Annotated in this window: 77 protein-coding genes; 21 read left to right on the forward strand and 56 right to left on the reverse strand. The window is 74.8% G+C overall.

All coding sequences use genetic code 11. The features are described 5' to 3' along the window. Nucleotides 1-79: 79 nt before the first annotated feature. Nucleotides 80-577: a DUF3145 domain-containing protein gene (locus tag LG943_RS17325; protein WP_179769787.1), complete on the reverse strand. Its 498-nt coding sequence runs from the start codon at nt 575-577 to the stop codon at nt 80-82. A gap of 218 nt (nt 578-795) precedes the next feature. Between LG943_RS17325 and LG943_RS17330 the strand changes: the two genes are divergently transcribed. The 3 genes from LG943_RS17330 to LG943_RS17340 all read left to right on the forward strand — a co-directional run bounded on the left by LG943_RS17330 (nt 796) and on the right by LG943_RS17340 (nt 5649). After that, a complete protein-coding gene (locus LG943_RS17330; RefSeq protein WP_270073342.1) occupies nt 796-1380 on the forward strand; it encodes an RNA polymerase sigma factor in 585 nt (194 codons plus the stop codon). Then, nucleotides 1370-1987: a hypothetical protein gene (locus LG943_RS17335; protein ID WP_270073343.1), complete on the forward strand. Its 618-nt coding sequence runs from the start codon at nt 1370-1372 to the stop codon at nt 1985-1987. The genes LG943_RS17330 and LG943_RS17335 overlap by 11 nt, the downstream gene beginning before the upstream one ends. Nucleotides 1988-3024: 1037 nt before the next feature. Beyond that, complete coding sequence (locus LG943_RS17340) at nt 3025-5649, forward strand: CHAT domain-containing protein (RefSeq protein ID WP_270073344.1); 2625 nt, start codon at nt 3025-3027, stop codon at nt 5647-5649. Between the two features lie 228 nt (nt 5650-5877). Here the strand turns inward: LG943_RS17340 and LG943_RS17345 are convergent, their stop codons facing one another. The 9 genes from LG943_RS17345 to LG943_RS17385 form a co-directional block, all read right to left on the reverse strand. Beyond that, entirely contained in the window at nt 5878-6348 is a 471-nt protein-coding gene (locus LG943_RS17345) for a DUF1707 SHOCT-like domain-containing protein (protein ID WP_270073345.1), read from the reverse strand. 36 nt (nt 6349-6384) lie between these two features. After that, nucleotides 6385-6807 (reverse strand): DUF1707 SHOCT-like domain-containing protein, encoded by a 423-nt coding sequence (locus tag LG943_RS17350; protein WP_270073346.1) that lies wholly within the window; start codon nt 6805-6807, stop codon nt 6385-6387. Nucleotides 6808-7178: 371 nt separating this feature from the next. Then, entirely contained in the window at nt 7179-7637 is a 459-nt protein-coding gene (locus LG943_RS17355) for a DUF1707 SHOCT-like domain-containing protein (RefSeq protein WP_270073347.1), read from the reverse strand. A 112-nt stretch (nt 7638-7749) separates the two neighbouring features. After that, a complete protein-coding gene (locus LG943_RS17360; RefSeq protein ID WP_270073348.1) occupies nt 7750-8577 on the reverse strand; it encodes a 3'(2'),5'-bisphosphate nucleotidase CysQ family protein in 828 nt (275 codons plus the stop codon). Further along, the gene (locus LG943_RS17365; protein ID WP_270073349.1) at nt 8574-9626 is read right to left on the reverse strand and encodes an ATP-grasp domain-containing protein; all 1053 of its coding nucleotides are present in this window, start codon (nt 9624-9626) and stop codon (nt 8574-8576) included. The genes LG943_RS17360 and LG943_RS17365 overlap by 4 nt, the downstream gene beginning before the upstream one ends. Before the next feature lie 540 nt (nt 9627-10166). After that, on the reverse strand, nt 10167-10793 hold the full coding sequence (locus LG943_RS17370; RefSeq protein WP_270073350.1) for an HAD family hydrolase: 627 nt from the start codon (nt 10791-10793) through the stop codon (nt 10167-10169). A 113-nt stretch (nt 10794-10906) separates the two neighbouring features. Then, nucleotides 10907-11443 (reverse strand): YbhB/YbcL family Raf kinase inhibitor-like protein, encoded by a 537-nt coding sequence (locus LG943_RS17375; RefSeq protein WP_270073351.1) that lies wholly within the window; start codon nt 11441-11443, stop codon nt 10907-10909. Nucleotides 11444-11526: 83 nt separating this feature from the next. Then, a complete protein-coding gene (locus LG943_RS17380) occupies nt 11527-12210 on the reverse strand; it encodes a PIG-L deacetylase family protein (protein ID WP_270073409.1) in 684 nt (227 codons plus the stop codon). 147 nt (nt 12211-12357) lie between these two features. Beyond that, complete coding sequence (locus tag LG943_RS17385; RefSeq protein ID WP_270073352.1) at nt 12358-13584, reverse strand: MFS transporter; 1227 nt, start codon at nt 13582-13584, stop codon at nt 12358-12360. A gap of 164 nt (nt 13585-13748) precedes the next feature. On the opposite strand from LG943_RS17385, the gene LG943_RS17390 reads away from it, so the two are divergent. Together LG943_RS17390 and LG943_RS17395 are read left to right on the forward strand one after the other, a co-directional pair. Next, nucleotides 13749-14180: a DUF2203 domain-containing protein gene (locus LG943_RS17390; protein ID WP_270073353.1), complete on the forward strand. Its 432-nt coding sequence runs from the start codon at nt 13749-13751 to the stop codon at nt 14178-14180. Nucleotides 14181-14290: 110 nt separating this feature from the next. Then, nucleotides 14291-14725, forward strand: a complete 435-nt coding sequence (locus tag LG943_RS17395) for a DUF5709 domain-containing protein (RefSeq protein WP_270073354.1) — start codon at nt 14291-14293, stop codon at nt 14723-14725. Between the two features lie 116 nt (nt 14726-14841). On the opposite strand, the gene LG943_RS17400 is transcribed toward LG943_RS17395, so the two are convergent. The 6 genes from LG943_RS17400 to LG943_RS17425 form a co-directional block, all read right to left on the reverse strand. After that, complete coding sequence (locus LG943_RS17400; RefSeq protein WP_270073410.1) at nt 14842-15495, reverse strand: MBL fold metallo-hydrolase; 654 nt, start codon at nt 15493-15495, stop codon at nt 14842-14844. A gap of 8 nt (nt 15496-15503) precedes the next feature. Continuing rightward, on the reverse strand, nt 15504-16376 hold the full coding sequence (locus LG943_RS17405) for an enoyl-CoA hydratase-related protein (RefSeq protein ID WP_270073355.1): 873 nt from the start codon (nt 16374-16376) through the stop codon (nt 15504-15506). 123 nt (nt 16377-16499) lie between these two features. Beyond that, a complete protein-coding gene (locus LG943_RS17410; RefSeq protein WP_270073356.1) occupies nt 16500-16970 on the reverse strand; it encodes a peroxiredoxin in 471 nt (156 codons plus the stop codon). A 9-nt stretch (nt 16971-16979) separates the two neighbouring features. Continuing rightward, complete coding sequence (locus LG943_RS17415; RefSeq protein ID WP_270073357.1) at nt 16980-18128, reverse strand: alkaline phosphatase family protein; 1149 nt, start codon at nt 18126-18128, stop codon at nt 16980-16982. A gap of 135 nt (nt 18129-18263) precedes the next feature. Further along, nucleotides 18264-18857 carry a DUF5998 family protein gene (locus LG943_RS17420; protein ID WP_218902042.1) on the reverse strand — a complete coding sequence of 198 codons (594 nt, stop codon included), beginning with the start codon at nt 18855-18857 and terminating at the stop codon, nt 18264-18266. A 399-nt stretch (nt 18858-19256) separates the two neighbouring features. Beyond that, complete coding sequence (locus tag LG943_RS17425) at nt 19257-21992, reverse strand: bifunctional acetate--CoA ligase family protein/GNAT family N-acetyltransferase (protein ID WP_270073358.1); 2736 nt, start codon at nt 21990-21992, stop codon at nt 19257-19259. Nucleotides 21993-22217: 225 nt separating this feature from the next. Between LG943_RS17425 and LG943_RS17430 the strand changes: the two genes are divergently transcribed. Further along, nucleotides 22218-23108 (forward strand): sugar kinase, encoded by an 891-nt coding sequence (locus LG943_RS17430; RefSeq protein ID WP_270073411.1) that lies wholly within the window; start codon nt 22218-22220, stop codon nt 23106-23108. Nucleotides 23109-23279: 171 nt separating this feature from the next. On the opposite strand, the gene LG943_RS17435 is transcribed toward LG943_RS17430, so the two are convergent. Continuing rightward, nucleotides 23280-25466, reverse strand: a complete 2187-nt coding sequence (locus LG943_RS17435) for a RecQ family ATP-dependent DNA helicase (protein WP_270073359.1) — start codon at nt 25464-25466, stop codon at nt 23280-23282. Between the two features lie 165 nt (nt 25467-25631). Here LG943_RS17435 and LG943_RS17440 point away from each other — a divergent pair, with 165 nt between their 5' ends. Beyond that, nucleotides 25632-26141 (forward strand): hypothetical protein, encoded by a 510-nt coding sequence (locus LG943_RS17440; RefSeq protein WP_270073360.1) that lies wholly within the window; start codon nt 25632-25634, stop codon nt 26139-26141. A gap of 145 nt (nt 26142-26286) precedes the next feature. On the opposite strand, the gene mnhG is transcribed toward LG943_RS17440, so the two are convergent. Genes mnhG through mbhE form a run of 7 tightly spaced genes read right to left on the reverse strand, consistent with a single transcriptional unit; the run spans nt 26287 to nt 32914 of the window. Further along, nucleotides 26287-26667, reverse strand: a complete 381-nt coding sequence (gene mnhG / locus LG943_RS17445) for a monovalent cation/H(+) antiporter subunit G (RefSeq protein WP_270073361.1) — start codon at nt 26665-26667, stop codon at nt 26287-26289. Beyond that, nucleotides 26654-26932, reverse strand: a complete 279-nt coding sequence (locus LG943_RS17450) for a monovalent cation/H+ antiporter complex subunit F (protein ID WP_270073362.1) — start codon at nt 26930-26932, stop codon at nt 26654-26656. The genes mnhG and LG943_RS17450 overlap by 14 nt, the downstream gene beginning before the upstream one ends. Next, nucleotides 26929-27633, reverse strand: a complete 705-nt coding sequence (locus tag LG943_RS17455; protein ID WP_270073363.1) for a Na+/H+ antiporter subunit E — start codon at nt 27631-27633, stop codon at nt 26929-26931. The genes LG943_RS17450 and LG943_RS17455 overlap by 4 nt, the downstream gene beginning before the upstream one ends. Continuing rightward, entirely contained in the window at nt 27630-29156 is a 1527-nt protein-coding gene (locus tag LG943_RS17460; RefSeq protein WP_270073364.1) for a Na+/H+ antiporter subunit D, read from the reverse strand. Before LG943_RS17460 ends, LG943_RS17455 begins: the two co-directional genes overlap by 4 nt. Next, nucleotides 29153-29527 carry a sodium:proton antiporter gene (locus LG943_RS17465; protein WP_270073365.1) on the reverse strand — a complete coding sequence of 125 codons (375 nt, stop codon included), beginning with the start codon at nt 29525-29527 and terminating at the stop codon, nt 29153-29155. Before LG943_RS17465 ends, LG943_RS17460 begins: the two co-directional genes overlap by 4 nt. Further along, entirely contained in the window at nt 29524-30132 is a 609-nt protein-coding gene (locus LG943_RS17470; RefSeq protein WP_270073366.1) for an MnhB domain-containing protein, read from the reverse strand. Before LG943_RS17470 ends, LG943_RS17465 begins: the two co-directional genes overlap by 4 nt. Beyond that, on the reverse strand, nt 30119-32914 hold the full coding sequence (gene mbhE / locus LG943_RS17475; RefSeq protein ID WP_270073367.1) for a hydrogen gas-evolving membrane-bound hydrogenase subunit E: 2796 nt from the start codon (nt 32912-32914) through the stop codon (nt 30119-30121). Before mbhE ends, LG943_RS17470 begins: the two co-directional genes overlap by 14 nt. Nucleotides 32915-33390: 476 nt before the next feature. Between mbhE and LG943_RS17480 the strand changes: the two genes are divergently transcribed. The 4 genes from LG943_RS17480 to cds1 all read left to right on the forward strand — a co-directional run bounded on the left by LG943_RS17480 (nt 33391) and on the right by cds1 (nt 38301). After that, nucleotides 33391-35880: a DNA gyrase/topoisomerase IV subunit A gene (locus LG943_RS17480; protein ID WP_270073368.1), complete on the forward strand. Its 2490-nt coding sequence runs from the start codon at nt 33391-33393 to the stop codon at nt 35878-35880. A 234-nt stretch (nt 35881-36114) separates the two neighbouring features. Next, nucleotides 36115-36618, forward strand: a complete 504-nt coding sequence (locus LG943_RS17485) for a beta-class carbonic anhydrase (RefSeq protein WP_270073369.1) — start codon at nt 36115-36117, stop codon at nt 36616-36618. Between the two features lie 87 nt (nt 36619-36705). Beyond that, on the forward strand, nt 36706-37032 hold the full coding sequence (locus LG943_RS17490) for a tetratricopeptide repeat protein (RefSeq protein ID WP_270073370.1): 327 nt from the start codon (nt 36706-36708) through the stop codon (nt 37030-37032). Nucleotides 37033-37164: 132 nt separating this feature from the next. Then, on the forward strand, nt 37165-38301 hold the full coding sequence (cds1, locus tag LG943_RS17495; protein ID WP_270073371.1) for an L-cysteine desulfhydrase Cds1: 1137 nt from the start codon (nt 37165-37167) through the stop codon (nt 38299-38301). 111 nt (nt 38302-38412) lie between these two features. On the opposite strand, the gene LG943_RS17500 is transcribed toward cds1, so the two are convergent. Continuing rightward, on the reverse strand, nt 38413-40518 hold the full coding sequence (locus LG943_RS17500; protein WP_270073372.1) for a DNA gyrase/topoisomerase IV subunit B: 2106 nt from the start codon (nt 40516-40518) through the stop codon (nt 38413-38415). 679 nt (nt 40519-41197) lie between these two features. Between LG943_RS17500 and LG943_RS17505 the strand changes: the two genes are divergently transcribed. Both LG943_RS17505 and yaaA read left to right on the forward strand, forming a co-directional pair. After that, on the forward strand, nt 41198-41422 hold the full coding sequence (locus LG943_RS17505) for a DUF7455 domain-containing protein (protein WP_270073373.1): 225 nt from the start codon (nt 41198-41200) through the stop codon (nt 41420-41422). 313 nt (nt 41423-41735) lie between these two features. Continuing rightward, nucleotides 41736-42542, forward strand: coding sequence for a peroxide stress protein YaaA (gene yaaA, locus LG943_RS17510; protein ID WP_270073374.1), 807 nt, complete (start codon nt 41736-41738; stop codon nt 42540-42542). A gap of 669 nt (nt 42543-43211) precedes the next feature. Here the strand turns inward: yaaA and LG943_RS17515 are convergent. Together LG943_RS17515 and LG943_RS17520 are read right to left on the reverse strand one after the other, a co-directional pair. After that, nucleotides 43212-44984, reverse strand: coding sequence for an RNA polymerase sigma factor (locus LG943_RS17515; RefSeq protein ID WP_333486387.1), 1773 nt, complete (start codon nt 44982-44984; stop codon nt 43212-43214). 305 nt (nt 44985-45289) lie between these two features. Next, nucleotides 45290-47353 carry a SpoIIE family protein phosphatase gene (locus LG943_RS17520; protein WP_270073413.1) on the reverse strand — a complete coding sequence of 688 codons (2064 nt, stop codon included), beginning with the start codon at nt 47351-47353 and terminating at the stop codon, nt 45290-45292. A gap of 708 nt (nt 47354-48061) precedes the next feature. On the opposite strand from LG943_RS17520, the gene LG943_RS17525 reads away from it, so the two are divergent. Together LG943_RS17525 and LG943_RS17530 are read left to right on the forward strand one after the other, a co-directional pair. Further along, a complete protein-coding gene (locus LG943_RS17525) occupies nt 48062-48292 on the forward strand; it encodes a hypothetical protein (RefSeq protein ID WP_270073375.1) in 231 nt (76 codons plus the stop codon). Nucleotides 48293-48611: 319 nt separating this feature from the next. Beyond that, nucleotides 48612-50177: a hypothetical protein gene (locus tag LG943_RS17530; RefSeq protein WP_270073414.1), complete on the forward strand. Its 1566-nt coding sequence runs from the start codon at nt 48612-48614 to the stop codon at nt 50175-50177. A gap of 31 nt (nt 50178-50208) precedes the next feature. Here the strand turns inward: LG943_RS17530 and LG943_RS17535 are convergent, their stop codons facing one another. From LG943_RS17535 to LG943_RS17550, 4 genes are all read right to left on the reverse strand, one after another. Further along, nucleotides 50209-50991 (reverse strand): tyrosine-protein phosphatase, encoded by a 783-nt coding sequence (locus LG943_RS17535; RefSeq protein ID WP_270073376.1) that lies wholly within the window; start codon nt 50989-50991, stop codon nt 50209-50211. Between the two features lie 67 nt (nt 50992-51058). Continuing rightward, a complete protein-coding gene (locus tag LG943_RS17540) occupies nt 51059-51787 on the reverse strand; it encodes a nucleotidyltransferase family protein (protein ID WP_270073377.1) in 729 nt (242 codons plus the stop codon). A gap of 99 nt (nt 51788-51886) precedes the next feature. Next, entirely contained in the window at nt 51887-54322 is a 2436-nt protein-coding gene (locus LG943_RS17545) for an AAA family ATPase (protein WP_270073378.1), read from the reverse strand. Between the two features lie 105 nt (nt 54323-54427). Then, nucleotides 54428-55138: a ribonuclease HII gene (locus LG943_RS17550; protein ID WP_270073379.1), complete on the reverse strand. Its 711-nt coding sequence runs from the start codon at nt 55136-55138 to the stop codon at nt 54428-54430. 207 nt (nt 55139-55345) lie between these two features. Between LG943_RS17550 and LG943_RS17555 the strand changes: the two genes are divergently transcribed. The 3 genes from LG943_RS17555 (at nt 55346) to LG943_RS17565 (ending at nt 56975) form a co-directional block, all read left to right on the forward strand. After that, nucleotides 55346-55828, forward strand: coding sequence for a histidine kinase (locus LG943_RS17555; RefSeq protein WP_270073380.1), 483 nt, complete (start codon nt 55346-55348; stop codon nt 55826-55828). A gap of 68 nt (nt 55829-55896) precedes the next feature. Then, nucleotides 55897-56538 (forward strand): hypothetical protein, encoded by a 642-nt coding sequence (locus LG943_RS17560; protein WP_270073381.1) that lies wholly within the window; start codon nt 55897-55899, stop codon nt 56536-56538. 245 nt (nt 56539-56783) lie between these two features. After that, nucleotides 56784-56975 (forward strand): hypothetical protein, encoded by a 192-nt coding sequence (locus LG943_RS17565; protein ID WP_270073382.1) that lies wholly within the window; start codon nt 56784-56786, stop codon nt 56973-56975. Nucleotides 56976-57056: 81 nt separating this feature from the next. On the opposite strand, the gene LG943_RS17570 is transcribed toward LG943_RS17565, so the two are convergent. The 3 genes from LG943_RS17570 to LG943_RS17580 all read right to left on the reverse strand — a co-directional run bounded on the left by LG943_RS17570 (nt 57057) and on the right by LG943_RS17580 (nt 61359). After that, nucleotides 57057-58523: an SPFH domain-containing protein gene (locus LG943_RS17570; RefSeq protein ID WP_270073383.1), complete on the reverse strand. Its 1467-nt coding sequence runs from the start codon at nt 58521-58523 to the stop codon at nt 57057-57059. After that, a complete protein-coding gene (locus tag LG943_RS17575; protein WP_270073384.1) occupies nt 58520-60271 on the reverse strand; it encodes an SPFH domain-containing protein in 1752 nt (583 codons plus the stop codon). The genes LG943_RS17570 and LG943_RS17575 overlap by 4 nt, the downstream gene beginning before the upstream one ends. 200 nt (nt 60272-60471) lie before the next feature. Then, the gene (locus LG943_RS17580) at nt 60472-61359 is read right to left on the reverse strand and encodes a LysR family transcriptional regulator (RefSeq protein WP_270073385.1); all 888 of its coding nucleotides are present in this window, start codon (nt 61357-61359) and stop codon (nt 60472-60474) included. A gap of 80 nt (nt 61360-61439) precedes the next feature. On the opposite strand from LG943_RS17580, the gene LG943_RS17585 reads away from it, so the two are divergent. From LG943_RS17585 to LG943_RS17595, 3 genes are all read left to right on the forward strand, one after another. After that, complete coding sequence (locus tag LG943_RS17585; protein WP_270073386.1) at nt 61440-62762, forward strand: MFS transporter; 1323 nt, start codon at nt 61440-61442, stop codon at nt 62760-62762. Nucleotides 62763-62833: 71 nt separating this feature from the next. Further along, nucleotides 62834-63469, forward strand: a complete 636-nt coding sequence (locus LG943_RS17590) for an NAD(P)-dependent oxidoreductase (RefSeq protein ID WP_270073387.1) — start codon at nt 62834-62836, stop codon at nt 63467-63469. 211 nt (nt 63470-63680) lie between these two features. Next, nucleotides 63681-63992 carry a hypothetical protein gene (locus tag LG943_RS17595; protein WP_270073388.1) on the forward strand — a complete coding sequence of 104 codons (312 nt, stop codon included), beginning with the start codon at nt 63681-63683 and terminating at the stop codon, nt 63990-63992. A gap of 117 nt (nt 63993-64109) precedes the next feature. Here LG943_RS17595 and LG943_RS17600 read toward each other — a convergent pair whose 3' ends face one another. The 22 genes from LG943_RS17600 to LG943_RS17705 all read right to left on the reverse strand — a co-directional run bounded on the left by LG943_RS17600 (nt 64110) and on the right by LG943_RS17705 (nt 87665). Beyond that, the gene (locus tag LG943_RS17600; protein ID WP_270073389.1) at nt 64110-64538 is read right to left on the reverse strand and encodes a CBS domain-containing protein; all 429 of its coding nucleotides are present in this window, start codon (nt 64536-64538) and stop codon (nt 64110-64112) included. Between the two features lie 233 nt (nt 64539-64771). Then, complete coding sequence (locus tag LG943_RS17605; protein WP_270073390.1) at nt 64772-65320, reverse strand: prevent-host-death protein; 549 nt, start codon at nt 65318-65320, stop codon at nt 64772-64774. 128 nt (nt 65321-65448) lie between these two features. Beyond that, entirely contained in the window at nt 65449-66627 is a 1179-nt protein-coding gene (locus LG943_RS17610; protein WP_270073391.1) for a glycoside hydrolase family 64 protein, read from the reverse strand. A 1056-nt stretch (nt 66628-67683) separates the two neighbouring features. Beyond that, complete coding sequence (locus tag LG943_RS17615; RefSeq protein WP_270073392.1) at nt 67684-70530, reverse strand: vitamin B12-dependent ribonucleotide reductase; 2847 nt, start codon at nt 70528-70530, stop codon at nt 67684-67686. Between the two features lie 96 nt (nt 70531-70626). Continuing rightward, a complete protein-coding gene (nrdR, locus tag LG943_RS17620) occupies nt 70627-71094 on the reverse strand; it encodes a transcriptional regulator NrdR (RefSeq protein WP_270073393.1) in 468 nt (155 codons plus the stop codon). Nucleotides 71095-71974: 880 nt separating this feature from the next. Then, nucleotides 71975-75265, reverse strand: coding sequence for an OmpA family protein (locus LG943_RS17625; RefSeq protein ID WP_270073394.1), 3291 nt, complete (start codon nt 75263-75265; stop codon nt 71975-71977). 23 nt (nt 75266-75288) lie between these two features. Then, nucleotides 75289-75738 carry a pilus assembly protein TadG-related protein gene (locus tag LG943_RS17630; RefSeq protein WP_270073395.1) on the reverse strand — a complete coding sequence of 150 codons (450 nt, stop codon included), beginning with the start codon at nt 75736-75738 and terminating at the stop codon, nt 75289-75291. Then, nucleotides 75735-76205, reverse strand: a complete 471-nt coding sequence (locus LG943_RS17635; protein ID WP_333486389.1) for a TadE/TadG family type IV pilus assembly protein — start codon at nt 76203-76205, stop codon at nt 75735-75737. Before LG943_RS17635 ends, LG943_RS17630 begins: the two co-directional genes overlap by 4 nt. Then, the gene (locus LG943_RS17640; protein WP_408648606.1) at nt 76202-76558 is read right to left on the reverse strand and encodes a TadE/TadG family type IV pilus assembly protein; all 357 of its coding nucleotides are present in this window, start codon (nt 76556-76558) and stop codon (nt 76202-76204) included. Before LG943_RS17640 ends, LG943_RS17635 begins: the two co-directional genes overlap by 4 nt. A gap of 98 nt (nt 76559-76656) precedes the next feature. Then, complete coding sequence (locus LG943_RS17645) at nt 76657-76830, reverse strand: hypothetical protein (protein WP_270073397.1); 174 nt, start codon at nt 76828-76830, stop codon at nt 76657-76659. A gap of 50 nt (nt 76831-76880) precedes the next feature. Further along, entirely contained in the window at nt 76881-77780 is a 900-nt protein-coding gene (locus LG943_RS17650; protein ID WP_270073398.1) for a type II secretion system F family protein, read from the reverse strand. Continuing rightward, nucleotides 77777-78673 (reverse strand): type II secretion system F family protein, encoded by an 897-nt coding sequence (locus LG943_RS17655; RefSeq protein ID WP_270073399.1) that lies wholly within the window; start codon nt 78671-78673, stop codon nt 77777-77779. The genes LG943_RS17650 and LG943_RS17655 overlap by 4 nt, the downstream gene beginning before the upstream one ends. Further along, nucleotides 78670-80034 carry a CpaF family protein gene (locus tag LG943_RS17660; protein ID WP_270073400.1) on the reverse strand — a complete coding sequence of 455 codons (1365 nt, stop codon included), beginning with the start codon at nt 80032-80034 and terminating at the stop codon, nt 78670-78672. Before LG943_RS17660 ends, LG943_RS17655 begins: the two co-directional genes overlap by 4 nt. A 16-nt stretch (nt 80035-80050) precedes the next feature. After that, nucleotides 80051-80896, reverse strand: coding sequence for a hypothetical protein (locus LG943_RS17665; RefSeq protein WP_270073401.1), 846 nt, complete (start codon nt 80894-80896; stop codon nt 80051-80053). Continuing rightward, complete coding sequence (locus LG943_RS17670) at nt 80896-81621, reverse strand: SAF domain-containing protein (protein ID WP_270073416.1); 726 nt, start codon at nt 81619-81621, stop codon at nt 80896-80898. The genes LG943_RS17665 and LG943_RS17670 overlap by 1 nt, the downstream gene beginning before the upstream one ends. Before the next feature lie 79 nt (nt 81622-81700). Further along, nucleotides 81701-82582, reverse strand: a complete 882-nt coding sequence (locus tag LG943_RS17675; RefSeq protein ID WP_270073402.1) for a hypothetical protein — start codon at nt 82580-82582, stop codon at nt 81701-81703. Next, entirely contained in the window at nt 82576-83133 is a 558-nt protein-coding gene (locus tag LG943_RS17680; RefSeq protein ID WP_270073403.1) for a hypothetical protein, read from the reverse strand. The genes LG943_RS17675 and LG943_RS17680 overlap by 7 nt, the downstream gene beginning before the upstream one ends. 529 nt (nt 83134-83662) lie before the next feature. Beyond that, a complete protein-coding gene (locus LG943_RS17685; protein WP_270073404.1) occupies nt 83663-84703 on the reverse strand; it encodes a zinc-dependent dehydrogenase in 1041 nt (346 codons plus the stop codon). Between the two features lie 75 nt (nt 84704-84778). Then, nucleotides 84779-85231, reverse strand: coding sequence for a PTS sugar transporter subunit IIA (locus LG943_RS17690; protein ID WP_270073405.1), 453 nt, complete (start codon nt 85229-85231; stop codon nt 84779-84781). Beyond that, entirely contained in the window at nt 85221-85529 is a 309-nt protein-coding gene (locus LG943_RS17695; protein WP_270073406.1) for a PTS sugar transporter subunit IIB, read from the reverse strand. Before LG943_RS17695 ends, LG943_RS17690 begins: the two co-directional genes overlap by 11 nt. Then, nucleotides 85530-86630, reverse strand: coding sequence for a PTS mannitol transporter subunit IICB (gene mtlA / locus LG943_RS17700; RefSeq protein WP_270073407.1), 1101 nt, complete (start codon nt 86628-86630; stop codon nt 85530-85532). It lies immediately after the preceding gene. A gap of 279 nt (nt 86631-86909) precedes the next feature. Beyond that, on the reverse strand, nt 86910-87665 hold the full coding sequence (locus LG943_RS17705) for a DeoR/GlpR family DNA-binding transcription regulator (RefSeq protein WP_270073408.1): 756 nt from the start codon (nt 87663-87665) through the stop codon (nt 86910-86912). Nucleotides 87666-88696: the final 1031 nt, after the last annotated feature.

The raw sequence follows: 88696 nt of genomic DNA on the forward strand, positions 1-88696 counted from the left end.
GGGCGCGGCGTGGCGCGCCCGCGCCGGTGGCGGGGCGCGCACCGGCGCGCGCGGGGTCGGCGGACCCGGCGCGCGGGCGCTACCCGGCCGCGTGCAGCCAGCGGACGGGCGCGCCGTCGCCGGCGTAGCGGAAGGGCTCCAGTTCCTCGTCCCACTCGCGGCCGGTCAGGCGGTCCAGTTCGGCGGCGAGGTCGATGTCCTCCTGGGCCGCCGCGCGCTCCACGGCGTTGCGCAGCCGGGCCTCGGAGACGAGCACCTCGCCGGAGGCGCTGGTGACGGCCGTGAAGATGCCCAGCGTGGGGGTGTAGCTGTAGCGGACGCCGTCGCACCCGGGGGTGGGCTCCTCGGTGACCTCGAAGCGCAGCCGCTGCCAGCCGTTGAGCGCCGATGCGATGGCACCGGAAGTGCCCGGCGCGCCCTGCCAGTTCAGCTCAGCGCGATGAGCGCCGGGAGCCGCGGGCTGGGCACCCCAGTCGAGTTTCACAGGCACGCCAACCACACCCGCGACCGCCCACTCGACGTGTGGGCACAGCGCCGCGGGCGCGGAGTGGACGTACAAGACGCCACGAGCGGACACCGAACCTCCTGATACGAACGAGTGCGCTTCCCCGACGCCCTCGTACCCGAAGAGGAGCTGTCCGTCCCGGTTATTCCTCGCCCCATTGTGCCCCATTGGCACCATCGGCACCAGGTCTTCACCGCGGCCGGATCCGGCGTTTCCCCGCTTCCCCTCGGGCGAGCGGCTACTGTGATCCTGCGCGCGAGGCGGGAGCTGTGAGTCTACTGGGGGTAGGAGTGGCTGACCAGCCCTATGCGGAGGTCTCGACGAGCGAGCTGGTCGCGCTCGCCCGGGGCGACGACCCCGCCGCGTGGGAGGCGATCCTCGACCGCTTCGGCGGCCTGGTCGGCTCCATCGTGCGCGGCTACGGGCTGTCGGTGCACGACTCCCAGGACGCCGAGCAGACCGTGTGGTTCAACCTCGCCCAGCACCTGGCCACGCTCCACTCGCCCGAGCGCGTGGGGTCGTGGCTGGCGACCTCCGCGCACAACGCGTGCCGCAGGCAGTACCGCATCGCCCGGCGCACGGCGCCCCGGGACCCGGCGCTGCTGGACGCCGCCGACCCGCGCAGCCCCGAGGTGATCCACCTCGCCGCCGAACGCGGCGACATGGTCCGGCGGGCCATCGCGGCGCTGCGCGAACCCGACCGCACGATCGCCTACCTGGAACTTGAGGAGCCGCGCTCGCCGGCCCGCACGGTGGCGGCGCGCACGGGGCTGCGCCTGGAGGAGGTTCCGGCGGCCCGGCGCCGGGTGCGGCGGCGCCTCCAGCGCCTGCTCGGTGAAGCCAACGAGGAGAAAGGCCCCCAGCATGAGCCGTGACGACACCTCCGGCCCCCGCCCCGACCCCGGCCTGCTGTGGGCCGAGGCCACCGGCCTTTCCCGCGCCGAGGGCGCCGGACTCCCCCGCGCGGGCGGCACCGGGAGCCTTCGCGCCGATGACGCCGGGAGCCCCGGCGCCGCCGGCCCGGCCGACCCTGCGCCGGAGTCGGAGTCGGAGTCGGGGTCGGAGTCGGCCGCGCCCTACGCGATGAGCCCGCAGACGCGCGCCGCCGCGCGGGCCGCCTACGCCATGCGCGTGGACCCGGCCGTGCTCGCCGGGGTCAGCGCCGACTCGGTCGAGACCCCCGCCACGGGAATCCGCGCCGCCGCCCTCCTCGCCGACGGCCCCCGCTACGTCACCTTCCACGCGCCGGGCATGACGATCGGCCTGGAGATCACCCCCCGCGCCGAGCACTGCGACGTGGTGGGCAGGGTCTCCCCCCCGGGCCCCACCTCAGTGCGGGTCCGCCACCCCCGCTCGACCACCAGCCACACCGTCGACGCCTACGGCACCTTCATCGCCAGAGCCGTCCCCCGCGGCCCCGTCAGCCTCCTCCTCGACCGCCCCGAAGACGCCCCGATCGCCACGGAGTGGCTCTCCGTCTAGCGCCTGGTCCCTCCTCGGCCGTGCGAGAGAGGCACGTGCCGTACCCGGCACCCGCGCTCCCCCACACGTGTGCAAAGGCCGCCGGGCCGCCGAGCACCGCGTTGACCTGCTCGGTCATTCCGGCGCTCAAGCCATGGAGCCGCGCGCGGCCGCGCCCGTGCCCTACCGCGCCGGACCGGATCGAACCGAACCGGGCTCTCCGCACTGTCCGAACGTGGGTTTCGGCTCCACCGCCGTGCGCCCGCACCACCCGCCCTCCCGGACCTGCCGCCCCCTGCGGTTCCCGGCCAAGAGCCGCCGGGCGCCGCGTTGACACCCCCGCCGTCCCGCCACTCGGGTCACGCGCGGCCTCGCCGCATGGGACTGGATTGAACCGAACCGTCCCGCACCTCCGGCATGGCGGCCCGTGAACACCCGCCGGCGGCTCCGGTCTCGTGCGGCGATCCCCAACTCCTGGTATTCCGTGTCGCCTTCGCCGTCGATCTGCCGTCGCACGCGGCAGGCGGTGGGCGCGCCCGCGCCGCCGGGCCGCACGCCCCCGGTGTGTCGGCCCGTGAACACCCGCCGGCGGCCCCCTCCAGTGCGGCGGATCACGCTTCCCGGGAGCCTGGTATTCCAGGTCGGCTTCGTCGCCGATCTGTCATCGAAACGCGCGGGGTGGCGGGCGGGGCGGGGCCGGGTAGGGGCGACGGCAGGCCGTCTGGGGGTCGGGGTGCGATGCCGTTTGCCCACGTCCGGGGGTACGTGGGAGCCAACGGACACCTCGGGCGGCACCGGGCCGGCCGGCGGCGGGTGCGGTGGCCCTGCCGGTCGACTACCGGCGGGGGTGGGCCGACCGGTCGGCGGCGTTTGTCCGGGTCCGTGGAGAACCGGTTGTCCACAGGCGGCAGACCGGGTCTCCCCTAACGCCTGGGGCGGGTGTTATTACTTTGCGTGACCGCGCGGCGGAGCGTCTGTGCGCAGCCGGACCCGCTCCCCGCGCCGAGTGCGTAACCCCCGCGAACCCCCGCACGCACCGACCCCGAAAGGCCCCCGCCATGGCCCCTGGTCGACTTCACGACGTCCGCACCCCGGTCACCCTCGTTGCCCGCGACCCCGCCGCCGCGCTGCGGCGCGGCGAGGAGGTGCTGGCCGCCGACCCCGACCCGCTGGAGCGCTCCACCGCGCTGCGGCTGCTGGGCATGGCCCAGCGCGAACTCGGCCGGTGGCGCCGCGCGCAGCGGCTGCTCAGCCAGGCGGCGGCCGTGGCGGCGCGCGCGGGACTGGGCGAGTCCGCCGCACACGCCCGCGCCTCCCGCCTCGGCCTGCTCATGATGCGCGACGGCCCCGGCGCGGTCGGCACCGCGCTCGGCCGACTGGCCGGCGCCGCACCCTCCGCCCAGGCCCTGGTGCTGGCGCACCAAGGGGTGGGCGCCGCGCAGCGGGGGCGGTTCGACTCCGCCGTCGCCGCCTTCGACTCCGCACTCGCCCGCACCGATCCCGACTCCGACCACCACCTGCTGCCCGGCCTGCTGAGCAACCGCGGCCTGGCGCTGATGTACACCGGCCGGCTCGACGACGCGGCGGCCGACCTGCACACCGCCCTGCGCCGCACCGAAGGCGCCGCGCTGGCCTGCCTGCGCGGCATCACGCTCCAGAACCTCGGCTGCGTGGAGTTCCGGCGCGGCGACTTCGCGGCGGCGACCGCCCACTTCACCGCCGCCGACCGCCTGGTGCCGGCGGCACGCCGCCCGGCCCTGCGGCTCGACCACGTCGACGCCCTGCTCGCGGGCGGCATGTCCGCCGAGGCGGGCCGCCTCCTCGCGGGACTGGTCGACACCCCCGGCACCGACCGCGCCGAGGCCGACATCGCCATCGCCCGGCTGCTCGACGCCAAGGTGCTGCTGGGGCGCGGCGACCACGACTCCGCCTACCGCCAGGCCCGTCGGGTGCGCCGGGCGGCGGCGCGGACCTCGCTGTGGGCGCGCCTGGCCGCGCTGATCGAGTGGTCGGCCCGGTGCGCCGCCACACCCGGGCCGGCGGCGGCCCGGCCCCGGCCGACCGCACCCGGGCCGCACGCCCGCCAGCGCACCCCTTCCTTTCCCGACCGCCCCGGGTCCGCGCTGGCGGCGCTGCCCGACTGGGCCGCCGGCCTGCCCGCCGTGACCGAGGAGACCGCCACGGCCCTCGCGCGGTGCGTGCCCACCACGCCGCTGGGGCCGCTGGCGCTGTCGCTGCCCGCCCCGCGCCCCTCGGCGGCGCTGCGCGCCCTGGCCGACGGCGACCACCCGCGGGCGCGCCGCGCGCTGCTGGGGCGCGGCGGGAGCGGGTCCCGCCCGGCCCCGGCCCCGCGCCACCTGGAACTCCTGGCCCACCACCGCTCCCACCACCGCGAGGCCGCCGCCACCGGGGCGCACGTCGCCCTGCGCAGCGGCGACGCCGCCGTGGCCCTGGACTGGATCGAGCACCGGCACGCCCTGGACCGCGCGCCGGGGCCCTGCCGCGACACCGCGTGGCTGCGCCTGCTCGACCGCTGCCGCCTGGTCCACGCCCGGGCCCGGCGGGGCGATCCCGACGCCCGGCACGAGTTCGCCGGCCTGGTCGACCGCCTCACCACGGCGCAGTGGCACCCCGGGTGCGCCGATCCGCACGGGCACACCCCGCGCCGCCACGGCCCGGCCGCCGCCGAACTCGCCGAGCGGCTGGGGTCGCGGGCGTTCGTCTGCTACGCGTCGGCGCCCGGCTTCGTCGCGGCGATCACGGTGGTGGACGGCCGGGTGCGGCTGCACCACCTGGCGTCCGCCCCCGAGGCCGAGGCGGCGGTCGCCGGGCTCTGCGCGGCGGCGCGCACCCGGCTGCTCGGCGCGCCGCCGGGGTCGGCGTCGCGCCTGCTGGACGGCCGGCCGCCCGAATCCGCCGGCGGGCGCGCCGGCGGCGAGGTCGCCACCGCCGCCGCGCGCGCCGACCGGTTGCTGTTCGCTCCCCTGACCCGGGAGGTGGGCGACCGACCGGTGGTGATCGCCCCGGCCCCCGCGATGCAGGCGCTGCCGTGGGGACTGCTTCCGGGGCTGCGCGGACGGGAGGTCAGCGTGGTCCCCTCCGGCCGCGCGTGGCTGACGGCGCAGGAGGCCGCCGCCCGGCCGGCCGGCGGCGCGGCGGATGCCGGGCGAGTACTGCTGGCCGCCGGCCGCGATCCCGAGGGCGCGGCGGCCGAGGTCGGGGCGCTGGAACGGCTCTACCCGAAGGCGCGCCGAGTCACCGGTGCCGAGGCCGGTGTCGGCGCGGTGCTGGCCGCGCTCGACGGCGCCGACCTCGCGCACCTGGCCGCCCACGGCCTGGCGTGCGCGGAGGCCCCGATGCTGTCGGGGCTGGTGCTGGAGGACGCCTCCCTCTTCGCCTACGACCTGGAATGCCTGCACCACGTGCCGCGCACCACGGTCCTGTCGGCCTGCTGGGTGGGCGGCTCGGTGCCCGCGCCGTGGGGAACGCCGCTGGGCATGGCGGCGTCGCTGCTGTCCAGCGGCGGCGCGGTGGTCGTGGCCTCGGTGCTGCCGGTCAGCGACCAGGACGTCTCGGCGGCCATGGTCGGCTTCCACACAGCCCTGACCCGGGGCGCCACCCCGTCCCGCGCGGTCGCCGACCACCTCGCCGACGCCGGTTTCCTCTGCTACGGCGCCGGGTGAGCCGCAGTCAGCGGCCGGGACCAGCGTCGCCAGACGGGACCGCCTCCACAGCCACCCGCCCCGCCGTCCCAGTCACCGCACGGATTCCTCGCGAGTCCGCCGGCGCCAGCCCGGCGTCCAGGCAGTGCGTGGAACGGGTCCGGACAGGTGCGCGCCCGAGCCCGCGAGCCACGACACCAGGCGTTCGGCGGACACGGCCCACCCCGCAGAAGGATCCACAAGCGGTGGCTAAGGGCCGCGGCTGTCGCCTCCGGAGCGGTCGGTGGGTGTGCCGGCGATTGCCCCGGCCAGGGTGAAGAGGAACATGAACCCGATCGGGATCATCGGCCAGAACAGCAGGGGTTCGGCCGCGATGATGCTGGTGACCCCCCAGATCCCGACGAGGATCACCGAGATCGCGGCCAGGCCGCGCCACGGCTCCAGGCGGTCGCGCCACTCGGGCTGGCCCGGGTGGGGGCCCACCGCCGCCGGGGGGATCTGCGGCGCGGGCTCGGGGACGGCGGGGGGTTCGGGGAGGTCGGCGGTCAGCGGCCACAGGTCGCCCATGACCTTGGCGCGCATGGCCAGGCCGAGGCGCTCCTGGTACTCCTCCAAATTCAGCCGGCCTTCCTGGAGGGCGCGGGCCAGGCGCTCGGCGCAGGCGTCGCGGTCGGCGTCGGACGCCCGCATCCGGTCAGGGGGCAACTTCTGGTCGTCCATGGGTCGTCGGTCCCTCCATGAGGAGTGGTGACGCTCTCACCTGCGGGAGCCGGAGCTTTCGTCGGGCCAGATGGCGGCGGCGACCAGGATCGCCGCCCAGATACCCAACGGCACCAGCGGCCAGTAGGGCAGCAGGTCGCCGCCCATGATGCTGGTGACTCCCCAGATTCCGGTCATGATGACCGCGCCGCCCAGCCACCACCGCCATTCGTCTACCCAGTCCTTCCACGGCGATGCCAGGGCGGAGCGGGAGGCGGCGGCCGGCGCGAAGTCGTCGCGTTCGGCGGGCGGCGGGGGCAGGGGGAGGTCGGCGGTGAGCGCGCGCAACTGGCCGATCAGCACCGCGTTCATGGCCTCGTCCAGGCGGCGTTCGTACTCGGCGAGGTCGAGGCGACCCTCCGACAGCGCGGTGGCGAGGCGTTCGGCGCAGGCATCCCGATCAGCGTCCGAGGCACGCATTCTGCTCTCCGGGACGCGTTCGTCGTCCAACGCCCACCCCCTGCCGCACGATGATGGGGATTTCACGATACGCCGCGCGGGCGCGGGAGAAAAGCGGCTCGGCGGGCCTCGCGGCCCGGCGGCGGGGGCCGCCGACGCGCCCGGGGCGCGCGCAGCGCGGCGGCGCGCACCCGCGGACGGTGGTATCGCCCGAGGTCACCGGGGCGGCGCGGCAGGGGTGCGCGAGGAGGAGGCGTGGGCGGGGGTGGGCCTGGGCGGGCGGTGCCGGGCGGCGGGATCCGCCGAAGGGGTGTTCCCGGAAGGCGCGCTCGCGGGACGGGTCGTCCGTGGGAGAGACGCGCGGGAGGCGGGTGGGGGTGTGCGGGTCGAGATCAGTCCTTGTCGCCGAAGAGCAGCGAGGCCACCAGGACCGCCGCCCAGATGCCGAGCGGGATGATCGGCCAGAACGTCTGCATCTCGCCCGAGGCGATGCTGGTGACCAGCCAGATACCGCTCATGATCACCGCGCCGCCGGCCCAGTCGCGCCACTCCGCCACCACGCCCTTGCGGCGCTTGCGGCAGCCGGCGGCCTTGGCGCCGGTCTCGGCGAGGTCGACCGGGCCGTTGTCCGGCGCGGCCGCGGCGGCGGGGTCCCGCGGCGCGGGGAGGTCGGCGGTCAGCGGGACGAGGTCGCCCATGGTGACCGCGCCCATGGCGGTGTCCAGGCGCTGCTCGTACTCCGCGAGGTCCAGGCGGCCCTCGGAGAGCGCGGTCGCGAGGTGCTGAGCGACCCGGTCCCGGTCGGCGTCCGACGCGCGGAGCCCGCTGTGCGGTGTCAGGTCGGCACTCAACGGTCCCCTCCTCTTCCAGTGCGGCTTTTTCGAGGTTAGACGCCCTGGACGCCGCCGCGGATCCCTCTCGGGGGGTGTGTGGTGTACGACTTTGGGACTACACCCGCCCTGGTCAGCCCGCCGCTCCCCGCCACGCCGCGACGGCCGCGCACAGGGCGGGGTCGGCGGCGCCGATGAGCCCGGTTCCCTCGAAGGAGCCGGTGAAGCCGAAGGGGGTGCCGTCGAGCCGCCGCAGCGCGCCGCCGGCCTCCTCCAGCACCAGCCCCGGCGCGGCGACGTCCCAGTCGCGGACGCAGACGTCCTTGACGAACAGGTGCGCCCGCCCCTCGGCGACCCGGCACAGCTTGAGCCCCAGGCTGCCCGACTCCAGATAGCCCGTGCAGCCGAAGCGGTCGTAGGCGGCGCGCGCGATGCCGGTCGGGCGCGGCGTGTTGTCGGTGAGCACGCCCGCGCCGGGACCGGGGTGCGGCGCGGCGGCCAGGCGGCGCCGGCCGTCCGGGGCGCCGCCTTCGGCGAAGGCGCCGCCGCCGCGCACGGCGGTGTAGCGCACCCCCCATTCGGGCGCGCAGACGGCGGCCAGGACCGGGCGGGCGCCCGCGACCAGCGCGGCCTGGGTGACGTATCCGGGAAAGCCGTGCGCGTAGCTGGCGGTGCCGTCGAGGGGGTCGATGAGCCAGTAGAGGTCCGGGCGGGGATCGCGCAGCCCGGCGGGGTCCTCCTCGCTGAGCACGGGGATGCCGGGGGCGAGGCGCCGCAGCCGGCCGGACAGCTCCTCGTGCGCCATGGCGTCGGCCCGCGCCTTGAACTGGGCGCCGTCCCAGTGGCCGGAGGTGGCGCGGGCGTCGGTCCGCCACGCGCGCAGCAGCGCCCCGGCCTCGGCCACGGCCTCGGCGGCGGCGGGCAGCAGGCCGGCCCACTCCCCGGAGACGTGGCCGCTCACCGCCCGCCGGCCCGGGGCTCGGGCCAGCCCGCCGGGACCCCGGCGGCCGGGTCCAGCCCGTACTCGGCGAAGCGGGACTCCTCCAGGAACTCGTCGGCCGAGCGGCGGACCATGACCACGCCCTCCCGCCAGTCGTCGGCCAGGCGGGGGCCGCCCGCCACGGCCTGGCGCAGCAGGCCGCCGATCTCGTCCACCCCGGCCGCCGCCGTCAGCGGCGCGGTGGAGGAGAAGCGCGGGTTGATCTCGAAGACGCGCGGCTCCCCGTCCGCGTCGAGGGCCAGCTGCACGTTGAACGGCCCGTCGGCGCGCAGCTCGCGCTGCACCGCGCGGCAGACCTCGGCGATCCGGTCGTGGCGGCGGGTGACGGCGAACCGGGTCACCCCCTGCTTGAGGATGACCTCCTTGGGCACCACGGCCTGCACCTCGCCGTCGCGCCACACCACCACCGACACCGTGTACTCCGGGCCGCTGACCTGCTCCTGCACCACCAGCTGGTCGCCCGGCCACACCCCGGAGGTCAGCAGCCGGTTCAGGTCCTCGGCCGACGCCGACAGCGTGACGCCCCGGCTGCCCCGCCCCGTGCGCGGCTTGACGACCAGCGGCGGTTCGGGGTCGCCCGACCACCGCGACGCCAGCGCGGTGCGCGGCACCGGCAGGCCGGCCGCCTCCAGGCGGCGCATCAGCGCGTACTTGTCCAGGCAGGCCGCCACGAACTCCGGGCGCGGCAGCAGCACGGCGATCCCGTCGCCGGCGAGCGCGGCGACGGGCACCAGCTCCTCGTCCACCAGCGGGACCACCGCGACGGCGTTCTCCTTGAGGCAGATGCCGCGGAGTTCCGGCACGAACGCCTCGCTGCCGCCCGGCGGCACCAGATAGGCGCGGTCGGCCAGGTAGAGCCCCGGCGCGCTGGGGTCGATGTCGGTGGCGACGACGCGGTAGCCGAGCGCCCGCAGGTGCTGCACGGTCCCGGCGGTGGGCGCCGAGCCCGCCGTGGTGACGACGACGGTGGGTGGGGCGGCGGGTGGGTCGATGGGCTGCGCAGCGGACACGGGACACCTTCCTCGTCAAGGCCGGCCGGAGGCGACAGGCCGCGCCGCGTCGGGTGATGGGAGCCTAGTTCCAGACCGCCGAGATGAGCGAGGGGATGGCGGGGAAGGCGACGAAGGCGGGGGCATCGGTGCCCAGGAGGCGACGTGTGGTCGGAGCGGTGCGGTGTGAGCGACCACCGGATCGCAATGCGGTGGCCGAGGTCAGCGACGGGGCGCCAACGGCAGCGGGTGGCCGGGCCGGGCGGTTATCGGGTCGCGCGGCGGGTGGCTGAGGTGGGGCGTCTCACCGTGTGGCCGCTAGAGCCCTTACGGTGCCGCTCGGATGCCCTTGGTACGCCCCTCGGCGGGGGCAGCGGAAGCAAAGGATGAGAACGCACGTCGCCGTACGCGGTGTACACGCGAGTTTCCCCTACGCCTCATCGGCGCGGCCCGCCCCGACCGGCCTCGTCGCCAACCCCAACCACCCGCCACCGGACCGTTGACCGCCGCCCCGGCTCCCGCGCACCGCCCCACCGGACTTCCTTCAGCGCGGGGTGCTCGCTATGCCCGAGGGTCGAGGACCTCGGTCAGGAAGGACTCCAGGTCGGCGGTTCCGGCGTAGTGGTGCGCCACGATTCCCAACTCCTTGGCCGCCAGGATGTTCTCCTCCCGGTCGTCCACGAACGCGGTGCGCTCGGGCGCGGTGCCCAACTGGTCGAGGACGTGCCGGTAGACCTCCGGCTCGGGCTTGCAGCGGCCCAGGTCGGCGCTGAAGAACAGGGCCTCGAACCGGGCCAGGACCGGCGAGTGGCGCAGCGCGCCCGAGATGTCGAAGGGCGCGTTGGACAGCAGGGCCAGGCGCACGCCCCGGTCGGCCAGGCGCTCCAGGACGGCGGTGCTCTCGGGGCGCACGTGCAGCCAGGAGCCCACGTCCACCGCCCACAGGGCGTGGCGGTGCGCGGCGTCCCAGTCGGCGCCCAGGCGGGCGGCGATCCGCCGCCAGTACTCGTCGCCGCCGATCCCGGCGTCGTACTCGCGCCGCTCCGCCCAGTAGGCCGTCCAGAACTCCTCGGCGGACCCTCCGGCCAGCCGCTCCAGGGTGGTGCGGTCCTCGGCCGAGGGCGGCTGGGAGATGACCTCGCCGTAGTCGAAGACGATCGCCTCGACGCGGTGTCCGGCGGCTGCCATGGGGATGCCTCACTCTCGGTCGGGTCAGTCGGGCGCCGCGCCGCCCGCGAGCACGCGGCGCCCGGGACGGACGGGTGCCCGGCCGGGACGGACCCGGGCCGGGCACCGGGACTCTACTTCTGCTCGTAGACGGGCGCGAGGACCGCGCGGGCGATGGCGTGGGAGAACAGGTTGAACCCGAGGAAGGCGGGCGAGGCGGTGGCGTCGATACCCAGCGACTCCACGTCCACGGCGTGCACCGCGAACAGGTAGCGGTGCGGCCCGTGCCCGGGCGGCGGGGCGGCGCCGACGTAGCGGCGGCCCCCGGCGTCGTTGCGCAGGGTGACCGCGCCGGCCGGCAGGCCCGCGCCGGACTCACCGCCCGCGCCCGCGGGCAGCTCGGTGACCGACGCGGGGATGTCGCACACCGCCCAGTGCCAGAACCCGCTGGCCGTGGGCGCGTCGGGGTCGAAGCAGGTCACGGCGAAGCTGCGGGTGCCCTCGGGGAACCCGCTCCAGGCCAGGTGCGGCGACACGTCCTCGCCCCCGGCGCCCATCATGCCGCTGACCTGCGGCGCGGGCAGGGTCTGGCCGTCGGCGACGTCGTCGCTGCGCAGGGTGAAGGCGGGAAGCGGGGGCAGGAACTCGTACGGGATTGGCGGCTGTGCCACGGGTCCTCCTGTCGAAGTCGAACGGAACGGGGGTCTCCCCGGCCCTCTCTACCCCCACGAATACCGCCTGTGCGCCGCGCGCGCTAACGCGTGTCGACGCTTTGGAACGACTCCGCCAGCCGGCCCTCGGGCAGGCCCCCGGCCTCGGCGTTGGCGGCCAGCCACGGCCGCAGGGAGTCGGCGAGGCCGTCGGGGTCCTCGATCTGGCTGGCGTGGCAGGCCAGCGCCGCCATCTTGCGGTCGAACACGTCGGTGATGTCGACGTAGACGTCGCAGTCGGGGCCGTGCACCAGCCACACCTCGGGCACCGCCCAGGGCTCCAGCCCTTCGTCGCGCAGCAGTTCGGGGTGGGCGTGGGGGTTGCGGGCGTCGGGGTAGACCGCGTTGATGGCGGCCTCGCCGGTGGCGAGGTGGTCGGGGTGGCTGGGGGCGATGCGCTTCCAGTCGCGCTCGGGGCTGGGGATCAGCACGCGGTCGGGGCGGACCTGGCGGATGACGCGGGCGATGTCGCGGCGCAGCTCCAGGGTGGGCAGCACCCGGCCGTCGGCGTAGCCGGTGAGGAAGCGGACGTCGCCGACCCCCACGGCGGCGGCGGCCTTGCGCTGCTCGGCGCGGCGCAGCTCGGCCATGGCCTCGGCGTCGAGCGTGCGGGTGTCGCCGCCGGCCTCGCCGGCGGTGACCAGCAGGTAGGTGACCTCGACGCCGGCCTCGGTCCAGACCGCGACCGTGCCCGCGCAGCCGAAGTCGACGTCGTCGGGGTGCGCCATGACCACCAGCGCGCGTTCAATGTCGGTTGAGGCCGGCACGACGGCCCTCCTTTCGCTCCGGGGGCGCCCGCGCGGCGCCCATCCCACCACAGCGCCGGACCGGTGCGGACCATTCCGAGCCGGGCGCACCGCCCGCCGCTCCCATTCCTACCGCCCGGGTCCGACAGTCCGGCGCCCCAGGGCCGCCGCGACGGCCAGGTAGGGCAGCGCGGCCAGCGCGAACAGCGGACCCGCGCCCAACCACACCGAACCCAGGCCGTAGGCGGCGAACACGCACACGGTGGCCGCCTCGCCGCCGAACCCCGACATCGAGGTCACCGTGGCGCGGGCGCGGTCGCCGACGCCGTCCTGGAGCCGGGCCTCGGCGCAGGCCACGGCCCACTCGGCGGCGCCGAAGGCCGCCGCCACCAGCAGCAGACCCGCCGGGTGGCCGCTCAGCGCACCGGCGATCTGGCAGAGGGCGGTGGCCACCAGGACCGGCACCGTCCAGCGCCCGCCGCGCCCGGCCAGCCAGCCGCCCACCACCGAGGCCACCGTGAACGGCAGCAGGTACAGCGGCACCAGCGCCGTGGGCACGCCGGTGTCCCGTACCAGCAGCGGGATGAACTCGTCCATGGACAGCGCGGCCAGCAGCACCGACAGCAGCACCAGGGCGCGGCGCAGCGCCGCCGAGCGGGCGACCTCGCCCAGCCCGTGGCCGAGCACCCCGCGCGCCGATGCGGCGGCGGCGCGCAGTTCGGCGAGGACGGCGCGGACGCCCGCCCCGGTCCGGGCGGTGTCCGGGGCCGGTCGGGGGTGCTCGGGGAACGTGCGGCCCACCAGCGCGCCGGCGGCGGTGGTCAGCACGCTGACGGCGCCGACCGCCTGGTAGCCGCCGAGCGCCATCACCGGGACCGCGACGGCGGTGGCCAGCAGGACGGCCACGGCCGCGACGGCGCGGGAGCGGCCGATCAGCCGGGCGTAGGTGGTGGACACCCACCCATCGGGCTCATCGGGCTCGGCGTCGTCGTCGGGGGCGGCCAGGGGCGCCTCGGGCGGCGGCGCGCCCGCGCGGGCGCGGTGGATGCGGGTCAGCTCGGTGTAGACCAGCGCCTGGAGGGTTCCCGAGTGCAGCGCGGTGCCCGCGCCCCACAGCACGAAGCCCAGCGCGAAGGCGGGGTAGCCGGGCGCGAGGGTCCACATGGCGAACCCGGCGCCGGTGAGCAGCGGGGCGACCGTGAGCATGCGGCGCCGCGAGACCATGTCGGCGAGCACGCCCGAGGGGACCTCGAGCACGATGCCGGTGACCGACCACACCGCGAACAGGGAGGCGATCTGGGCGGTGCTCAGCCCGGTGTCGGCGAACAGCAGCGCATAGACCGGGTAGAGCAGCACGAACTCGTCGAGGAACGCGTAGGCGTAGAGCCGGCGCGCGAGCGGGGATTCAGCCGAGGATCAACATCGCCACGTCATGGTTCGACTCTAGCCGCCCGGGCGCGGCGGCGACAGGGCTTTTTCCCGCCCCCGGCCCGCCCGCGCGATGGTCTAGCGTGCCGGGTATGGACGACGCCGCACCCCCGCCCGCCGACCCGTTCGCCGCCGGCCGTCCCGAGCCCCGGGTGTTCACCCTGGCCCAGGCGCGCGACCTGATGCCCGAGGTGCACCGGCACGCCGCCGAACTCGTGACGCTGCGCGCCGACCTCGCCGAGATGGCCGCCGACCTCGGCGCCGGCGGGGAGTCCGCCCTGGGCGGCCGGGCGGAGCTGAAGGCCGCCGAGGCCCGCCTGGGCGAGCTACAGAACTGGTTCGTGCAGCAGGGCATCGAGGTGAAGGCGCTGGCGCCGCTGCTCATCGACTTCCCGGCGCTGCTGGACGGGGTGTCGGTGCGGCTGTGCTGGCTGGAGGGCGAGGCCGAACTCGCCTGGTACCACCGGACCGACGTCGGCTTCGCGGGCCGGCGCCCGCTGCCGCCCACCGCGTTCCCCTTCTGACCCCTTGCGACCGGCTCCGGCCCGCGCCGCACCGTCCGCGCCGCCTCCCTCGGCGCACCGCGCGCACCGCGCCCGTGATTAGCCGTTCCCTCAGCGGATAGTGACCGGGCATGACTGACAACCACCCGGAGGAGCACCCCGCCGACCCCATCAACGACGACGCCGCTGACTGGGAGGAGGCCGGGCTGCCCGCACAGGAGGACACCACCGAGGACCAGATCCTGCCCGCCGAGGAGCCCGTCGCGATGGACGAGGTGGGCTCGACCGGCACGGACAAGGAGGCCGGGGAACCCCTCGACGAGGCGCTGGCCCGCGACGAGCCCGACGTGCCGGGCGCGCTGGGCAGCACCGCCCAGCCGGCCGACCAACTGCCCACCCGCGGCCCCGAGGAGGACCCCGAGGGCGTGCGCCTGGTGGAGTCCGACGAGGGCCTGCGCGAGGACGCCGAGGACACCATGGTGGCCCGCGAGGCCGGCGTGGACCGGGGCGCCTACAGCGCCGAGGAGGCCGCGGTGCACGAGGAGGACGAGTCGGACCTCCCCTGACGCGCCCCCGCCGCGCCCGGCCGCGCACCCCGCCCGTCCCGCGCGCCCGGCGTCCCCGCCGGCCGGTCCGGAGGGGGCGCCGGGCGCGCGTGTGTGCGTACGCGTCCGCGCCGGCGCTACCAGCCCCGGGCGCGCCACTCCCCCAGGTGGGGGCGCTCGGCGCCCAGCGTGGTGTCGGCGCCGTGGCCGGGGTAGACCCAGGTGTCGTCGCCCATCGCCGCGAACACCCGCGCCTCGACGTCGCCGATCAGCGAGGCGAAGTCCTCGGGGCTGCGGGTCTTGCCGACACCGCCGGGGAACAGGCTGTCGCCGGTGAACAGGTGGGTGTGCCCGGCGGGGTCGTCGTAGCGCAGCGCGATGGAGCCGGGCGTGTGCCCGCGCAGGTGGACGACCTCCAGGCGGCACTCGCCCACGGCGACGTGCGACCCGTGCTCGACCGGCTCGTCCACCGACACGGGCAGGTCGTCGCTGTCGGCCGGGTGGGCCACCGTGCGCGCGCCCGTGGTGCCCACGACCTCGGCCAGCGCGCCCCAGTGGTCGGGGTGGCGGTGGGTGGTGACGACCCGGGCCAGGCCCTGGTCGCCGATCAGCTCCAGGATGCGGTCGGCCTCGGCGGCGGCGTCGATGAGCACGCCCTCGCCGGTGCGGCGGCACCGCAGCAGGTAGGCGTTGTTGTCCATCGGTCCGACCGCCAGCTTGCTGATGCGCAGGTCGGGCAGTTCGCGTACGTCGGCGGGTCCGCCGACCCGCGTATGGCCTGAGTAAGTCACGTCGTCCATTACAGCACCCACCTCGGTGTGCGTTTCCGCAGGAAGGCGGCCCTGCCCTCGGCCGCGTCGTCGCTCGCGAAGTACTCCGCGGAGACCCCGGCCAGGCGCGCGAGTTCGGCGGCGCGCTCGCCCGGGGGCACCGCGCCGGCCCCGGCCAGGACCTCCTTGGTGGCGCGCAGCGCCCGCGGCGCGGCGGCCCGCAGGCCGTCCAGGACCGACTCGGTGGCGGAGTCGAGGTCGGCGCGCGGCACGGCGACGGTGACCAGGCCGGCCGCTGCGGCGGTGGCGGCGTCGAAGGTCTCGCCGGTGAGGAAGTAGCGGGCGAGTTGGCGGTTGTGCATGCGCAGCGCGACGGGCAGCGAGATGATCGCGGGCACCACGCCGATGCGGACCTCGGTGAAGGCGAAGGTGATGTCGTCGGGCGCGATGGCGATGTCGGCGGCGGCCACCAGCCCGATCCCGCCGGCCCGCGCGGGGCCGTTGAGCCGGACCACCACGGGCTTGGGCGCCTCCATCAGGGCGCCGAACAGCTCGTGCATGCCGGGCGCGGCGACGGCGGGCGGGCGGCCGGCGCGCTCGGCCTCGATCTCCTTGAGGTCGGCGCCGGCGCAGAACGCCGGTCCGGCGCCGGTGAGCAGCACGGCGCGCACGGAGTCGTCGGCCATGGCGGCGGCCAGGCCGGCGGCGAGGTCGGCGCGCAGCCGCGCCGACAGGGCGTTGCGGTTGGCCGGGGAGTCCAGTGTGAGGACGGCGATCCCGCGGCGGGTGTCGCGGCGCACCAGGGGCGCCTCATCGCCGGGACCGGTGGGGGGCGCGGGCTGGCTGGTGTCGGCCCGGGCGGTGTGCGTTCGGGCCGGTGGGTGGTCGGCTTCCTCCGCCATGGGTGCGGCGGCCCCTTTCCTGGGTCGGGGACGAGGACGGACGGTGGTCGGTGGTCGTGGTCGGCGGCCCGCTCGCGCGGACGCCGGGCGGCCGGCGCGCCGGCGGCGCCCGCCCGGCCGCGTCTAGCCGGTGCCGCGCAGGGCGCGCAGCGCCGTCAGGGCGCCGTCGGCGTGGGCCTGCATGCGCAGTTCGCTCTTGACGATGTGCACTACCCGCTGGTCGGTGCCGATCACGAACGTGGTGCGGCGGGTGGGTGAGAGCGCGCCCAGCGGGCCGGAGCGGCGCACGCCGTAGGCGGCGGCCACGGCTCCGTCGGGGTCGGAGAGCAGGGGGTAGTCGAACCCGTGGGCGTCGGCGAAAGCGCGCTGCTTGTCGACGGTGTCGGCGCTGATGCCCACCCGCTGGGCGCCGAGTTCGGCGAACTCGGCGGCGAGGTCGCGGAAGTGGCAGCTCTCGGCGGTGCAGCCGGGGGTCATGGCGGCGGGGTAGAAGAACAGCACCACGGGGCCGTCGGCGAGCAGGGCGCTCAGCCGGCGCACGGTGCCGTGCTGGTCGGGCTGGGCGAAGTCGGGTGCGGGGTCTCCGATGTCCACGCCGCCACCCTAGGCCACGGTGGTGACACGCAACAGGGGCACCCGCAGCTCGGCGGGGGTGAGCGAGCCGTGGTGGCCGACGAACAGGCTGGGGCCGGGCTCCAGCTCGGGCGCCACCAGCACGGTGTTGCCCCGGGCCACCGCCAGGACGTCGCCGATGCGCGGGCGCACCCGGTCCTCCACTCCCCCGAACAGCCCCTCGGCGACGGCCTCCTCGCGCAGCAGCACCCGGGCGCGCCCGCCCAGCAGCTCGCGCCAGGCCGCGGCGGTGTCCTCGGCGGCGCCCTCGCGGGTGTAGACCTGGCGGACCCGCGCCTCGCCGGCCAGCACCCGCACCCCCGCGCGGAACTCCGGCGGGGACTCGACGTCGACGCGGTCGGCCTCGGCGGCGTCGACCATGCCGTGGTCGGCGGTGATGTAGAGCGCGGAGTCGGGCGGCAGGGCGGCGGCGATCTGCTCGGCGAGCCGGTCGACCTGGCCGAGTTCGGCCCGCCAGTAGGCCGAGCCGACGCCGTGCAGGTGCCCGTAGCCGTCGAGCTGGGGGTGGTAGACGAGCGCCAGCACCCGGTCGTGGGCGGCCAGCGCCTCGCCGGCGCGCACGGCCAGCTCGGTGACGTTCCCGGCGGGGACGTAGCCGCTGCCGCGCGACAGCGCCACGCTCAGCCCGCTGCCCTCATAGGCGCCGTCGGCGATGTAGGAGGTGCGCACCCCGGCGCGCTCGGCCCGCTCGTAGACGGTGGCGTGCGGCTGCCAGGTGCGGGGGTCGACCTCGTCGCGCCAGCGCAGGTGGTTGAACAGGCGGTCGGTGCCGGGCAGCACCACCTGGTAGCCGATGATCCCGTGGTGGCCCGGCGCCAGCCCGGTGCCCAGCGAGGTGAGGCTGGTGGCGGTGGTGGTGGGGAACCCGGCGGTGATGGGCGCGGCGGAGTCGATCAGCCCCGAGAGGAACGGCGCGTGCGCGCGGTGGGCCACCAGCGGCTCCCAGCCCATGCCGTCGACGACCAGCACGCAGGCCCGGCGCACCGGCGGCAGGCCCAGCGGGTTGGGCTCGCCGGGCACCCCCAGCGACGCCAGCACCGAGGGGGCCAGGGTCGACAGGGAACCGGTGGTGTAGTCGGGGACGGCCAGGTCGGGGACGGGCGCGCTGTGGGCGGTCACGGTACTCCTCGCGGGTGGTCCACGCCGTGGGGCCGGCGGCTCGGGCGCGGCCGCCCGGCCCCTGGTGTCTCCCCCGTGGGCGGGGTGCCGACACCCGCGGCCCGCGGCGGCCGCGCCGCGGCCGGACTCGCGGGGTCAGCGGCCGGTGGCGGCGCTGAGCGCGCTGGTGAAGTGCAGCAGGTTGGCCACCGACTCGGCGCCGTCGGCGGCCTGGCTGACGCGCACGGTCAGGGGCTCGGCGGTGATGGCGCCGGTGTAGCCGTGGTCCAGTTCGCAGGAGTCGTCGGAGCACGAGGCGGGTTCGAGGTCGATGTTGGCCATGGACCCCCAGTTGACGCTGAGGCCGATGGTCAGGACCGCCTCGCTGGGCAGCGTGCCCGGCGCGTAGTTGGCGGGGTCGGACACCACGCGGGTGAGCGCCACCGACTGGATGTTGCCCAGTTGGTTGGCGTCGGTGGTGGTGGAGGCGTGCGGCCGGCCGCCGGGCTCGTCGGCGGGGTGGTCGTCGGTATGGCAGACGATGAGCCGTGTCGCGGTCAGCAGCAGCACGGTGATGTGCCGCCGCATCTCCATGGCGGGGTCGAAGGTGGCCTCGTGGTGGACGACGAACGCCTCGGCGGACTCGTCGCCCAGCGCCGACGCCACGGCGTCGATCACCAGTCCCGGGTAGTAGCCGCTGCGCTCGATCTCCTGGCGCCAGTCGGTGGACACGGCACGCGTTTTCCTCATGCTCCCATCCTGCCCTCTCCGCACGGCAGATCGCACCCGCTCGCCCGAGCCGATCCGCGCGGGCGGGTAACGGCTGGATCGCGGGGTAGAGCCGATGGCATGTACGCGACCGTGCCTCCAGTACCGGCGCCACCGGAGCCCGGTGGCCCGCCGTTGCCCGACCCCGGCCCGCTGCCGCCGGACCCGCTGCCCACCCCGCCCGAGCCGGGACCCGAACCCGGTCCCGGGCCCGGGCCCGGGCCGGGACCGCTGCCGCCCGACCCCGAACCCCAGCCCGACCCCGTCTGACCCGGTCCCGCCCGGGACCGGCCCATGGCCGCGCCGCCCCGCGCCCGGGGCGGCGCGGCCGCGCCGTGCCCGGCGGGTGGCCGCGGCCCCGAAACGCGGAGCCGCCCGGCCCTAGAAGACGACGCCGCGCAGCCGCCGGGGGCCGGCGTCGGGGCGGCGGTCGGGCGGCTCGCGCAGCCACACGTGGGCGCCCAGCACGTGGGCGCCCTCGGAGTTGACGATGACCGGGTCCAGCTCGACGTGGGCGACCTCGGGGAACGCGTCCACCAGCCGCGACACCCGCACCAGGACCCGCTGGAGGTCATCGACGTCGGGCTGCTCGGCCAGCGAGGTGGCGCCGGCGGGCAGCCCGAACAGCAGCGGCGCGGCGCGCACGGCGTGCACCAGGTCGGCGGCGTCGGAGTCGGTGAGGGGGGCCAGCCGGAACGCGCGGTCGTCGAGGAGTTCGGCGGTGGCGTCGGCCAGGCCGAAGCCCACCACCGACCCGAAGGAGGGGTTCTCCCCGGCGCGGATCACCACGGGCACACCCGGCACCACCATGGTCTGCACCACCAACTGCGCCTCGGCGCCCAGGCGGTCGTCCAGCGCGGTGAACGCGCCGCGCACGTCGTTGGCCGAGCGCAGGTCGGCGCGGATGCCGCTGCCGCCGGCGCGCAGCCGCAGGTCGGGGGCGTTGGCCTTGACGACCACGGGGTAGCCCAGCTTCTCGGCGGCGGCGACCGCCTCCTCGGCGGTGGCCACGGGGATGTAGGGGTGGGCGGTGATCCCGTAGCAGGCCAGCAGGTCGTGGGTGGTCCGCTGGTCGGCGGCGGTCTCCTCGCGGCCCACCGGCTCGCTGGTGAACCACACGGTGCCCTGGTCGGCGCCTGCTCCGTCGGCCTCGGCTGAGGAGGCCAGGGCGGCGTCGATGATGGCGCGGGCGCGGGCGCCGTCGATGTCGGCCAGCTCGGGGTGGCGCCCGGCGGGCCGTTCGCGCCACAGCGCGTAGCGGGTGGCGTGGGCCAGGGCGCGCACCGCGTCCTCGGGGGCGGGGTAGGAGGGGATGGAGCCGAACGCGGTCTCGCCGTTGTCGCCGATGCGGCGCAGCTCGGCGGGCAGCCCCTGGTAGCCCAGGTAGGTGGTGACGATCGGCTTGGCGGCGGTGGCGGCCTTGGCGCGCATGACCTCGGCGACGTCGTCGGAGATGGGGGTCAGCGCGGGGATGAACACCACCACCACGGCGTGCACGTCGTCGTCGGCGAGCGCGGCGGTGAGGGCGGCGTCGAAGTCGGCGGCGGTGGCGTTGGGGCCCAGTGCCACCGGCTCGTGCGGCTTGAGGCCCGAGCGCACGCAGGAGTCCTTGACCAGCAGGCCCAGGGAGTCGGAGTTGCCCAGGATCGCCACGCGGGGGCCGGCGGGCAGCGGCTGGTAGGCGAACAGTTGGGCGGCGTCGAACATCTGGGTGATGTCGTCCACCCGCACCACCCCGGCCTGCTCGAACAGCGAGGTGACCGCGTAGTCGGGCAGGGACAGCGCGCCGACGGCGTGGCCGCTGGGCACGCCCTGGGAGGACCCGCCGCTGCGCACCGCCACGACCGGCTTGTGCTGGGCCAGGCGGCGCGCCAAGCGGGTGAACTTGCGCGGGTTGCCCAGCGACTCCAGGTACTGGAGCACGACCTTGGTGGCGGGGTCCTCCTGCCAGTACTGGATGAGGTCGTTGCCCGAGACGTCGGCGCGGTTGCCGGCCGAGACGAAGGTCGACAGGCCCATGCCGCGCTCGGCGACGCGCTGGAGGATGGCCCGGCCCAGCGCGCCGGACTGGGAGAAGAACCCGATGGGGCCGCGCGGCGGGACGTAGGGGGCCAGGGTGGCGTTGAGGGAGACGGCGGGGTCGGTGTTGGCGATGCCCAGGCAGTTGGGGCCGATGACGCGCATGCCGGCGGCCCGAGCGGTGGCGACCAGCCGCTCCTGGCGGGCCAGCCCCTCGGGGCCGGTCTCGGCGAACCCGGAGCTGACCACCACCAGGCCGTGGACGCCCTTCTGGGCGCACTCGTCCACCACGTCGAGCACCATGTCGGCGCGCACGGCCACCACGGCGAGGTCGACGGGGCCGGGCACGTCGAGCACGCTGGGGTAGGCGCGCACCCCGGCCACGGCGGCGGCGGTGGGGTGCACGGGGTAGACCGGCCCCTGGAAGTCGCCGGCGAGCAGGTTGCGCAGCGCGGTCTGGCCGATGGTGTGGGCGGTGCGGCTGGCGCCGATGACCGCCACCGAGGTGGGGAACAGCAGCCGGGCGATGGAGCGCGACTCGGCGCGCTGCTCGCGGGCGCGCATGACCTCCTGGGCGCTGGCGGTGGGCTGGAGGTCCAGGGTCAGCCGGATGACGCCCTCGTCGAAGGACTGCTGCGCGGTGTACCCGGCCTCGCGGAAGACGTTGATCATCCGCCGGTTCTCGGGGAGCACGTCGGCGATGAACCGGCGCACGCCGCGCTCCAGCGCGGCGGCGGCGATGTGCTCCAGCAGCACCGAGGCGATCCCCCGACCCTGGTGGGCGTCCTCGACCACGAAGGCGACCTCGGCCTCGTCGGGCGCGACCTTGTCGTAGCGCACCACGGCGACCATGGCGTCGGCGATGGTGGCGATCAGCGCGACCCGGCTGTCGTAGTCGACGGTGGTGAAGCGCCGCACGTCGCGGTCGGAGAGCCGGGGGTAGGGCGCGAAGAAGCGGTAGTAGATCGTCTCGGGGGACAACCGCTCGTGGAAGGCGCGCAGCAGGTCGGCGTCGTCGGGCGTGATGGGCCGCAGGTGCGCGGTGCCGCCGTCGGTCAGGACGACGTCGGCTTCCCAGTGGTTCGGGTATGACTGCACGGTTTGAGCCTATTCGAGTCGCGGACGGACGTGGCGGACCTCACCTCGGCGCGCGGCGGGCGCCGCGGCCTCGGAACGGCCGGGTATCACTCAGCTCTGCCACTTCGTTACCCGACGTCCCCCTCTAACCTGTTAACGTCTTTCAGCACACAGGCTCTTCGGGCACGATCGCACACAGGCCCTGAGAGACAGGGCCGCGAGGTGGTGGGTGACGGTATGGCACGAGTGGTCGTGATCGGCGATCTCATGACCGACAGCGTGGCGCGGGCGTTCTACCCGCTGGCCCGCGGCAGCGACACCCCTGCCTCCGTCATGACCTACGGCGGCGGTTCGGGCGCCAACGTCGCGGCGTGGCTGGCGATGGAGGGCACCGACACCACGTTCGTCGGCCGCCGCGGCTCCGACATCACCGGGCGCACCCGCGAGATGGAGCTGATGGGCTACGGGGTGGACTCCCGGCTGGTCATGGACCCCGAGCGCCCCACCGGCACCTGTGTCGTGATGATCACCCACCGGGGCGACCGCACGATGCTCAGCGACCCCGGCGCCAACGCCCGCCTCCAGCCCGAGGACCTGCCCCGCGACGTGTTCGGCCCCGACGGGCACCTGCACGTGTCGGGCTACACCCTGATCAACGCCGACTCCCGGCGGGCGGCGCGGATGGCGCTGCGCATGGCCCGCGAGACCGGCATGTCGATCTCGGTCGACGGCGGCTCCCACGCCCCGCTGGAGCGCGCGGGCGCCGAGAACTTCCTCGACTGGACCACGGGCACCCGCCTGCTGTTCGCCAACACCGACCAGGCCCAGGTGCTCACCGGCCGCGAGGAGCCCGAGGCCGCCGCCAAGGTGCTCACGGCGTGGTACCCCAACGTGGTGATCAAGCTCGGCGACGCCGGCGCCCTGTGGGCGTCCAAGACGCGCGACGACCTGGTCACGGTCCCCGCCGAGCCGGTGGAGCCCTCGCCCGGGTCGATCGGCGCGGGCGACGCGTTCATCGCGGGCTTCCTGCCGCCATGGCTGGCCGGCAAGCACCCCAAGGACGCCCTGGGCCGCGCCCAGGCCCTGGCGGCGCGCGCCCTGCACATGCCGGGCGCCCGGCCGGACCTGGGCGACTGAGACGGCGGCCGCCAGGCCGCCGCATTCCCCGGCACCGCGGTACCTCAGCGGCCGTCACGCCGCCGCCACCCCGCCTCGCGTCTCCACCCGGCCCCCTGCGGCACCCGCCCCGCCGGCGCCGCGCCGCACCGGCCGCTGCCCTGATCTGCGGAGCCGAGCGGGCCGCCCGCCCTAACTACGGGCGGCCAGGACCAGCGGCAGGACGGCCGGTGCCCCCGCGGCTCTGAGGTGGCGCGCGGCGGCGGCCAGCGTCCAGCCGGTGTCAGTGTGGTCGTCCACCAGCAGGACGGGGCCGGAGAGCCGCGCCAGGGCCTCGCGGACGGGATCGGGCACGGTGAGCGCGCCGGCGACCTGCGCGAGCCGCTGGGCGCTGTTGTGGCGGCGCGGGCCCACCCCCTCGGGCGAGGTGTAGGCCAGGCCGCCCACCGGGACGAGCCGGCCCACCTCGCACAGGCGGCGCGCGAGGTCGGTGATGAGCGCCGGGCGGGTGGCCGAGGGCATGGCGACCACGCCCACCGGGCGCTCGGCCCACGGCCAGGCCGCCAGGACGTCCACCACGCCCTTGAACACGCGGTCGCTCACCGGCTGGTCGGGGGTGTCGGGCGCCAGGACGCGGCGGAGTTCGGTGCCCCACCCGATGTCGGTGAGGCGGGCCAGCGCGCGGCCCTCCTCGGCCTGGAGGCCGGGCGGGATCTTGCCGGAGAGGTCGACACCGAGGGCGGCCATGCCGGTGGGCCACTGCTTGCGCGGCGCCACGGCCACCCCGGGGCGGTCCAGGCGGCCGGCGGCGCGGGCCTGGTGGTCGGGGTCGACCTCGGCGCTGAAGGGCGGCCCCGCGCAGTTGTCGCAGCGCCCGCACGGGGCGGCGTCGGGGTCGTCCAACTGGCGCTGGAGGAACTCCATGCGGCAGGTGTCGGCGGCGATGTAGTCGAGCATGGCCCGCTGCTCGCGTTCGCGCGCCGCCGCGACGGCGGCGTAGCGCTTGGAGTCGTAGGACCAGGGCTCGCCGGTGGCGGTCCAGCCGCCGCGCACGCGGCGGACCGCGCCGTCGACGTCGAGGACCTTGAGCATCTGCTCCAGGCGGGTGCGGCCGAGGTCGACGCGGGTCTCCAGGCGCGGCAGCGACACCGGCCCCTCGGACTCGGCCAGGGCGGCCAGCGCCGAGCGGACGACGTCCTCGGGCGGGAAGGCCAGCGAGGCGAAGTAGGACCAGATCTCGCGGTCCTCGCGGCCGGGCAGCAGCACCGCCTCGGCGCGGTCCAGGCCGCGCCCGGCGCGGCCGACCTGCTGGTAGTAGGAGATCGGCGACTGCGGGGCGCCCAGGTGCACCACGAACCCGAGGTCGGACTTGTCGAAGCCCATGCCCAGCGCGCTGGTGGCCACCAGCGCCTTGGTGCGGTTGGCGAGCAGGTCGTCCTCGGCCCGGCGGCGGTCGTCGGGGTCGGTCTGGCCGGTGTAGGCGCGGACGTCGTAGCCGAGGTCGGCGAGGTAGGCGGCGGTGTCGACGGCGGCGGCGACGGTGAGGGTGTAGACGATCCCCGAGCCGGGGAGGTCGGCCAGGTGGCGGCCCAGCCACGCCCAGCGGGCGGGGGTGTCGGGGAGGTCGACCACCGACAGCCGCAGGCTGCGGCGGTCGAGCGGGCCGCGCAGCACCAGGGTGGCGGCGCCGTCGCCGATCTCCAACTGCTCGGCGACGTCGCGGGTGACGCGGCCGTTGGCGGTGGCGGTGGTGGCCAGCACCGGGGTGCGTTCGGGGAGTTCGGCGAGCAGGGTGCGGATGCGGCGGTAGTCGGGCCGGAAGTCGTGGCCCCAGTCGGAGATGCAGTGGGCTTCGTCCACCACCACCAGCCCGGCGCCCGCCGCCAGGCGCGGCAGCGCGCGGTCGCGGAAGTCGGGGTTGTTCAGCCGTTCGGGGCTGATGAGGAGGAGGTCGACCCGGCCCTCGGAGATGTCGTGGTAGACGGTGTCCCAGTCGTCGGGGTTGGCGCTGTTGACGGTGTGGGCGCGCAGCCCGGCGCGCTCGGCGGCGGCGATCTGGTTGCGCATGAGCGCCAGCAGCGGCGACACGATCACCGTGGGTCCGGCGCCCTGGGCGCGCAGCAGGGCCGTGGCCACGAAGTAGACCGCCGACTTGCCCCACCCGGTGCGCTGGACCACCAGCGCGCGGCGGCGCTCGGCCACCAGCGCGTGGACGGCGCGCCACTGGTCCTCGCGCAGCCGCGCGGACTCCCCCGCGAGCGCGCGCAGATGCCGTTCGGCCTCGGCGCGCAGAGCGGGGTCGTGGGGGGAGGGCGGGCCGGGCTCGGCACCGGGGGTACCGGTGGGCTCGGCGGGGCCGGTGGTCGCGGGAGTCGCCATGCCCCCTTGCTACCAGACCCCCGTCCGGCGGCGCGCACGTTGTCCACAGCCCCACGGGCACCACATCGTCCCTGTCCGAAACGGCACCGCGGACACCGCGCCCCCATGTCCGTTATGGGCACTTCGGCGCACACGTGCGCGCGGCCCGGTACGCTCACCCGCTGAGTGGCAGAAAGCGACGAGGCCGGATGCGACGAGGAGTGGCAGAGCGCGATGTCCCAGCCCGCACGGGTCGATACCCAGACGCTGGACCGGTGGAAGTGGATCGCCACGAGGGCGGTCGAGGAGTTGGCGATGGCCGGGCTGCCGGTGACCACCGGCCTGCCGCCGTCGCTGGGCGGCGGGGTGGAGGTCGAGGTCGACCCGCTGTCCGACCCCACGGGCGGAGTCTACCTGCGCTGGCAGGCGCACGGGCAGTTGATCCGGCCCGCCCTGGAGGAGTTCTCCGCGCGCTCGGGCGGCGCGGCGGGTGAGCCGGGCGCCGCGGGCGGCGACTCGGCGGTGCGCCACCACGACACCGTGTGCGAGGCGATGGTCACCGCCATGGCGACCATCCTCACCTCCGCCGGTTTCACGGTCCGCCGCGCGGGCGAGGTCAACGACTTCGCCGACGGCCTGTACATCGACGCCGCCCCCGACCCCCGCCGCCTGGAGGAGCGCACCTGGCACCCGTGAGGAGGCGAGGGCGGCCCGCGGTGCGGGCCGGCGGTGACCGGGCCGCCCGGCGGCGGCTGACGCGGGCGGCGAGGCGGCGACGGCGCTCGGCGCCCCTCACGGCCCCGGCCCTCCGCCGCGAGGACCGGTGACCGGTGGCGGCGGCTCAGGTGGGCTCGTCCAGGCGGCCTGGGCGGTGTTCGGGGCGGTCGCCGCGCTCCAGCGCCTCGGCGAGTTCGTCGCCGACCATGTGCTCCTCGCTGATCTCGCCCCGGCTGTAGGCCACGCGGCCGATCGTCTGGGCCAGCACCGGGACCGTGAGCATCTGGAACAGCGCCGCCAGCGCCAGCAGGGCCGCCACCCGCACGTCGGGCAACTGGCAGGCCGCGCCGACGAGGATCAGGATCAGGGCCACCGTGTCGGGCTTGGTCGCCGCGTGCACCCGGCCCAGCAGGGTCGGGAAGCGCACCAGGCCCACGGTGCCCACGAACGCGAACAGCGCGCCCAGCGGCAGCGTGACGGCGGTGACGACGTCAGCCGCGGTCATGGGCCCTCCTCTCGGCGAAGCGGGCGGCCGTCAGCGAGCCGACGAACCCCAGCAGCGCGAACGTGATCACCAGCCCGATGTAGGCGGAGTCGCCGCGCACCGCCACCTCCACCGCGACGAAGCTGATCAGCAGCACCGAGGTGGCGTTCAGGCACAGAATCCGGTCCATCACCGACGGCCCCCGCACCAGCCGGTAGAGCGTCAGCAGCACGGCCATGCCCAGCAGCACGAAGGTGACCGTGTACACGTGGTCCAGGACGTTCACCGCGGGTCCTCCTTGTCGTCGGCCTCGGCGGCCCCGGGGAGCGCCTCGGCCGCGCCGCGCGCCTCCCGTTCGGCCTCGCGCCGCTCCTCGCGCTCGAACTCCTCGATGTCGGCGGCCGTGCCGAACGCCCACACGAACAGCTTCTCGGTGCGGCGCACCTGGCGGCGCAACTGCCGCACCGAGCGCTCCGACTCGATCGGGGTGCCGTGCACGTAGAGCACGCCCTCCTCGCGGTTCAGCTCGATCACCAGGCTGCCGGTGATCAGCGAGAGCCCGCCGGTGACCATCGCCAGCAGCAGGTCGGAGTCGGTGCGCATGGGCACCTCCACGATCACGCCGCGCATCCGCTCGGGCCGCCACAGCGCGTGCACCGACACCTGCACGCTGGAGGCGAACATGTCCCACACGATGTGGCCGACCAGCAGCAGCACGTGCAGCGGCCGGAACCGCAACCCCACCGGCAGGTGCGGCAGCTTCGCGGCGGCGTAGCCGGCCGTGGCCACGCCCGCCCCGGCCACCACCGTGCCCGGGCTGGGGTCGCCCCACAGAATGACCCACATCAGCGTCAGCCACGCGATGGTCGGCAGCCGGCCCAGCATCCGCTGGAGCGGCGTGCGCCGCCGCCCGGCCTCGGCCCCGGCGGCACCGGAGCCCGCGGTCGCCTCGTCCACGGCGCGCTCACCCCCCTCGTCCGCGCTCACCGGGTGTCACTCCCCAGCACCGCCTCGATGTAGGCCGACCCGTTCATCAGGCCGTGGGCGGCGGTGAAGGCGACCTCCGACAGCGGCCCCGCGCAGACCGCGATGGCCACGCCGAAGACGACCATCACCCCGGTCATCACCGCCATGAACTTCAGCCCGCCCAGGTGCGACCCGCGCTTGAGCCGCTCGCGCGCCTCGACCATGTCGGGCATCGGCGTGCCCCAGAACCCGCGCGCCCAGACCCGGAAGATCGCCATCAGGGTGAGCAGGCTGGTGACCACGCCGGCCGCCAGCGCGGTGTAGACCAGCCACCCGCCGGTTCCCACGCCCGCCTGGAACAGCGCGACCTTGGCGACGAACCCCGACAGCGGCGGGATGCCCGCCAGGCTCATCGCGGGCAGGAAGAAGTACAGGGCCAGCACCGGCGACACCGTGGTCAGCCCGCGCATCGAGCGCAGCGAACTGTGCCCCACGTACTGCCGGATCAGCCCGTTGACCAGGAACAGGTTGGCCTGCACCACGATGTGGTGGACCAGGTAGATCACCACCCCGGCCAGCGCGGCCACCGAGTTGACGCCCAGCCCGAAGATCATGAACCCGATGTGGCTGACCAGCGCGAACGACATCAGCCGGTTGATGTCGTCCTGCACCAGCGCGCCGAAGATGCCCACGAGCATGGTCGCGATGGCCACGCACAGCAGCACCGTGGAGATGTCGTCGCGGCCGAACAGCAGGGTCTGGCTGCGGATGATGGCGTAGACCGCCACCTTGGTCAGCAGCGCCGCGAAGATGGCCGAGATGCGGGTGATGGCCACCGGGTAGCTGTCGGGCAGCCAGAAGTGCATCGGCACGATCGCCGACTTGATCCCGAACACCACCAGGAACAGCAGCGCCAGCACCATGCGCAGCTCGGCGGGCGCCGAGCCCAGCTTCACCGCGATGTCGGCGAGGTTCACCGTTCCGGTCAGCCCGTAGACCAGCGCGATGCCGGTCAGGAACAGGATCGAGGAAGTCAGGCTCACCACCGTGTAGATCATGCTGGCGCGCACCCGCGCCCGGGTGGGCGCCTGGGTGATCAGCGCGTAGCTGGCGGTCAGCATGATCTCGAAGCCGACGAACAGGTTGAACAGGTCGCCGGCGAGGAAGCTCAGGCACACCCCGGCGGTCAGCACCAGGTAGATGGGGTGGAACACCTGCGGCATGGCGCGGCTGAGCCCGCCGATGTCCTGGCCGATGGCGTAGAGCTGCACCACCAGCAGCACCACCGAGGACACCGCCAGCAGCAGCGCGGCCAGCGGGTCGGCGACGATGGTGATGCCCAGCGGCGCCTCCCAGTCGCCGGCCTGGCTGGTCAGCACGGTGCCGTCGGCGGTGGCCGCCAGCAGCAGCGCGGTGTCGGCGACCACCACGGCCAGCGTGGCCACGGCCACCCCGGCCTGGACGCGCCGGTGCCTGCGCAGCAGCAGGGCCAGCGCCGCACCCAGCAGCGGCACCACGAACGGGATGGCCAGCAGCGCGTTCACGCGGAGTCCTCCGGCTCCGCCAGCCGCCCGATCCGGCGGTCCTCCAGGTCGGCGGGCACCTCGTCGTTCTCATCGCCCAGCCACACCCGGTAGGCCAGCGCCAGCAGGAACGTCGTCACGCCGAAGGTGATGACGATGGCGGTCAGCGCCATGGCCTGGGGCAGCGGGTCCGACAGCGGCCCCTCGTGCTCGGTCAGCAGCGGCGGCAGGGTGATGGCGCGGTCGGTGAGCATCAGCGACACGTTGGCGGCGTGGCCCAGCACCAGGATGCCGAACACCACGCGCATCAGCGAGCGCTGGAGCAGCAGGTAGAAGCCGCTGGAGTAGAGCACGGCCGCGACCACGACCAGGGTGAATCCGGGGGCGCTCACGCGGCACCGCCCTCCTCCGGTCCCCAGGCGCCGCCGCGTTCGCGGGCCTCGTACTCCTCGGCTTCCATCCGCGCGCCCAACGCGGCCACGACGGACAGCACCAGACCGACGACGATGAGGAACACCCCCGATTCGAAGAGCAGGTAGCTGGCGAACTTGACCTTCCCGAACAGCGGCAGGACCGCCGTGTAGCTGACGACCTCCAGGACCGGGCGGCCGAACAGCAGCGGGGCGCTCGCGGTGCCCCCGGCCAGCAGCAGGCCCAGCGCCAGCAGCCGGTTGGGCTGCATGGGGATGCCCGCCGCCAGCTCGTGGCGGCCCCCGGCGATGTAGCGCAGCACGTAGGCCATGCTGGCGACCAGGCCGCCGGCGAACCCGCCGCCGGGCCGGTCGTGCCCCGAGACCAGCAGGAACACCGAGAAGGTGAGGATGGCCGGGGTGAGCAGCCGGGTGGCGACCTCCAGCAGCACCGAGCGCGGGCCGAACGCCGGGCGCACGGCGGTGCTCAGCCACCGCTCGCGCGGGGCCTCCCAGTCCTCGGGCGGGCCGCCCGGGCGGTCGGCGCGCCCGGCGGGCACGGGGTAGGCGGACTCAAGGTCGGCCATCGTCGCTCCCCTCGTGGTCGTCGGGGTCTGCCGGGGTTTCGCGGGGGTCGGGAGGCGGGTCGGCGGAGTCCGCGGGGGTGTCGCCGGGGTCGGGCGGCGCGGGACCGGGGTCGGCGGCGTCACCGGGCGCGTCGGCGGGGCGCGGCCGGGGGCCGCCCGCCGGTCCGCCCTCCGCCGGTTCACCGCCCCCCGGTCCGCCGCCCACGGCTTCGGCCCTGGACTCGCCGCCGGCGCCCTCCGGACCGGCGGCCGTGCCGCGCACGGTCATCTCGGCCTCGCCGGCCTCGGCGCCGGCGCCGCGCGCGGGCGCCTGCCCCTGGCCCAGCGCGGGCTCGGCGGCGGCGTGGGCGGCCACGGAGTCGGCGTGCTCCTCGGCGGCGGCCGACAGCCGGGCCTCCTCCTCGGCCTCGACGGCGACCTCGGCGGCGGGCTCGTCCACGACGCGGTTGCGCCGGTTGAGCAGCACCAGCGAGGCCACGGCGACGGCGGCCGTGGCCAGCACCACGATCTCGCCGAGGGTGTCCAGCGCCCGGAAGTCGGCCAGGATGATGTTGACGAGGTTGTCGCCGCCGGCCTCGTCGGCCCGCTCGGTGTAGCCCTGGGAGATCGGCGCGTCGGTGCGCGCGGCGGTCATCAGCCACAGCGCCAGGGCGATGAACGTCCCGGCGGCGGCGCACAGCAGCACGGTCAGCCGCTTGGCCCACCCGTTGGGCCGGACGCTGAAGGTGGTGGGCAGCCGGCGCAGGACGAACACCAGGATGATCGTGGTGAGGGTCTCGACCAGCACCAGGGTGAGGGCGAGGTCGGGGGCGCCGTGCAGCACGAACAGCCCGGCGATCCCGAACCCGAGCACGCTGAGCAGGATCAGCGCGGGGAACCGCCGGTGCTCGCGCACGGTGGCGATCGTGGTCACCACGACCACCGCCGCCACCAGCAGCTCCAGCGGGCTGTCCCACAGCCGGAACGCGCCCTGCACCCCCGGCACGGCGATCTCGCCGGTGATCAGCCCGGCCGCCAGGCGCGCGCCGGGCAGCAGGAGCATGGTGGCCAGGATGATGCCGAGGTAGACCGGCAGCGACCCGCTCTGGGTGCGCCGGGTGACGCTCAGCGCCACGCTGTAGACGCCGTGCACGAACAGGTGGTAGCCGTACTCGGCGTCGGGCCAGCGCGGCATCCGGTTCTGGAGCCGGCTCACCGCCCGGCGCCGCACGAACATCAGCGCGCCGGCGGCGATCACCAGGCCGGTCAGCAGCAGCGGCAGGGTGATCCCGTGCCACAGCGACAGGTGGTAGGCGTGGTGGCCGGCGGGCAGGTCGTGGGCGTAGCCCTGGGCGAGGGGGTCGGCCAGGGCGGGGGCGAGGCCCAGGCCGAGGCTGACCGCCGTCAGCGCCACCGGTGCGGCGACGAACGCCGCCGAGGGCCGCCGGAAGCCGCGTTCGGAGACGGTCGACTTGTCGGCGAAGGCGCCCCAGACGAACCGGGCGCTGTAGGCGAAGGTGAGGATCGAGCCCAGCACCAGGCCGGTGAGCATGACGGCCGAGCCCTCGGGGCCGGGGGCCGGCGCCGCGCCGGGCACGAACGCCTCCAGCGCGGCCTCCTTGCCGACGAACCCGACCAGCGGCGGCAGCCCGGCCATGGACGCCGCCGCCAGGGTGGCGGCCACGGCGAGCACGGGCATGCGCCGGCCCAGCCCGGTCAGCCGGCTGATGCTGCGGGTGCCGGTCTGGTGGTCGATGATGCCCACGGTCAGGAACAGCGCGGACTTGAAGAACCCGTGGGCCAGCAGCATGGCGATCATGGCCACGCCGGCGACCTGGGTGCCGGCGCCGCCCAGCAGCACGAGGAATCCCAGTTGGCTGACGGTGCCGTAGGCCAGCAGCAGCTTGAGGTCGTCCTGGCGCAGCGCGCGCCAGCCGCCCACCAGCATGGTGGCCAGGCCGAAGCCCAGCACCAGCCACCGCCACAGGTCGGCGTCGGCGAACCCGGGCGCCAGCCGGGCCACCAGGTAGACCCCGCCCTTGACCATGGCCGCCGCGTGCAGGTAGGCGCTGACGGGCGTGGGCGCCACCATCGCGCCGGGCAGCCAGAAGTGCAGCGGCACCTGCGCGGACTTGCCGAACGCACCGGCCAGCACCAGCACCAGGGCCACGGTCAGCCACGGGCCGCCGTCGGGCGGGTCGGCCACCAGCCCGGAGATGCTGTAGTCGCCGGCGGCGTGGCCCAGCATCACGAACCCGATGAGCATCAGCAGGCCGGTGCCGGCGGTGGTGACCAGCGCCTGGGTGGCGGCGCGGCGCGCCTGCTCCTTGCGGTCGTCGTGGCCCACCAGCAGGAAGGAGGTGACCGAGGTCAGCTCCCAGAACACATACAGCGCGAAGAGGTTGTCGGTGGTGACCACGCCGAGCATGGCGCCGGAGAACAGCACCAGCACGGCGGCCAGGCGGCCCAGCCCGCGCTCGCCGTGGTGGAAGTAGGCGGCGCAGTAGCAGAAGATGACCGCGCCGATACCGCTGACCAGCACGATCATGGCCAGCGACAGCGCGTCCACGCGGAAGTTCAGCCCGATCCCCAGCGCGGGCGCCCAGGCGACCTCGGCGGTGGCGGCACGGCCGGCCACGATGGCGGGGGCCTGGGCCAGCGCCCACACCGCCGACACCGCCGGCGGTACCCCGGCGAGCAGGAAGGCGCGGGGGCCGAGGCGGCGGACCAGCGGCGGCAGCGGCACGGCGACCACGGCGTGCAGCGCGAGGATGGCGGGCAGCAGCATAGGCACGTCGATCATCATCGGGAGCACGGACGCGCACCTGCCGCCGGGCGGCGGCGCGGTGCCGGTGCGGCGGGCAGGACGGAGGAGGTCGGCGGGGCGGGAGGGGGTGCCTTCAAGGGTAGCGGCGCGCACGGCCGCCGCCTTGACTCCGCCGCGATCGGGTGTACCATTCGCCGCCTTTCGTTGGCCTGATCCGCCCCGCACGCTCCGTGACATCCGGCCGCGACCAGCGCAGACACCGAAACCGGCCGCGCGGTTTCGGAGGACATTCCCGGTATCAGCGTGTTTGTTCTCACGCGGGAGGCAGAGGCGGCACCGGACCCATCCCCACCGATGTCACGGAACGTGAGCATCGTCGCGGCCCGTCCGGCACCGGGGTATCCGGGTCCACCCAAATTACCGGCATTTTGACGAAATCCTAACGCGCCGCGACGTGCCCGCCTCGACCGCCTGGTTCGCGATGGTCACCCGGTGGGGACAGAATTACCGGCATGGCCCGTACAACCTCTCCACCACCTCCCGAGGACCTCGCCGAGAAGATCATCGACATCGACGTCTCCGAGGAAATGCGCGGCAGCTTCCTGGAGTACGCCTACTCGGTGATCTACCAGCGCGCGCTCCCCGACGCGCGCGACGGCCTCAAGCCGGTCCAGCGGCGCATCCTCTACCAGATGAACGAGATGGGCCTGCGGCCCGACCGCGCCCACGTCAAGTGCGCCCGCGTGGTGGGCGAGGTCATGGGCAAGCTGCACCCCCACGGCGACTCCCCCATCTACGACGCCATGGTCCGGCTCAGCCAGCCCTTCGCCATGCGCGTGCCGCTGGTCGACGGCCACGGCAACTTCGGCTCGCTGGGCGGCGACGACGCCCCGGCGGCCATGCGCTACACCGAGGCGCGCATGGCGCGCGCGGCCCAGTTGATGGTGGCCTCGATCGACGAGGACGTCGTGGACTTCCAGTCCAACTACGACGGCCAGGAGACCGAGCCCGAGGTCCTGCCCGCGGCGTTCCCCAACCTGCTGGTCAACGGCGCCTCCGGCATCGCCGTGGGCATGGCGACCAACATGGTGCCGCACAACCTCGGCGAGGTCATCGCCGCGGCCCGGCACCTCATCGCCCACCCCGACGCCACGCTCGCCGACCTCATGGAGTTCATCCCCGGCCCCGACCTGCCCACCGGCGGCACCATCGTGGGCCTGGACGGCGTGCGCGACGCCTACGTGAAGGGCCGCGGCACCTTCCGCACCCGCGCCACCGTCGCCATCGAGAAGGTCTCGCCGCGCCGCACCGGCCTGGTCGTCACCGAACTCCCCTACAACATCGGCCCCGAGCGCGTGGTCAGCCGCATCAAGGAGCTGGTGCAGGCCAAGCGGCTCCAGGGCATCTCCGACCTCAAGGACCTCACCGACCGCAACCAGGGCCTGCGGCTGGTCATCGAGCTGAAGAACGGCTTCAACCCCGAGGCCGTCCTTGAGGAGCTGTACCGGCTCACCCCCATGGAGGAGAGCTTCGGCATCAACAACGTCGCGCTGGTCGACGGCCAGCCGCGCACCCTGGGCCTGCGCGAGCTGCTCCAGGTGTTCGTCGACCACCGCCTGGAGGTCGTGCGGCGCCGCAGCGAGCACCGCCGCGCCAAGCGCCGCGAGCGCCTGCACCTGGTGGCCGGCCTGCTGGTGGCGCTGCTCAACATCGACGCCGTCATCGCGCTGATCCGGGAGTCCGAGGACTCCACCCAGGCGCGCGAGCGGCTGATGTCGGCTTATGAGCTGTCCGACACCCAGGCGCGCTACATCCTCGACACCCCGCTGCGCCGGCTCACCAAGTTCGACCGGCTGGAGCTGGAGAGCGAGCGCGACCAGCTCAACAAGGAGATCGAGGAGCTGACCGCGATCCTGGAGTCCGACACCAAGCTGCGCCGCCTGGTGTCCAAGGAGCTGGGCGAGGTCGCCAAGGAGTACGCCACACCGCGGCGCACCGTGCTCCAGGAGAGCACCGGCGAGACCCGCAGCGCTGCCATCCCGCTGGAGCTGGGCGACGACCCCTGCCACGTGCTGCTCAGCGCCACCGGGCTGCTGGGCCGCACTGCCGGCGACCGCCTCCCGCCGGTGTACGAGGGGCTGCGCACCCGCCACGACTCCGTGGCGGCGTCGGTGCCCACCAGCTCGCGCGCCGACATCGGGGTGATCACCGACCACGGGCGGGTCATCCGGGTGCCCGTGCTGGAGCTGCCCGAACTCCCCGCCGACCCCGGCGACGCCCCGCCCACCGCCTCGGGCCTGCCCGTGTCGGACTTCGTGGAACTCGCCGAGGACGAACGCGTGGTGTCGGTCGCCGCGCTCGACAACGACGGCCCCGGCATCGCGCTGGGTACCGCGCAGGGCGTGGTCAAGCGGGTGGCCGCCGACTCCCCGCCCAACAAGGACGACTTCGAGATCATCAACCTGCGCGAGGGCGACCGGGTCATCGGCGCCACCCAGTTGGCCACCGGCGAGGAGGACCTCGTCTTCATCACCTCCGAGGCCCAGTTGCTGCGGTTCTCCGCCGACTCCGTGCGCCCGCAGGGCCGACCCGCCGGCGGCGTGGCCGGGGTGCGGCTGCCCGAGGGCGCCAAGGCCATCTGGTTCGGCGCGGTCGCCGTGCCCGAGGACTCCGTGGTCCTCACCGTCGCCGCCGGCTCCACCGAACTGCCGGGAACCGGCGCCGGATCCGCCAAGGTCACCCCGTTCGAGGTCTACCCCGCCAAGGGGCGCGGCACCGGCGGCGTGCGCTGCCAGCGGTTCCTCAAGGGCGAGGACAGCCTGGTGCTGGCCTGGGTGGGCCGGGCGCCCGCCCGCGCGGCCAAGGCCGACGGCGGCCCGATCCGGCTGCCCGACCTCGACCAGCGGCGCGACGGCTCCGGCGAGCCGCTGCCCCGCGCCATTGCCACCATCGGCACCGGCCGCCACGACATCCACGTCGCCGCGTCCGGACCCACCGGCTGAGCCGGTGCCGCCGGTCCGCCGCGCGGACCGGCGGCACCCGCCGCACAGGCCGTACGGGCCGTACGGGCCGGGCCGGGCCGGGCCGGGGCGGGGTGCCGGGGCCGGGCGCCGCACCGCGCCTTGCCCCGGTGCCCCGCCCCGCCGCCGGCACCGCACCCGGGTCCCAAACCCGTAACCGCACCCGAAACCAACACCGACACCGACCCCAGTCGCCGAGACCTTCAGGAGCAGACCGTGACCAGCGCGTTCGACGACGTCTTCGCGGCCAACGCCGACTACGCCGCCCGCTTCCGCCACGCCGACCTCGCCCCGCGCGCTGAGCGCGGCCTGGCCGTGGTGACGTGCATGGACTCCCGCATCGACCCGCTGGCGGCCCTGGGGCTGTCGCTGGGCGACGCCAAGATCCTGCGCAACGCCGGCGGCCGGGTCACCGACAACGTGCTGGCCAACCTGGTCGTGGGCGCCTACCTGCTCAACGTCACGCGGATCCTGGTCATGCCGCACACCCGGTGCAAGATGGCGTCGGTCTCCGGCGACGCCGAGGTCCACGACCTCATCGAGCGCGAGCACGGCGTCGACACCCGCAGCCTGGACTTCGGCACCGACAGCGACCAGCTCGCCGCGCTGCGCCGCGACCTGGAGCGCATCCGCCACCACCCGCTGCTGCCGCAGGGCCTGGAGGTCGCCGGCGCCGTCTACGACGTCGAGACCGGCCGGGTCTCCCCCGCCGACCTGTAGGGCCGCGCCTCCCGCGTGTCCGCCCGCCCTTACCAGGGAATAGGGCCTTCCGCATCACCGTTGTGATGCGGGACGAAGGGAGTGCCCGTGAAGGAGACGACCTACGAGACGTTCAACCGGGCCAAGATGTACTTCGACCTGGGCGACCCCATCGAGGCCGCGCGCGTCCTGGAGCCCATCGCCGAGGCCGAGCCCGGCAGCCGGTCCATCCTCGAACTCTTGGGCCGCGCCTACTTCCACTCGGCGCAACTGAACAAGGCCGAGGACACGTTCCGCAGGATCATCGAACTCGACCCCTGCGACAGTTGGGCGCACATTGCGCTGGCCCGGTCGCTGGAGCGGCAGAGCCGCGACGACGAAGCCGCGACCTACCGCCGGATGCACGCCGCGATGTCGGGCGGCTCGCTGGACTAGGTCCGCCGGGACCCCGGCCGCACCGGCCACCGGACCCCCGCCGCCCCCGCACGGACCACACGGGCCGGCCCTCCCCCGGGAGGGCCGGCCCGTCCGCTGTGCGCGGGGCGCCCGGCCGGTAGGGTCGCGACCATGACCGCACCGGCCGACGACTCTCAGCAGCCCTGGGTGGAGCGCTGCGACCTCCGCGCCCGCGCCTGGGCCGACGACGCCGTGCGCAAGGTGGTCGCCGACGCCAACCGCTCGGCGGACACCCACCTGCACGTCTTCCCGCTCCCCGAGGAATGGGGCATCGACCTCTACCTCAAGGACGAGTCGGTGCACCCCACCGGCAGCCTCAAGCACCGCCTGGCGCGCTCGCTGTTCCTCTACGCCCTGGCCAACGGCTGGATCGACGAGCACACCACCGTCGTGGAGGCCAGTTCCGGCTCCACCGCCGTGTCCGAGGCGTACTTCGCGCGGCTGCTGGGGCTGGACTTCGTCACCGTGGTGCCGCGCAAGACCAGCCCCGAGAAGATCGCCCTCATCGAGCGCTACGGCGGCACGTGCCACTTCGTGGACGTCCCCGCCGAGATGTACACCGAGGCCGAGCGGCTGGCCGCCCGGCCCGGCTACCACTACATGGACCAGTTCACCTACGCCGAGCGGGCCACCGACTGGCGCGGCAACAACAACATCGCCGAGTCGGTGTTCGAGCAGATGGCCATGGAGCGCCACCCGGTGCCCGAGTGGATCGTGGTGGGCGCCGGCACCGGCGGCACCTCGGCCACCATCGGCCGCTACCTGCGCTACCGGCGCCACCACACCCGCCTGGCGGTGGTCGACCCGGAGAACTCCGCGTTCTTCCCCGGCTGGGCCACCGGCGCCGCCGACTACGCCACCGGGATGCCCTCGCGGATCGAGGGCATCGGCCGGCCGCGCATGGAGCCCAGCTTCGTGCCCTCGGTGATCGACCTGATGATCCCGGTGCCCGACGCCGCCAGCATCGCGGCCATGCGCCACCTCGACACGGTGACCGGCCTGTGCGCGGGCGGCTCCACCGGCACGAACCTGTGGGGCGTGTGGCACCTGATCGCGCGGATGCTGCGCGAGGGGCGGCGCGGCAGCGTCGTCACGCTGATCTGCGACGGCGGCGAGCGCTACCGGCACAGCTACTACGACGACGCGTGGGTGGCCGCCCGGGGCCTGGACCCCGAGCCCTACACCGCCGCGATCCAGCGCTTCCTGGCCACGGGCGAGTGGTCGCCGCCGATCGAGCCCCGGGGCTGAGCCGACCGGTCTCAGCAAGCAGACGGCCCCGGCCGCGCCGCCCGAAGGGCGGGCGCGACCGGGGCCGAGGCCGGATCAGGGGCGGCGGGCCGGGCGCCCGCCCCTCCCGGATCAGGTGTCGATGCGGGCGAGGTCGAGTTCGCGGGCGCCCTGGGCGATGAACTCCCGGCGCGGCGCGACCTCGTTGCCCATGAGGAGGTCGAAGACCTTCGCGGCCTCCTCGGCGTGCTCCACCCGGATGCGGCGCAGGGTGCGGTGGCGGGGGTCCATGGTGGTCTCGGCGAGCTGGTCGGCGTCCATCTCACCCAGGCCCTTGTACCGCTGCACCGGCTCCTTCCAGCTCATGCCCTTCTTCTCCAGCTCCAGCAGCTTGCGGTGGAGTTCGGCGTCGGAGTAGGTGTAGACGTAGCGGTCCTCGGGCTTGGCCCCGCGCTTCCTGCGGATGTTGGTCAGCTCGATGCGGTGCAGCGGCGGCACCGCCGCGAACACCCGGCCGGCCTCCAGCATCGGGCGCATGTAGCGGTAGAAGAGGGTCAGCAGCAGGCAGCGGATGTGCGCGCCGTCGACGTCGGCGTCGGCCATCAGGATGACCCGGCCGTAGCGGGCGGCGTCGAGGTCGAAGGTGCGGCCCGAGCCGGCGCCGATGACCTGGAGGATCGCCGCGCACTCGGCGTTCTTCAGCATGTCCGACAGCGAGGACTTCTGGACGTTGAGGATCTTGCCGCGGATCGGCAGCAGCGCCTGGAACTCGGAGTCGCGGGCGAGCTTGGCGGTGCCCAGGGCGGAGTCGCCCTCGACGATGAACAGCTCGCTGCGCTCCAGCCCCTCGCTGCGGCAGTCGACCAGCTTGGCCGGCAGCGCCGAGCTTTCCAGCGCGTTCTTGCGGCGCTGGGTCTCGCGCTGCTGGCGCGCGGCGATGCGCGCCTTGGCGGCGTTGGCGATCTTCTCCAGCACCGCGCGGGCCTGCTGCTTCTCGGTGCGCTTGGTGGAGGTGAGGAACGTGCGCAGCTCCTTGCCCACCACCTGGGAGACGATGCGGGAGGCCGCCGAGGTGCCCAGGATCTCCTTGGTCTGGCCCTCGAACTGCGGCTCCGGCAGGCGCACGGTGACCACCGCCGTGAGCCCTTCGAGGACGTCCTCCTTGGTCACGGGGTCGTCGCTGGCCTTGAGGAGCTTGGTGGAGCGCAGTTGGTCGTTGACCACGCGCACCAGCGCCCGCTCGAACCCGGCCATGTGGGTGCCGCCCTTGGGGGTGGCGATGACGTTGACGAAGGAGCGCGCGGTGGTCTCGTAGCCGGTGCCCCAGCGCAGGGCGATGTCGACGTCGAGCCGGCGGTCGACGTCGGTGGGGGTCATGTGGCCCTGGTCGTCGAGCACCGGGACGGTCTCGGTGAAGTGGCCGGTGCCCTGGATCCGCAGCACGTCGTTGACGGCCTCGTCGGGCGCCAGGAAGGCGCAGAACTCCCCGATGCCGCCGTCGAAGCGGAACTCCTCCTCGAATGCCGGGGCCTCGGGGTCGCGCTCGTCGCGCACGGCGATGGTCAGCCCGGGGATGAGGAACGCGGTCTGGCGCGCGCGGTCGAGCAGGGAGTCGCGCGTGATGTCGGCGTCCTTGAGGAAGATCTGGCGGTCCGCCCAGAAGCGGATGCGGGTGCCGGTGACCTTCTTGGCGACGCGGCGGACCTCCTCCAGGCCGCTGGCCGGGGTGAAGTCGGCGTCGGGGCCGGGCTCGGCGAACCGGCCGGGGATGCCCCGGCGGAAGCTCATGGCGTGGGTGTGGCCCTTGAGGTCGACCTCGACGTCCAGGCGCGCCGACAGGGCGTTCACCACCGAGGCGCCCACGCCGTGCAGGCCGCCGGAGGCGGTGTAGGCGCCGCCGCCGAACTTGCCGCCGGCGTGCAGCTTGGTCATGACCAGCTCCACGCCCGACAGGCCGGACTTGGGTTCGATGTCGACGGGGATGCCGCGCCCGTTGTCGCGGACCTCGACGGAGCCGTCGCGGTGCAGCACGACGTCGATGCGCGTGCAGAAGCCGCCGAGGGCCTCGTCGACGGAGTTGTCGATGATCTCCCACATGCAGTGGGTCAGTCCGCGGCTGTCCGTGGACCCGATGTACATACCGGGACGCTTGCGGACCGCCTCAAGTCCTTCCAGGACCGAAAGATGCCGCGCGGAGTATTCCTCGGGCTCATCGACGGCTGCGGTAAGGGCGGTCACGTGTGAATCTCCTGCAAGGACAGGTCGGCGCGCCCGGGTGCGGGCGGACGCTGGACGCGGGCGGACAGCGGACGGGGGGCGGCGGGTCGTCGGGCAGACGCGTGCCGCCAGCATGACGCATCGGTGTGACAGGAACGCGGCGCCGCCCGGCACGCCGGGTGCGTGCCTGGTGGCCTGCGCCGATGGGCCCGGGGCCGCCCCGGGCGGCGCGCGCGACACGAGCGCGTTTCCGCCGCCGGAGAGTGGTCGCAGCCCCGTGGGCTGCGGTTCACCCGACCGCGGCGGGACGGTCGCCTGATCATCACGTCCACACCACGCGCGAGGTTACCACCTCAAATCCGGCCCACCCCGCTCCCGCGCCGCTTGGGAACCCCGCCGCCACCGGCGGATCCGGCCGCGAAGGGGGCCGGGCGGGGCAGGGGCGGGGGTCCGCCGGAGGCCCATCGCGGACCCATCGCCGCCCCATCGGAGTCCGACCGAAAGTCCATTGGGTTCCGACCGGGTGGTGACAAGGAGTGAACAGGGGTGGCATCCGTCACTCGATTGCCCCGAAACGCCCCAGAAAACCCCCTGGAGAAGGGCGATTCCGCTGTCGGCGTACAGAAGGGCTGGTTGGGAAGCTCTCCGTCCGGTTAGATGTTGTGCTGAGTGACTAGCGCCGAGTATTGAGGAAGGCGAAGTGACTGGAACCCTTGCCCCCACCCAGCCGCTGACGGCTGCTGACCGTTGCGACCGTTGTGGTGCGCAGGCGTACGTCCGAGTGGTTCTCAACTCCGGTGGCGAACTGCTGTTCTGCGCGCATCACATGCGTAAGCATGACGACTCCATCCGCAAGATCGCCTCGGAGATCCAGGACGAAACCAGCCGGCTGCAAAAGGAACCGGCCACGTCCGCCGACGAGTAGCGTTAGTTCATCCCGCCACAGGCGTCACGGCGGCGGCCCCCGACCGGGGGCCGCCGCCGTTTTTGTCGCCCGCACGGCGGGGAGCGCCCAGGCGGCGTGAGGAGCGTGCGGAGAGCGGGGAACCTCGGCCTTCCGCACTGCCCGGGTCGCTGAGGGCGCCCGCGTCCCCGCTTCTGGCGCCCTATCCTGTACGGCGGGCGGAACCGGCCCGGACGCTGGGACTACTCCGCCGCGTGTCCGTGCCGACACCGCTGCCGCCGACGCGTTCCCCCACGCCGGGTGGCCAAGACTCCGAGGCTGGGAGACGACCCGCATGCTCATCCTGCTGCCGCCCTCCGAAGGCAAGGCCGCCGACGGCGACGGCGCGCCCGTGGACGTGGGCGCGCTCGCGCTGCCGGAGGTCGCCGAGGCGCGCGAGGCGGTCATGGCGGAACTGGTCGGGTTGTGCCGGGGCCCCCGGGAGCGGGCGCGCGAGGTGCTGGGGCTGTCGGCCGCCCAGGTCGACGAAGCCCTTGCGCGCAACTCCGCGCTGGCCACCGCGTCCACGCTGCGGGCCGCCGACCTCTACACCGGCGTCCTCTACGACCGCCTGCGGCTGCCCGGCCTCCTTGCCGCCGATCCCGCCACCGCCCGGCGCACCGCCGACTCCGTGCTGGTCTTCTCGGGCCTGTGGGGCGTGGTGGGGCCGCTGGACCGGGTGCCCCCCTACCGGTTGTCGATGGGCGTGCGCCTGCCGGGCCTGGGCGCCCTGGGCGCCTTCTGGCGGGCACGGCTGAGCGACCTGCTGGTCAAGCGCGCCGAGGGGCGGCTGGTGCTCGACTGCCGCTCCTCCACCTACGCCGCCGCCTGGCGCCCGGTCGGCGAGACCGCCGAGCGGACCGCGGCCGTGCGGGTGCTGCGCGAAACCGTGTCGGAGGGCCGGGTGCGGCGCGGCGTGGTCAGCCACATGGCCAAGGCGACGCGCGGCGCGGTGGCGCACGGCCTGCTGGCCGCCGGCGCGGTGCCCGCCACCCCCGAGGAGGCGGCCGACGCGGTCGCCGCCCTCGGATACCGGACCGAACTCGTGCGCCCGGACCGGCCCGGCCGCCCGTGGACCCTGGACGTGGTCGAGCGCGACTGAGCCGCGCTGCTCCCCCGCTCCCTATACACGCCCGGCGGAGTGCCCGCGCACACTGCCGCGGCCGGCGGCCCGAAACCTGGACAAAGCCCCCGATTCCCCGCGCCTTCCCGGCCTCTCCCCCGCCCGGTGAAGCGGTTCGACTGACCGGCGGGCGGCGCATAAACACCGGCTGACCCGGGAAAACGCGCGTGCTGATAACGAACGGGTCTCAGTCCTTTATCTCCGCCATACACCGCGCTCGGCAGTATTGTCCGTGTCGGATGAGGAAGACGTACGGAGCGTCCTTGTCCGCCGCGGTACTTCGCGGGCGTCGCCACACCCGCCGTCGCCGCGGCGGGTCCTGGACGCGGACGCGCGACCGGGCCGGTCCCCTTTGGTCAGGAAGGGCCGGCCCGGGCACTCACATCAGTCTCAGATCAGTTCGGACAGCTTCAGCTCAGACTCAAGCGGTCAGGCCGCCGCCCGGCGCGTGGCAGAGGGCGGCGGTCCGGCGACAGGTACGGCACACACGGCACCGGGACCATGCGGCAGTGCGCACCCCACCCCGCCGGGTGTCGGCGATGGCAGGGCCGACACCGTGGCGGTGCTCCGGCGCGCGGAGTCCGTGTGCGGACCGAGCGGCGAGTCCCCGCTCAGTCGGCACCTCGGTGTGAACGGTACGGACGGGGATCAGTCGAGGTAGTCGCGGAGCACCTGCGACCGCGACGGATGGCGCAGCTTCGACATGGTCTTGCTCTCGATCTGCCGGATGCGCTCGCGCGTCACGCCGTAGACCTTGCCGATCTCGTCCAGGGTCTTGGGCTGGCCGTCGGTCAGCCCGAACCGCATCGAGACCACACCGGCCTCGCGCTCGGAGAGGGTGTCCAGCACCGAGTGCAACTGCTCCTGGAGGAGCGTGAAGCTGACCGCCTCGCCCGGCTGGATCGCCTCGGAGTCCTCGATGAGGTCGCCGAACTCGCTGTCGCCGTCCTCGCCGAGCGGGGTGTGCAGGGAGATCGGCTCGCGGCCGTACTTCTGCACCTCCACGACCTTCTCCGGGGTCATGTCGAGTTCGCGGGCCAGCTCCTCTGGGGTGGGCTCGCGGCCCAGGTCCTGGAGCATCTGCCGCTGCACGCGGGCCAGCTTGTTGATGACCTCGACCATGTGCACCGGTATGCGGATGGTGCGCGCCTGGTCGGCCATGGCGCGGGTGATCGCCTGGCGGATCCACCACGTGGCGTAGGTCGAGAACTTGAAGCCCTTGGTGTAGTCGAACTTCTCGACCGCGCGGATGAGGCCGAGGTTGCCCTCCTGGATGAGGTCCAGGAACAGCATGCCGCGGCCGGTGTAGCGCTTGGCCAGCGAGACGACCAGCCGGAGGTTGGCCTCCAGCAGGTGCTTCTTGGCGCGGGCGCCGTCCTCGGCGATCCACTCCAGCTCGTCGCGGAACTCCTGGGTGAGGGAGTCTCCCTCGTCGGCGAGCTTCTCCTCGGCGAACAGGCCGGCCTCGATGCGCTTGGCCAGCTCGACCTCCTGCTCGGCGTTGAGGAGGGCGACGTTGCCGATCTGCTTCAGGTAGTCCTTGACCGGGTCGGCGGTGGCGCCGGCGGCGACCACCTGCGGGGTCGGGGCGTCGTCGTCATCGTCGTAGAGGACGAACGCCTCGTCCTCGGAGGTGTTGGCGGCGGCCTTCTCGGGGATGCCGGCCGACTCGGGTTTGACCCCGGAACCGGCCACGGGCCCCTCGGGCGCCCCGGACTTGTCGTCGGGGTCCTCGACCAGCTCCAGCTCGACGCCGGTGTCCTCGAAGTCGTCGGCGGCCTCGAGGTCGAGGTCGTCGTCGGTGACGTCCAGGACGACGTCGTCCTCGTCGTCGACCTTGTCGGGGTCGCCCGGACCGGCCGGGGCGACGGCGGTGGGGCCGGTGGCCGCGGTGTCCTTGGCCTTGCCGGCGGTCTTGGTCTTCTTGGCGGCCGCGCCGGCCTTGGCCGTGGTGCTCTTGGCCGCGGACTTGCGGGCCGGCTTCTTGGCGGGTTCGGTCGCGGCCGTGTCGTCGCCCGAAGCCTCCGGCGCCGACGCCGCGGCGCCGCGCTTCTTGGCCGCGGGGGCGGTGGCGGCGGAGTCGACGACCGCGGTGACGGTGTCGGTCTGCTCCTGGGCGGCCGCCGCGCGCTTGGTCTTGGCGACGACCGGCTTCTTGGCGGGGGCCGGCTTGCGGCGCGCGGACTTGCGCCGCGACGGCGCGGAGTCCTCGGCGCCCACGACCAGGGTCACGCCCTCTTTGGTCAGGCTGCGCAGCACGGCCTGTGCCTGCGACATCGGGATGTCAGCCTCTTCAAAGGCACGGCGAACGTCCTCGGGCTCAAGGTACCCCTGGGACCGCCCACGCTCGATCAACTGCTGGATGACGGGCTCGTGCAGCGAGTCCGGCTGCTTAGAGCGGGTCGAACTGGCAGGTGACACAAACACCTCTCGAACGGACGTGTGGCGAGATTGCTGGACCCGGCGGCCCGACGAGCCGTGCGGGGAGAGTGGCGCTCTCTCCTGGCTCGTGCCCGGGACATCCCCGCCTGGACGACGGGGAACCTCCGACTTCTTTTCAGCGTATGCGCCCTCTCTAGCGGTTGGGCACATCCGCCCAGTAGGATTTTTTCCGCGGTGCGCGGATTCCAACCCCACCGTCGGGTCCTCGAACCCACCCCCCGCCGGAGCGGGGCTGATGGCTCCTCCACCTTATTAGGCAAAGTGTCGGACTTTCGTACGGTCTCCTACTCCGGTGCCGTATCGAGCACCGGGAGGTGGACGGCGAGCAGAGTGACGTCGTCGTCCTGCTCATACCCTGCGAGCATGCCCTCAACAAGGTACTGGAGCATGTGCTGTGGGTCGCCCACCACCTCCGGCCGCGCCTGGGACGCTACGGTGACAAGTTCTTCGAGACCGGTGGCGACGGCGCGCTTCCGGTTCTCAACAAGTCCATCGCTGTAGAGCACCACGGTGTTACCGGGCTGGACGAAAAACTTGTGGTGGCCCCGCTCGGAACTGACGCCCAGCGGCGTGTCGGGCTCGGCGGCCAGCAGCCAGGGCTCGGTGTGCTCGCCCACGACCAGGGGCGGCGGGTGCCCGGCGTTGCTGAGGTCGATCTGGCCGGTCTCGGGGTCCAGGACGAAGTAGACGAGCGTGGTGACCTGGTCGAGCCCCTCGGTGGCGTCGAACATGCGGTCCAGGCCGGTGAGCACGTCGGCGGGTTCGGGCATGCTGAAGGCCAGCGCCCGCAGCGCGTTGCGCACCCGGCTCATGCCGGTGGCGGCCTTGATGCCCTTGCCCATGACGTCGCCGAGCACCCCGGCGATCCGGCCGTCGGGCAGCGGGAACGCGTCGTACCAGTCGCCGCCGACCTGCACGTGCTGGGTGCCCGACCGGTAGAACGCCTGCATCGAGATGCCCTTGACCTTGGGGAGGTCCTCGGGCAGCAGGCTGGCCTGGAGCGCCTCGGCGGTGCGGTGCTCGCGCTCGAACAGCTTGGCGCGCTCCAGGGCGAGCGCGCACTGGCCGGCCAGCGCCTCGAGGAAGACCTTCTCCTCGTCGGAGATGTCGCGGGCGGACGAGAAGGTGAACCGCAGGGCGCCGATGGGCTGGCCGGCGCTCAGCAGCGGCAGCGCCACCCAGGCGCGTTCGTCGGTCTCGCGCAGGAACGCCAGGACCTCGGGGTCGTCCTCGACCAGTTCGCGGAGTTCGGCGGGGTTGCCGGCGATGAAGGGGCGGCGCTCGCGCACCGCGGTCTCCATGGCCACGCGCAGGTCGCCGGGCGCGGCGGCTGGGACCGCGCGCCCGCCGGGCACCGCGGAGTCGTCGCGCAGCACGTGCAGCCGCAGGTTGTCGCGGTCCAGCTCGCCCACGGTGGTGGTGTCGGCGCCCACGGCCGACTGCCCGATCTCGGTCATGGCCTGCACGACCTCGCCGACGGTCAGCGCCTCGGCGAGGTCGGAGGTGGCCTTCTGGAGGCGCACGGTGCGCAGCGCGGCCTCGCCCAACTGCTGGGTGAGGCGCTGGCGCATGTCGTCGGCGTCGTGCTGGGTGGTGATGTCGCTGTGGGCGCCGACCCACTCCATGAGGGTGTCGCCGCGCATGATGGGCACCGCCCGCGAGCGGTAGTAGCGGAAGTCGCCGGACTGGGTGCGCACCCGGAAGATCTCGTCGAAGGTGGTGCGGTCGGCGACGGCGTCGGTCCAGGCGCGGGCGACCTGCTCGTGGTCGTCGGGGTGGGCGGCGTCGAGCCAGCCGCGCCCGAGGTACTGCTCGGCGGTCTGGCCGGTGATGACGCGCCAGTCGGGGCAGTCCTCCTGGACGTCGCCGTTGGCGTCGGCGGTCCACACGACCTGGTTGGTGGCGGTGAGCAGGGAGCGGTAGCGCTCCTCGCTGCGGCGCAGCGCGACCTCGGCGCTGAAGCGGTCCGAGCAGTCCACGGCGATCAGCACCACGCCTTCGAGGGTTCCGTCGGACCCGGTGGCCGGGTGCCAGGACAGCGCCCACTGGCGCGGGCGGCCGGAGGCGTCGGGCGGCCCGCCTTCGAGGCGGTGCTCGCTGTGCACGGTGCCGGCGCCGCTGAGGACGGCGGCGACGGCGGAGTCGTGGGCGGCGCGGTCGGGGTCGCCCTCAAGGAGGTCGGCGGGGGTGCGCCCGTGGCACTGGGCGGGGTCGCGGCCGTAGACCTCGGCCAAGGCGCGGTTGACGCGCTGGAAGCGGCCGGCGGAGTCGAGGAGGGCGAAGCCGATCGGGGCCTCACGCAGCAGGACGTCCAGCAGCGCGGAGTCGACGGCGCCGAGTTCGGACATGCGCGGGGGCGGGACGGACGTCTCGGTGCTCAACAATGACACCTCCGGGGTCCTTTCCCCCGTTCGAGGGGGCTCGCCGGTGCGAGCGCCGAAAGCTTAACGAATGTGGTCCGGGCCGCCGCGGGGACGGGAGCGGGACGTCGGGGGCATGGCGGGCGGGGCACCCGGTCACTCACCTGCCGTCCAGGTCGAGGCGGTTCCGGCCGCCCCCCGCGGCAACCGGCCGGAGGTCGCCACCGCATCAGCATAGGCCACAACCGTCTCGGCGGGAGGGGCGCGGGCACAGCGGAAAGTCAGGGCTCATAGCGGAAGGTAAATAATACGCCGCCGCGCCCATCCTACGGTCGTGCGCCGGATTTGGGGGGCCGTTTTCTGAAACGTGGGTGGTATGTCCTGCGAAAACGCGGATGTCCGCCGCGCCGCGGCACTGGCGGGGCCGGCGTCCGAAACCGGCGGGGGGCGGGTGTCCGGGCGCCGGAGCCCGCCCGCGAGGCGCCGGTTCCCCGGCCTGGACGGGCTTCCGGACGCCGGCGGGGGCTGCCCATTAACGCGGTCCGCAAACTCCGGATAAGGCAGACCACTATGGCGCAAGCACGCCGCAAAGGCTCGTTAAGGCAGCGGCTTGCGGGGGTTGACACCCCGGGATAACGAAGTGAAATGGATGGAGGTCGCCGTCCAGCCGCTGCCAGTGAGAGGGCGTGAACGAGGATGCTCCAGACTTATCCCGTAAGCGATCTCCACCGCATCGCCGGCCAACTCCACCACGAGTTCGCCGCCCTGTCGCGCCGCTGCGTCGAACGCTGCGTCGACGACACCTGGAAGTGCGCCGAGCACCTCGGCCTCAGCGTCACCCCCGGCCTGGTGGAGCGCGTGGCCCGGGAGCACCTCCAGGCGATGGTGAAGTCCGCTCCGCAGTCCGGACTCACCGCCGCGCACTGACCCGCACTGCCCCGCACCGACCGCCACCGCCGCGCGCCCACCCGCGCCCGCCCGACCACCACCGCCGCGCCTCGCGCGCCGCCGCACCCGCGTGCCCGGCCGCCCGCGGTGGCCCACGCGCGCCCGCCCTGACCAGGCGCCGCGCGTCCCCGGCCCGCCCCGGCCGCCGCCCGCCTCAACGCGCGTCCCGCCACGCGATGCGGCGACCGCCCGGATCCGCCCTGGCCATCGGCGCGGTGCCCTAGGCTCTGGAATGTCCGTACCGCCCCTCCCAGAACAGCCGGACCCCGATTCCATGCCAGACGATGTCTTCAGCGAGATGCTGCGCGCGGCACGCTCGTTCCTCGCCATGCGCGATCCCCTCGACGTCGAGGTCGGCGTCAGCAAGATGCTCGGCTCCTGGTGGGGGCGGCGCATGCCCGGGGTCGACGTGGACCGCCTGTTCGGCGAGGGCCTGGTGGCCCACGCCGCCGACTCCGGCACCCCAGCCGGGCTGGCGCTGCTGACGGGCATCGCGGTGCTGGGCACCTCGGTGCACCAGCGCGAACTCGCCGAGAAGGGCGCGGCGGCGCTGGTCGAGCGCGGCACCAACCGCCCGGTGTGGGCCGACGCCCTGGGCCGGGCCCGCCCGGTGGCCGCCTACACCTCGGGCAACCGGTTCGGCGACACCGACGACGTCATCTGCGTGTTCCGCTACGGCCCCGAGGAGGCGCCCGGCGACCCGGCCACCGGGTCGGGGGCCGAGCACGCGCTCATCGCGGTCATCGACCACAACAGCGGCGGGGTGCTGCGCGACTGCTGGGTCAGCACCAAGGTCGACCGGCTGCTGGCGCACTGCCGCGCCCAGGCCGAGGGCGGCGACCCCATGGCGGTGTTCTCCACGATCCGGCTAGAGCGGGCGCGGGCGCTGCTGGACTCCGCGCTGCGCTCCACCGACCGCGCCCTGGCGGGCGGCACCGGCATGAGCGTGGCCGACAGCTCGCTGGCCGCCCACAACGCCCTGCTGCGGTCGCGGCTGCGCAGCCTGCCGCGCGACCCCCGCGACCAGGTCAGACCCGGGCGCAGCCGCGACCGGCGGGCCATGCTGGCGGCGCGGTTCCTGGCCTCCGACGCCGCCGCCGACCTGTCGGACTCCTTCGCCGCCAGCCGCTGCGTGGACCACATCATCGCCTACGGCTGCGACGTCGACGGCGACCGCCCGCTGCGGGTCAGCCCGCGCAAGGTCGAGGCGTTCCTGCTGCGCTGGCTGCCGCGCCGGGTGATCCTGCTGCCCGAGGAGCACGAGGCGATGCCGCACGTGCTGGCGGCCTGGATCCGGTGGGCCGGGCCGCGCCACGGCCTGCCCGAGGTGGCGGTCGACGCCACCCTGGACGCCCTGTGGGAGGCCACCGCCGCGTTCACCACCTCCTACCCGGACATGGCGTCGTCCTTCGGCCTGCGCCAGGAGGTGGTGCGCCGGCTGATCCCCGACGGCGACCTGGCCGCGCTGCCCCGCCGGATGTTCGCGTTCCCGCTGCTGGCCGGCGACCTGCTGGAGGAGTCCGCCGAGGAGTTCGACCCGGCCACGCGCGAGGGGCGGCGGGCGCTGCTGCGGCTGGACCACTTCGGGGAGTACGACGCCCCCGTCAAGCACAAGGGCAAGCACTCCACCCACCACGCCGACGCGCTGGCCGCCGCCGACCCCGCCGCCACCGAGGAGGCGCTGGACGCCCACGAGCGGCTGGCCGAACGCCTGTGGAAGGGCGACCCGCCGGCGCTGTGGAGCGCCGCCGAGCGGCTGCTGGACCGGGGCCAGTCGCGGCCGGCGGTGCTGCGCACGCTGATGGGCGTGGTCGAGGACGCCGAGGGCGAGGACGACGTGGCGGCCCGCCTGGAGGAACTGTAGCCGGCGCGGTCGGCGCGGCCCGCGCCCCGCGCTACTCCAGCATGCGCTCGCGCAGCGCGGCCAACTCCTCGGGCGACAGCCCCAGGCCCTCGGCGGCGTAGGCGTCGAACGTGCCGTAGGCCCGCTCGACCTCGGCGAACGCGGTCTCCAGGTAGGAGGTGCGGCACTCCACCATGGGCCACACCAGTTCCAGGTCGACCCCGGCCCCCTCGACGGCGGCGCGGAAGGACTCCTGGAGGCCGCCCAGCCGGCCGTTGCTGGCGAGGTAGTCGGCGAAGACGGTGTCGCGGGGCACGCCCAGCAGGGTCAGCAGCAGCGCCGCGCCCCAGCCGGTGCGGTCCTTGCCGGCGCTGCAATGGAACACCGTGGCGCCGGGGGTGGCGGCGATGCCGCGCAGCAGGGCGGCGTAGCCGGCGCGGGCGTCGGCGCCCGACACCAGGATCCGGTTGACCTCGTGCATGAACCGCTCGGCGCCGCCGTCGGCGAACACGGTCCGGGCGCGGGCGGGGTCGGAGAGCACCGCGACCAGGTCGGCGCCGGTGGAGTGGTCGCCCTGGACGTCCAGCGGGGTGTACTCGGCGCCCTCGGGCAGGCGGTCGGGGTTGCTCTGCCGCTCGAACACGGTGCGCAGGTCCACCACGCGGCGCACGTCCAGGTCGGCCAGGGTCGCCAGGTCGTCGTCGCCGAGGCGGTGCAGGGCGTCGGAGCGGTAGGCGACGCCCGCGCGCACGCGGGCGCCGTCGCGCGTGGTGTACCCGCCGAGGTCGCGGAAGTTGGGTGCGGAGGGGAGCACAACCGTGGCTTCGTTTGTCACGGACGCGACGATACCGACCGGTTGTCCGGTTGTGTCCGCCGCCCTCCGCGCCCCGCGCCGGGGCGGATCACACGGCCGGGGCGGTGCCGCGCAGGGCGGGGATCTGCTCGCCGGCCTCCTTGACGTCCTTGACGGTGTCGACGCCGCGCCAGAAGCCGTCGATGCGGTAGCCGAACAGCCGGCCCTGCTGCGCGAGGTCAGGGAAGGTGCTGGACTCGTGGTCGCCCTTGAGGGGCAGCAGTTCGGTGGCGGCGCGCTCGAACACGTAGACCCCGGCGTTGATCCAGAACGGCAGCAGGGGGCTCTGGGTGAAGCCCTCGATGGCGCCGTCGTCGGTGACGTCGACGATGCCCCAGCTCGTGCGGTACTGGGCGAGGGCGAGGGTGACCAGTCCGCCCTTGGCCCGGTGGTAGGCGGTGAACTCGTCCAGCGGGAACCAGGTCAGGACGTCGCCGTTGAGGGCGAAGTAGGGGTCGGCGGAGTCGCGCAGCCCCGAGGCGGCGTAGCGCAGCGCGCCGCCGCGCCCCAGGGGTTCGTCCTCGACCAGCAGGGTGATCTCGGGGCCGTGCGCCCGCCGGTCGAGGTGTTCGCGCAGCACCTCGGCCTTGTAGCCGCAGGAGACCACCACGTGCTCCACGCCGTGGCCGGCGAGCCATTCCAACTGGTAGTCGATGATGGGGCGGTCGGCGACCTCGACCATGGCCTTGGGGCGGGTGTCGGTGTAGGGGCGAAGGCGGGTGGCCTGGCCGCCGGCGAGGATGACGGCCTGGCTGATGGGGGCGTTGGCTCCACTCATGTGCCGGACACTAGCAGGGGCCGCCCGGCCCGGGCGCGGGCCGTCCCCAGGGCCGATCCCCCGGCCCGGCCGCGCGCCGCGCGGGGGCGCCGCGGCCCTTCAGCGCTGGGTGACCTCGGCGTAGGCCTGGCGGACGTCGGCGCTGGTCACCCGGGTGAGGTCGGCGGCGGTGGCGGAGTCGCCCAGCTCCTCGGCGACGCGGACGTCGCGGTGGGAGCACGCCTTCTCGAACAGGGAGCGGGCGAAGCGGCCGTTGCCCAGTTCGTCGATCCAGCCGGAGTCGCACACGTAGCCGAAGATCTTGCGCAGGTCCTCGCGGGCGGAGGGGTCGAAGGTGTCGCCGGTGCGCTCGGCCACCACCTGGGCGATCTCGGTCAGCTCCTCGGGGGTGTAGCTGGGGAAGGCCACCCGGACGTTGAACCGGGAGGACAGGCCGGCGTTGCTGGCCAGGAACCGGTCCATCTCGGCGGGGTAGCCCGCCAGCACCACGACCAGCCGGTCGCGGTCGTCCTCGGCCCGCTTGAGCAGGGTCTGGATGGCCTCGGAGCCGAAGGCGTCGCCGCCGCTGTAGCCGGGGTTGGCCAGGGAGTACGCCTCGTCGATGAACAGCACCCCGCCCAGCGCGCGGTCGACCAGCTTGCCGGTCTTGATGGCGGTGGCGCCCAGGTGCTCGCCGACCAGGTCGGCGCGCTGGGCCTCGACCACGTCGGCGCGGCTGAGCAGGCCCAGCGCGGCGAAGACCCGGCCCAGGATGCGGGCGACCGAGGTCTTGCCGGTGCCCGGCGGCCCGGAGAACACGAAGTGCCGCATCGGCGGGTGGTTGCGCAGCCCCTGCTCCTCGCGGAGCTTGGCCATCTGGAGCTGGGCCACGATCGAGCGGACCTGCCGCTTGACCGGCTCCAGCCCGATCATGGCGTCCAGCTCGGCCAGCGCCTGCTCGATGTCGGGGGTCTCGCCGAAGCCGGGCAGCCGCCGGGTCAGGGAGTCGAAGGCGGTGGCGATGTCGGGGGCGCGCACGGTGACCAGCTCGCGGGGCTGGGGCCGGCCCTGGTCGGCCTCGGCGGTGACCACGCGGACGTCGCGCGCCTCGGCGGCCTTCTCGACCAGGGAGCGCACGAACCGGCCGTTGCCCAGGTCGTCGATGGCGCCGCCGCGCACGGTCTGGTCGAAGCGGCGGCGCAGCGCCGGGCGGGCCTCGTCGTCCAGCAGGTCGCCGCGCTGCTCGAACAGGTACTCGGCGATGCGGTGCAGCTCGTCGGCGGTGTAGCTGGGGAAGGTGATGCGGGTGGCGAACCGCGAGGCCAGGCCGGGGTTGGAGGCCAGGAAGCGGTCCATCTCGTCCTCGTAGCCGGCCAGGATCATGACGAGCCGGTCGCGGTCGTCCTCGGCGCGCTTGAGCAGGGTCTGCACGGCCTCGTTGCCGAACCGGTCGGGCTGGCCGTCGCCGTCGTTGACCAGGGAGTACGCCTCGTCGATGAACAGCACCCCGCCCAGCGCGCGGTCGACCAGCTCGTTGGTCTTGATGGCGGTGGCGCCCAGGTACTCCCCGACCAGGTCGGCGCGCTGGGCCTCCACCACGCGCGGGGTGGGCAGCAGCCCGAAGGAGTGGAAGACGGTGGCCAGGGTGCGGGCCACGCTGGTCTTGCCGGTGCCCGGCGGCCCGGAGAACACCAGGTGGCGCAGCGGCTTGTCGACGGCATAGCCGGCGTCGGCGCGCAGCCGGGCGGCCTCGATGGAGGCGGCGATGGCGCGGACCTGCTGCTTGACCGGGTCGAGCCCGATCATGTTCTCCAGTTCGGCCAGCGCCTCGTCCACCGGGATGGGCGCGGCGTCCTCGCCGGGGTCGCGGGCGGGGCGGGCGCGCCGCCCCTCGGCGGCGCGTTCGCGCGTGTCGGGGCGAGCGCCGGGCGGGGGCGCCCCCCGGGTGGTGGTGTGGCGGGTGGGCGGCGGCGCGCCGAGTTCGCGCATGGTGCGGCGCAGCCGGTAGGCGGCCACCGCGCGCCAGACCAGCGCCAGCCCGGCGCCGGCTGCGGCGCACACCAGGCCGAGGGCGGGCGGCGCGGAGCCGGCCAGCATCCCGGCCAGCGACACGCTCATGCCGACGATGAGGGCGATGAGCAGCGCCAGCAGGGTGGTGTGCCAGACCGGGAACTCCTGGATGCGGGTGGCGGCCAGCGACACCGCCAGCGGCAGCAGGGGCAGCAGGAGCAGGAACGACGCCTCGGCCACCGGGATGGGGATGAGGAAGAGGGTGTAGGCCAGCGCGGTCCAGCCGATGGCGATGACGGTGGTGGCCACGGCGTCGGTGGAGCGCATCAGCGCGGCGAACACCAGCAGCGCGGCGACGGTGACGGACACGGCGGTGAGCACGGGCAGGCCGGTGAGCAGCGCGGCCACGGCCACGACGGTGACGGCCACCAGCGCGGCGACGGCGCGGGTGCGCAAGGCCACCCCGTAGTAGGCCGCGCGCATCCGCCCCAGGGCGGAGGGCCCCTCGGGCCGCTCCGTGGTCTGGGAGCGTTCGTCGCGCGGCATCCGGCGTCCCTTCGCTTGCCTTAACGGGTCCATATTGCCGCGAAACGCGGAACTTTCATAAGGAGCCGGGCCCGGCGGGGGTCCGTGTCGGGTGCGCGGCGGCGCCTACAGCAGGGCGGTCTGGCCGTCGGGCTGCGGCCGGGGGCGCCGCAGGTGCCGCCACTTGGGCAGGTCGTCCAGGTAGGCCCAGCTCATGCGGTGGTGGGGGGTGGGGCCGAGGTCGGCCAGGGCGGCGCGGTGGACGGGTGAGGGGTAGCCCACGCCGGTGGCGAAGCCGTAGTCGGGGAAGTGGGTGTCCAGGCCGGCCATGTAGGTGTCGCGGTGCACCTTGGCCAGCACCGAGGCCGCCGCCACGCTGACGCAGCGCAGGTCGGCCTGGATCTGGGTGCGCACCCGCCAAGGGCTGCCCAGGAAGTCGTGCTTGCCGTCGAGGATCACGGCGTCGGGGCGGTGGCGCAGCCCGGCCAGCGCGCGGGAGGCGGCCAGGCGCAGCGCGCGGGTCATGCCGAGGTCGTCGATCTCGGCGGGGTCGGCCTGGCCGAAGGCGTGGTCGCGCACCCAGGGCCGCAGGAGTTCGGCCATGGCGGCACGGCGCTGGGGGGTGAGCCGCTTGGAGTCGGTGAGCCCCTCGGGCGGCGGGGTGCCGTCGGTGACGGCCGCGCACACCACCACGGGGCCGGCCCAGGCGCCGCGGCCGACCTCGTCGACCCCCGCGACCAGGGCGGCGCCCTCGGCGGCGAGTTCGCGTTCGAGGTCGTAGCACGGGACCGGCGGGGCGGCGGCCGGTGCCGGGGTACTCGGGGATGTCTGGACCACGGGACAAGCCTAGGGGTTCGTGCGCCGCCGCCACACCCTTTACGGCGGGATACCCAGGCGGTTTTCGCCCGGCCACCGCGTGTGACGCCCAGGCACGGCGGTCACGTTCGGTAGTTTCCGCTTGGCTCGACGTGGGCGAGGAGAGGGGCGGCAGGGGTGAGGCGGAGCACTCGGAGCACGAAGGGCGCAGAGGGCGCGGAGGGCGCCGTGGCGCTGTACGACGTGGCGGCCCTGGCGGGCCGGATCGCGGCGGCCTGGATCGTGGCCGAGTACGCCTGGGGCGCCCTGCCGGGGTGGTGGGGCGCCGGCGCCGGCCCCTCGCCGCTGGGCTGGGCGGTGGTGGGCTGCGCGGCGGCGTTCGCGGCGGGTGCGGCGCCGCGGGTGAGCGGCGCGGTGCTGGCGGCCGTGGCGGTGAGCGCGCTGGGGCCGCCGGTGGCGGCGGCGGGCGCGGGCGGCGCGGCCGGGCCGTGGTGGGTGGCGGCGGCGGCGCTGTGCGTGCTGGGGGCGGTGCGGCCGGGCCGGCTGGCGCTGGGGGTCCGCCCGCGCCGGCGCGGGCGGGCGGGGCGGGGGCCGGAGGGGGCGCGCACGGGCGCGACCGGTGCGCGGCGGTCCGGGCGTCGGCCTGATGAAGCGCCGCCACTCCCGTATCCTGGTGGCCGGGCCGCGTTCGGGCGGCCTTCCCGTACCTGACCTTGTCCGCCCGGGCACCCCCGCGCCCCGGGGCGGACCCCGCTCACCCCCGAGGGGAACACTCGCTCATGTCCGCCACCGAAGAGGGCTCGGTCGCGAAGCTCATCGAGATCGCCCACCCCCCGACTCCGCGGCAGCGGCTGACGGAATGGGCGTCGCGGCCTCCGGGCCGGCTCTACATCCCGGCGTGCACCCTGATCGGGCTGATCCTGCTCTATGAGGAGAGCGTGCCCGGCGGCCACCTGCCCAGCTTCCTGCTCGGCATGGGCGGCGGCGCGGTGCTGGCGGCCATGGGGGCACTGCGGCTGGGGATCGCCATGAGCATCGCGCGGCCGATGATCCTGCGGTACTGGCTGCGGTGGATCTCGGCGCCGCTGATCGCGCTGGCCGCGATCGTGCTGTCGGTGACCGACATCCCGCTCCAGGCGCGCGTGGAGGCGTCGGTGTCGGCGCTGGACGAGGTCCGCCAGACCGCCGAGCCGGCCTCCACCATGCCGCTGGACGAGTGGGCGGGCATGTACCCGCTGTCGGCGCTGACCACGACCCCCGACGGCGTCACCCGCTACACCGTGCGCGGCGCGGGGCTGCTGGACGCGTCTGGCCTGGCCCACAGCCGCGAGGAGCTGCCCACCGACGTGTTCGTGGAGGGCCACGGCGGCGTGGTCTACGAGCACATCTTCGGCGACTGGTACTCCTGGAGCGAGTACTGAGCACCCGCGGGCGCGGGTAGGGCGGGCGGGCTCGGGCGCGCCGCGCCCTCCCCTCCCCCGCCTGTCCCTGTGCCCGCGCCTGCCTGCGCCGCCGCGCCGACACGCCCGGGTTCCCGAACGGCCCGTGGGTCTTGTCACCGGGCGTTCGGGCCCCGGGGGCGCGCCGTCTCACCTTTCTCTTATCAACGCCCGGTAGACATGGGTGCGCGAGAAGGTTGGCACTGACGTCCAGGGACGGGGACGAGATGACCGAGTTCATGACAACACTGCACCTTCGCATCCACGACGCGGTCACCGCGCTGAAGTCCGCGCGCGAGCGCGGCGACGAGGACCTGTGCCTGGTCCAGGCCGGCGAGATCGAGGACCTGGTGGAGATCGCCGCCCGGCACGGGGTCGACATCGACTGCGGGTACGGCGCGCTGGCCCACGCCGCCTGAGGGCGGTGCGGGCGACCGCACGCGAAAGGGGGAGGCCGCCCGGCCTCCCCCTTCGTCGTTGCCGCCTGAGGGCGGCGGCGCTCAGCGGCGGCGCTGCTTGCGCTTGCCGCCGCCCGAGCCCTGCTGGCGCTGCTGCTCCTGCTGGAGGTCCGCCACGACCTCCTGGGAGCGGTCGCCCGCCGCGGCCACGGCGCCCTGGGCCTGCCGGAACACGTCCTTGGCGGACTCGGCGAGGTCGTCGGCGCCGCGCCCGCCGGCGTCCAGCCGGGCGCGGGCGCCCCGGCCGCCGCCCCGGCGCTCGGCCAGTTCGGGCAGGAACTGGGCCAGCAGCAGGGTCGACAGCGCCGAGGAGTCGCCCCCGTTGCCGTCGGTGCGCACGACCAGCGGCTGGGGCGCGCGCTCGGCCAGGGTGGCGCCCACGTCCAGGCGGCGCCGGGCCAGCTCGTAGCGCAGCACCGCGCGGTTGTCGCGGTAGGAGGTGGCCAGGCGGCGCTGGGCCTTGGCCTCGTTCTGCGCGGCGACGAGGTCGGCCCGGCCGCGGGTCTCGATCTCGTAGCGGACGCGCTGGGCCTCGGTCTCCTGCTCCTCCAGCATCTGCGCGACGTCCTTGCGGGCCTTGTTCAGCGCCGCGTTGACCTCGACGATCTTGGCGTCGCGGGTCTTCTTGGACCGCTCGATGTCCATGAGCAGGGTGTCGATGCGCCGCTTGCGGGTCAGCTCCCACTCCTGCTCGTAGGCCACCAGCTCCTTGGCGACCCGCTCGCGGGTGGCCAGGTGCTGCTGGTACTGGTTGGGCAGTTGGACGTCGGGGATGTTGCAGCCCATGATGCGCACGCCGTAGCGGCTGAGCTGCCGGTTGAGCAGCTCCTGCATGTCGGCGACGTCGGAGCCGCGCAGGTCGTAGGCGCTCTCGGTGCGCACCTGGCGGCTGCGCTGGCGGATGGCGTCCTGCACGGCGTTGGACAGCACCAGGTCGAAGTTGCTGGCGCCGATGCCGCGCACGAAGGCGACCGCGTCGGTGATGCGGAACTTCAGGAAGAACTCGATCGACTTCAGCGGCACGTTCTCGTGCGTGGGGCAGGCCAGGACCGGGGCGGTGTAGGGGATCTCGGTGGAGATGTCCACCACGAAGTCCACCCGGGCCCAGGGGTTCCACAGGTAGTGGCGGCCGGGGTCGAGCTGGCCGACCACGGCGCCGTAGCGGGTGAGGACGCCCACGGTGCCCTGCTCGATCTCCACGATGGAGGAGCGCCACCACCACAGCAGCCCCAGCAGCAGGGCGGCCATGGCCAGCACCAGCGCGGGCACGGCGATCCAGGCCAGCAGCGGGCCGCCCGCGACGGCCAGCAGCAGGGCGGTGGTGACCAGGTAGAACGCCGCCCAGACGAGGACGGTCCAGCGCAGGCCGCGGCTGTCGCGCGGGATGACCACCGGCACCAGGGCGCCCTGGTCGCCGCCGCGCAGCAGGCGCGCGATGTCGTTCCAGGAGGCCAGGGCCTCCTTGATGCTGGAGCCGCCCCTGCCGGGTTCGGCCGACTGCTGGCTCATCGCGGACCTCCCTCGTTCGGGCCGGGCGTGCCGTGCGTCGGCCACGGCGGGGTCGGGCCGTCAGGGTCGGGGAACCCGCCCTCGGCCGGGGACTGCTGGGGCTCCTGCGGCGCGGCGCCGGAGGCGGTGGCCTGGGCGGCGCCGATGCGCTGCTCGACGGTGTCGTCGGCGACCGACTGGCGGATCTCCTCGATCCGGTCGGCGTTGGGGTCCTCCTCGGACACCGGCGCGGCCGGGCCGGTGTCCTCGTCGGCCTCCAGCACCCGGGCGATCTCGGCCTCGCGGTCGGCGATGCGCTGGGAGATCTCCGAGAGGCGGGCGCGGATGGCGGCCATGTCCTCGTCGGAGAACAACTGGGCCTCGGCCTCGCCGATGATGTTCTGGGCCACGCGCAGGAAGTCCACGCTGGTGTCGTCGGCGCCGCCGATGTGCAGCACCTGGGGCAGGCTGTCGGCGACCGACTCCAGCTTGTCCAGGAGGTCCTGCTGGTAGCGGTAGTTGAGGATCTCGGGCGCCTCGGCCGCGCTGACGGCGCGGATGTCCAGGGCCTGGGCCTCCAGCAGGGCGGCGTTGGCGTTGGCGGTGGACTCCGCCTCCACGAACCGCTGGCGGGCCTGGGCGCGCGCCCGGTTGGTCTCGCGCTCCAGGGCGGTGTCCATCTGCGCCTGGTACTGGGCGATGTCGGCCTGGATGGCGGAGAGGGTCTCGTTCAGCGAGGCCAGCTCCTTGTTGAGGTCGCCCTCGTTCTGCTCCTTGCGGAGCTGGAGCTCGTACTCGTAGGTGTAGGCCTCCTTGGCCACGCGCACCATCTCCGGAGCCGCGAGGTCCATGCGGTACTCCTGGCTGGAGGGCTCGGCGTGGGTGATGTTGGCGTTGGTCAGCCGCACGGCGGGCAGGAACTGCTGGTTGAGCTGCTCCAGCAGGCGGGCGGTGTTCTCGCCGACCATGTCGTAGATCTCCGACGCCTGCTGGTCGTAGATCAGGCTGCGCGTGACCTCGCTGATGGCGTTGTTGAGCTTCTCCTGGAAGCCCTGCACCGCGCCCAGCACGAAGATGAACTGCTCGGGGTCCTCGATCTTGAACTGCACGAACAGGTCGATGGACGCCTTGACGCCGCTCTTGGTGGGCGCCTCGCGGATGGGGGCGTTGAAGGGGTACTCGCGGGTGGTGTTGACGATGTAGGAGACCCGCTTCCAGGGGTTGAACAGGGTGACGCGGCCGGGGCCCACGACCTGCTCCAGCTTGCCGAAGCGGGTGATCAGCGCGGCGCAGCCGTCGGGCACCATGACCAGGCCCTGGCGCCACCACAGGAACGCGGCGACGGCCACGAGCAGCACCCAGTAGTGCACGCCGAAGAACGGGTTGAGGAACACCCCGGTGGCCAGGGAGACGGGGAAGGTGACGATCTGGCCCACGACACCCACGATGAGCAGCAGGATCACCGGCAGCATGGCGGTGAAGGTGCGTCCCCGGGGGATGACCATGGGGCAGATCACGTGCACCGGCCCGCCGGCGCCGCGCTCGAACGAGCTGCGGTTCAGCGCCTCGCCGGCGTTGTTGAGGGAGGTGGTCTGCTGCTCGACGCGCGTTCCCACGGAGGCGCCCTGTTCGCGGGCCGCCAGGAAGTCGCGCGGATCGAGCCCGAACCCCTCGGCCGCCTCGCCGAGCGCGTCGGAGACCGCCTGCCGGGGGTCGCCCCCTTGTGCGATCGAGGAGGCGGCCCCGCGCACCGTCTGCGCGAAGGACATAGGTATCGACTCCTTGCTGGGTTTGCGGAACTGCGGATATGACGCCGGCGGCGGGTGGGCGGTTCCGCGGTTCCTGCTGAGAGTCCCCGCATCGTCCCATATCAGGCAGGGGTTGTTAGCGGCTGTCCGGTAACCATCGCCTATCCATGTCCGCAAGCGGCCATAACGGAGGCCGCCGTTGGGCGGCTCCGAGGGGTGCGCTAGGACGGGTCGTCCCCGGGGGCCACGCCGAGGGCGGCCAGCAGGGCGGCGGCCGGCGGCGCGGGGCGGAAGCGGCTCCACACCAGGTACTCCACACGGGCGGGGGCGTCGCGGATGGGCACGGCGACCACGCCGGGGATCTCGGGGACGAACGCGGCGGGCAGCAGGCTGATCCCCAGGCCCATGCGCACCAGGCGGGTGATGAAGTCGGGCGCGGTGACCTCGAAGGCGACCTCGCGGGTCAGCCCGGCGGCGGCGAACGCCTGGTCGGACTGGGCTCGCCCGGCGGTGCCGGCGGAGAAGTCGACGAAGGTCTCGTCGGCGATCTCGCGCAGCTCCACCTCGGCGCGACCGGCCAGCCAGTGGTCGGGGGAGGCGACGGCCGCGAGGTCGCCGCGCGCGAGTTCGCGGACGCGCACGCCCTTGGGGAGCGTGCCGAGCGGCAGGCCGAGGAACGCGACGTCCATGCCGCCCTGGCGCACCTGCTCGACCAGTTCCTCGCTGCCGCCCACGCGCAGCCGGACCCGCACGCCGGGGTAGCGCGGCCGGTAGTCGCGCAGCAGGGCGGGCAGGTCCACGGCCGCCACCGTGGGGATGGCGCCGATGACCAGCGGGCCCCGGACCTCGCCGACCGCCGCGGCGGCCTCGGCACGCGCCCGTTCGGCGGCCTCCAGGGCCTGGCGGGCGGCGGGCAGGAACGCCTCGCCGGCGGGGGTCAGGCGCACCCGGCGGCTGGTGCGGTCGAACAGGCGGGCGCCGAGTTCGCGTTCGAGGCGGGCGATCTGGTGGCTGAGCGCCGACTGCACGACCAGGCAGCGCTCGGCGGCGCGGGTGAAGTTGGCGGTCTCGGCGACGGCCACCACGTAGCGCATCTGCTGAAGCTCCATGGGACTGATCGTGTCCCACGATCGTTTCCATGACAAACATGTGTTGGACTCATGGATGGGTCGGCGAGCAGGCTGAGGGCATGGCAAGCAGACAGACGCGCGGCGAGCGCGAGCGGGCGGCGGGGCCGCCCCGAACACGGGCGGGCGACGCGCTGGGCGGCGGTCTGCTGCTGCTGATGTCGGCGGCCACGGGGCTGGCGGTGGCGGGCAACTACTTCGCGCAGCCGCTGCTGGACGTCATCGGCCGCGACCTGCACCTCGGCCCCACCGGCGCCGGGCTGGTCGTGACGGCGGCCCAGATCGGCTACGCGCTGGGCCTCATCCTGCTGGTGCCGCTGGGCGACCTGGTCGAGCGGCGCGGGCTGGCGGTGGGGCTGCTCGGCGCCACGGCCGCGTTCCTGCTGGTGAGCGCGGCGGCGCCGAACGGGCCGGTGCTGCTGGCGGGCACCCTGCTGACGGCGCTGGCCTCGGTGGCCGCGCAGGTCGTGGTGCCCTTCGCGGTAGCGCTGGCCGACCCCGCGCGGCGGGGCCGGGTGGTGGGCACGGTGATGACCGGGCTGCTGCTGGGCAGCCTGCTGGCCCGCACCTTCGCCGGAGGCCTGTCGGAACTGGGCGGCTGGCGCACCGTCTTCTGGGTGCACGCCGTGCTCGTGGCGACGGTGGCGGTGCTGCTGTGGCGGCGGCTGCCCCGGCTGCACACGCCGGCCGGCCTGTCCTACCCGCGGCTGCTGGGCTCGACGCTGTCGCTGTTCCGCGACGAGCCGGTGCTGCGGTGGCGGGCGGCGATCGGGGCGCTGTCGATGGCGTCGTTCACCCTGTTCTGGACGGCGGTGACGTTCCTGCTGGCCGGTCCCGGCTACGGCTGGACCGAGGCCGCGATCGGCCTGTTCGGCTTGGTGGGCGTGGCGGGCACGCTGGCCACCCCGGTGGCCGGGCGGCTGGCCGACCGGGGACTGACGCAGTGGGTGACCGGCGGCGGCGCGCTGCTGCTGGCGCTGGCCTGGCCGATGATCGGCGCGGGCGGGCAGTCCCTGCCGTGGCTGCTGGGCGGGGTGCTGGTGCTCAACGCGGCGCAGCAGGCGGTGCTCAATTCCAACCAGAACGTCGTCTACGGGTTGGGCGAGCAGATTCGCAACCGGGTCAACTCGGCGTTCATGACGGCGTTCTTCGCCGGAGGCGCGGCGGGCTCGGCCCTGGCCCCGGTGGTGTGGGTCACCGCCGGCTGGGCGGGCGCGAGCGCGCTGGGCGGTGCGCTGGCCGCCGCGACGTTCGCCACCTGGGCCGCCGAACGCCGCTGGGCGGCCCGGCGCGGCCAGGGCGCGCTCCATGCGAAACCCCGCCCGAGGCGCCGCCCGGCGGGGCGGGTACGCGCGGAACACGCCCGAGGCCGCCTCAAGCCGTGACCCGCCGCCCGTTCCCCTCCCCTCATCCTCCTCTCCCCCACTCGTTCCCCCCTCGTCGGAAGGAATCGGCCATGCGTATCACCGTCTTCGGAGCCGCCGGAAGCGTCGGCCGGCACGTCGTCGCCGAGGCCCTCGCCCGGGGCCACGCGGTCACCGCCGTCGTCCGGGACCCGGCGCGGTTCGCCGGAATCCCGGCGGGGGCCGAACTCCGCACCGGCGACGCCGGGAAGGCCGCCGAGGTGGCGGAACTGAGCCGGGGCCGCGACGTCGTGGTCGGCGCGACCCGGCCGGCGCCCGGTCGCGAGCCCGACCTGGTGGACACGGCGCGGGCGCTGCTGGCGGGGGTCGGCCGCACGGGCACCCGGCTGCTGCTGGTGGGCGGCGCGGCCACCCTGACCGTGCCCGGAACCGGCACCACGGTGATGGAGGCGCCGGACTTCCCCGCCGACCTGGCGGCCATCGCGCGGGCGTGCGCCGAGCAGTTGGCCGTGTGCCGTGCCGAGGCCGGCGTGGCCTGGACCTACCTGAGCCCGCCCGCGCTGCTGGAGCCGGGCGGGCGCACCGGGCGCTACCGGCTGGGCGGCGACGAACTGGTGGTGGACACCCTCGGCGTCTCGCGGATCTCCACGGGCGACCTCGCCTCGGTCCTGCTGGACGAGGCCGAGCACCCCCGCCACCTCCGCGCGCGGTTCACCGCCGCCTACTGAGCCCGCGGACCCGGACGGCGCGGCCCGGGGGGGCGCCCACGGCGCGCGGGCGCGCCCGCCGGGGACGGCCGCGCCGGGTGACCCGTCGAACGCGCGTCCGCTCCGGGGCGCCCGGCCGAGCGGGCGGGCGGCGAGGGGGTAGCGTCGGCGGTGGAGCGCGGCCGGAGTCGTCCGGCTCCGGCCGTGCCGCCCGGACGCGACAGGAGTGCAGATGAGGGTTCCCAGCAGCGTGTACACCACGGCCGGCCTGATCGGCGGCTACGCCGCGGCCCGGACCACCGGCAACCGCCAACTGGGCGGCGCGGTGCTGGCCGCCTGCGGTGCGGCGGCGTTTCGCAGTTGGCGGCGCAGCGCGGGCCTGCCCACGGCCGCCGCGCTGTCGGCGGTCTACAGCGGGGCGTTCGGCCTGGCCCACCCGCTGGCCAAGCGGATGGGCGCCTGGCCCGCCGTGCTGGCGGTCACGGCCGCCACCGGCGCCGCGGCCCACGTGCTGGCCGACCGCCGGGGCGGCGCGCGCGACTAGCCGCGCGGCGAGGCGGGCGGAGAGGCGGGCGGACCCGGCGGCGCGGGGCGGCCCCGCGCCGCCGGGGCGGGCTCCGGTGGAACGGCGCCGTCCACCCGGTCCCGTGCTCGGGGGCTTTCAGCCCTGGGTGATGTAGGACTCCAGTTGCCGCCGGTCCTGCTCCAACTGCTGGATGCGGCTCTTGACGACGTCGCCGATGCTGACGATCCCGGCCAGGCGGCCGGCGGACAGCACGGGGACGTGGCGGACGCGGTTCTCGGTCATCACGACGGTGAGCGTGTCGACGGTGTCGTCGGGTGCGCAGGTGATGACGGCGGCGGTCATGATGTCGGAGACGGGTGCGGTCAGGAGGTCGGAGCCGCGCTGCTCCAGTCCGCGCACGACGTCGCGCTCGGACGCGATGCCCGCCACGGCACCGTCGCGGACCACCACGACGGCCCCGATGTTGCGCCGGGCGAGACGGGTGAGGAGGTCGGCCACTGTCGCGTCGGGTGGGATGGTCTCGACCCGCGCGCCCTTGGCGCGCAGGATCTCAGCGATCAGCATGTCGATCACCTTCCGATCGGTGACGAGGGGTTACCCGCCGCGCGATCCGCGTAATCAGCCGATCATCGCCTGCCCCGCCCGGGACGAGGTGGTCAGTGCCCGGACGACGCCCCGCCGCTGCGCGGGCATCCCCGGTTCCTCGACAAGCCCGTTCCCGCGCCGGGACCACGGCCGGGGTGAGGGCACCGACCCGATCCGGCCGCCGCGCCGCAGGACCGGGCTGCCCGCCTCGGTCACTCGGCGTCCGGCCACGCCGCCTGTGCCTGCGTCAGGAGGTCGTCGGGCACCGGCCCGTTCCTCGCCTCGAAGTCGGCCACGAGTTCGGCGACGGGATCCCGCTCCGGCCCGCGCCCGGCCCCCTCGTCCTCGCCGGCCTCTCCCACGACCCACTCGGCCAGCCGCCGATCGTCGCTCAGGCTGATGAGCTGGACCAGCGCCCAGTTGTCGCGGTGGTTGGGCGCGTCGAGGAGGTGGTCCTGCCAGTCCTGCGCGTATTCGCGCAGTGCCGCCACCATCTCGGCGACGGCCTCCTCGAATGTGGCACCGTCGGCCGCCACGGGCAGCCCGGGGATGAAGATCGACCAGCCGTCGGCCTCGGGCACCGCCTCAGCCCGCGATGGGGTGGCGGCGGCGAGGCAGTGCCGCAGGCGGGCGGCGTCGACCACGGCGGCGAGGAAGCCGTCGCGCCGGACGGTGGCCGCCAGGCCGCGCTCGGCGGCGGCGAGCAGTGCTGGGACGTGGGACGTCGCCTCGGTGGGGTCGTCGAAGTGCACGGCGGCCATGGTGGTACCTCCTCGGGTGTCGCACTCACCGTGCCAGCCGCCGCCGGGTACGCCAAACGCGCGGCGTACGTGGGCCCGGGGCGGCCCCGGCCTGGTGGCCGGGTCCGCCCTTGGGCGATGGCTTCGAGTTAGAACGGGGTGAGGGTGACCTCGAAGGACGACGGGGCGTGGTCCTGGATGTAGGAGGCGAACTCCGAGACGTCGTCGAAGGCGAAGCCGTAGGCGCGTCCGTCCGCGCTGGCCTCGTGCATGACGCGGGAGTAGTGGTTGGTGGTCGGGGCGGTGTAGAAGGCGGCGGCGTCGGTGACCGGGTGCTGGGCCGTGGTGAGCAGGGTCGAGCGGTTGAAGGCGGCGCCCAGGATCGCGGCCACCGGGCCGGTCACGCCGTCGTTGGGGGCCGCCAGCGCGCCGTCGCAGAACAGGACGTCGCGGGTGGAGGGGCGGGCGAAGGGCGCGACCCCGCCGTCGAAGGCCAGGCGGCCCGAGCCGTCGACCCGGCCGGTGAACGTGCCCGTGTTGGTGGTGACGCGCAGGTCGGCGCCGGAGTAGCGCGCCCACACCTCGTCGATGTAGGCGGCGTAGTAGTCGGCGCGGAAGCGGCCGTTGTCGACGCCGTGGCCGGGGGCGATCACGCGGAGCCGGTCGCCGACCACGAGCGGGGAGAAGTCGGGGTGGGCAGCGATCTCGTCGAAGACCATGGCGCGCCCGCCGGGCTTGAGCGCGCCGGTGGACTGCTCCCGCTCGCCGCTGAGCCGGATGGCCAGGGGCACGCTGAACTGGTCCACCATGGTCGTGTTGCAGTACATGCCGGTGTCGTTGTGGGTGAACTCCACCGTGTCGTGCAGGACGTTGTAGTTGGGGTCGCTCTCGACCCAGCCGGCCGGGTACTGGAGGGCGGGGCGGCCGTTGCCGTCGGCCACGACCTTGAAGCGGAGCTTGTCCTCCAGGGCCAGGTAGATCCGGCCGGACATGAAGGGCAGGGTCAGCCCGGCCGTTTCGGTGAGCGGGATGGCGTAGTCGGTGAAGCCGTTGTCGACGTTGTCGGACTCCTGGACCGGCGCGGCGGCGCCGTCGCGGGTGACGCGGCACTGCTGCCCGGTCGCCAGGTCGGTGCCGACGATGTAGACCCGCACGGCGCTGTCGGGGTAGCCGCTGTTGTTGACGAACGACAGCGGCAGGGCGCCGGCCTGGCCGGTGTCGGTGAGCTGGGCGGAACTGGGCCGGGCGCCGTAGGCGGCGGCGCCCAGGAGCGGGGCGGCCACGGCGGCGGCGCCCACTCCGCGCAGGAAGGACCGTCGAGCGATCATCGGGGGGATCCCTTCTGATGGGGGCGGGGCGGGCGCGCCGCGCGGCGGGGGCGGTCGCGGGGGCGGCGCGGGGGGGGGGGGGGGGGGGGCGCGGGGCGGCCACCCTGCTGGGGGGGGCGGGGGCGGCGCGCCGCGCGGCGGTCGCCGGTACGCGGCGCGCCCGCTTCAGGGGATGCGCCGCCCGCGCCCGGGTCGGGGAGGAGCGTCCGGGCGGGGGCGGCGTGGTGGGGCGGAACGCGAGGCGTCCGCACGCGAGGCGGCGGCGCCGGCCTCGCCTCTCCCCCACTGGGCGCGGGGGAAGTCGGTGCCGCCGCGGGCGGCGGGCGGGACGGCGGCGGGTGCGCGGCCCCGGAGGGGCCGACCGGCGGGGGCGGGATGCGGGGACGCGGCCGAAATTCGGTGCGCGCCCACGCGGCTCGCGCGAGGACGGCGCGGCGCGGCGGCCTCCGGGCCCCGGGCGGGGCCGACCGCGCGGACGTGAACCGGGGAACCGGCCGCCGCACCGATCCCCTGGCAGTGCGGGACGGGGGGTGGGGCGGCGGACGGCCGGGGGCGGGGGTGCATCTCGTCGTCCTCTGGGGGCAGGGAGTCGGGGAGATGGGGAGGGCTACGGCGGCGGCGCTGGGGCGCGGGCGGGGCGGCGCGACTGTGGCACTACGTGTGTTCGAGCATTGCTTTGTGTGGTTTAGGTTTGCTTTACCTCCCGCTGATCCGATGCTAGAAGCGGGACACCTGGGGCGCAAGGGGCGTCCCAGCACCCAGTGAGGCGGCGGGCACGCTGGGCGACGCCGCTGGTCCCGGCGCACGTCCGTACCGGTCCCCGGCTAAAGGGCCGGTGAACTCGACCGCTCCCCCGCCCGCCGACCAGACCGCCCCCGCGCCGGTCCGACTCCCCTGGTCGCCGGTTTTTTCACCGACTCGGCGCCCGCCGCACGGTCCTGGTGGCCCGGCGGCCCGGCGGCCCGGACAAGCGCCCCGAACGCGCGTGGGAGGGCCGGCGCGGTGCCGGCCCTCCCACTCTGGTCAGGGCGCTGTTCCGGTGTCCGGAACCCGCTGTCAGCTACAGCCGCTGGTGGAGCCGCAGCCCTCGCAGACGTAGCAGCTGCCCGACGGGCGCATCTTGGTGCCGCAGGTGACGCACAGCGGGGCGTCGGCGACGAAGCCCTGCTGGCGCTCTACCAGCTCGGTGGTGGTGTGCACCTCGGCGCTCGGGGCGGCGCGGCCGTCCCGCTCGGGGGCCGACTCCGCCGCGGCCTCGGCCGGGGTCACCGGCGCCGACTGCGCGTAGGACTCCACCTGGGCCGCGACCTGGGCGGGGTCCTCGCCGTTGGCCTGGGCGCGGCGCTCCTCCGCCGAGAGGACGCCCAGCGCGGCGCGCTCCTCATAGGGCAGGTAGTCCAGCGCCAGGCGGCGGAAGATGTAGTCCACCACCGACTGCGCCATGCGGATGTCGGGGTCGTCGGTCATGCCCGCCGGGTCGAACCGCATGTTGGTGAACTTCTCGACGTAGGTCTCCAGCGGGACCCCGTACTGGAGCGCGATCGAGATGGCGATGGAGAAGGCGTCCATGACGCCGGCCAGGGTGGAGCCCTGCTTGCCGAGCTTCATGAAGACCTCGCCGAGGCCGTCGTCGGGGTAGGAGCCGGCGGTGATGTAGCCCTCGGCGCCGCCGACCGAGAACGACACCGTCTGGCTGGGCCGCTTCTTGGGCAGGCGCCGGCGCACCGGCCGGTTGACCTCGACCACCTGCGGCGCGGGCGCCTCCTGCGGGGTGTCGGCGGCCTTCTTCTCGCCGGAGCCGGTGGACAGCGGCTGGCCGACCTTGCAGTTGTCGCGGTAGACCGCCAGCGCCTTCAGGCCGAGCTTCCAGCCCTGGAAGTAGATGTGCTCGAAGTCCTCGACGGTGGCCTCCTCGGGCACGTTCACCGTCTTGGAGATCGCGCCGGAGAGGAACGGCTGGACCGCCGCCATCATCTCCACGTGGCCCATGGGCTTGATGTAGCGCTTGCCCATGGCGCAGTCGAACACCTCGTAGTGCTCCGGGCGCAGGCCCGGGGCGTCGACCACGTGGCCGTTCTCGGAGATGTACTCCACGATCGCCTCGACCTGCTCCTGCTGGTAGCCGAGGTTGCGCAGCGCCCGCGGGATGGCCTGGTTGACGATCTGCATGGAGCCGCCGCCGACCAGCTTCTTGTACTTGACCAGCGAGAAGTCGGGCTCGATGCCGGTGGTGTCGCAGTCCATCATGAAGCCGATGGTGCCGGTGGGCGCCAGCAGGCTGGCCTGGGCGTTGCGCCAGCCGTTCTTGTCACCGGTCTTGAGGCACTTGTCCCAGGCCGCGGTGGCCGCCGCGTGGATCGCGCGGTCCATGGCGCCGACCAGGCGCACGTCGTCGTTGGCGGCGGCGTGCTTGCGCATGACGCGCTTGTGGGCGTCGGCGTTCTTGGCGTAGCCCTCGTAGGGGCCGACGACCCCGGCCAACTCGGCGCTGCGCTTGTAGGCGGTGCCGGTCATCAGCGAGGTGATGGCGGCGGCCACGGCGCGCCCGCCGTCGGAGTCGTAGGCGTGGCCGGTGGCCATCAGCAGCGCGCCGAGGTTGGCGTAGCCGATGCCCAGCTGGCGGAAGGCGCGGGTGGTCTCGCCGATCTTCTCGGTCGGGAAGTCGGCGAAGGTGATGGAGATGTCCATCGCCGTGATGATCAGCTCGGTCAGCTTGACGAACGTGTCGATCTGGAAGGTGTCGTCGTCGCCGAGGAACTTCAGGAGGTTGATCGAGGCGAGATTGCAGGAGGAGTTGTCCAGGTGGACGTACTCCGAGCAGGGGTTGCTGGCGGTGATGCGCCCGCTCTCGGGGGTGGTGTGCCAGTCGTTGATCGTGTCGTCGTACTGGAGCCCGGGGTCGGCGCACTCCCACGCCGCCCGCGCCATCTTGCGGAACAGCTCCTTGGCGTCGACGGTGGCCAGCACCTCGCCGGTGGTGCGCGAGGTCAGGCCGAAGTCGGCGCCGGTCTCGACGGCGCGCATGAAGGCGTCGGAGACCCGGACGGAGTTGTTGGCGTTCTGGTACTGCACGCTGACGATGTCGGCGCCGCCCAGGTCGACGTCGAAGCCGGCGTCGCGCAGCGCGCGGATCTTGTCCTCCTCGCGCGCCTTGGACTCCACGAAGTCCTCGATGTCGGGGTGGTCGACGTCGAGGACGACCATCTTGGCGGCGCGCCGGGTGGCGCCCCCCGACTTGATGGTGCCCGCCGAGGCGTCGGCGCCGCGCATGAACGACACCGGGCCCGAGGCGGTGCCGCCCGAGGACAGCAGCTCCTTGCTGGAGCGGATGCGGGAGAGGTTCACCCCGGCCCCCGAGCCGCCCTTGAAGATGATCCCCTCCTCCTTGTACCAGTCGAGGATCGACTCCATGGTGTCGTCCACGGAGAGGATGAAGCAGGCCGAGACCTGCTGCTGCGACGCCGTGCCGACGTTGAACCACACCGGCGAGTTGAAGCTGAACAACTGGTGGACCAGCGCGTGCTTCAGCTCGTGGTCGAAGATCTCGGCGTCCTCGTCGGTGGCGAAGTAGCCGTGCGCCCGGCCGGTGGCGGTGTAGGTGCCCACGACCCGGTCCACCAACTGCTTGAGGCTCCACTCGCGCTGGGGGGTGCCCAGGGCGCCGCGGAAGTACTTGCTGGAGACGATCTGGGTGGCGTTCATCGACCAGAAGGCGGGGAACTCGACGCCGCGCTGCTCGAAGTTGACCGACCCGTCGCGCCAGTTGGTCATGACGACGTCCCGGCGCTCCCACTCGACCGCGTCATATGGGTGCACGCCCGGCGTGGTGAAGACCCGCTCGATCTTCAGCCCCTTGCGCCGGTCCTTGCCCTTGCGGGCCGCCCCGCTGGCGGTCTCCGTCATCTCGCTCCCCCTGCTCCTCATCGAAACCCATACCAGGCACCGCCCCCACGCCGTGGGGACCGGTGCGTGCCGTGCTCGCCCGGCCGCCGCCGCGCGCTAGTCCTCGTGCCGCGCCTTCTCCCGGTCGGCCCGCAGCATGGCGATCTCCTGCTCGAAGTCCGCCAACGACTCGAACCCGCGGTAGACCGAGGCGAAGTGCAGGTAGGCGACCTCGTCCAGTTCGCGCAGCGGACCCAGGATGGCCAGGCCGATCTCGTGGGCCGGGACCTCCGCGACGCCGCGTGAGCGGATCTCCTCCTCGACCCGCTGGCCGAGCTTGGCGAGAGCGTCCTCGGTGACGGGGCGCCCCTGGCAGGCGCGCCGCACCCCGGCGACGATCTTGCTCCGCGAGAAGGGCTCGGTGACCCCCGAGCGCTTGGCGACCATCAGCAGCACGGTCTCCTGCGTGGTGAAGCGCCGTTCGCAGCTCGGGCACGAGCGGCGGCGGCGGATGGCCGCGCCGTCGTCGGTGGAGCGGCTGTCGATCACCCGGGTGTCGGGATGGCGGCAGAACGGACAGTGCACGCCGGTACGCCTCCCCCATGATCGTCGTCGTCTCCCGCGGCGCCCCGCGCCGACCGGGCCGGCCCGCCGCGCACACGCGCGGCGGCACCGGGAGTCCCGGCGGCGAGGGCGCTCGGCCCGCTTGGCGCGGACACCGCGACGCCCGCCGCACGGGCGCGCCCCCGAAGGAACGGGTACCTACTAAAGCACAATTTCTAGGCCGCGTGTTCCATGGCGAGCACTAGATGTTGTGGTCAACCTACGACCGCCACACCAGCCACGCAAGTCCCCTTGGCACCGGCGCGGGGTCTTCCCGCTGGTCATCCCGGGGAAAACCACGAGGGGTGGCCGGGCGTGTCCGCAACGTCCTCACCTGGGCGGAAGCGGCGGTGTGCCGACAACCACACCGACAACCACACCGCCGGCCGCACCACCGAGCACACCCCCGGTCGCGTCACCGGCCGCGCCGCGCGACGGCCTGGCCGGGGCACCCCGCACGGGGGCCGGGGGCGGCGCGGACGCGCCGAAGGAGCGCGGCGGCCGGAGGGAGGCTCCGGGCGCCTTCGCGACTCCCGCCGGGAGTCGCGGGCGGGGGCCACCTTACCCCCTCGGGGAACACCCCCGTCTCGCACACGCCGGTCCCGTGTCAGGCCGCCGCGCGCGCACGGACGCCCAGGTCAGGTGTTGCGCACCGCATTCCCCGACCGGGTGGCCGACTCCGGCCGCGCGGGAGGGAGGAGGACCCTCCGGGGCGGCTCGCCGGCACGCCGAGGGACCGGCCCACACGCATCGCCGGGACCCCTGAGGGACCCGTACACGCGCCCGGAGGGCACCGGCGGGACAAGCCCCGCCCGGGGCCGCCCCGGGGCTGCGTCGGGGCGGCCGAGGGGCGGCGTGGGGCTCAGGTGGTCTCGCGCGGGCGCCAGGCGCGGCCCCGGCCGGCCTTCTTGGGCTTGCGCGGGAGGCGGGGCGAGCCGCCGTCGTGGTCGGCGTCGCCGTCGGCGCCCGTGGGGTCGACGGCGCCCTGGGGGTCGCGGTCGGCGGCGTCGCCGGTCGGCGGGGCCTCCTCGCGCTCGGCGTCGGCCTGCGCCTCCCGCATCCGCCGCACCCGGGCCGCGCGCGGGGTCAGATCGCGCCGGCGCGGCGCGGCCCCCGAATCCGCTCCCGAGGTCGCCGGGGCGTCGGCGCCCTCGTCCGGGGCCGCCTCGTCGGCGGCGGGCGGCTGCTGGGCCGTGTCCACCGCCCCGCGCGTCCGGTCGGCGCGGTCGCCGAGCCGGGCGAACCGGCCGCGCCGGCGCGGCGGCACGGCCGTCCCGGCGGGCGCGGGCGGCTTCTCGGCTTCGGCGTCCGCAGGTGCGGGCGCGGGCGCGGTGTCGGCGGTGACCTCGGCGGTGGTGTCACCGGCCGCGTCGGCACCGGGGCGGCGCGGCCGTCCCCTCCGCTTCCGATCCGTCCGCGCCGGGTCCTCGGCCGCCTCGGGTGGGGCCGCCGCGCCGGCGGACGTGTCGGCGGGCGCCGCCTCGGGATCGGCGGCGGACCGGGCGGCGCTGCCGCCGCGCCGCAGCGGCGAGACCGGGCCGACAGGGGCGTACCGCCCCACGCCCGGCACCGCGCTGGGCAGGTCGATCGGCGGGGCGGGCACGGCGGGCGCCGCCGGCACGGCCGCGTCGGGCGGCTCAGGCGACTGGGCAGGCGCGGACGCCTCCGCCGGCGCGGCCGGTGTGGACCGCTCTGCCGACGCGGCCGGGGCGGATGCCTCTGCCGGTGCGGACGCCGCCGCCGGCCCGGGCGGCGCGGGCCGCTCGCCCGGCACTGGCGGGGCGGCGGAGCCGGTCGGCTGGGGGGCGCCCGCGCCGTCGGCGCGCTGGGAGCGGGAGTCGCGGGTCGGCTCCTCGACGGCCGTGCCCGGTGCCGAGGGCGTGGCCCCGGCGCCTGCCTCGTTGTCCTCGGCACCTCCCGCGTCGGGGAGCAGGGCGGCGGAGAATCCGTCGGCGTCGGTCAGCCGCTCGCTGCGGTCGCCGGGCGACTCGGCCGCCAGGCGGCGGAACCGCGCCCGGCCGCGGCGGCCCGCCTTGCGGGGCATCGGCCGCACCGACTCCTCCGCCCCGGCGCCGGCAGCGGCGGAGGCGGTGGCCGGCTCGGCCTCCTGTTCCCTCTGCTCCGTGTCGGCGCGGTCGGCCGCCGGCGCGGCCGACTCCGCCGTCGCCCACTCCGGCAGCGCGTCCCAGTCGACCTCGCCGACCGGCGCGGCCGCCGCGTCCGTCCAGGCGCTCCCGGCGTCCCCGGCGCCCGCGTGGGCGCGTACCGCCGCCGCCACGTCCGCCTGGGTCGAGCCCGGCCACGACGCGTGGAACAGCGGGTTCAGCGGCGGGCTGGTCTCGGTGATGAGCCCGTCGGCGGCCACCGTGCAACTGCCGCCCAGCGGCCAGCGGCCCAGGGTGACCGCCGTGATCCCGCGCCGCTGGCCGTGCAGCAGCAGCCCCGACAGGGCCATCTCGTGGCGCGCGTCGGGCTCGGTGATCAGCACCAGCGGGTCGCCCTCGGCGGAGGTCAGCGGGTCGGCCGCGCGCTCGTGCAGCTCCCGCTGGAGCTCGGCCAGGGCGTCCTCCATTGTCGGCACGATCCGCACCGGCTCGCACGGGTCCGCCCGCAGCGCGTCGCGGGCCTCGCGGCCCAGGAACCGCTCGGCCAGCTCGTCGGTCAGCAGGATCCGGGCGGGCCGCTGCTCGGGGTCGCCCAGGGCGTTGACGACGAGCCGGCGGGCCGCCGGGTACGACCCGGCGCCGGTGAGCCCGATGCCGGGCACGTGGTCCAGCTCCACGGTGACCCGCTCGTCGATGTCGTCGGCGACCTCGGGCCGGGGCGGGGCCGGCGGCAGGGCGCGCGGCGGCGCCGGCTTGCGGTTCCTGGCCAGGCGCGGCAGCGACAGCCGCAGTCCCGGCACGCCCTTGCCGCGGCCCATGGCGTAGCCGCCGACGATGCCGGCGACCGCGATGGCGCCGGCGACGGCGGGGTTGGCGACGTCCACGGAGAACTCCGGCACCGCGCGGTCGGCCGAGGTCGGCAGGATGGGCGGTGCGACGACCGGCGCGCCCTCCTCGGCGCCCTCCCCCGCCGGTTCCCCGGCGGCGGAGTCGGCGGTCCCGGCGGCGTTGTCACCGGTGCCCTCACCCGCGCCGCCGCCCGCGCTGTCGCCCGCGGCGGCCGTGTCGCCCGCGCCGCCGCCCGTCTCCGCGCCGCCGCCCGTGCCACCGCCGGCATCGGCGTTGGCGTTGGCCGGGGCGTCCTGCTGGGGCGCGTCCTCGGCCGCGTCGGGGGTGGGCTGGGCCTGGGGGGTGGTCGGCGCCGCGTTGGGCTGCTCGCCGCTGACCACCGTGTAGTCGACCTCGATGCGCCGCTGCGCCGCGAGGTCGCCGTCGCGGGGGTCGCTGGAGCCCAGCCCCTCGGTCTCGATGCGCGGCGCGTCCTCGCCCAGCTTCTCGCGCAGGAAGTCGGCCGCCGCGCGCGCCCGCTGCTCCGACAACTGCTGGTTGAACTCCTCGGGTCCGGTCTGGTCGGCGTGGCCGGTGACGTGGACCGTGTGGTCGGACCCGCCGAAGTCGCGGATCATGTCGGCCACCTTGGTGAGGTCCTCGCGCATGGGGTCGGTCAGCCGGTCGGAGTTGAGCGCGAACCCGGCGACCGTGCGCGAGCGCTCGACGGTGGAGCCGGGTTCGGCCGGCCCGCTGTCGAGGTCGGCGGGCGGCGCGGTCTCGTCGGCGGCGGGGGCGGGGCGCGGGGACTCCCGGGGCTCCGCCGAGGGGTCCAGGTTCAGTTCCCCGGGCTGGACCTGCTCCACCTGCACCGTGTCGGCCAGCGCGGAGGCGGGCGAGGCCACGGTGGCGCCCAGCGCGGTGGCGGCGACCACCTGGAGCGGGCCCAGCGGCCGGAACGGCAGCCGCCCGCCGCGCCCGCGCGCGACCAGCTCGGCGGCGATCCCGGCGGCGTAGAGGCCCCACACGGCCCACAGGGCGACGATGAGCGCCGCCATGGCGACCCCCGGCGGCGCGGAGAGGCTGCGCACGTGCACCAGCGCCGTGGTCCACGACAGGTCCAGCGCCGGCCAGGGCAGGTGCCACACCAGCACGTAGGGCAGCCCCGCGAGGATCGCCAGGGCCAGCGCCAGCGCGCTCAGCCTGCGGATGAAGCTCATATCGCCTCCACGGATCTCGATCGCTATGGAGCGGGTGCTGCGGGTGAGGTGTAGGGACGGGCGGTGGCGGTCGCCTCGACCGTCGTGGAGCCGATGGGCAGCAGCGCGAAGCCGTAGTCGACGCTACAGGTGACGGTCACGGTGTCGCCGTCCACGGTCACGGTTCCGGTGGCGCCGGCGTCGGCCAGGAACGCCTGCGCGGCCCGGCTCGCCTCGACGGGGTCCAGGCCGACCTCCTCGGCGCCGGAGCGGTAGGCCGCCCAGTCGATCTGCTGGACCCCCACGCGCGCGGCCTCCTGCGCCATGAGGTGGGCGCTGCTGCGGGCGCGCAGCAGGCCGCCGCCGTCGAAGACCAGGCCCAGGCACAGCAGGAACGCCACCGCCAGCACCACCACGAACGCGGTGGCCTGGCCGGAGTCGCCGCGCCGGCGCCCGCCGGGACCGTGGGCGGGCGCGGGCGGCGGCGCGCTCACGGCCGCCCCCGGAAGGTGTCGACCACGACGGTGGACTCCCCTTGGATCGTGTGGGTGCCCGGGACCGCCAGCCCGACGAGGTCGCCGAGCCCGACGTGGCACTCCAGGACGGCGTGCACCGCGCCACCGGGCAGCAGCCCGCCGTGGTCCAGGCTCAGCGTGTAGTCGGCGCACACCAGGCCGTGGGTGCTCAGCGACGCCTCGGCGGTGGCCGCGGCCGCCGCGTCGGCCTGGGCGGGGGTGCGCTCCAGGGCCGCCGCGCGCGCGGCGGCGTGGGCGACCTCGTCGGCGGTGGCCTCGGCGCCCGTGACCCGGCCGGCCAGCAGCATCAGCATCGCGAACAGCAGGAACATCGGGGTGAGCACGGTCAGCTCGGTGGCCATGGAGCCCCGGTCGGCGGGGCGGCGCGGGGCGCGCCCGCCGGCGCGGCCGGCGCGCCGCGCGGCGGGGGCGGTCGCGGGGGTCACGGCGCGTCCCCTCCCGCCTCGCCCGGCTCCACGAAGCGCTCGACCGGCGCGGTCAACTCGTGGCGCACCGGCCAGGTCAGGCCGGGGATCAGGCTGGGCACCTCGGCCTCGACGACCACGCGCACACTCACCTCGCCGCGTTCGACCAGGATGGTGGGGTCGCCCAGCACGGTGCCGCCGATCTCGTCGGCGAACGCCTCGGCCTGGGCCTGGGCGTCGGGCGCCTCGGCGGCGCGCGCCGTCTCCACGGTCTGGCGGGCGACGGTGGCCGCCGTGTGGTCGCCGTGCATCCACACGGCCACCTGGATGACGAGCAGCACCAGCAGCAGGAGCAGCGGGGTGGCCACGGCCACCTCGGCGCTGCCCCGGTCCTCGCCGGGGCGCGGCGGCCCGGCCCAGGGCGGGCGCGGGCGCGCGGCGCGGGGTGCGGGGCGGGGTGCGGGGCGCGCGATCATTCGAGCGTGAGGCTCTGGGCGCGCTCCAGGACGGTCGCGGAGATGAACCCGACCGCCGTGATGGCCATCGCCACCAGCAGCGCGATGACCACGACCGTCTCGGTGGAGTAGCCCCCGTCGCCGCGGGCGCGCCGGCTGCGGTCGCTGAGCAGGTGGATCAGGAGTTTCATCGCGGGCTCCAGGTGGTCTCATCAGGGCGGGCGGGCTGCGGACGGGCAGCTCACAGACTGGTCAGGATGTGGGTCATGGCCGGGTAGCCGAGCATGCCGAGGAACCCGGCGAACAGCAGCACCACGGGCAGGCTCATGCGCTCGGTGGCCGACTGCGCCTCGGCGTCCAGCTCGGACAGGAACTGGGTGCGCAGCGTCTTGGCCTTGGCGGCGAGCGAGCCCCGCACGCGTGCGCCGTCGGCGCCGGCCAGTTGCAGGCTGGCGGCCAACTCGTTGAACTCGGGGGTGTCGAACTGCTCGCCCAGTTCGCGCAGCGCCGTCCAGGCCGGCAGCCGGCGCAGCGCCGCCGCGCGCAGGGCGTCGCGGATGCGGCCGATGGCCCAGCCGCCGCCCACCGCCGTGGCGTCCGACAGCGCGCCGTTGACGCCGGCGCCGCCGGCCAGCGACACCACCACCAGGTCGGCGAACCCGGCGAGGGCGTGGCGCATCTGCTCGCGGCGCTTGCTGGCCTCGTCGCGCAGCGCCATGTCGGGCGCGAACCACAGCACGCCGGCCAGCACCGCCCAGGCGGCCGCGCCCCACAGCGAGGCGAGGTCCACGCCGACCAGCGCCAGGGGCGCGGCCAGCAGCGGCGGCGCGCACAGCCCCAGGACCAGGCCGGTGGCCTTCTCGGCGAGGTAGCCGGGGACGTCGCGCTCGCACACCATGAGGTTGCGGCGGGCGCGCGCGCCGGGCAGCCCCAGGGCCGCCATCAGCGGCGCGCCGACCACGCCCAGGCGCGAGAGGGGGCCGGCCGCGTCGGTGCGGACGGGGCGGTGGATGGGCACGGGGGTCTCGGCGAGCCGTTCGCGCAGGCTCGGCCGGGAGTAGCGGGTGGCCAGCAGCAGCCACAGCCCCGCGCCGACGGCCAGGCCGGCCAGCGCGCTCAGCAGCAGGGTGAATCCGCTCATGCGGGGGCCTCCGCCTTCTCGACCGGTTTCTCGGCGGCCGGCGCCAGGACGCGCGGGCCCTGCTTGGGCCGCGCCATCCGCACCATCCACACCAGGGCCGTGCCCCAGATCGCGCCGATGCCGGCCAGCACCACCTGGCCGACCAGGGAGTCGAACGGCGCCAGGTAGTCGGGGCTGAACAGCAGCAGCAGCGCGGCCATGCCCAGGGTCACCCCGATGATGATGCGGGTGGAGGTGCGCACCCGCGCCCGGCTGGCCGCGATGCGCACCAGCATCGCCGCCTGGTCGCGCGCGGCCTCGGCCAGGCTGCCCAGCAGCACGCCCAGGTCGGTGGCGTGGCGGGAGGCGGCGGTGCTCAGCGCCGCCGACACCAGGTCGGCGGTGGGGTTGTCGACCTCGTCGGCGAAGTCGCGCAGCGCGGCCTGGGGCGAGCGGCCGCGCCGCAGGTCGTCGGCGAGGCGGGAGACCTCCTCGCGCACCGGCTCGGGCGCGATGGGCACGGTGGCGCTGATCGCCTGGTGCAGGCCCGAGGCGCCGGCCATGAGGTCGCGCAGCATCTCCGCCCAGGCCGCCACCGCCTCCACGCCGGCGACGTGGCGCTCGTAGTGGCGGTCGGGGCCGAGCACGGCGGGCAGCCACCAGCAGGCCAGCGCGGCCATGACCCCGGCCACCGGCCACTGGGTCACCGCCCACACCAGGGCGCCGCCGGCCACGGCGCCGGCCAGCCGCAGGGGGCGGTGCCCGCCCAGCAGCACGTCGCGCAGCGGGACCCGCTTGGTGCCGCGGGGGGCGGGCGGGGTGGCGGCCAGGGCGGCGAGCGCCACCCACAGGCCGGCGCCGGCGACCGCGCCGCACACCGCGACCAGGACGAACCCGGTGACGCCGGGGGTCACGCCGACCACCCCCCCATGCCCATCGTCGCGCTGAGCTGGGCGACGTCGAACCCGGCCTCGGCGAGCGCGTCGACCGTGGCGGGGCTGGGCGGGGCCGCCGGCAGCATCTCGCCGGCGCGGTCGCGGCGGTAGATCTCGTTGGAGACCACGTTCTGGCCCTCGGCGCCGACCACCTCGCGGATGCTGGTGACCACGCGGTTGCCGGTGGGCAGCGCCGAGACGTGCACCACCAGGTGCACGGCGGCGGCGACCAGCGCGGCGGTGGCCTCCAGCGGCAGCCGCTCGGCCGACTGCGCGGCGTAGGCGCCGAGCTTGGTGAAGGCGCCGGCGGAGTTGGCGGCGTGCAGGGTGGTGAGGCTGCCGTCGTTGCCCTGGCTCATGGCGTTGAGCAGCGGCACGGTCTCGTGGCCGCGGGTCTCGCCCACGATCACCCGGTCCGGCGACATCCGCAGCGCGGCGCGCACCAGGTCGGCGATGGTGATCTCGCCGGCGCCCTCGACGTTGGCGGGGCGCGCCTGGAGGGCGACGCAGTCGGGGTGGGCCTCCACGTCGCGGTCCAGCCCCAGCTCGAAGACGTCCTCGATGGTGACGATGCGCTCGGTGGGCGGGATCTCGGCGGCCAGGGCGCGCACCAGCGTGGTCTTGCCCGCGCCGGTGCCGCCGGTGACGACCATGTTGCGGCGCGACAGCACGGCGGCGCGCAGCAGCCGCTCGGAGAGGCCGTCGAGGGTGCCCAGCTCGCGCAGCTGCGCCAGGGTGGTGCTGCTGTAGCGGTGGCGGCGGATGGACACGGCCGGCACCCGGGCGACGTCCATGATGGCGTTCATGCGCTCGCCGCCGGGCAGCGGCATGTCCAGGATCGGCGCGCCGGGGTCGAACCGGCGCTCGCCGGTGGCCGACTCCGCGGCGATGCGGCGCACCAGCGCCACGAGCTGCTCGGAGGTCTCGAAGAGCTGGGGGCGGCGCTCGCGGCTGCCGTCGGAGTAGCGCACCCACACCTGGGTGCCGTTGCAGTTGATGTTCTCGATGTCGGGGTCGTCCAGCAGCGGTTGCAGCGGCCCCATGCCGCACACCTGCGCCAGCGCGCGGGAGGCGATGACCTCCTCGGTGCGGGCGTCGAGCACGGCGCGCCCCTGGGCCAGGGCGCTGCGCGCGGCCTCGTCGAGGATCTGGGCGATCACCCGCTCGGCCTGCCGGCGGTACTCGTCGGCGTCGGTGTCCTCGGCGCCGCGCAGCAGTTCGCTGAGCCGGCGCCCGGCCTCGGTGGCGACCCAGCGGGTCCAGGCGACCTCGTGCTCGGCGCGCTGGGGGTCGAGGAAGCGGTCGACGCGGCCGCCGACGGTGATGTCGGTCTCGCTCACAGTGCCCTCCCTTGCCTCACGGTTGGCCGCCCGGTGCCGCGCCGGCGGCGCCCGGCCCGCCGGCGGCGGGCGGCTGCTCGGCCGCCGCCGGGTAGCGCTGGGCGATGGGCTGGGGGCGGGCCGGCGGCGGGCCGGCGGGGGCGCCGAGCAGGGTGGTGATCAGCGCCAGCGCCGCCTTGAAGAGGGGGCGGCGCTGGGGGCGGCGCAGGTTGGCCTCGCCGCGCAGGAACGCGGCGCTGCGGGTGTCGAGGGGGATGCGGCCGCTCCACACGGGCAGCTCCACGACCGAGGCGATCTCGGAGGTGGGGCCCGACCCGCCGACGACCACCACGCGCAGCGCGCCGATGGAGTCGGCCAGCGCCGCCGCGGACTGCTTGACCCGGCGCAGCTGCGCGAGGTCGTCGCTGACCAGCAGCAGCGCGTCGTCGGCGTTGGCGGCCAGGTGGGCGGTGGGGGTGCGGGGGGCCAGCCGGCCCAGGTCCACGACCGTGGCGGGGCCGCCTTGGGCGGCGCCGCCGGCGGCGAGCTTGGGGCTGTTGGTGGCCAGCAACTGCACCGCGCCCTGGGCGGGGTCGGCGGAGGCGGGGCCGGCGCACACCGGCAGCCCGCCGGGCAGGGTCTGGCAGAACGTCAGGGGGTCGGCGGGCGGGTCGGCGGCGGTGCGGCGGCGGGTGGCCGCGGCGAGGTCGGTGACCCCGGGCGAGGCGGGCAGCCGGTACCAGGCCCCGATGTCGCCGCCGGAGGCGTCGGCCTCGACCAGGGCGGCGCCCGCCTGCTCGGGCCACACCGCGGCCATGGCCATGGCGGTGATGGTCACCCCGGGCGCGCCGCCCAGCGAGAACAGTGCGGTGGTGCGGCCCATCAGCTGCCTCCCGAGGGGGACACCTGGACCACGGTCGCCTGCTCGTTGGCGGCGGCGGCCGCGACCTGGCCGGCGACCTGGGCGTCGACCAGCAGTTCGACGTTGGCCGAGCCGTCGGCGGTGGACAGCTCGAAGGACTGCACGCGGGCGGGGTAGGCGGTGACCCCGGAGTCGCCGGAGGCGGCGGCCCCGCCGCCCTGCGCGGCGCCGGGCTGGGCGCCGCCGCCCGCCGGGGCTCCCTGGGCGGCCTCGACCAGGACGATGGAGACCGCGGCGCCGCGCTGGAGCGAGGCGGGGAAGCGGCCGGGCGCCAGGACCGCGCCCACGACCGCCTGGCCGGCGGCCGGGTACCGGGCGTCGGCGCCGAGGGCGGTCTCCGGCAGCACGCCGCCCTCGGGCACCGGGACGGCCAAAGTGCTGCCGACCGCCTCCTCCAGCTGGTCCTCGGTCAGCGCCGACACGCCGTCGGCGACGGAGATGCGGGCGACCTCCAGGTCGGCCGCCGTGAGCACCTGGCCGGCGGCGAGGTCGGAGCCGGCGACCAGCACGCCCTGGCGGTCGTCGAGCTGCTCGACGGCGACCACGCCGGCCAGGGCGCCGGCGGTCATGATGGCGACGCCGAGGCCCAGCCAGCGCCATCGGCGCGGGCCGGTGCCCAGCAGGCGCACGGTCGGCGGGGCCGCGGCGGGGCGCGCCTCGGCGGCACTCCCGCGGGTGCCGGTCATCGTGGTCACCAGGTCCTCCTTGTCATGGGCGCGGCCGCGCCGCGCGGGCCGGGCGGGGAGTGGGCCCGCCCGGTGCTGCTTACTGGCCGTCCCCCGTCACCAGGCCCTGCGACTCCCGCACCGTGAGGTCGACCGTGGAGGTCGTGGTGACGGGGTCGAGCGCGCCGGTGTCCCCGCCCGACAGCTCCCAGGTGATGTCCCAGCTGATGCGCGCCCGGACGGTGAAGACGTCGTCGGGCTCGGCGAGGGAGGAGCGGGTGTAGACGTGCCCGCAGTCGGGCGACTCCGCGTCGGGGGCGTGCGCCGCGGGGTCGTAGGGGGTACCCGGGCCCTCGCAGACCACCTCGGTGCCGTCGCCCATCTCCCAGCGGGTGGCGCGGGGCACGGCGGTGAGGTTCAGCGACATGCCGGGGACCTCGGCCTCGGCCGTGGCGGGCTGCCACTCGGCCTCGTCGATCCACAGCCACACCGGGGTGGTGACCAGGATCAGGGAGTCGGGGGCGGGCGAGGAGGAGATCTCGGGCTCGGGGAGGTCGAAGGAGTCCATGGACTCCACGATCAGGGCGACCGGGTCGGCGCCGGCGGTGGCGGGGGTGGCCGCCGCGGCGCCGCCGCTGTAGTCGATCGACTCCCAGTCGATGGCGTCCCAGTCGACGGCGCTCCAGTCCACCGCGCTCCAGTCGACGGCGTTCCAGTCGACGTTGGCGTAGGGGTCGTTGGGGTCGGGCGCCGGGGTGGCGGGGGTGCTCGCCGGCGTGCCGGGGGTCCCGGCGGAGCCCGCGATGTTCTGGATGGACCGCACCAGGATGTCGCAGCCGCCCCCGCCGTTGTCGCCGCACTCGATCGAGCTGAGGAAGGAGCCCGTGGTGGCGGTGGAGGCGGGGTCGGCCAGCGCGTGCCCTGGCGCGGCGAGGACGAGGATCGCTGCCGCGGTGGCGGCCCTACCGGTGCGTCTCAGCATGTTCCGGGCTCCCAGATCCGTAGTTCGCTGACCCGCCAGGCGAGTCCGTCGTGGACGAGCGCGGCCTCGACCCGGCGGGGGCCGGCGCCGCTCTGACTGGGGCCGGCGCCCAGGTTCCAGGCGGAGTCGTCGAGGCAGTCGGTGACCTTCGCGTGGTCGCCGTCCTCGACGGTGACCTCGGGGGCGAGGACGGGTTCGCCGGTGACCTCGGACTCGGCGGCGCTGCGCAGGGCCTCGTTCAGCAGCGAGTAGGCGGCGCCGGTGGCGTAGCGGTCGAGGTCGCCGGTGCTGCCGCCGCCCTCGTGGGAGGCGGCGACGGTGGCGTCCCACATGGCGGTGTAGGCGTCGAGGGCGGCCTGCTCGGCGCCGCCGGTGGGAGTGGCACCGGGCAGGACGACCTCGGCTGAGGGACTGGCGTCGGCGGATCCGCCTTCGCCGGCGGAGCAGCCGGCCAGCGCCGCCAGGGCCAGCACGGCTCCGGCCGCCGCCACGCGGGCGCGCCCGCGGTCAGCGAACCGGTGCGGGCGCGGGGCGCCGCTCCTTGGCTGCATTGGCTTCCATCCCAGCGGTTCCGTTTGGGCGGCCGCCGCCCGGGGCCGACGGCCGGGTCCGGGGGTCGTGGGGGATGCTCGGGACACGGCACCCGGCGGGTGGGCGTACGCGGACGCCGACCGGTCAGGCCACCGATCGTTTCCACGGCTCGGGCCGGACGAGGGGGTGTTGCTTCGCCTGTGTTCTCTCTTGGCTTTGCGTAACTTTATATAAGGGATGCGTGGCAAACAACCCTGAGGCAACTGAACAACACACCAAAGCCACAGAAACCACACGGAGTAAATCCGGCGTGGCCGAAACCCCAACAATCCCCCGGAGCGGCGGCGCGCACCGGTACCCCGCCTGACCTGCCCGCCGACCGCCGCGCGGCCGCACGCGGCGGTTGCCGCACCGCACGGCGCCGCGCACCGGCCGGTGCGCGGCGGCCCAACGCACAGCGGCCCCCGCCGGGCCGGGCGGTGCCCGAAACCCGGACGGGGGCCGGTGCCCGCGCCGCGCGGGCGGGGGTTCTGGCCGCGCTCGCGGTTGCTACGGCTCGATCGTCACCTTGATCGCGGTGCCCGAGGCCACGGTCTCGATGGCCTTGGGGACGTCGGCCAGCGGCAGCCGCTCGGTGATCAGGTCGGCCACCGGCACCGCGCCCGAGGCCACCAGCTCCAGCGCCCGCCGGTTGTGCGCCGGGCTCGACCCGTTGGCGCCCACGATCGTCACCTCGCGGTAGTGCACCACGTTGGAGTCCAGCGAGATGATCGAGTTGTCCTTAGGGAGCCCGCCGAAGAAGCTGATGCGGCCGCGGCGCGACACCATCTTCAGGGCGTCCTCCTGGGCCTTGCCCGAGGCGGCGGCGGTGATCACCACGTCGGCGCCCCGGCCGTCGGTCAGCCGCAGCACCTCCTCCACCGCGTCGACCTCCGAGCCGGCGATGGCGGCGTCGGGGTGGACCACGTCCGCCGACATGTCCAGCCGGCCCCGGTTCAGCTCGACCAGGAACACCCGGCTCGCGCCGCGGGCGCGCGCCATGCGCACGTGCATGCAGCCGATCGGGCCGGCGCCCACGACCACCACGGTGTCGCCCTCGCCCACGCCCGCGATCTCCTGGCCGTTGAGCACGCACGCCAGCGGCTCGGCCACCGAGGCCTCGGCGAAGGAGACGCCCTCGGGGATGCGGTTCACCCCGTCGACCGCCAGGACCTTGGCGGGGATGACCATGTACTCGGCGAACCCGCCGTCGTAGTGGTAGCCCATCGACTCCTGGTTGGGGCAGATGGTCTGCCAGCCGCGCCCGCAGTAGTCGCACTGCCCGCAGGGGATGGCGGCGATGACCTGCACCCGGTCGCCCTCGGCCCACCCGGTGACGCCCTCGCCCGCGGCCACGACCTCGCCCGCGATCTCGTGGCCGATGACGCGCGGCGGCACGATGTGGTGGTGGCCGTGCCGGTGGATCTTGACGTCGGTGCCGCAGGTGGAGCAGTTGCGGACCCTGATCTTGAGTTCACCGGGACCGGCCTGGGGCTCGGGCGCGTCTTCCAGACGGATGTCGCCGGGCGCGTAGAAGCGGGCGACCAACATGTGCTGCCTTCTCTCTGCTGGTGGTGTGGTCGGATGGCGCCCGGCCGGCGGGTCGGCGCCGGCCGGGCGCGGCGGTCAGGCCGCGGGTTCGGCGCCCATGGGGCTCAGCAGCTCCACCACGGTCTCCACGTCGCGGGCCCCGCGCAGCTCCGCCGCCTTCTCGGGGTCGGAGAGGATGCGGGCCAGCGCCGCGAGGACACCGGTGTGCTCGTCGCCGTTGGCGGCGATCCCGATCGCCAGGAACGCCTGGTTGCCGTCCCAGTCCACGCCGTCGGGGAACTGCACGACGGCCAGCGCCGTGCGCTTGACCAGCGCCCGCGCGGCGTCGGTGCCGTGCGGGATGGCCACGCCCTCGCCGATGTAGGTCGGCATGGAGCGCTCGCGCTCGTGCATGGTGGGCAGGTAGGCGGCTTCCACGGCGCCCAACTGGAGCAGCAGCTGGCCGCACTGGTCGACGGCGTCGGCCTTGTCGGCGGCGGTGCGGCCCAGCCGCACCGCCTCGGGGCCGATGCGCAGGTCAGTCGGCAAGGGTCTCTCCGGCCTTGATCGCCTGCTCGACCCGCGCGAACGCCGGGTCGCCCATGAACATCTGGAAGGGCACCACGACCGTGCCGGGCTTGTTGGCGCGGGCGCGCGAGGCCAGGCCCGAGTGGCACAGCACCAGGTCGGCGTCGGCGGGGATGCGGTCGACCGAGGAGTGCTCCACGGTGACGTTGTAGGGCTTGAGCGTCTTGGACATCTGCGAGGTCAGCAGGACGCTGCTGCCCATGCCGGCGTCGCAGGCCACGACGACCTTCTTGATGTCCGAGCCGTTGATGCTGCTCACTTACTTCGCCTCCTGAGTGTGCTGCGCCTTCTCCTTGGCCCGCTCCGAGCGGCCGAAACCGAGCAGGAAGGAGGCGACGATGAACGAGACGGCGGTGGCCGCGAACACGCCGGCGAGCACCGGCAGGTGGCCGCCGCGGGGAGAGACCGCCATCAGGGCGATGATGCTGCCGGGCGAGGGCGGGCCGACGAGCCCGGCGTCGAGGACCATGAACGTGGTCACGCCGGCGACGCCGCCCGCGATCGCGGCCAGGATCAGCTTGGGCTGGGCCAGGATGTAGGGAAAGTAGATCTCGTGGATGCCGCCGAGGAACTGGATGACGATCGCGCCGGGCGCGGTGGCGCGGCTGATCTTGGGGCCGAAGAACATGACGGCCAGCAGGATGCCCAGGCCGGGGCCGGGGTTGGTCTCGATCAGGAACTCGATCGCCTGGCCGGTCTCGTCCACCCGGGCGGTGCCCAGCGGGGTGAACACGCCGTGGTTGATGGCGTTGTTCAGGAACAGCACCTTGGCGGGCTCGACGATGATCGACACCAGCGGCAGCAGCGACAGGTCGATCAGCGCCTGCACGCCGGCGCCCAGGACCTCGGTGATCGTCTGCACGACCGGGCCGATGCCCAGCAGGCCCACGATCGCCATGGCGCCGCCGAGGATGCCGGAGCTGAAGTTGTTGTACAGCATCTCGAAGCCGGCGTGGATGCGCGGCTGGAGGACCTTGTCCACCATCTTCAGCAGGAAGGCGGCGAGCGGACCGATGATCATCGCGCCCAGGAACATCGGCACGTCGGCACCGACGACGACGCCCATGGTGGCGATGGCGCCCACGACCGCGCCGCGCTGGTCGTAGACGAGGCGGCCGCCGGTGTAGCCGATGAGCAGCGGCAGCAGGTAGCCGATCATCGGGTCCACGAGCGCGGCCAGCGTCTCGTTGGGGAACCAGCCGTCGGGGATGAACAGGGCGGTGATGAGGCCCCAGGCGATGAAGGCGCCGATGTTGGGCATCACCATGCCGGACAGGTAGCCGCCGAACTTCTGCACGGCGGCGCGGCTCGCCTCGAACCTGCCTGGCTTCTGGGAGTCAGTGGGAGTCGGTGTGGTCATGGGGGGAGATCACCTGGAGTCGTTTCGGCACGACCGCGGGCCGGAAGTCGGATGAGGCCGCGGATGTGGGGATCGGGGATGGGGACGGGCGGTGCGGCAGGGTAGGGGACGGTGTCGGGGCGGGCACCCGCCCGGGGGACGGGCGGGCGGATGTGCGGCCGGGCACCGGGGGCGCGCCCGGCCGGGGTCGGCGCGGACGCACCACCGCTGTGGGGCGTGCCCGGGGCGCGGCGCCGACCGAAGACCTCCGGATGCGGCGGCGCACGCCCGGGCGGCGGATCACACCACGACCACCCGGGGCCCGAACGCGGCGAGTTCGTCGGCCAGGCCGTCGGCCAGGCCCGAGTCGGTGATGATGCAGTCCACCTCGTCAAGCGTGGAGAAGCGGGCGAAGTGGTCGTTGCCGACCTTGGTGTGGTCGGCGAGCAGGACGACCCGCCGCGCCGAACGGATCATCGCCCGCTTGACCTGCGCCTCGGCGGGGTCGGGGGTGGTGAGTCCGTGTTCGGCCGACACGCCGTTGGTCGCCATGAAGGCGACGTCGACGTAGGTCTCCTCCAGCGCCTGGAGCGCCCAGCTCTCGACGGTGGCCTGCGTGCGCGGACGCAGCCGGCCCCCCAGCAGCATCAGGTTGGTGTTGGGCCGGGGCATCAGCGTCAACGCGATGGACACCGAGTTGGTGACGACCGTGAGATCGGGCGGGAGCTGCTCGGCGAGGCGGCCGGTGGTGGAGCCGGCGTCGAGGAGGATCGCCCCCTCGGCCGGCACCTCCTCCAGTGCGCGCTTGGCGATGCGCTCCTTCTCGGGGGTCATGACGGTGTCACGCTGGGCGAGGGTGGGCTCGAAGCCGAGCCGCTCGACCGGGATGGCACCGCCGTGGACCCGCCGGAGCACCCCGTGGCGTTCGAGGGCGGTCAGGTCGCGCCGCACCGTCTCGTAGGTGACGTCGAAGGCCGCGGCGAGACCGGCGACGTCCACCCTGCCGTCGCGCCGGGCGCGCTCAAGGATGTGGCGTTGCCGCTCTTCGGCGTACATGTGGCATCACCTGCGTTTCGATGTGGCTTTGAGTGATGTTAGTGAGATAACGCGACGCAATCAAGGGTGACCAGCGGATACGACGATTTCTCCCCGCATCGGGCGTTCGGGGACGTCGGGGACGTCGGGGACGTCGGGGACGTCGGTGACCGCTCGACCGGTGGGCACCGCACCGCGTCCACCCTCTCCATCCCCACTCTCCACCCCCTCCGCGTCCCGCGCGCGGCGATGTGTGCTCACGGTCCGCGTTCACCCACGGCCGGTCGCCGGCCGGTCGCCGCGGCCCGCACCGCACTCCCCGCCGGCGCCGACCGCGTGTGCCCAGTCTGCCCCGCGCGCTCCGGCCGCACGCGGGCGGCGGGGCGCGCGAGCGTGCGGGCGCGGGGGTGCGCAGGCGCGCGGGCGGGCGCGCACCGCATCCGCCTCCGCGACTATCCCACGCCGCGCATTTCGGCGACAGGGACCGGAACGTGCTCCATCCGGTAACACCGCATTGCGCGGGCGCGGCGGCGGATAACCGGCGTACGCCGTTATTCCGGCCGAGGCGCGCCGCACCGAAGGAACGGCGGGGAAAGGGCGGACAAGGGCGCGGGCACGGAGGCGGCGGCGCGGCGGCGGGTTCGTGATCAAGGCGCGGACCTGGCCGGGAAGGCGGGGCGGGCGCTTCGGTATCAGCGGGGGGCGACACGGGACATACGCCGCAGATAACGGCGAGTTAATTGACCCGGCGGCAGAATTCACCAGTGGCCTGCGTCACAAAATAACGCTCAGTGAGCATTTCCGCCCCGTTAACTCGGCATTTCCCCGGACGCGCCTTTCACGTTTCCGCTGCGATGTTGGTTTGGTTGCGGCCAGTCGTCTTCCCCACCGACCCGGCGCAGCGGCGATGAGCGAGGTACACGACCATGCCCCCGTTTGGTCCCGACACGCCCCAATGGGCGCGCACGACCATCAAGTACCTCCTGGGCATCGAGATCCCCTCAGCCGACCCCGCCGCGATGCGCGCCCTGGCCCAACTCCAAGACGTGGTC

This window comes from Streptomonospora mangrovi, from assembly GCF_027604915.1.
In the GTDB taxonomy this organism is placed as follows: Bacteria; Actinomycetota; Actinomycetes; order Streptosporangiales; family Streptosporangiaceae; genus Streptomonospora; species Streptomonospora mangrovi.

Excerpts from the sequence above, each read along its gene's own strand:
- LG943_RS17645 (WP_270073397.1), bottom strand. The coding sequence starts at position 76,830 with ATGAAACTCCTGATCCACCTGCTCAGCGACCGCAGCCGGCGCGCCCGC.
- LG943_RS17570 (WP_270073383.1), bottom strand. The coding sequence starts at position 58,523 with ATGAGCCAGCAGTCGGCCGAACCCGGCAGGGGCGGCTCCAGCATCAAG.
- LG943_RS17685 (WP_270073404.1), bottom strand. The coding sequence starts at position 84,703 with ATGTTGGTCGCCCGCTTCTACGCGCCCGGCGACATCCGTCTGGAAGAC.
- LG943_RS17590 (WP_270073387.1), top strand. The coding sequence starts at position 62,834 with ATGCGTATCACCGTCTTCGGAGCCGCCGGAAGCGTCGGCCGGCACGTC.
- LG943_RS17650 (WP_270073398.1), bottom strand. The coding sequence starts at position 77,780 with ATGAGCGGATTCACCCTGCTGCTGAGCGCGCTGGCCGGCCTGGCCGTC.
- LG943_RS17480 (WP_270073368.1), top strand. The coding sequence starts at position 33,391 with ATGGCCCGTACAACCTCTCCACCACCTCCCGAGGACCTCGCCGAGAAG.
- LG943_RS17595 (WP_270073388.1), top strand. The coding sequence starts at position 63,681 with ATGAGGGTTCCCAGCAGCGTGTACACCACGGCCGGCCTGATCGGCGGC.
- LG943_RS17345 (WP_270073345.1), bottom strand. The coding sequence starts at position 6,348 with ATGGACGACCAGAAGTTGCCCCCTGACCGGATGCGGGCGTCCGACGCC.
- LG943_RS17605 (WP_270073390.1), bottom strand. The coding sequence starts at position 65,320 with ATGGCCGCCGTGCACTTCGACGACCCCACCGAGGCGACGTCCCACGTC.
- LG943_RS17470 (WP_270073366.1), bottom strand. The coding sequence starts at position 30,132 with ATGGCCGACCTTGAGTCCGCCTACCCCGTGCCCGCCGGGCGCGCCGAC.
- LG943_RS17370 (WP_270073350.1), bottom strand. The coding sequence starts at position 10,793 with ATGGCAGCCGCCGGACACCGCGTCGAGGCGATCGTCTTCGACTACGGC.
- LG943_RS17530 (WP_270073414.1), top strand. The coding sequence starts at position 48,612 with ATGCTGCGCGCGGCACGCTCGTTCCTCGCCATGCGCGATCCCCTCGAC.
- LG943_RS17675 (WP_270073402.1), bottom strand. The coding sequence starts at position 82,582 with ATGCTGAGACGCACCGGTAGGGCCGCCACCGCGGCAGCGATCCTCGTC.
- LG943_RS17420 (WP_218902042.1), bottom strand. The coding sequence starts at position 18,857 with ATGAGGAAAACGCGTGCCGTGTCCACCGACTGGCGCCAGGAGATCGAG.
- mnhG (WP_270073361.1), bottom strand. The coding sequence starts at position 26,667 with ATGACCGCGGCTGACGTCGTCACCGCCGTCACGCTGCCGCTGGGCGCG.
- cds1 (WP_270073371.1), top strand. The coding sequence starts at position 37,165 with ATGACCGCACCGGCCGACGACTCTCAGCAGCCCTGGGTGGAGCGCTGC.
- LG943_RS17580 (WP_270073385.1), bottom strand. The coding sequence starts at position 61,359 with ATGGAGCTTCAGCAGATGCGCTACGTGGTGGCCGTCGCCGAGACCGCC.
- LG943_RS17625 (WP_270073394.1), bottom strand. The coding sequence starts at position 75,265 with ATGAGCTTCATCCGCAGGCTGAGCGCGCTGGCGCTGGCCCTGGCGATC.
- mtlA (WP_270073407.1), bottom strand. The coding sequence starts at position 86,630 with ATGACCACACCGACTCCCACTGACTCCCAGAAGCCAGGCAGGTTCGAG.
- LG943_RS17380 (WP_270073409.1), bottom strand. The coding sequence starts at position 12,210 with ATGGCGCACCCCGACGACGTCGACTTCGGCTGCGCGGGCACGGTCGCG.
- LG943_RS17335 (WP_270073343.1), top strand. The coding sequence starts at position 1,370 with ATGAGCCGTGACGACACCTCCGGCCCCCGCCCCGACCCCGGCCTGCTG.
- yaaA (WP_270073374.1), top strand. The coding sequence starts at position 41,736 with ATGCTCATCCTGCTGCCGCCCTCCGAAGGCAAGGCCGCCGACGGCGAC.
- LG943_RS17340 (WP_270073344.1), top strand. The coding sequence starts at position 3,025 with ATGGCCCCTGGTCGACTTCACGACGTCCGCACCCCGGTCACCCTCGTT.
- mbhE (WP_270073367.1), bottom strand. The coding sequence starts at position 32,914 with ATGATCGACGTGCCTATGCTGCTGCCCGCCATCCTCGCGCTGCACGCC.
- LG943_RS17670 (WP_270073416.1), bottom strand. The coding sequence starts at position 81,621 with ATGACCGGCACCCGCGGGAGTGCCGCCGAGGCGCGCCCCGCCGCGGCC.
- LG943_RS17585 (WP_270073386.1), top strand. The coding sequence starts at position 61,440 with ATGGCAAGCAGACAGACGCGCGGCGAGCGCGAGCGGGCGGCGGGGCCG.
- LG943_RS17395 (WP_270073354.1), top strand. The coding sequence starts at position 14,291 with ATGACTGACAACCACCCGGAGGAGCACCCCGCCGACCCCATCAACGAC.
- LG943_RS17540 (WP_270073377.1), bottom strand. The coding sequence starts at position 51,787 with ATGAGTGGAGCCAACGCCCCCATCAGCCAGGCCGTCATCCTCGCCGGC.
- LG943_RS17545 (WP_270073378.1), bottom strand. The coding sequence starts at position 54,322 with ATGCCGCGCGACGAACGCTCCCAGACCACGGAGCGGCCCGAGGGGCCC.
- LG943_RS17560 (WP_270073381.1), top strand. The coding sequence starts at position 55,897 with ATGTCCGCCACCGAAGAGGGCTCGGTCGCGAAGCTCATCGAGATCGCC.
- LG943_RS17435 (WP_270073359.1), bottom strand. The coding sequence starts at position 25,466 with ATGGCGACTCCCGCGACCACCGGCCCCGCCGAGCCCACCGGTACCCCC.
- LG943_RS17680 (WP_270073403.1), bottom strand. The coding sequence starts at position 83,133 with ATGCAGCCAAGGAGCGGCGCCCCGCGCCCGCACCGGTTCGCTGACCGC.
- LG943_RS17350 (WP_270073346.1), bottom strand. The coding sequence starts at position 6,807 with ATGCGTGCCTCGGACGCTGATCGGGATGCCTGCGCCGAACGCCTCGCC.
- LG943_RS17390 (WP_270073353.1), top strand. The coding sequence starts at position 13,749 with ATGGACGACGCCGCACCCCCGCCCGCCGACCCGTTCGCCGCCGGCCGT.
- LG943_RS17615 (WP_270073392.1), bottom strand. The coding sequence starts at position 70,530 with ATGACGGAGACCGCCAGCGGGGCGGCCCGCAAGGGCAAGGACCGGCGC.
- LG943_RS17520 (WP_270073413.1), bottom strand. The coding sequence starts at position 47,353 with ATGTCCGAACTCGGCGCCGTCGACTCCGCGCTGCTGGACGTCCTGCTG.
- LG943_RS17705 (WP_270073408.1), bottom strand. The coding sequence starts at position 87,665 with ATGTACGCCGAAGAGCGGCAACGCCACATCCTTGAGCGCGCCCGGCGC.
- LG943_RS17600 (WP_270073389.1), bottom strand. The coding sequence starts at position 64,538 with ATGCTGATCGCTGAGATCCTGCGCGCCAAGGGCGCGCGGGTCGAGACC.
- LG943_RS17565 (WP_270073382.1), top strand. The coding sequence starts at position 56,784 with ATGACCGAGTTCATGACAACACTGCACCTTCGCATCCACGACGCGGTC.
- LG943_RS17525 (WP_270073375.1), top strand. The coding sequence starts at position 48,062 with ATGCTCCAGACTTATCCCGTAAGCGATCTCCACCGCATCGCCGGCCAA.
- LG943_RS17575 (WP_270073384.1), bottom strand. The coding sequence starts at position 60,271 with ATGTCCTTCGCGCAGACGGTGCGCGGGGCCGCCTCCTCGATCGCACAA.
- LG943_RS17610 (WP_270073391.1), bottom strand. The coding sequence starts at position 66,627 with ATGATCGCTCGACGGTCCTTCCTGCGCGGAGTGGGCGCCGCCGCCGTG.
- LG943_RS17665 (WP_270073401.1), bottom strand. The coding sequence starts at position 80,896 with ATGGGCCGCACCACCGCACTGTTCTCGCTGGGCGGCGCGCCCGGGGTG.
- LG943_RS17405 (WP_270073355.1), bottom strand. The coding sequence starts at position 16,376 with ATGGCGGAGGAAGCCGACCACCCACCGGCCCGAACGCACACCGCCCGG.